The 112,592-nt window shown below is 59.8% G+C and carries 116 protein-coding genes and 2 pseudogenes (1 of these 118 running past the window's edge); 71 read left to right on the forward strand and 47 right to left on the reverse strand.

The window, feature by feature from the left end:
- Positions 1-182: pseudogene (locus JNB85_RS30515) on the reverse strand (DNA-binding protein); the annotation flags it as partial.
- A gap of 157 nt (positions 183-339) precedes the next feature.
- On the opposite strand from JNB85_RS30515, the gene JNB85_RS00005 reads away from it, so the two are divergent.
- Positions 340-969: an alpha/beta hydrolase family protein gene (locus tag JNB85_RS00005; protein ID WP_220332348.1), complete on the forward strand. Its 630-nt coding sequence runs from the start codon at positions 340-342 to the stop codon at positions 967-969.
- Between the two features lie 68 nt (positions 970-1,037).
- Here the strand turns inward: JNB85_RS00005 and JNB85_RS30885 are convergent, their stop codons facing one another.
- Entirely contained in the window at positions 1,038-1,163 is a 126-nt protein-coding gene (locus JNB85_RS30885) for a hypothetical protein (RefSeq protein WP_262928169.1), read from the reverse strand.
- On the opposite strand from JNB85_RS30885, the gene JNB85_RS00010 reads away from it, so the two are divergent.
- Entirely contained in the window at positions 1,162-2,430 is a 1,269-nt protein-coding gene (locus JNB85_RS00010) for an acyltransferase family protein (protein WP_220332349.1), read from the forward strand. The two genes, JNB85_RS30885 and JNB85_RS00010, sit on opposite strands and share 2 nt — an antisense overlap.
- Before the next feature lie 69 nt (positions 2,431-2,499).
- On the opposite strand, the gene JNB85_RS00015 is transcribed toward JNB85_RS00010, so the two are convergent.
- Together JNB85_RS00015 and rpsU are read right to left on the reverse strand one after the other, a co-directional pair.
- On the reverse strand, positions 2,500-2,694 hold the full coding sequence (locus JNB85_RS00015; RefSeq protein WP_183742937.1) for a hypothetical protein: 195 nt from the start codon (positions 2,692-2,694) through the stop codon (positions 2,500-2,502).
- Between the two features lie 64 nt (positions 2,695-2,758).
- On the reverse strand, positions 2,759-2,995 hold the full coding sequence (gene rpsU / locus JNB85_RS00020; RefSeq protein WP_220332350.1) for a 30S ribosomal protein S21: 237 nt from the start codon (positions 2,993-2,995) through the stop codon (positions 2,759-2,761).
- Between the two features lie 484 nt (positions 2,996-3,479).
- On the opposite strand from rpsU, the gene xth reads away from it, so the two are divergent.
- Positions 3,480-4,277 (forward strand): exodeoxyribonuclease III, encoded by a 798-nt coding sequence (gene xth / locus JNB85_RS00025; RefSeq protein WP_220333068.1) that lies wholly within the window; start codon positions 3,480-3,482, stop codon positions 4,275-4,277.
- Here the strand turns inward: xth and JNB85_RS00030 are convergent.
- Entirely contained in the window at positions 4,231-4,527 is a 297-nt protein-coding gene (locus JNB85_RS00030) for a hypothetical protein (RefSeq protein ID WP_220332351.1), read from the reverse strand. The genes xth and JNB85_RS00030 overlap by 47 nt on opposite strands.
- A 196-nt stretch (positions 4,528-4,723) precedes the next feature.
- Here JNB85_RS00030 and JNB85_RS00035 point away from each other — a divergent pair, with 196 nt between their 5' ends.
- A complete protein-coding gene (locus JNB85_RS00035; RefSeq protein ID WP_220332352.1) occupies positions 4,724-5,278 on the forward strand; it encodes a hypothetical protein in 555 nt (184 codons plus the stop codon).
- Between the two features lie 68 nt (positions 5,279-5,346).
- On the opposite strand, the gene JNB85_RS00040 is transcribed toward JNB85_RS00035, so the two are convergent.
- Complete coding sequence (locus JNB85_RS00040; RefSeq protein WP_420852246.1) at positions 5,347-5,694, reverse strand: hypothetical protein; 348 nt, start codon at positions 5,692-5,694, stop codon at positions 5,347-5,349.
- A 227-nt stretch (positions 5,695-5,921) separates the two neighbouring features.
- Here JNB85_RS00040 and JNB85_RS00045 point away from each other — a divergent pair, with 227 nt between their 5' ends.
- The 3 genes from JNB85_RS00045 (at position 5,922) to treS (ending at position 8,277) form a co-directional block, all read left to right on the forward strand.
- Positions 5,922-6,185: a hypothetical protein gene (locus tag JNB85_RS00045; RefSeq protein WP_220332353.1), complete on the forward strand. Its 264-nt coding sequence runs from the start codon at positions 5,922-5,924 to the stop codon at positions 6,183-6,185.
- A 12-nt stretch (positions 6,186-6,197) separates the two neighbouring features.
- Positions 6,198-6,572 (forward strand): GFA family protein, encoded by a 375-nt coding sequence (locus JNB85_RS00050; protein ID WP_220332354.1) that lies wholly within the window; start codon positions 6,198-6,200, stop codon positions 6,570-6,572.
- 61 nt (positions 6,573-6,633) lie between these two features.
- A complete protein-coding gene (gene treS, locus JNB85_RS00055) occupies positions 6,634-8,277 on the forward strand; it encodes a maltose alpha-D-glucosyltransferase (protein WP_220332355.1) in 1,644 nt (547 codons plus the stop codon).
- A 21-nt stretch (positions 8,278-8,298) separates the two neighbouring features.
- Here the strand turns inward: treS and JNB85_RS00060 are convergent, their stop codons facing one another.
- The gene (locus JNB85_RS00060; RefSeq protein ID WP_220332356.1) at positions 8,299-8,691 is read right to left on the reverse strand and encodes a hypothetical protein; all 393 of its coding nucleotides are present in this window, start codon (positions 8,689-8,691) and stop codon (positions 8,299-8,301) included.
- Between the two features lie 248 nt (positions 8,692-8,939).
- Positions 8,940-10,451: an oligosaccharide flippase family protein gene (locus JNB85_RS00065; RefSeq protein WP_223216383.1), complete on the reverse strand. Its 1,512-nt coding sequence runs from the start codon at positions 10,449-10,451 to the stop codon at positions 8,940-8,942.
- 232 nt (positions 10,452-10,683) lie between these two features.
- Here JNB85_RS00065 and JNB85_RS00070 point away from each other — a divergent pair, with 232 nt between their 5' ends.
- The 8 genes from JNB85_RS00070 (at position 10,684) to JNB85_RS00105 (ending at position 17,776) form a co-directional block, all read left to right on the forward strand.
- Positions 10,684-11,355 carry a PI-PLC domain-containing protein gene (locus JNB85_RS00070; RefSeq protein WP_220332358.1) on the forward strand — a complete coding sequence of 224 codons (672 nt, stop codon included), beginning with the start codon at positions 10,684-10,686 and terminating at the stop codon, positions 11,353-11,355.
- Entirely contained in the window at positions 11,352-11,981 is a 630-nt protein-coding gene (locus JNB85_RS00075) for an HAD family hydrolase (protein ID WP_220332359.1), read from the forward strand. Before JNB85_RS00070 ends, JNB85_RS00075 begins: the two co-directional genes overlap by 4 nt.
- The gene (locus JNB85_RS00080) at positions 11,978-13,471 is read left to right on the forward strand and encodes a glycosyltransferase family 2 protein (RefSeq protein ID WP_183826346.1); all 1,494 of its coding nucleotides are present in this window, start codon (positions 11,978-11,980) and stop codon (positions 13,469-13,471) included. Before JNB85_RS00075 ends, JNB85_RS00080 begins: the two co-directional genes overlap by 4 nt.
- A complete protein-coding gene (locus tag JNB85_RS00085) occupies positions 13,464-14,207 on the forward strand; it encodes a glycosyltransferase family protein (RefSeq protein WP_220332360.1) in 744 nt (247 codons plus the stop codon). Before JNB85_RS00080 ends, JNB85_RS00085 begins: the two co-directional genes overlap by 8 nt.
- Before the next feature lie 108 nt (positions 14,208-14,315).
- A complete protein-coding gene (locus tag JNB85_RS00090) occupies positions 14,316-15,293 on the forward strand; it encodes a glycosyltransferase (protein WP_220332361.1) in 978 nt (325 codons plus the stop codon).
- Between the two features lie 240 nt (positions 15,294-15,533).
- A complete protein-coding gene (locus tag JNB85_RS00095; RefSeq protein WP_220332362.1) occupies positions 15,534-15,704 on the forward strand; it encodes a hypothetical protein in 171 nt (56 codons plus the stop codon).
- A gap of 58 nt (positions 15,705-15,762) precedes the next feature.
- Entirely contained in the window at positions 15,763-17,151 is a 1,389-nt protein-coding gene (locus JNB85_RS00100) for a sensor histidine kinase (protein ID WP_220332363.1), read from the forward strand.
- A 1-nt stretch (position 17,152) separates the two neighbouring features.
- Positions 17,153-17,776, forward strand: coding sequence for a response regulator (locus JNB85_RS00105; RefSeq protein WP_220333070.1), 624 nt, complete (start codon positions 17,153-17,155; stop codon positions 17,774-17,776).
- Here JNB85_RS00105 and JNB85_RS00110 read toward each other — a convergent pair.
- Together JNB85_RS00110 and JNB85_RS30520 are read right to left on the reverse strand one after the other, a co-directional pair.
- Positions 17,773-18,282, reverse strand: a complete 510-nt coding sequence (locus JNB85_RS00110) for a hypothetical protein (protein WP_220332364.1) — start codon at positions 18,280-18,282, stop codon at positions 17,773-17,775. The two genes, JNB85_RS00105 and JNB85_RS00110, sit on opposite strands and share 4 nt — an antisense overlap.
- 185 nt (positions 18,283-18,467) lie before the next feature.
- Positions 18,468-19,046, reverse strand: coding sequence for a BA14K family protein (locus tag JNB85_RS30520; RefSeq protein WP_223216384.1), 579 nt, complete (start codon positions 19,044-19,046; stop codon positions 18,468-18,470).
- Positions 19,047-19,259: 213 nt separating this feature from the next.
- Between JNB85_RS30520 and JNB85_RS00120 the strand changes: the two genes are divergently transcribed.
- The 10 genes from JNB85_RS00120 (at position 19,260) to JNB85_RS00165 (ending at position 29,278) form a co-directional block, all read left to right on the forward strand.
- A complete protein-coding gene (locus JNB85_RS00120; RefSeq protein ID WP_220332365.1) occupies positions 19,260-20,552 on the forward strand; it encodes a DUF763 domain-containing protein in 1,293 nt (430 codons plus the stop codon).
- 159 nt (positions 20,553-20,711) lie between these two features.
- Positions 20,712-20,948, forward strand: coding sequence for an acylphosphatase (locus tag JNB85_RS00125; RefSeq protein WP_420852251.1), 237 nt, complete (start codon positions 20,712-20,714; stop codon positions 20,946-20,948).
- A gap of 150 nt (positions 20,949-21,098) precedes the next feature.
- Positions 21,099-21,740, forward strand: coding sequence for a Rieske 2Fe-2S domain-containing protein (locus JNB85_RS00130; protein ID WP_220332367.1), 642 nt, complete (start codon positions 21,099-21,101; stop codon positions 21,738-21,740).
- Positions 21,740-22,585: an aromatic ring-hydroxylating oxygenase subunit alpha gene (locus JNB85_RS00135; protein ID WP_220333072.1), complete on the forward strand. Its 846-nt coding sequence runs from the start codon at positions 21,740-21,742 to the stop codon at positions 22,583-22,585. The genes JNB85_RS00130 and JNB85_RS00135 overlap by 1 nt, the downstream gene beginning before the upstream one ends.
- Entirely contained in the window at positions 22,582-23,241 is a 660-nt protein-coding gene (locus JNB85_RS00140) for a glutathione S-transferase family protein (RefSeq protein WP_220332368.1), read from the forward strand. The genes JNB85_RS00135 and JNB85_RS00140 overlap by 4 nt, the downstream gene beginning before the upstream one ends.
- 1 nt (position 23,242) lies before the next feature.
- On the forward strand, positions 23,243-24,622 hold the full coding sequence (locus JNB85_RS00145; RefSeq protein WP_220332369.1) for an amidohydrolase: 1,380 nt from the start codon (positions 23,243-23,245) through the stop codon (positions 24,620-24,622).
- A 23-nt stretch (positions 24,623-24,645) separates the two neighbouring features.
- Positions 24,646-25,746 (forward strand): BMP family ABC transporter substrate-binding protein, encoded by a 1,101-nt coding sequence (locus JNB85_RS00150; RefSeq protein WP_220332370.1) that lies wholly within the window; start codon positions 24,646-24,648, stop codon positions 25,744-25,746.
- A 3-nt stretch (positions 25,747-25,749) separates the two neighbouring features.
- A complete protein-coding gene (locus JNB85_RS00155) occupies positions 25,750-27,273 on the forward strand; it encodes an ABC transporter ATP-binding protein (protein WP_220332371.1) in 1,524 nt (507 codons plus the stop codon).
- Positions 27,270-28,370 (forward strand): ABC transporter permease, encoded by a 1,101-nt coding sequence (locus tag JNB85_RS00160; RefSeq protein WP_220332372.1) that lies wholly within the window; start codon positions 27,270-27,272, stop codon positions 28,368-28,370. Before JNB85_RS00155 ends, JNB85_RS00160 begins: the two co-directional genes overlap by 4 nt.
- Positions 28,367-29,278, forward strand: coding sequence for an ABC transporter permease (locus tag JNB85_RS00165; protein WP_220332373.1), 912 nt, complete (start codon positions 28,367-28,369; stop codon positions 29,276-29,278). Before JNB85_RS00160 ends, JNB85_RS00165 begins: the two co-directional genes overlap by 4 nt.
- A 41-nt stretch (positions 29,279-29,319) precedes the next feature.
- On the opposite strand, the gene JNB85_RS00170 is transcribed toward JNB85_RS00165, so the two are convergent.
- Both JNB85_RS00170 and JNB85_RS00175 read right to left on the reverse strand, forming a co-directional pair.
- The gene (locus tag JNB85_RS00170; protein ID WP_220332374.1) at positions 29,320-30,222 is read right to left on the reverse strand and encodes a proline iminopeptidase-family hydrolase; all 903 of its coding nucleotides are present in this window, start codon (positions 30,220-30,222) and stop codon (positions 29,320-29,322) included.
- Between the two features lie 66 nt (positions 30,223-30,288).
- Positions 30,289-31,071 carry a helix-turn-helix transcriptional regulator gene (locus JNB85_RS00175; RefSeq protein WP_220332375.1) on the reverse strand — a complete coding sequence of 261 codons (783 nt, stop codon included), beginning with the start codon at positions 31,069-31,071 and terminating at the stop codon, positions 30,289-30,291.
- Positions 31,072-31,192: 121 nt separating this feature from the next.
- Between JNB85_RS00175 and JNB85_RS00180 the strand changes: the two genes are divergently transcribed.
- The 5 genes from JNB85_RS00180 to JNB85_RS00200 are packed head-to-tail and all read left to right on the forward strand — an operon-like array spanning position 31,193 to position 37,161.
- A complete protein-coding gene (locus JNB85_RS00180; protein WP_220332376.1) occupies positions 31,193-32,083 on the forward strand; it encodes a proline iminopeptidase-family hydrolase in 891 nt (296 codons plus the stop codon).
- A 51-nt stretch (positions 32,084-32,134) separates the two neighbouring features.
- The gene (locus JNB85_RS00185; RefSeq protein WP_220332377.1) at positions 32,135-33,073 is read left to right on the forward strand and encodes an ABC transporter permease; all 939 of its coding nucleotides are present in this window, start codon (positions 32,135-32,137) and stop codon (positions 33,071-33,073) included.
- Complete coding sequence (locus JNB85_RS00190) at positions 33,070-33,921, forward strand: ABC transporter permease (RefSeq protein ID WP_220332378.1); 852 nt, start codon at positions 33,070-33,072, stop codon at positions 33,919-33,921. The genes JNB85_RS00185 and JNB85_RS00190 overlap by 4 nt, the downstream gene beginning before the upstream one ends.
- A complete protein-coding gene (locus tag JNB85_RS00195) occupies positions 33,918-35,627 on the forward strand; it encodes a dipeptide ABC transporter ATP-binding protein (RefSeq protein WP_220332379.1) in 1,710 nt (569 codons plus the stop codon). The genes JNB85_RS00190 and JNB85_RS00195 overlap by 4 nt, the downstream gene beginning before the upstream one ends.
- A gap of 19 nt (positions 35,628-35,646) precedes the next feature.
- Positions 35,647-37,161 (forward strand): ABC transporter substrate-binding protein, encoded by a 1,515-nt coding sequence (locus JNB85_RS00200; RefSeq protein ID WP_220332380.1) that lies wholly within the window; start codon positions 35,647-35,649, stop codon positions 37,159-37,161.
- 99 nt (positions 37,162-37,260) lie between these two features.
- Here the strand turns inward: JNB85_RS00200 and JNB85_RS00205 are convergent, their stop codons facing one another.
- The 9 genes from JNB85_RS00205 to JNB85_RS00245 all read right to left on the reverse strand — a co-directional run bounded on the left by JNB85_RS00205 (position 37,261) and on the right by JNB85_RS00245 (position 47,091).
- A complete protein-coding gene (locus JNB85_RS00205; RefSeq protein WP_220332381.1) occupies positions 37,261-37,791 on the reverse strand; it encodes a winged helix DNA-binding protein in 531 nt (176 codons plus the stop codon).
- On the reverse strand, positions 37,752-41,441 hold the full coding sequence (locus tag JNB85_RS00210) for a hydantoinase B/oxoprolinase family protein (protein ID WP_223216385.1): 3,690 nt from the start codon (positions 41,439-41,441) through the stop codon (positions 37,752-37,754). The genes JNB85_RS00205 and JNB85_RS00210 overlap by 40 nt, the downstream gene beginning before the upstream one ends.
- Before the next feature lie 227 nt (positions 41,442-41,668).
- Positions 41,669-42,463 carry a transporter substrate-binding domain-containing protein gene (locus tag JNB85_RS00215; RefSeq protein WP_220332382.1) on the reverse strand — a complete coding sequence of 265 codons (795 nt, stop codon included), beginning with the start codon at positions 42,461-42,463 and terminating at the stop codon, positions 41,669-41,671.
- A gap of 110 nt (positions 42,464-42,573) precedes the next feature.
- On the reverse strand, positions 42,574-43,302 hold the full coding sequence (locus tag JNB85_RS00220; protein WP_220332383.1) for an amino acid ABC transporter ATP-binding protein: 729 nt from the start codon (positions 43,300-43,302) through the stop codon (positions 42,574-42,576).
- Positions 43,286-43,939, reverse strand: coding sequence for an amino acid ABC transporter permease (locus JNB85_RS00225; RefSeq protein WP_220332384.1), 654 nt, complete (start codon positions 43,937-43,939; stop codon positions 43,286-43,288). Before JNB85_RS00225 ends, JNB85_RS00220 begins: the two co-directional genes overlap by 17 nt.
- A gap of 8 nt (positions 43,940-43,947) precedes the next feature.
- Positions 43,948-44,631 carry an amino acid ABC transporter permease gene (locus JNB85_RS00230; RefSeq protein ID WP_220332385.1) on the reverse strand — a complete coding sequence of 228 codons (684 nt, stop codon included), beginning with the start codon at positions 44,629-44,631 and terminating at the stop codon, positions 43,948-43,950.
- An 87-nt stretch (positions 44,632-44,718) separates the two neighbouring features.
- Positions 44,719-45,474: a 2-dehydro-3-deoxy-D-gluconate 5-dehydrogenase KduD gene (gene kduD, locus JNB85_RS00235; RefSeq protein ID WP_220332386.1), complete on the reverse strand. Its 756-nt coding sequence runs from the start codon at positions 45,472-45,474 to the stop codon at positions 44,719-44,721.
- 5 nt (positions 45,475-45,479) lie between these two features.
- A complete protein-coding gene (gene kduI, locus JNB85_RS00240) occupies positions 45,480-46,316 on the reverse strand; it encodes a 5-dehydro-4-deoxy-D-glucuronate isomerase (protein WP_220332387.1) in 837 nt (278 codons plus the stop codon).
- Complete coding sequence (locus JNB85_RS00245; protein ID WP_220332388.1) at positions 46,306-47,091, reverse strand: GntR family transcriptional regulator; 786 nt, start codon at positions 47,089-47,091, stop codon at positions 46,306-46,308. The genes kduI and JNB85_RS00245 overlap by 11 nt, the downstream gene beginning before the upstream one ends.
- A 484-nt stretch (positions 47,092-47,575) precedes the next feature.
- Between JNB85_RS00245 and JNB85_RS00250 the strand changes: the two genes are divergently transcribed.
- From JNB85_RS00250 to JNB85_RS00265, 4 genes are all read left to right on the forward strand, one after another.
- Complete coding sequence (locus JNB85_RS00250) at positions 47,576-48,574, forward strand: ABC transporter substrate-binding protein (RefSeq protein ID WP_220332389.1); 999 nt, start codon at positions 47,576-47,578, stop codon at positions 48,572-48,574.
- Positions 48,575-48,675: 101 nt separating this feature from the next.
- Complete coding sequence (locus tag JNB85_RS00255; RefSeq protein WP_220332390.1) at positions 48,676-49,563, forward strand: ABC transporter permease; 888 nt, start codon at positions 48,676-48,678, stop codon at positions 49,561-49,563.
- The gene (locus JNB85_RS00260; RefSeq protein WP_220332391.1) at positions 49,556-50,575 is read left to right on the forward strand and encodes a quaternary amine ABC transporter ATP-binding protein; all 1,020 of its coding nucleotides are present in this window, start codon (positions 49,556-49,558) and stop codon (positions 50,573-50,575) included. Before JNB85_RS00255 ends, JNB85_RS00260 begins: the two co-directional genes overlap by 8 nt.
- Positions 50,576-50,717: 142 nt before the next feature.
- Positions 50,718-50,918, forward strand: a complete 201-nt coding sequence (locus tag JNB85_RS00265; RefSeq protein ID WP_220332392.1) for a hypothetical protein — start codon at positions 50,718-50,720, stop codon at positions 50,916-50,918.
- Between the two features lie 321 nt (positions 50,919-51,239).
- On the opposite strand, the gene katG is transcribed toward JNB85_RS00265, so the two are convergent.
- Positions 51,240-53,423: a catalase/peroxidase HPI gene (katG, locus tag JNB85_RS00270; protein WP_220332393.1), complete on the reverse strand. Its 2,184-nt coding sequence runs from the start codon at positions 53,421-53,423 to the stop codon at positions 51,240-51,242.
- Positions 53,424-53,626: 203 nt separating this feature from the next.
- Here katG and JNB85_RS00275 point away from each other — a divergent pair, with 203 nt between their 5' ends.
- Positions 53,627-54,547, forward strand: coding sequence for a hydrogen peroxide-inducible genes activator (locus tag JNB85_RS00275; RefSeq protein WP_220332394.1), 921 nt, complete (start codon positions 53,627-53,629; stop codon positions 54,545-54,547).
- Between the two features lie 178 nt (positions 54,548-54,725).
- Positions 54,726-55,430 (forward strand): MgtC/SapB family protein, encoded by a 705-nt coding sequence (locus JNB85_RS00280; RefSeq protein ID WP_220332395.1) that lies wholly within the window; start codon positions 54,726-54,728, stop codon positions 55,428-55,430.
- 45 nt (positions 55,431-55,475) lie between these two features.
- Here the strand turns inward: JNB85_RS00280 and JNB85_RS00285 are convergent, their stop codons facing one another.
- Positions 55,476-56,993: an FAD-dependent oxidoreductase gene (locus tag JNB85_RS00285; RefSeq protein WP_220332396.1), complete on the reverse strand. Its 1,518-nt coding sequence runs from the start codon at positions 56,991-56,993 to the stop codon at positions 55,476-55,478.
- Positions 56,994-57,043: 50 nt separating this feature from the next.
- On the opposite strand from JNB85_RS00285, the gene JNB85_RS00290 reads away from it, so the two are divergent.
- Positions 57,044-57,529, forward strand: coding sequence for a MarR family winged helix-turn-helix transcriptional regulator (locus JNB85_RS00290; RefSeq protein WP_220332397.1), 486 nt, complete (start codon positions 57,044-57,046; stop codon positions 57,527-57,529).
- 74 nt (positions 57,530-57,603) lie between these two features.
- Here JNB85_RS00290 and JNB85_RS00295 read toward each other — a convergent pair whose 3' ends face one another.
- The 6 genes from JNB85_RS00295 to JNB85_RS00320 all read right to left on the reverse strand — a co-directional run bounded on the left by JNB85_RS00295 (position 57,604) and on the right by JNB85_RS00320 (position 63,581).
- Complete coding sequence (locus tag JNB85_RS00295; protein WP_220332398.1) at positions 57,604-58,377, reverse strand: SDR family NAD(P)-dependent oxidoreductase; 774 nt, start codon at positions 58,375-58,377, stop codon at positions 57,604-57,606.
- Between the two features lie 11 nt (positions 58,378-58,388).
- Positions 58,389-59,114 (reverse strand): SDR family oxidoreductase, encoded by a 726-nt coding sequence (locus JNB85_RS00300; RefSeq protein ID WP_220332399.1) that lies wholly within the window; start codon positions 59,112-59,114, stop codon positions 58,389-58,391.
- A 24-nt stretch (positions 59,115-59,138) separates the two neighbouring features.
- Positions 59,139-60,413, reverse strand: a complete 1,275-nt coding sequence (locus tag JNB85_RS00305; RefSeq protein ID WP_220332400.1) for a class II D-tagatose-bisphosphate aldolase, non-catalytic subunit — start codon at positions 60,411-60,413, stop codon at positions 59,139-59,141.
- Entirely contained in the window at positions 60,413-61,390 is a 978-nt protein-coding gene (locus JNB85_RS00310) for a tagatose kinase (RefSeq protein ID WP_220332401.1), read from the reverse strand. The genes JNB85_RS00305 and JNB85_RS00310 overlap by 1 nt, the downstream gene beginning before the upstream one ends.
- 27 nt (positions 61,391-61,417) lie before the next feature.
- The gene (locus tag JNB85_RS00315) at positions 61,418-62,632 is read right to left on the reverse strand and encodes an ROK family protein (protein ID WP_220332402.1); all 1,215 of its coding nucleotides are present in this window, start codon (positions 62,630-62,632) and stop codon (positions 61,418-61,420) included.
- Positions 62,633-62,696: 64 nt separating this feature from the next.
- Complete coding sequence (locus JNB85_RS00320) at positions 62,697-63,581, reverse strand: sugar phosphate isomerase/epimerase family protein (protein ID WP_220332403.1); 885 nt, start codon at positions 63,579-63,581, stop codon at positions 62,697-62,699.
- Positions 63,582-63,874: 293 nt separating this feature from the next.
- On the opposite strand from JNB85_RS00320, the gene JNB85_RS00325 reads away from it, so the two are divergent.
- The 6 genes from JNB85_RS00325 (at position 63,875) to JNB85_RS00350 (ending at position 69,195) form a co-directional block, all read left to right on the forward strand.
- Complete coding sequence (locus JNB85_RS00325) at positions 63,875-65,308, forward strand: ABC transporter substrate-binding protein (RefSeq protein WP_220332404.1); 1,434 nt, start codon at positions 63,875-63,877, stop codon at positions 65,306-65,308.
- 97 nt (positions 65,309-65,405) lie between these two features.
- Positions 65,406-66,281, forward strand: a complete 876-nt coding sequence (locus JNB85_RS00330; RefSeq protein WP_220332405.1) for a carbohydrate ABC transporter permease — start codon at positions 65,406-65,408, stop codon at positions 66,279-66,281.
- Between the two features lie 4 nt (positions 66,282-66,285).
- Positions 66,286-67,122: a carbohydrate ABC transporter permease gene (locus JNB85_RS00335; RefSeq protein ID WP_220332406.1), complete on the forward strand. Its 837-nt coding sequence runs from the start codon at positions 66,286-66,288 to the stop codon at positions 67,120-67,122.
- A gap of 4 nt (positions 67,123-67,126) precedes the next feature.
- Positions 67,127-67,333, forward strand: coding sequence for a DUF2160 family membrane protein (locus JNB85_RS00340; RefSeq protein WP_220332407.1), 207 nt, complete (start codon positions 67,127-67,129; stop codon positions 67,331-67,333).
- A gap of 62 nt (positions 67,334-67,395) precedes the next feature.
- Entirely contained in the window at positions 67,396-68,457 is a 1,062-nt protein-coding gene (locus tag JNB85_RS00345; RefSeq protein ID WP_220332408.1) for an ABC transporter ATP-binding protein, read from the forward strand.
- Positions 68,458-68,469: 12 nt separating this feature from the next.
- Positions 68,470-69,195: an SDR family oxidoreductase gene (locus tag JNB85_RS00350; RefSeq protein ID WP_220332409.1), complete on the forward strand. Its 726-nt coding sequence runs from the start codon at positions 68,470-68,472 to the stop codon at positions 69,193-69,195.
- 95 nt (positions 69,196-69,290) lie between these two features.
- On the opposite strand, the gene JNB85_RS00355 is transcribed toward JNB85_RS00350, so the two are convergent.
- From JNB85_RS00355 to JNB85_RS00370, 4 genes are all read right to left on the reverse strand, one after another.
- Complete coding sequence (locus JNB85_RS00355; protein ID WP_220332410.1) at positions 69,291-70,085, reverse strand: HpcH/HpaI aldolase family protein; 795 nt, start codon at positions 70,083-70,085, stop codon at positions 69,291-69,293.
- Between the two features lie 26 nt (positions 70,086-70,111).
- The gene (locus tag JNB85_RS00360) at positions 70,112-70,276 is read right to left on the reverse strand and encodes an aldehyde dehydrogenase family protein (protein ID WP_220333073.1); all 165 of its coding nucleotides are present in this window, start codon (positions 70,274-70,276) and stop codon (positions 70,112-70,114) included.
- Between the two features lie 107 nt (positions 70,277-70,383).
- Complete coding sequence (locus JNB85_RS00365; protein WP_220332411.1) at positions 70,384-71,244, reverse strand: sugar phosphate isomerase/epimerase family protein; 861 nt, start codon at positions 71,242-71,244, stop codon at positions 70,384-70,386.
- Between the two features lie 70 nt (positions 71,245-71,314).
- Positions 71,315-72,685, reverse strand: coding sequence for an amidase (locus JNB85_RS00370; protein ID WP_220332412.1), 1,371 nt, complete (start codon positions 72,683-72,685; stop codon positions 71,315-71,317).
- Between the two features lie 234 nt (positions 72,686-72,919).
- Between JNB85_RS00370 and JNB85_RS00375 the strand changes: the two genes are divergently transcribed.
- Together JNB85_RS00375 and JNB85_RS00380 are read left to right on the forward strand one after the other, a co-directional pair.
- Positions 72,920-73,252 carry a hypothetical protein gene (locus JNB85_RS00375; RefSeq protein ID WP_220332413.1) on the forward strand — a complete coding sequence of 111 codons (333 nt, stop codon included), beginning with the start codon at positions 72,920-72,922 and terminating at the stop codon, positions 73,250-73,252.
- 71 nt (positions 73,253-73,323) lie between these two features.
- Positions 73,324-73,764: a DUF1810 domain-containing protein gene (locus tag JNB85_RS00380; RefSeq protein ID WP_220332414.1), complete on the forward strand. Its 441-nt coding sequence runs from the start codon at positions 73,324-73,326 to the stop codon at positions 73,762-73,764.
- Here JNB85_RS00380 and JNB85_RS00385 read toward each other — a convergent pair.
- Both JNB85_RS00385 and JNB85_RS00390 read right to left on the reverse strand, forming a co-directional pair.
- Complete coding sequence (locus tag JNB85_RS00385; protein ID WP_220332415.1) at positions 73,761-73,946, reverse strand: hypothetical protein; 186 nt, start codon at positions 73,944-73,946, stop codon at positions 73,761-73,763. The two genes, JNB85_RS00380 and JNB85_RS00385, sit on opposite strands and share 4 nt — an antisense overlap.
- A gap of 88 nt (positions 73,947-74,034) precedes the next feature.
- A complete protein-coding gene (locus tag JNB85_RS00390) occupies positions 74,035-74,658 on the reverse strand; it encodes a TetR/AcrR family transcriptional regulator (RefSeq protein WP_220332416.1) in 624 nt (207 codons plus the stop codon).
- Between the two features lie 130 nt (positions 74,659-74,788).
- On the opposite strand from JNB85_RS00390, the gene JNB85_RS00395 reads away from it, so the two are divergent.
- Positions 74,789-75,004, forward strand: a complete 216-nt coding sequence (locus JNB85_RS00395) for a hypothetical protein (RefSeq protein WP_183742806.1) — start codon at positions 74,789-74,791, stop codon at positions 75,002-75,004.
- Between the two features lie 560 nt (positions 75,005-75,564).
- The gene (locus JNB85_RS00400; protein WP_220333074.1) at positions 75,565-76,401 is read left to right on the forward strand and encodes an IclR family transcriptional regulator; all 837 of its coding nucleotides are present in this window, start codon (positions 75,565-75,567) and stop codon (positions 76,399-76,401) included.
- A gap of 126 nt (positions 76,402-76,527) precedes the next feature.
- Here JNB85_RS00400 and JNB85_RS00405 read toward each other — a convergent pair whose 3' ends face one another.
- Complete coding sequence (locus JNB85_RS00405) at positions 76,528-77,397, reverse strand: sigma-70 family RNA polymerase sigma factor (RefSeq protein WP_220332417.1); 870 nt, start codon at positions 77,395-77,397, stop codon at positions 76,528-76,530.
- A gap of 165 nt (positions 77,398-77,562) precedes the next feature.
- Here JNB85_RS00405 and JNB85_RS00410 point away from each other — a divergent pair, with 165 nt between their 5' ends.
- The 3 genes from JNB85_RS00410 to JNB85_RS00420 all read left to right on the forward strand — a co-directional run bounded on the left by JNB85_RS00410 (position 77,563) and on the right by JNB85_RS00420 (position 79,721).
- On the forward strand, positions 77,563-78,225 hold the full coding sequence (locus tag JNB85_RS00410; RefSeq protein ID WP_220332418.1) for an HAD family hydrolase: 663 nt from the start codon (positions 77,563-77,565) through the stop codon (positions 78,223-78,225).
- A 31-nt stretch (positions 78,226-78,256) separates the two neighbouring features.
- Entirely contained in the window at positions 78,257-78,949 is a 693-nt protein-coding gene (locus tag JNB85_RS00415) for a RibD family protein (RefSeq protein WP_220332419.1), read from the forward strand.
- 313 nt (positions 78,950-79,262) lie between these two features.
- A complete protein-coding gene (locus tag JNB85_RS00420; protein ID WP_220332420.1) occupies positions 79,263-79,721 on the forward strand; it encodes a carboxymuconolactone decarboxylase family protein in 459 nt (152 codons plus the stop codon).
- An 18-nt stretch (positions 79,722-79,739) separates the two neighbouring features.
- Here JNB85_RS00420 and rhaI read toward each other — a convergent pair whose 3' ends face one another.
- Both rhaI and JNB85_RS00430 read right to left on the reverse strand, forming a co-directional pair.
- Complete coding sequence (gene rhaI / locus JNB85_RS00425) at positions 79,740-81,032, reverse strand: L-rhamnose catabolism isomerase (protein ID WP_220332421.1); 1,293 nt, start codon at positions 81,030-81,032, stop codon at positions 79,740-79,742.
- Between the two features lie 50 nt (positions 81,033-81,082).
- The gene (locus JNB85_RS00430) at positions 81,083-83,179 is read right to left on the reverse strand and encodes a bifunctional rhamnulose-1-phosphate aldolase/short-chain dehydrogenase (RefSeq protein ID WP_220332422.1); all 2,097 of its coding nucleotides are present in this window, start codon (positions 83,177-83,179) and stop codon (positions 81,083-81,085) included.
- A gap of 197 nt (positions 83,180-83,376) precedes the next feature.
- On the opposite strand from JNB85_RS00430, the gene JNB85_RS00435 reads away from it, so the two are divergent.
- The 12 genes and pseudogenes from JNB85_RS00435 (at position 83,377) to JNB85_RS00490 (ending at position 96,629) form a co-directional block, all read left to right on the forward strand.
- Positions 83,377-84,189, forward strand: coding sequence for a DeoR/GlpR family DNA-binding transcription regulator (locus tag JNB85_RS00435; RefSeq protein ID WP_220332423.1), 813 nt, complete (start codon positions 83,377-83,379; stop codon positions 84,187-84,189).
- A 47-nt stretch (positions 84,190-84,236) separates the two neighbouring features.
- The gene (gene rhaS, locus JNB85_RS00440; protein ID WP_007825786.1) at positions 84,237-85,232 is read left to right on the forward strand and encodes a rhamnose ABC transporter substrate-binding protein; all 996 of its coding nucleotides are present in this window, start codon (positions 84,237-84,239) and stop codon (positions 85,230-85,232) included.
- 72 nt (positions 85,233-85,304) lie between these two features.
- Entirely contained in the window at positions 85,305-86,840 is a 1,536-nt protein-coding gene (locus tag JNB85_RS00445; RefSeq protein WP_220332424.1) for a sugar ABC transporter ATP-binding protein, read from the forward strand.
- A gap of 9 nt (positions 86,841-86,849) precedes the next feature.
- Complete coding sequence (locus JNB85_RS00450; protein ID WP_220332425.1) at positions 86,850-87,839, forward strand: ABC transporter permease; 990 nt, start codon at positions 86,850-86,852, stop codon at positions 87,837-87,839.
- Positions 87,836-88,846 (forward strand): ABC transporter permease, encoded by a 1,011-nt coding sequence (locus JNB85_RS00455; protein ID WP_220332426.1) that lies wholly within the window; start codon positions 87,836-87,838, stop codon positions 88,844-88,846. Before JNB85_RS00450 ends, JNB85_RS00455 begins: the two co-directional genes overlap by 4 nt.
- Positions 88,843-89,163: an L-rhamnose mutarotase gene (rhaM, locus tag JNB85_RS00460; protein ID WP_220332427.1), complete on the forward strand. Its 321-nt coding sequence runs from the start codon at positions 88,843-88,845 to the stop codon at positions 89,161-89,163. The genes JNB85_RS00455 and rhaM overlap by 4 nt, the downstream gene beginning before the upstream one ends.
- Complete coding sequence (locus JNB85_RS00465) at positions 89,160-90,527, forward strand: FGGY-family carbohydrate kinase (protein ID WP_220332428.1); 1,368 nt, start codon at positions 89,160-89,162, stop codon at positions 90,525-90,527. Before rhaM ends, JNB85_RS00465 begins: the two co-directional genes overlap by 4 nt.
- A 78-nt stretch (positions 90,528-90,605) precedes the next feature.
- Positions 90,606-91,361: pseudogene (locus JNB85_RS00470) on the forward strand (fumarylacetoacetate hydrolase family protein).
- Positions 91,362-91,477: 116 nt separating this feature from the next.
- Positions 91,478-92,362: a helix-turn-helix domain-containing protein gene (locus JNB85_RS00475; RefSeq protein WP_220332429.1), complete on the forward strand. Its 885-nt coding sequence runs from the start codon at positions 91,478-91,480 to the stop codon at positions 92,360-92,362.
- A 162-nt stretch (positions 92,363-92,524) separates the two neighbouring features.
- Entirely contained in the window at positions 92,525-94,666 is a 2,142-nt protein-coding gene (locus JNB85_RS00480) for a TonB-dependent siderophore receptor (RefSeq protein WP_220332430.1), read from the forward strand.
- An 86-nt stretch (positions 94,667-94,752) separates the two neighbouring features.
- The gene (locus tag JNB85_RS00485) at positions 94,753-95,532 is read left to right on the forward strand and encodes an ABC transporter ATP-binding protein (protein WP_220332431.1); all 780 of its coding nucleotides are present in this window, start codon (positions 94,753-94,755) and stop codon (positions 95,530-95,532) included.
- 47 nt (positions 95,533-95,579) lie between these two features.
- Positions 95,580-96,629 carry a siderophore-interacting protein gene (locus JNB85_RS00490; RefSeq protein WP_220332432.1) on the forward strand — a complete coding sequence of 350 codons (1,050 nt, stop codon included), beginning with the start codon at positions 95,580-95,582 and terminating at the stop codon, positions 96,627-96,629.
- A 7-nt stretch (positions 96,630-96,636) separates the two neighbouring features.
- Here JNB85_RS00490 and mmsB read toward each other — a convergent pair whose 3' ends face one another.
- From mmsB to JNB85_RS00525, 7 genes are all read right to left on the reverse strand, one after another.
- Positions 96,637-97,518 carry a 3-hydroxyisobutyrate dehydrogenase gene (mmsB, locus tag JNB85_RS00495; protein WP_220332433.1) on the reverse strand — a complete coding sequence of 294 codons (882 nt, stop codon included), beginning with the start codon at positions 97,516-97,518 and terminating at the stop codon, positions 96,637-96,639.
- A gap of 9 nt (positions 97,519-97,527) precedes the next feature.
- Complete coding sequence (locus JNB85_RS00500) at positions 97,528-99,123, reverse strand: GMC family oxidoreductase (RefSeq protein ID WP_220332434.1); 1,596 nt, start codon at positions 99,121-99,123, stop codon at positions 97,528-97,530.
- A 110-nt stretch (positions 99,124-99,233) separates the two neighbouring features.
- The gene (locus JNB85_RS00505) at positions 99,234-100,223 is read right to left on the reverse strand and encodes a branched-chain amino acid ABC transporter permease (RefSeq protein WP_220332435.1); all 990 of its coding nucleotides are present in this window, start codon (positions 100,221-100,223) and stop codon (positions 99,234-99,236) included.
- 1 nt (position 100,224) lies between these two features.
- Positions 100,225-101,112: a branched-chain amino acid ABC transporter permease gene (locus tag JNB85_RS00510; protein WP_220332436.1), complete on the reverse strand. Its 888-nt coding sequence runs from the start codon at positions 101,110-101,112 to the stop codon at positions 100,225-100,227.
- A gap of 4 nt (positions 101,113-101,116) precedes the next feature.
- The gene (locus JNB85_RS00515) at positions 101,117-101,818 is read right to left on the reverse strand and encodes an ABC transporter ATP-binding protein (RefSeq protein ID WP_220332437.1); all 702 of its coding nucleotides are present in this window, start codon (positions 101,816-101,818) and stop codon (positions 101,117-101,119) included.
- On the reverse strand, positions 101,818-102,603 hold the full coding sequence (locus JNB85_RS00520; RefSeq protein WP_220332438.1) for an ABC transporter ATP-binding protein: 786 nt from the start codon (positions 102,601-102,603) through the stop codon (positions 101,818-101,820). Before JNB85_RS00520 ends, JNB85_RS00515 begins: the two co-directional genes overlap by 1 nt.
- Positions 102,604-102,606: 3 nt before the next feature.
- Positions 102,607-103,818 (reverse strand): ABC transporter substrate-binding protein, encoded by a 1,212-nt coding sequence (locus JNB85_RS00525; protein ID WP_220332439.1) that lies wholly within the window; start codon positions 103,816-103,818, stop codon positions 102,607-102,609.
- A gap of 252 nt (positions 103,819-104,070) precedes the next feature.
- Here JNB85_RS00525 and JNB85_RS00530 point away from each other — a divergent pair, with 252 nt between their 5' ends.
- The gene (locus JNB85_RS00530; protein ID WP_220332440.1) at positions 104,071-105,015 is read left to right on the forward strand and encodes a LysR family transcriptional regulator; all 945 of its coding nucleotides are present in this window, start codon (positions 104,071-104,073) and stop codon (positions 105,013-105,015) included.
- On the opposite strand, the gene JNB85_RS00535 is transcribed toward JNB85_RS00530, so the two are convergent.
- Complete coding sequence (locus JNB85_RS00535; protein WP_220332441.1) at positions 105,016-105,354, reverse strand: cupin domain-containing protein; 339 nt, start codon at positions 105,352-105,354, stop codon at positions 105,016-105,018.
- Between the two features lie 170 nt (positions 105,355-105,524).
- Between JNB85_RS00535 and JNB85_RS00540 the strand changes: the two genes are divergently transcribed.
- The 4 genes from JNB85_RS00540 to JNB85_RS00555 all read left to right on the forward strand — a co-directional run bounded on the left by JNB85_RS00540 (position 105,525) and on the right by JNB85_RS00555 (position 109,231).
- On the forward strand, positions 105,525-106,712 hold the full coding sequence (locus tag JNB85_RS00540) for an acyl-CoA dehydrogenase (RefSeq protein WP_220332442.1): 1,188 nt from the start codon (positions 105,525-105,527) through the stop codon (positions 106,710-106,712).
- Positions 106,713-106,807: 95 nt separating this feature from the next.
- Positions 106,808-107,266, forward strand: a complete 459-nt coding sequence (locus tag JNB85_RS00545) for a DUF4126 family protein (RefSeq protein WP_220332443.1) — start codon at positions 106,808-106,810, stop codon at positions 107,264-107,266.
- A complete protein-coding gene (locus JNB85_RS00550; protein WP_220332444.1) occupies positions 107,266-108,627 on the forward strand; it encodes an FAD-containing oxidoreductase in 1,362 nt (453 codons plus the stop codon). The genes JNB85_RS00545 and JNB85_RS00550 overlap by 1 nt, the downstream gene beginning before the upstream one ends.
- 34 nt (positions 108,628-108,661) lie before the next feature.
- Positions 108,662-109,231: a DedA family protein gene (locus JNB85_RS00555; RefSeq protein ID WP_220332445.1), complete on the forward strand. Its 570-nt coding sequence runs from the start codon at positions 108,662-108,664 to the stop codon at positions 109,229-109,231.
- Between the two features lie 6 nt (positions 109,232-109,237).
- Here JNB85_RS00555 and JNB85_RS00560 read toward each other — a convergent pair whose 3' ends face one another.
- Positions 109,238-110,281 carry an NAD(P)-dependent alcohol dehydrogenase gene (locus tag JNB85_RS00560; RefSeq protein WP_220332446.1) on the reverse strand — a complete coding sequence of 348 codons (1,044 nt, stop codon included), beginning with the start codon at positions 110,279-110,281 and terminating at the stop codon, positions 109,238-109,240.
- Between the two features lie 238 nt (positions 110,282-110,519).
- Between JNB85_RS00560 and JNB85_RS00565 the strand changes: the two genes are divergently transcribed.
- From JNB85_RS00565 to kdpA, 4 genes are all read left to right on the forward strand, one after another.
- Complete coding sequence (locus JNB85_RS00565) at positions 110,520-110,720, forward strand: hypothetical protein (RefSeq protein ID WP_220332447.1); 201 nt, start codon at positions 110,520-110,522, stop codon at positions 110,718-110,720.
- Between the two features lie 71 nt (positions 110,721-110,791).
- Positions 110,792-111,154: a copper resistance CopC family protein gene (locus tag JNB85_RS00570; protein ID WP_220332448.1), complete on the forward strand. Its 363-nt coding sequence runs from the start codon at positions 110,792-110,794 to the stop codon at positions 111,152-111,154.
- A gap of 364 nt (positions 111,155-111,518) precedes the next feature.
- Positions 111,519-111,608: a K(+)-transporting ATPase subunit F gene (gene kdpF / locus JNB85_RS00575; RefSeq protein ID WP_220332449.1), complete on the forward strand. Its 90-nt coding sequence runs from the start codon at positions 111,519-111,521 to the stop codon at positions 111,606-111,608.
- Between the two features lie 51 nt (positions 111,609-111,659).
- Positions 111,660-112,592, forward strand: the 5' portion of a protein-coding gene (kdpA, locus tag JNB85_RS00580) for a potassium-transporting ATPase subunit KdpA (protein WP_220332450.1). The gene runs 771 nt beyond the window's last position; only the first 933 of its 1,704 coding nucleotides appear in the window; its start codon is at positions 111,660-111,662; its stop codon lies off the right edge, out of view.

Here is a 112,592-nt window from a genome sequence, read left to right on the forward strand (position 1 = left end):
AGGCATTCGATCTCCCGCCGGGTCAGGCTTTCCGATGGCCGGTCGTCCGGCTTTTCTGCGCTCGCCAGCCTGTCTAAAAGCTCCATGCAGCCATAAACCAGCGCCATCGCCGCCTCGCGGCTGGGCATGCCGCCCGAACCCGAAAACGCGAAGATGTATTGTTTCAGGTCAGCGTCGTGGAGATTCCTGTGGGGAGCAGCCTGCTTTGATTTCAGACGCAGCAGGAAATCGGAAAACTATCGCTTACTTGAGGAGCCATGCTCTTGCTAAAGCCCGACGTGCTCTCGCAGGATGAACTTTCCGATGTGGTGAGCCCGAAATTAAAGTAGCGGAACAGCAATGACCAGCTTTTTGATCACAGGACCGGAAACGGCCGCCTTCACCATTCTCCTGGCTCATGGCGCAGGCGGAGCAATGGATTCCGCGTCGATGACCAATCTTGCTGAAGCGCTCGCAGACGGCGGTTTCAGGGTGGCGCGCTTCGAGTTCGCCTATATGGCGCAGCGTCGCCTGAACGGAGCGGTCAAGCCTCCTCCGCGCGCCGACCACCTCCTGGATGAATATCGCGCCGCAGTCGGCGCACTAAACGCGGGCAAACTGATCATCGGTGGCAAATCGATGGGAGGCCGCGTTGCAAGCATGATCGCCGATGAGAGCTTCGCGGCGAAGAACGTCCGGGGCTTGCTTTGCCTCGGATATCCGTTTCACCCGCCGGGAAAGCCGGACCAGCTTCGCACCGCGCACCTGGAACGCCTGCACACGCCTACACTGATCTGCCAGGGAACGCGTGATCCCTTCGGTTCAAGGGAAGAGGTTGCATCCTACGCGCTCTCAGATCAAATCGATCTCCTCTGGCTGGAAGATGGCGATCACGATCTCAGACCACGAAAGAAAGCCTCCGGATTTTCCGCTGGCGACCATCTTCGGCGTCTGTCTGAATATACGACTGCTTGGGCAGAGCGATTATAGCTAGCAGCTCCACTGCTAGCCGTGAGATTCCCGCTAATATCGACCGCTCATTCAACATTTAAGCTTATTCAGTAAACACTTTTAAAAGGTTTGCTTGATCGAATGGCGCCCTCGCGCATCAGCGCGAAACCAGTTCCTGACAAAGCCGCGCTCAGTTGAACATACGCTTTGCCATCCAACGGGAAATCAGTCATGGGTGCGATCCAAGGCAGGAAGATCGACGGCAATCTTTCCATCTATCTTGATCTGCTACGGCTCGGCGCAGCTATCGTCGTATTTCTTTCCCATGCGCATGTTTTCCTGCTCCCCTCCATCAAGATCGGACCTCTGGGCTGGGGCCGGGAAGCAGTCGCGGTTTTCTTTGTTCTTTCTGGATTTGTCATCAGCTATGTCGGGCAGGTGAGCGAGAAGGAATGGCGCGCATACCTCGTCGCCCGCGTCGCCCGAATAATGCCTGTTGCTCTGCTGGCGATCGCGGTGATCTTCGTGGCCGATAGCATCGGGATGCACGCAAACGCCTTTTACTACGATTTCATCAACACCGGATTTTTTACCCCGGTATCAGCCGAAGCCGCGCTGGCTTACGTGACCTTCACCAATCAATTATGGTTTGCACATGCCGTTTTTGGCAGCGGCGAACCATACTGGTCGCTAGGCTTCGAAGTTCAGTACTATTTGTTCTTTGGGCTCTTCGCCTTTTCGCCGCGGCGAGCGAAAGTACCGTTGCTGTTTCTGTGGGCCGCTGCCGCCGGCCCGAAGATCCTGATGTATATGCCGCTGTGGCTCATGGGCTGGTTGACGATGAAGTGCGTCATCGAACGCCCGCCATTTCGGCGCACCATTTCCATCGCGATGATAATCGCATCGCTTTTGCTGTTCTTCAGCCTGAAGCTTTTCGCCGACCGCGCTGCGACCAACATGTACGAGACCTGGTCACTGACCCAAGAAGCGATCAATTTCGTCTACTTCAATCTCATCGGGGTTGCCGTGGTCCTGCACCTCATCGGCACCGCATCGTTGCTTTCCCAGGCTCCCGCACTGTTTACGAAGACAGGCCCGGCGATCAAATGGCTGGCTGGCGGCAGCTTCACGCTCTATCTCGTCCACCAGCCGCTCATACTCATGTTTGCATCTTTTCTGCATCCGGTGGAGGAACATATTGCGATGGCCGTCGCCCTGCTCATCGTCTGCTTCATCCTTTGCTTCCTGCTTGCGGAAGTCGCCGAACGCCGAAAGAAATTCTTCGCCTCACTCATCGTAAGCCTGCTCCCGGTACCATCGCAGACGGGCCAGAAAACGCCCGCCAATATCGCTTCTGGCACAGTTTTCGAAGACGATGCAGCACCCGCGACCTCGCAGCTCATTCGCGTTTTCGCGGAAATGCAAAATGCTCTGGACGGAGAAGAAAAAGTGGCCGGCAGTCAGGATGCACCGCATCGCGATCGCGTATCACGCGCTTGAGGTACCAAGCTTTCAACGCCTCCCAGATCTGGATCTGATGGACACGCGACCATTCTCTAATCTTCTGCCTCAGTGAACGCTGGGGATATTCACCGCGGAAGCGAAATCTTCCGCCACCAGCTCGCTGATCGCGATCAAGGTTTCCTCGATCGTAAAACCGGAGGCTACAGTCGCCTCGATCAGATCCTGTAGATCCGGTCCGATCGCCTCACGGCAATCGTCGAGCCGATCGTCGGAGACTGTCAAACTACGCAACTCTTCCATGATGTCCCTTTCCAGAATTGAAGCCAAGGATAGGGCCGCCGGATGCGCGGCGGCGCTGCTCTTATCAGCGTTTAAACGCACCACGTCTTGCGGCTGGCAGAAGCCCTTCGCGCTGCATCTTCTTTCGGGCAGCCTTGCGCTGTCGGGCAATTGCCTGGGTTTTTTCGCGGACACGCCGCTCGGAAGGTTTCTCATAGGCCCGGCGCTCCTTCATTTCGCGAAATAATCCTTCGCGCTGCATCTTCTTCTTCAAGGCGCGGAGAGCCTGTTCGACATTGTTATCTCTGACGATGACCTGCATCTTTTTCTCCTTGCGGATGATGGTGTTGAGCCCGCTCGCCCCTAATCCCTCGGCATTCGTTCTGCGCGAATGGCGCAATCGAAGGCAGCTTTGAATGAAACGATCAAAGGATTGCGCCACGCCGGCACGGCGGCGATGATGCAGAGCCAATCGATGGTCCGGCTTGCGAAAGCCTTGGCTGGACCGCGCAACCTCTCCCCACGAGGAGATCCTGTCGTTCTGTGGGTCCCTGCCCAGGCCGATACGGGTGATGTCGCCTAAATAAGAGCGGCATGACGGTATTGCAAGGCAACCGATCCGCCTCAATCACAAGCCGACGGGAACTTTCTGAAGCCACGCACATTCCATTCGCCGAGCGCGGGCCGTGTCAACCGGACGCAACAGGGATGGTGAACATGGCGATTTTTCTGGTTTCCCGCCATGGCTAACGCAATGGCAGACGAGCACTCAACCTGTCCGGTCCGCCTCGCCGTCTGGAGGTCGATTGAAAATAGCCACCTATAATATCAACGGAATCATCGGCCGCCTTCCGATACTCCTGCGATGGCTGAAAGAAGATGCGCCAGACGTCGTCTGCCTTCAGGAACTGAAGACTTCCGATGATAAATTCCCGCAACGGGAGATCGAACGTTCAGGCTATCGCGCCGTCTGGCATGGCCAGAAAAGCTGGAACGGTGTGGCGATCCTTGCGAGAGGCGCTTTACCGGTACTCACGCGCCGAGGCCTGCCTGGAGATCCGGACGACAGCCACAGCCGTTATATCGAGGCTGCCATAAACGGCTTGTTGATCTGCTGCCTCTACCTTCCAAACGGCAACCCTGCGCCCGGTCCCAAGTTCGATTACAAGCTGCGCTGGTTTGATCGACTGTATCACTATGCCGGAGAGCTCTTAGACCTCAAAGTGCCAGCCCTGCTCATCGGCGACTTCAATGTCATGCCGACAGAGATAGATGTCTATTCCCCCGAACGATGGCGCGATGATGCCTTGTTCAGACCCGAGGTCAGAAAAGCCTATGCCAGGCTGGTTCAACAGGGATGGACGGATGCGCTTCGCCACCTTCACCCGGATGAGCGGATCTACACATTCTGGAAATACTGGAGAAACTCATTCGAACGAGACGCAGGACTGCGGATCGACCATGCTCTCCTCAGTCCTGATATCACCCCGCATCTTCGCTCCGCCAGCGTTCGGCGCAATCCGCGGAGCTGGGATCATACGAGCGATCATGCGCCCGTCATGATTGAGCTCGATCTGCCCTATGTGAGCGACGGGAGCCGGTGACTGCACAGGTGTAGAGTGCCGGCGAAACCTCTTCGTCCGCACGATCTGGAAAGAGTTGACGGCGCATGCGATCGAGAGCTTCCGCCTCCTTGCGCGTTCTTGCAAGCAGATCGGTGGTGACATCGCCATAGCGCAAGCCGTCCGCGGGAGCGACGCCGACAGTCCCGCCGCTCGACAGAAACTCGCAGAAGGATCGCACCGATCGAAGGCGCGTGGTGATCTCGATATAGTAGCTATCGTGTCCAGCCATGCTCATCTCCCTTCGCACTCAAAGGTTAACGCGCACTGCGTCAATATGATGGCACTCCTCGCGCATTTCAGCGACATCGTGCCGAAAGCACCGCGTCATGACCGAGGCCATAGTCATTATGCCCCCACAGGAAGTAATTCTCTTTTGACAGGAACATTCACCCGCCGGCCGCCTTTGTCCCTCAAGGAGAATCGCCATGGCCAATGCTCGCACCACCTATCATGAAGTTATAGCGGAAATCGCAGCACTCGCGACTTCAAATGCAACAGACCATTCAGGTCGTTGGACAGTCGAATATCTCACTCGACGTGAGATCTTCTATCAGTTTTCGGGTAATCGAAGCCTCGCAGGCGAGGACGCAACCGGGCACCGCTTTGATGGTACCCGCGATACACTGACGGCCCTTCCCGCAAATCTGCTCGTTCCCGCCATCGCCGACTTCGACAACAATCCAATCATGGCTTTCTATATCGGAGCAAGCACGTCCGTGACGACAATAGCTCGCGAAGCGATCGATTGCTCCGTCCGGGCGCCGGAGGTGCTGCTGGTGGACATCACCATCGATGACGAAGATCTGCTTGCAGGCACGAAATCCCTCACGAGATTGGCCTTCGTCGGGCTTGATGCCAATGTAAGATGGCCACCACTTGTCCCATGTGCCGACATCTTGACCATCAATGACATGATCCACCCGTTCTGGTGCCACGGCAGACAGGTGGCCCGAGGGGGTCTGTTGCAGATCAGGATCTGACGAGACGATCGCGCCAGTGGCACGCTTCCGGTCGTTTGTCCTGTTGCGAACGAGCGGTGGGCTGTCGCTCAATCAAATAACTCACCACGTCCGATTTGCCCTTGCTTCGCATCGACATCGCCGATTGCCGGATCGCTGGCAGGGTCAGGATCTCTCGTGTTTGCGTCTTTGAGAGATCGTGCCGCCTCGACGAGCGCCACGGCGATTTCATCCGTGCCCCAACCCGCGGCATTGGCATCGGCGATAACCGCCTCCAGGGCAGCGCGGGCAGCATCGGTCGCGTCCTGAAAACGACGCGTGGGATCGTTGCTTGTCGGGACTGGAAAATTCATATGCGTTCCTTTCGAGGGTTCGAGCAAGATGCGTCCTTGAAGTGAACGCAGAGGACGGCAAATAGATGCGTCGGTCGTCTGCACGCGCGACCACCAAGCCGAAGCTTGAACCGACCGCTCCTCAATCCACGTTCATGTCCCTCGGCAGATGCGGGCAGAGGAATAAAGGGTTGAGTGGAACGGCCGGCGGGCCGTCAGCGCAGAACCGAAGGAGGAAAGCTCCGGAACCAATCGCCAGCATATCGGTTGATACACTGATCTCCATGCCACGAGAGAAGCGAAACCAGCGGAAAGGCGGGAGGAGAGTTTCCATGCATCCGAACGAGGCAAAGGTGACACATCTGCGGGAGGGCTGGCATGTCGATTTCTTCGGTGACGCCGGTGAGCAGCTGACGGTGCGCCTTCCCGAGGCGGCCGCGCTGAGCGAAGAAGAAGCAATCGATCGCGCAAGGGAAATGATGGTGCACCTGACGCCCTTCGGTACCCGCGGCGGCGAACCAAGCCTCAATCGCTACGACAGTTTGAGCAACGGCAATTTCGACAGCGATCAGCCGCCTTTCGGGGTGAAACACTGAGGGAGGTCCTGGATGACCATACGACACGGGAGCTGCAATTGCGGCAAGGTGCGCTATCAGGTGGAGGGCGAACCGATACGCGTCGGGCTTTGCCATTGCACCGATTGTCGTCAGGAGAGCGGCTCGGCCTTTACCTATTACGGGATTTGGCGGACATCCGCTTTCGAGACCACAGGCGAAACTGTTGAGCATCACGGCCGCCGTTTCTGCCCGACCTGCGGTTCGCGGGTTTTTGCCTACGGCGAAGAGGAGGCCGAGATCAAGCTCGGAACCTTGCAGGACGCACCGACCGGCCTCAAGCCCACCTACGAGCTCTGGATCAAACGGCGCGAACCCTGGCTGCAACCGGTCGAGGGCGCGGAACAGTTCGTGGAAGATCGGACTTGATAGATGCACAATTCAGCACTCAACGGCACCTTTCGAATTGGCGGAAATCCAGAGTATCTTGATGTCAGATAGCGGACTGCAGCATCCTCTCTGGCATAAGGATGCCATCATTTATCAATTGCATGTCAAATCCTTTTTTGATGCCAACGGCGACGGGATCGGCGATTTCCAGGGGTTGACGCAGAAGCTGGATTACCTGGCGCAGCTCGGCATCAACACGATTTGGCTGATGCCATTTTACCCGTCGCCGGGCAGAGACGACGGATATGATATTTCCGATTATGAGGGCATCCGACCCGAATTTGGGACAATCGACGACTTCAGCCGGTTCGTCGAGGAAGCCCACGCGCGGTCGATCCGAGTCATCGCCGAACTCGTCATCAACCATACGTCCGATCAGCACCCTTGGTTCCAGCGAGCGAGGCGGGCGCCTGCCGGTTCGCCTGAGCGGGAATTCTACGTCTGGTCGGACACTGACAAGAAGTTCAAGGAAACCCGCATCATCTTTGTCGATGCGGAAAGGTCCAACTGGACGTGGGATCCGGTGGCGAAGTCCTATTTCTGGCACCGCTTTTATTCCCACCAGCCGGATCTCAACTATCGAAACCCGGCAGTTGTCGAAACTCTGCTGAATACCATGCGGTTTTGGCTCGATCTCGGTGTCGACGGCTTTCGGCTCGACGCCATTCCGCATCTTGTCGAGCGCGACGAAACACGCAACGAAAACCTCCCGGAAACCCATGCTCTCTTGAAATACGTCCGAAGGACACTGGATGGCAGCTATCCCGGCAAGGTGCTTCTTGCCGAGGCCAATCAATGGCCGGAAGAGGCGCGCCAATATTTCGGCAAGGGCGATGAATGCCACATGGCTTTTCACTTTCCGCTGATGCCGCGGATATTCACGGCGATCGCCAAAGCCGACAAACAGCCTATCGTCACCATCATTGGCCAGACATACGATATCCCCAAAAGCTGCCAATGGGCGATCTTCCTGAGAAATCATGATGAACTGTCGCTGGAGATGGTCAGCGAAGAGGAGCGCTATTTCCTGTGGAACACCTATGCCGCAGACAAACGGGCAAGATTGAACCTCGGCATCCGACGCAGGCTTGCGCCGTTGATGGGCCAGGACCGCAGGCGCATCGAACTCCTGCACATCTTGCTCCTATCATTGCCGGGCAGCCCGGTGCTCTACTATGGCGACGAACTGGGAATGGGTGACAATATCGAGCTCGGGGACAGGAACGGAGTGCGCACGCTGATGCAGTGGTCGCCTGACAAAAACGCCGGCTTTTCGACCGCGCCTGGGGAGCAGCTCGCACTGCCGCTGATCGATGATCCGCAATATGGCTTCAAGGCAATCAACGTCACGGAGCAAGAAAGCGATCCGCATTCGCTGCTCAACTGGCTTCGCCGCATCTTGCAGCTGCGGACAGGGCACCAGGCTTTCGGGCGAGGAACCATCCACTTTCTCGACAATGATAACCCTGCTGTCATCGCCTATTTGCGGGAATATGGCGAAGAGAAATTACTTTGCGCTGCCAATCTGTCGGACGCGTCCGTCGCGACCGATGTACAGCTCGTCGGATTAGAGGGCCGCACTCCCGTCGAACTCATCAATGGCTTGGCGTTTCCCCCAATTTCCGAAAGCGGCTACCGGCTGACCTTCCAGCCCTACGGTTACTATTGGCTGCGCCTCGACTGAGCGTTTGGCTTAAAAGTCTAATCACACCCAGCCGAAGCGTAAAAGGGAGAGAGGCATCGTCGTCCTTTCCGAATGAGGCAGCCACCGCAACCGCCTTGCCACCAGGAACGTTACGGCAATAATCCCGGCGAGCTTCAGCCAGGGATAGTTTCCAAACTGCCTTTGGGTGCTCGCATCCATCCGTGGAGCGCGTGCCGATATCGCGGTCTTTGCCTGCTCGCGCAGGAGAGCAAGATGTCTACGCAGCAATGTCAGATCCTCCTGCAATCTTGCGAGTTCGACAGCCTCCCCTTTCTCCACCGCAACATCGACCCGAGGCACCGTAGCCGCTTCGGTTTCGGCGGCCTCGATGTCGGCAAGATATTCGTCTAACTCGGCCTTCGTATTGAATCCGCGTGCGCGTATATCCGTCATTGGCTCCTCCCATCCGGCGGGTCTATTGTCACATGATAAGAACGCGCTCAGTCGTCATAAGTTCGAAGCTTGCCGACACATCCCGCGTCGTGCCTCAATCCAGAGCGACCGCCAGTCGAGCGTGCAATCTCACCCGTCATCTGAGCGCGAATAGTCCTCGCAAGGATTTGCTGCATAGTAGCTGTTTTCAGGTTGGTTGACGGCGATCGGCAAAAGCTCGGCTTTGACAGGCATTCGCATTGATGCCGCTATTGCGCACCCGTGACATGGTTGAGTTCCGCCATTAAGGCGCGACCGCTGGACCATGCGATGACCACATAGGCAAGGCTCCCCACCGCAACTCCCATCAGCAATTCCAGCAAGGGAAGATGCAGGCTGCCGCCTGCCATATGGAGAGCCAGACCGACCGCACCGACCATGACACACGCGCCGAGCCCCGCGGGGAAGATCCGATGCAATAGGGAGGGCCACCGGAAACCCGTGCTGCATTGCAGGAAGTAAAGCGACACCGAGGTCGTCAATGCCGCGGCCGCGACCTGCGCAACCGCAATGTTGACGAGGTCCGGACGGACCCAGCCGGCGATCGCAAGGCAAGCGAGGCTCGTTGCCGTAAACAGCATGTTCAGCCGCGGCAGCAGGGCAACCCGCCCAGTGATGCTAAGCACGGGCTCGTTGAGCATCTGGACGACCGCGATACCGCGCGCAGCCGCCAGCAGGATGAGGACCGGCGCGGCTGCCAGCCATTGCGCGCCGAGCAGCACGCTGACGAGCTGTTCGGATATGACGGCAAGGCCCATAAAGACGGGAAGAGCGGCAAAAGCGGTGGCCGCCATGATCAGTCCCGCAAGCCTGGCAAGGCCCTCCGCCCCGCCACCCGCCTCGCCCTGCTGCCGGGAGAAATAGCTCCATGCCAGCATCCGTACGGGTTCGGAAATCAACTCTGTGACGGCGCCGACGATACGGCTTGCCATTCTGTAGAGACCGACTTCCGTCGCGCCGATGAAGAACACGATCAGGAACTCCGCTCCGTAACTTTGCGCAAATTGCATCAGGCGCGATGCCAGGAGCCGGGAAGAATAGGCAAGCGCCTCGCGGGCAGTGGCGAGCTTAAATTCAAAGCGCGGAAGCCAGCGCGCAAAGCCCGTAGACATGACGAGTGCGACAAGCACGACGCAACAGCGCCCTGCCGCGAGCGCAATGATGCCCCAGCCGAGCAAGAGCCCCCCGGTCGTGACGAGAAGGCCCGAAAATTCCGAGGCTGCCTGATAGCAGGCAAGTTCGCGCAGACGTCGATCCCTGACTAATACGCCACTCTGGCAGATGATGAAGGTACCCGGAACGATGGTCGCCATCAGCAGCAAGAGTGTGAAGAAGATCGAGCCGGCCGGCGTTAGCCAGACGAGGGAAACAGCAAGCCCCATCAAGCCGAGAATGGTGAAGGCAAGGCCGCTTGCGAGCGCGCAATAAAGAACCGTGCCGGGCAGCTCCCTGCCGTGCGGTGCAGCAATCAGATATTCGCTCCAGCCGGCCTCCGCAATCTTTGACTGTAGCAATACGGTTGACGAAACCATGGCAAATACGCCGACCTCTGCCGGTGAGAGCACGCGGGCCGCGACCAGCAATGTACCAATGCCGCAGAACTGACTGACCAAACGAGCGCCAGAAATCCATAACGCGTCCCGTGATGTAGAGGCGGTACCTCGCTCTCGATCTTCCTCTGCGTCGGACAAGTCAGGTGAATCTGTAATAGTTGTGCCCATGGTCACATGTTTTTGAGTTTATCTCTCATATATCTTGGCACTTCCGTACGCACTTCGTATGTTACCCAAGTAACAACTTTCATATATATTCTAGGTTGACGATTTATACTCAATTCCGCATAGTTAATATGAATTACAGCCATTGCGCACAAGGATTAGTCGACAGACGCATGAGGATTTCATCCGGCCGTTTGCGACAGGTTTATTGGCCGATTTGGCCCGGAGGGACGTAATGATGATACTCGCACATCGTGGCTGGTGGCTTACATCCCATGAGCGGAACACCTTAGGGGCATTTGACAAGGCATTCGCTGCCGGCCACGGTGTTGAACTGGATGTTCGCGATCTGAATGGCGAGCTGGTTATTTCACACGATCCTGCCACAACCGGGGCATTGTCCTTCGCGCGCGTTCTCGAGTGCTATGCAGCAAAGGGCGCTCCGGGACGGCTGGCCATCAACATCAAGGCGGACGGCCTCTGCCCTGCCCTGGTGCCGATGCTGGAACAATACGGGGTAACGAAACGCTCCTTCATTTTCGACGCGTCGGTTCCCGATCTCAGGCCGTATCTCGACAGCGATATCCCGGTTTTCACCCGCTACAGCGAGGTCGAGCTTTACCCGTCCTTCTACGAACGCTGTGAAGGTGTCTGGGTGGATTCCTTCACCGAGACGCCGGCCTCGATCGAACGCGCGATCGACGACCTCAAACGCGGCAAATATGTCGCAATGGTCTCCCCGGAACTGCACAAGCGCCCGCACGAAGCGGTCTGGGCCGCCTGGTCGGCTGCATTGCGACAAGCTGCAAAGAGCAGTCTTCAGCTCGATCGGCTGATGATCTGTACCGATCTGCCCGACGCGGCCGAGCAGAGTTTTGCCTGGATGGTTGAGGAGGAAGTCGCATGATCCAAGCTGTCTTGTTCGACATGGATGGCGTGCTGATCGATGCCAAGGAATGGCATTACGAGGCGCTGAACCGGGCGCTCGATCTTTTCGGTATGCCGATCGACCGCCAGGCGCATCTGACCACGTTCGATGGCCTGCCGACCCGCCGCAAGCTGGAGATTCTCTCCCGTACCAATGGCCTGCCGAAGGGGCTGAACGAGCTTATCCACGAGCTGAAGCAGGACTATACGATGGAGCTGATCTACACCCGCTGCAAGCCTGTGTTTGCTCATCAATACGCGCTGAGCCGTCTCAAGCACGACGGCTACAAGATCGCCGTCTGCTCGAACTCCATCCGTGTCACTATAGAGTCCATGATGCGGCGCGCCGGATTGACGGAATATATCGACCTCATCGTGTCCAACGAAGATGTCACGCGCGCCAAGCCGGATCCGGAAATGTATGTGACGACCATGAAGCGCTTCGGCCTCAGACCGGATGAGTGCCTGATCCTCGAGGACAATGAATATGGCCTGCAGGCCGCGCGGGACAGCGGCGCTTACGTGATGCAGATCGGAACACCGGCCGACGTTGTCCACGGCCGGATCGTGTCGGAGATCAAACGTGTATCGGAGGTGATGGCATGATCGTCCTGTTCCCCACCACGGGCACAAGCCCCCACTTCAGCCCGGAAGACTATGCTTATCCGCGCCCACTCATCGAGGTGGCCGGAAAGCCGATGATCCTGTGGGCCATCGAAAACATGAAATCGCTCGGCAGTGGCGCGCGCTTCCTCTTCGTCGTCGACCAGCAGGATGCCGTGAAATATTCCTACGAGCGGATCTTCGACCTCAGCACCAACGGTCGCTCGGAGGTGGTGATGCTGAAAGGCCCGACGGCCGGCGCGCTCTGCACCTGCCTGATGGCGGTCGACAGGATCGACCCCACCGAGCCGCTGGTGATCGCCAACAGCGACCAGATCATCGACACCCGGCTTTCATCCGTGATTGCAGAATTCGAGGCAGCCAAGGCGGATGCCGGCGTCATCACCTTCGAGACGATCCATCCGCGCTGGTCGTATGTGACGCTCGGCGACGATGGGCTCGTCAACCGCACGTCCGAGAAAGATGTCATCAGCAACAAGGCAATCGCCGGATTCTATTATTTCCGCGAGGCCCAGATCTTCTTCAAGGCCGCCACTGCTGCGCTGCGGCATGGAGTGACGGTGGATGACCGCTACTATGTCAGTTCGTCGCTGAACGAGGTGATCCTGGATGGAGGCCGCGTCGTTTCCGCAAGCGTTCCCGCAGACCGCTACCACAGTTTCTACAACCCGAAGATGATCGAGAATTTCGAAGTAAACGGAGTACGACGCCTTTCCTCCGCACAGGCCGCACGCCCCGTGCAGCTGGTGGTGCCGGCCGCCGGCCGGGGCAGCCGCTTCGCCAAGGTGGGATTTACCCGCCCGAAGCCCTTCATCGACGTGCTTGGCCGGCCGATGATCCAGCATGTGCTGGAAAACACGCTGCCGCCGGATGGACAGCCGACGGTCCTGTTACTGCGCGAGCATCTGGACAGCCAGGCGGATGCGGTGGCCGAACTTCGCTCGCAGGGCGTCGGGATCGTTTCGGTCGATCAGCTCACCGAAGGCACGGCCTGCACCGTTCTGCTGGCGCGTCAGCATCTCGATGAGGAAGCCCCCCTTCTCATCGCCAATTCCGACCAGGTCGTGGACATGCGTATCGTCGATTTCATCGATGACTGCATGTCGCGCGATCTCGACGGATCGATCCTCGTGTTTCGCGATCCGAAGCGCGATCCGAAATGGTCTTTCGCCGAAACCGATGCGGCAGGATTCGTGCTGAGGGTTGCCGAAAAGCAGCCAATTTCCGAACTTGCCACGGTCGGCATCTATTTCTTCCGCCGCGCCGGTGATTTCATGAAGGGCGCGCTCGACATGATGGTGCATAACGACCGCACCAATAACGAGTTCTATGTCTGCCCCGCCTATAATTATGCGATCCGCAACGGTGCGCGCATCGGCGTTTACGAGATCGACGTCAGAAATATGCACGGGCTTGGCACACCCGAGGATCTGGCCGAATATCTACGGGGCCGCGAGCCAGCCTATGCATGACGTGGGCATCAGACCGGGCGCGGCAGCGCCGCTGAATATCATTATTCCCATGGCCGGAAGTGATTTTGAACAGGCTGACGGCTCGGTGAAGGCGGAAATGCCGGTTGGAAAAACGACATTGCTCGGCGCCACGCTGGAGGCTCGTCCCTGGTGGAGCGATGCGGCTGTGCCTGTTTTCGTGCTGCGGGACAGGCCTGCTTCACGGCGCTACGCTCGCGACACATTGCTGGTACGCTATCCGACAGCGCGGATCGTCTGGCTGTCCGACATGAGCGGCGGCGCTGCCTGGAGCGCTGCGGCCGGCGCTGCACTCGTCGCCTCTGCGGATGCCCCCGTCGTCGTCGATCTCTGCGACATCATGTTCGACAGCGATGCAGATATTGCCGCAATCTTTGCCGCCGACTCCAACCTCGGCGGTCTCGCACTCACATTTTCCTCCCGCCATCCGCAATACAGCTATCTCAGGATTGGACATGATGGCCGGATGCTGGAAGCGAGGGAGAAGATTGTCATTTCCGACAACGCATCGGCGGGTGTCTATGCTTTCCGCAGCGCCGCCGTTTTTCATCTGGCTCTGGCGCATAGCATGCAGAACCGGGCAAGCCTCTCACATAACGGTCTGCTCTTTGTCTGCCCGATGCTGAACGGCGTAGTCGCGCACGGTTTCGATGTCCGGACACTGCCGGCGCGTGACGTGTTCGATGTCAAGATCGCTGACGCGACCCTTGCCAGCTAGCGTCTGAAGGAAACAGCGGTGCCATTCCGCTTGGACAGGCGGAGCCTTGCCAACTATCCTCCAACACGCGTGCGCGGAGTGAGGGGGCCTAGTAAACAGGAGTTCATCATGACAGCCGGGACATCGAGCAAGTTACCCTCTCTCGCCATCATCATACCCTGCTTCAACAACGCAGAGACACTTGCCGAGGCGCTCGACAGTGCTCTGGCACAGGATTATCCGGACTTCGAGGTTCATATTTGCGATAACGGCTCCACGGACGGCAGTCGGGAAATAATCGCATCCTACTCATCTCCATTGCTGAGGCCGGCCTTGCACCGGGACACCGTGCCCCGCACGGACAACTGGAACCGCGCCTACACCGCCGGTGCGAATGCCGACTACCTCGTCACGCTGCATGCCGACGACCGTCTTGCGCCCGGGGCGTTGCGCGCTATCGGACGTGCGGCAATGCGCCATCCTGCCCTGATCCACGGCCGCTTCCGGCAGATCACATACGAGGGTGATCCCATTCCCGGCAGCCGGTTCGGGTGGAGTTACAGCAACAGCGGTGAGGCATTTCGGGAATTGCTGCTGCTCAACAATATGGTCGCGATGCCGGGCGCAACGATCCGCACGGATGTCTTCTTCAAGGCCGGCCGCTGGGATCCGGCCTGGCAATATCTCCAGGATATGGAGCTCTGGTGGCGCTGCGGCGAACTCGGAGAAGTGGCCTTCGTCGCCGACATGCTTGGCGATCACAGGGCTTTTAAGCATCCGCAGGCGCTACACCGGCATGCCGAAGAACATCTGCGCTGGGCGACGCGTAAACTTCGCAACGCACCCACCCGCCGGCTGCGGCAAGCCGCTGCAGACGGGCTCAACGCCTATCTCACACGCCTCGAGGCTGAAGTGGATGCCTTGCCCGAGGTTGCCGCAAGTCTCGTGGGTCCGGTGAGAGACGCCCGGGCCGCCCTCGCAAAGGCACCGGGCACGCGCGTCGACGCCCTTCGCCGGCAAAGATTTTTGCGCATGCGAGCCGCCTCGCTCTCGGCCATCGCCAACGTCTTTGGAAAAATCTCGCCTTGGCAAGCCTTATCGCGTTGACGGCAGCGCTATCGACCGGCGTGGATACTGCTAGCGCGAGCGCCATTCGATCGCGGTGTGCGGCAGCTGCCATCACCGGCATTCACATCCCGCTGCTGAGGAACCAATACCCGCCGGCGGCAACGGATTTCAGTCGGATTCGCCTCCGACCTTCGTCTGATGACGCTCGGACTGAAGTCCCAGATTCGGAACGCGCGACCTCCCACACCGTTCGACTCTCTATCAAAAGAGGAGTTCGGCATGGACGACAGGAACGAAATCCCGGAAATTTCCAGTGCGTGGAATGCCTCCCTGGCGGCGCTCGTTATCTTCCTTGCCGCCATGCTCTATGTCTTCGGTACGGTCATGTCTGGCGACACGAGCCAGTTGACCGCCAAAGTCCCGGGTGCCGACGTCATCGAGGTCAAGTGAGCTGGAAAAGTCCAGCCAATGCGATAGTTTGATTGAATCGTCGCAACTCAGGTCGGAAATGAACTGGCTCATACGCTGGAATGCCCGCTCCCTCGCCTCCCAATTCCTCATCATGGGAGGACTCGTTTCCCTTGGCGCAATGTTCGTCATCGGCCTTATCGTCACCCACCTCATCGAGGACGCCGTCATTCACAATTCCGGGGCCGCCACGGCGCTCTATGTCGATAGCGTCGTCGCGCCCTTGCTTCCGGACATGCAGAAGGAATCGCTGCTCGACGAAGCAACCGCTCAGGCGCTCGACGAAACGCTCGGACAGGGCGCCCTTGGCCGGCGTCTCGTCTCCTTCAAACTGTGGCGTCGTGACGGGACGATCCTCTACTCCAATAAAAAGGAACTGGTGGGAAAGGCATTTCCGGTCAATGGCAAGCTTGCCCAAGCATTTGCAGGCTCGCTGGTCGCACGTTACGAAGTCGCAAGCGACCCCGAAAGCGCCGAGGAGCGTAGCCTCGGCAGGGCGCTCATGGAAATTTACAATCCTGTTTTGCAGCCTTGGTCCGGAGAGGCTGTGGCCGTGCTTGAATTCTATGAGACGGCCGAAGGGCTGGAAGACAGCCTCGCGCGGGCACGGCTCTGGAGCTGGCTCGCCGTTGCCGGCCTGACCGCGATCTTCTTCCTCGTTCTCTCCATTCTCGTCTTTCGCGGCAGCCGTACGATCGAGGTCCAGCGCGAAGCTCTAAAGGCCAGAGTGGACGAACTCTCCGCACTTCTCGCCGAAAATCGCGGCCTGCAACGCAAGCTTCAACTGTCCTCCCAGCGCGCCGCGGCCTTGAACGAAACCTATTTACGCGGCATCGGCGCCGATCTGCATGACGGCCCCGCCCAGCACATCGCCTATGCCTCGTTGCGTCTCGACAGCGACCTGCTGGTCGATGCCGCCACCCTACAGGAAACGCGCGAGAAGGAACTTTCCTGGATCCGTTCGAGCCTTGCCGAAGCGATGAAGGAGATCCGCGATATCTGCAAAGGTCTGGTCCTGCCGCAAATCGAGAAGGCTTCGATTACGGAGATCGTGAAACGCGTTGTCGAAGCCCACCAGCAGAAGACCAATACCGCGGTCGATACGACAATTGACGAAGACGATCCAGAACTTGCCCCCGCTCTCAAGATTTGTATCTACCGCTTCATTCAGGAGGCACTCAACAATGCCTATCGCCATGGCGGCGGCGTTCAGCAGGCTGTCAGGGCCATATCACACGGCGGTGCCGTCCGTATCGAGGTCAGTGACCAGGGCGAGGGTTTCGATCCGACGCAGGTGAGGCCGGCGAGCCTCGGTCTAGTGGGACTCAAAGAGCGTATCGATAGCCTTGGCGGGGAATTCGACATAAGAACCGGCGAAGGTGGTACGACCGTCATCATGACCTTTTCGCCTATGGAAGTGGAGGAATAGAATAGTGCCCATCAAAATCGGCGTTGTGGACGACCATCCCCTGTTTCGCGAGGGGGTGACCCGCAGCCTCTCCGAGGTCAGCGATTTTGTTGTCGTCGGAGAAGGCGCCAACACATCCGATGCCGCGATGATCGCCGCCGATGGCCGTCCGGACGTGCTGCTTCTCGATGTGTCGATGCCTGGGAACGGGCTCTCGGTCATTGACGATATCCTTTCCATAAGCCCAGATACCAAAATCCTCATGCTCACGGCTTCAGAGGAAGTCGATACGCTCGTCGACGCCCTGCAGCGTGGAGCAAAGGGTTACATTCTCAAGGGCGTCGGTTCCCGCGGCCTGGCGGAAGCGATCCGCACCGTCTTCAAGGGAACTCGCTACGTCTCCCCGGCGATGTCGGCCAAAGTCATGGAATATTCGTTGAGCGGCCAGGCATCGGACAGGGACACGCTTACCCCGCGGGAACGCGAGGTGATGGACCTCGTTGCGCAAGGCCTTTCAAACAAGCACATCGGCCTGCGTCTCGATCTACAGGAAAAAACGGTAAAGCATCATATGACCCAGATCCTGACGAAGCTCGGCGTCACGAACAGGACGGAAGCTGCCTTGCGGTGGCGCGAAAAACGTTAGCGCAGGAGCCGCGTGAGCCGCGTACTATCAGCAGATGTCGCCCGCCTGTTGATGATCGTGCGGCCTTTCGAGTCCTTCATGATATAGCGTCCTGCACGAAGCGTTTCGGTTATTCCATTCGTATGCCGGACATCGATCGAGCCGTCCGTATCTTCAGTCGCGCGCGCTCCTGATATCGAAGGCGCATTGTTCGTACTGCCGGTTCCGGTCGAGCCCGATCGGCCGCCACCACTGCTATTGCCGTTGCCGCCCGAATTACCGTTACCGCCACCCCCGCCATTACCGCTTCCATTTCCTCCGCCGCTGCCGTTTCCATTACTGCCGCCATTACCGCCATTGCCGTTTCCATTTCCTCCGCCATTGCCGTTTTCGTTCTTTGCGAATGCGGCCTGGATGGCGAGTGAGGGGAACGTACCCGTGACCTCGATCTTCAGCGGTGCAAGCGTCGCAACGGCAAAAACACTCCCGCCGCAGCCCTTCAGGAAATTACGTTTCGAGATCACCATCGTCCTTTGCCTTGTGCCCGTCCAGCCTGTTCTACCGGGAACAGAAAGCATGAGATTGACCGCTTGTTCCGAAATTGCAAGGCGGTCGGACATAGGTACCAGACGGTCTGGGACTTTGGTCCGGGATCCCGAGCGATAGTCGCTCCGAAGCGCGCAATCCTCTCATAGGAGAATAACGGAGTCGCTCAGATAACGGGGGAAACGCACTGGCGCCTCGGTCCGCTGAAAGGCTGATAGGTATTATCCGACGCACGATAGGAATTATAGCGGGCGGCGCACCATGATATATGCGGGTTGGAACTTGCATCTGCAGCAGGCTGTCCGACGGAAAGCTCCCTTTCTTCGATCACGCAGGGCTTCCGGGGGCCGCCGTCAAAAGGCTGGTACGTATTGTCGGCGACATTATAGGATCGGTAGCGTTGCTGGCACCGGCTGAGATGGCGGCTGTCGGCCATCCACTCCTGCGTCGGCTGCTCAATTGCCCCGGTCACGGTTGGGTCAGGCGGTGCAATGGCCGATACGCCGACGAGATTGGCCGGCGTTGAAGACGAAGCGTCGGCCGCGGCCTGAAGAGGTGGAAGGCGCTCGTAATCTTGCGTTCTGGGATCGACGCGCGTCGGTGTCGTCGTCCAGAGCGGCGCATCGAGATTGGCAAAACGATGTGGTTCCGGTTCGCGGAACCCAAAGGACGAAAATCCGAGACCGCCAACCAGAACGGCCCCGACCGCTGCCAGACATATGAATGGTGCAGCAAACGACTTCATGATGCGATCTCCCATTCCGTCGTATAGAATTAGGAACGCCGGGCTTCGGTTCCGCAAACAGGTCGAAAATCGCATTTATAGGCGCTGATTGCTGGTGCAGCGGACAGGACTCTCGGAGATAGGAATTTATTGCCATCGCCGCGATTTTGACGGATAGCTGTTTTATTGGGTGATCCGACCCATCACGGCAGATCGCAGGCAGAAAGAGGAAGCATGTCGCAAAGAGCGGGCAGCGCCGACCTCCCCCTTCACGGAGGGCGCGTGCCACCATGGCTGGGCAACCGTATGACGGCGCTCGGTGCGTTGATAACCGAAGCCATCGTTCACCACTACGGGCGCGACGAATTCCTGCGCCGGCTTGCCCATCCCTTTTGGTTCCAGTCCTTCGGTGCGGTCATGGGCATGGACTGGCATTCTTCGGGAATTACGACGAGCGTTTTGGGAGCGTTGAAGCGCGGGCTGAAGCCGCTTTCGAAGGAACTCGGACTGCACGTCTGCGGCGGCCGCGGCGCGCAATCGCGCAAGACGCCGGATGAGCTGATGGCGATCGGGGAACGGACGGGGTTGGATGGCGCCGGCCTTGCCAAGACGAGCCGTCTGGTCGCCAAAGTGGACAGTGCAGCCGTCCAGGATGGTTTCGACCTCTATCTTCACGGCTTCATCGTCGCCGATGACGGCCATTGGGTGATCGTTCAGCAAGGCATGAATGGCGACAAGCGTCAGGCGCGGCGCTATCACTGGTTCTCGGAAGGATTGGAAAGCTTCGTCAATTCCCCGCACGCGGCCATCGAAGGCCGATCTCAGGGCGAGATCATCAATCTCGCCGACCGGCGCGCTGAAAAATCCCGCCACGACCAGCTCGATCTTCTCGCAGCTCTTGGGCCGGACCGCATTATCCGCGAGGCTGCAGCCCTTGCTCTGGCCGCCGATCCTGCGCCCTTGCCGGAGCGAGCCGAGCAGCTGATGCTGCCGCATCTGATCATGCCCGCACATCACGATGTGCGCGAAAGCGACGTCAACATGAGGCGTTTGCATGGCAATCTTGCCGCGGCTGCCGATCGCGGACCGGTCGATTTCGAGGATTTGCTTCTCGTGCCCGGCGTTGGTGCCCGCACGGTCAAGGCGCTGGCGCTCGTTGCCGAAGTCGTGCATGGCGCGCCCTGCCGCTTTTCCGATCCCGCCCGCTTTTCGATCGCTCACGGCGGCAAGGACAGGCACCCCTTCCCTGTGCCGCTCAAGGTTTATGACGAAACCATCAATGTGATGAAATCGGCAGTCATGAAAGGTAGGCTCGGCCGCGAGGAGGAGCTGCAGGCCTTGCGCCGGCTCGACGACCAGTCGCGCAGCGTGGAGCGCTATGTCACTGGTCCCGACCTCAAGGAAATCGTAGCCGGCGAATTCCGGCAATCCTCGACCTTCGGCGGCCGAAGCGTCTTCGGCTGGGAGCCGCCAACTGAAGATATGCCAGTGGATGCAGCGGCGCCGCGCCACACAAGCCGCCGCTGATTGCGAGCGTGCTGATGGAGCGCCGGGCCAGATATGCTGCCGGTTCGCCGCCCATGCCGGTTGTCATGGCGCTTTCCTTGCCACTATGCTGTCACCATGAATGAAACAAGGGATATAACAGTGATACAGGGGCGGCAGGGCGGCGAATTGCGCGAGCGAATGACGATCCTCGGCGATGTCAATGCCGCATCGTTCGTCCCGTGGATCCGCCGCCATGCCGATAAGCTCGGACTGTACCAGGATTTCATTCACACCGGCGCCGACCGAATCGAACTCGAGGTCGCAGGCCCGATCGAACTGATCGACATGCTGGAAATGGGATGTTCGCTTGGGCCGATCGATGTCTGGGTGGAGGAGATTCAGCGCAGGATTGCAGATCCCGCCGACACACGGTAGTGCAGGCGGTATTGATCCTGTGCCTTTTATTTAATCATTGTTGCCAATGCGATTTTTTTATGCAAGCCTCTGATCACCGAGGCCACAAGCTCGGCAAAAGTGCACGGTCAACGGCGCTAAAGCATTGGTAAAATCGAGGAAATAAAGGTCATGCCATCTGATACGGCCGGCTCGTGGACGCCTGTCGCCCTTTCTGCTGATCTGCCGTCGGCAACCGTCATGCCAGCGTGGACACAAGCAGGATCGATCGCCCTCTGGCGCAGTCAGTCCGGGCGTGTGTCGGCGTCGTCGGATCGCTGTCCGCATCGCGGGATGCGTTTATCCCATGGCTTCGTGCGCGGCGAGGCGCTCTCCTGTATCTATCATGGCTGGAGCTATTCTTCTGCGGGAACCTGCATTCGCATCCCTGCCCATCCCGATCTCGTGCCGCCGGAAACGATCCGTGTCGCGGTCCACAAGGTCGAGGAATCGAATGGTGTCATCTGGGTGGCTACCGGAGAACCGGCGGAACAGCCGCCGGGCTTTGACGATCTCGTGCCCTTGCGCTCGCTGACCGCAGAGGCCGATATGGCGGCCCTCGAAGCTGCGGCCGGCGGGAAAACCGGCACGGATGGGCTTATTCGCATCGCGGACTGTCCATGGATCCGGTTGCTGCCCACGGAGCAGGCGGGGCGGACGCTGATCCACGTGATGATCGAGCAGAGCCGTAGCCCCGCGGATCGGGTCGCGGCGTCCCGCCTCGCCGAAGCCGTGCGTCGTCGGGCGGAAGCGTGCCGCACGGAGGTCGCATGATGAAGGCCGGCGCGATGATCGATGAGTGGTATCCGGTGGGCCTTTTCTCCCAACTGACGGAGGCTGGAACCAAGACTGTCCTAATGGGCGAGCCCATCGAAGTGGCGCGCACGCCCGACGGCGATGCGCGGGTGACATCGTCCGACAGGCGCAGCCTTCCGGTCCGTGTCCGTTACGGCCATGTTTGGGCTTCGCTCGGCAATCCCCGCAAGGAGCTTTTTGCCATTCCCGAGGCGGACCAGCCCGGCCGCCGTTTTGTCGACGTCGGCGTCGTGCGGGTGCGGTGCTCGCCGCTGCGGGCGGTCGAGAATTTCCTCGACATCGCCCATTTCCCGTTCGTCCACACCGATATTCTCGGCGCCGAGCCGCATACGGAAGTCGAGAACTACAAGGTCGAGATCCGCGAGGATGAGGACGAGGTCTGGGCGACGCAGGTGAAGTTCTACCAGCCACAGGCCGCCAAATCGGCAACCGGTGGCATCACCACCGAATATATGTACCGCGTGCCGGCTCCGACCTGCTCAGTGCTCTATAAGACCTGTCCTCCCCGTCCGGGCGAATGGGATGTCATTACTCTCTTTGTCCAGCCGCTTGCGGAAGATCTTTGCGACGTGTGGCCATGGATGGCCCTTTTTGATGACGAAACACCGATGACAGATCTCATCCATTTTCAGCAGATGATCTTCCTGCAGGATCGTTCGATCCTCGAAAACCAGATCCCGGCCCTTCTGCCGCTCGATCCTGGCATGGAAATCCCGACGAGGGCCGACCTGACCTCGGTGGCCTATCGGCGCTGGCTCAAGCGCCATAACTATACATACGGCGCACAGTTGGTCGCGCAATGAAGCTCTACGACTACATTCTCTCGCCGAGCTGCTACAAGATCCGCCTGATGGCCGCGATCCTCGGCATCAAGCTGGATATCCGCCCGGTCGATTTTCATCCCGGCGCCGAACATCGTGGTCCGGAACTCCTGGCGCTCAATCCGGCGGGTTCTATACCGATCCTTGAGGACGGCGATCTCGTCCTGACGGAATCCTGCGCGATGCTCGCCTATCTCGCCGCCGGAAACGCCCCGGAATGGCTGGGGACAAGCGCGCCTGAAGAGACGGCGCGGGTGCAACAGTGGCTTTCCTTCTCGCACCGGCTGACGGCCAATCTCGGCGGCGCGCGGCTGCACGAGATGCTTCTGCGCCCTGGCAATATCGACGTTCTGCAGAGGCAGGGCATCGCCGCCCTGCGCGAACTCGAAGCGGGCCTCTTCGAACAGCAGCTTCGCGGCATGCGGTTTCTCGCGTCGAACAGCGCGACGATCGCCGATATCGCCTGCTTCCCCTATGTGGCGCTGGCGCCCGATGGCGGAATCCCGCTCGATCCCTACCCGACGATCCGGCTATGGCTGCGCGCCATCCGAAGCATCGACGGCTTCATCGAAATGCCCGGCATTCATCGCCTGCACGAGCTGAAGCCAGATCCGCATCCTGCAAAGGAGGAGAGCTGACATGGCTGGCTACCTCCTGAAGAACTGCGCAGCCGTAATTATCGACGAGGGCAATGGCCCGGCCGTACGCCGGAACGTCGATCTGCTTACGGATGGTCCGGCGATCCAGGCGATCGGAGCGAACCTGGCGGCCGAAACACTGCCCGCCGGCACGATCGTGCAGGATGCCACCGGCTGGTTCGTTTACCCTGGCCTCGTCAACACGCATCACCATTTCTTTCAGTGTTTCGTACGCAACCGAGCCGACCTCGACTGGACGAAACTGTCGGTCATCGAATGGCTGGACCGGATCTACCCGATCTTCTCGCGGCTAAACGAGGATTGCTTCTACCATTCCTCCGTCACGGCCATGGCAGAGATGATCAAACATGGCTGCACAACGGCATTCGACCATCAATACTGCTTCCCCCGCCATGCCGGAAAACGTCTCATCGACCGGCAATTCGAAGCGGCCGAACTTTTCGGCATGCGCTTCCACGCAGGCCGCGGCGGCAACACGCTGCCGAAGTCAGAGGGGTCAACGATCCCGGATGCAATGCTGGAGACGACGGATGAATTCATCGCCGATTGCGCCCGGCTGATCGACAGCTATCACGATGCCAGCCCATTCAGCATGCGGCAGGTGGTGGTCGCCCCCTGCCAGCCGGTCAACTGCTACCGCGAGACTTTCGTCGAATCCGTAGCACTTGCCCGTGACCGTGGGGTGTTTTTGCACACGCATGTCGGCGAAGGCGAAAGCCACGTGATCGAGGCCCGGCATGGCATGCGTACGGTCGATTACTGTACGGAACTCGGCTTTGCAGGCCCCGACACTTTTTATGCTCATTGCTGGGAACTGACGCATGATGAATTGCGCAAGATGGCCGCAAGCGGCACCGGCGTCTCCCATTGCCCCGAGCCGGTCTATCTTGTCGGCGCAGAGGTGACCGATATTCCGGCAATGTCCGCCTTCAACCTGCGCATCGGGCTTGGCTGCGACGGCGCTGCATCAAACGACAATTCAAACCTCATGCACTGCATCCACTCCGCCTACATGCTGCAATGCCTGGCGGCATCGACACGCGCTCACCCTGTTCCGCCGCCGGCCGATTTCCTGGACTACGCAACCACGGGCGGCGCAAGCCTGCTCGGCCGCCGCGATATCGGCCGTCTTGCTCCGGGCATGGCGGCAGACCTTTTCGCGATTGATACGCGACGGATGGATTATGTCGGCACACGGCATGACCCGCTGAGCCTGATTGCCAAGGTCGGGATCGGCATGCCGACCGACCTCACCATGATCAATGGACGCATCGTCTGGCAGGCCGGTGAATTCACCGGCCTAGACGAATCCAAGCTTTTCGCGGATGCCGAAGCGGCGCTCGCGACCGTCGAATTCTGAACAACCAAAAGAGGGGAACTGACATGTCCAACAATCTGACCCGCCGAACGCTCATGAAGAACGCGGCCGCTGCCGGCCTCGCCACCGCTTTTGCCGGGCGCACCGCATTTGCTGCCGACGAACCGCTCGGCATCGCTCTCGTCGTGCCCTCGCCGATCGGTGATGTCGGCTGGGGCCACGCACTTGCCGCCGGAATCGATCCGATCAAGGCCGCCTATGGCGACAAGGTGAAGGTCACTATTATCGAGAATATCGCCGAAGGCCCAGATGCCGACCGCATCATGAACAAGACTGTCGCCGATGGAAACCATTTCCTGATCGCCGGCTCCTTTGGCTACCAGAACGGTGCGCTGCAGATCGCCCGCCGCAACCCCAAGGTCACTGTCCTGCATGCCTCGGGCTTCCAGGTCGCGCCGAACTTCTCACCCTTCGCCGCCAAATATTTCCAGGGCACCTATCTGCTCGGCATGGCGGCGGCGGCCGTTTCCAAGACAGGCAAGCTCGGCTCGGTTTCGGCCTTTGCCATTCCGGAACTCATCACCTCCATCAATGCCTTCACACTCGGCGCACAATCCGTCAAACCTGATATCGAAGTCTCCGTCGTTTGGGTCAATTCCTGGTTCGATCCGGCCAAGGAGCAGGAAGCCGCCAAGGCGCTGATCTCACAGGGCTGCGACGTGATCTTCTCCAATGCGCAGGATACGCCCTCAGTGATCTCGGCCTGCGAGGAAGCCGGCATCTATGCCTTCAACCTGAACTCCTCGATGAAGAAATATGCCGAAAAGGCCTATCTCGGCTGCGTCTCCACCGACTGGTCGCCGTTCTTCAAGGCGTCGGTTGATGCCCATCTTGCCGGCACCTTCAAGGGCGCCAATACCTTCCTCGGCGTTGCAGACAGGGTGGTTGAAGTCGTCGACTGGAACCCGGCAATCCCGGCCGATACGATGAGCAAGATCAAGGCAATCGAGGCAAAGATCGCCGATGGCAGCTTCTCGCCCTTCACCGGTCCAATTACCAAGGCCGATGGTAGCGAAGGGGCTGCTTCGGGCGCGATGATGACGGACGCCCAGATCGTCGCGATGGACTGGCACGTTAAGGGTGTCACGACGCCGCTGCCGAAGTAAGCCATGGCAAGCCCGCTCCTGTCGCTGCGCGGCATTTCCAAGAGCTACGGCCAGGTCCATGCCAACCAGCAGATCGACCTCGACGTCGCTCCCCGCTCGATCCATGCCATTCTCGGAGAAAACGGGGCCGGCAAATCGACCCTGATGAAGCTGATCTACGGCGTCGAACAGCCTGATAGCGGAACTGTTGCCTGGAACGGGCAGAACCTCAGCCTTGCCTCTCCCGCAGAGGCAAGGCGTGCCGGCATCGGCATGGTCTTTCAGCATTTCTCGCTGTTCGAGAGCCTGAACGTGGTCGAGAACATCAGGCTTATCGTGGCCGGGACGAAAGCCGAGTTGGCGGAGCGCATCCGCAAGCTCGGGCACGAATTCGGCCTGGAGGTCGACCCACTCGCCCATGTACACTCGCTTTCGGTCGGCGAGCGGCAACGCGTGGAAATCATCCGCTGCCTGATGACCGATCCGAAGCTGCTGATCCTCGACGAGCCGACGTCGGTCCTGCCGCCGCAGGCCGTGGAGAAGCTGTTCGAGACCTTGCGCCGGCTACGTGATGGCGGCGTTTCCATCCTTTTCATTTCCCACAAGCTGGAAGAGATCCAGTCGCTTTGCGATCGCGCGACAATCCTGCGCGGCGGACGGGTGACGGGGCATGTCGATCCGCGCGAGCACGACGCCCATGACCTTGCCCGCATGATGATCGGCCGTGACATGCCGGAACCGATGCCGGCTCTGTCGCTTGCCGAAGGCGAGAAGCGGCTGGAACTGATCGGCCTCGATTACAGGCCCGATGATCCTTTCGCCGTGCCGCTATCCCAGGTCAGCCTTGTCGTCCGCGCCGGAGAAATCCTCGGCATTGCCGGGATTTCCGGCAACGGCCAAAGCGAGCTTGCCGCGCTGATCTCCGGCGAGACGATCCTGCCGCGCGAGCAGCGCGACCAGATCTTCATGATGGGCAAGGATGTCGGCATGCTTGAGCCGGCGGCCCGCCGGCAGCTCGGATTTGCCTTCGTGCCGGAGGATCGGCTCGGCCGCGGCGCCGTCCCCGAAATGTCACTCACTCTCAATAGCCTGCTCACTGCCCATCCCCTGAACCTCGTCAGGCGAGGGCTGCTCGACAAGGCGCAGGCGACCGCCTTCACCAATGAGTGCATTCGAGACTATGACGTGCGCACGCGTGGTCCTGAGGCCGAGGCCGGATCCCTCTCCGGCGGTAATTTGCAGAAATTCATCGTCGGACGCGAAATCATGCTGGCCCCGAAACTGCTCTTCCTCGCGCAACCCACCTGGGGCGTCGATATCGGCGCAGCCTCGGCAATCCGCAAACGGCTGATCACTCTGCGCAACGAAGGCATGGCGATCCTCGTCATTTCCGAGGAAATCGAAGAATTGTTCGAACTCAGCGATTTCATCCAGGTCCTGCACCACGGTTCGCTGAGCCCGCCGCTCGTCACGCGCGACGCCAAGCCCGAGGACATCGGCCGATACATGATCGGCGCCCAGTCGCAGCGCGAGAAAGCGATCGCATGAGCAGACCTCTGTTTGCCGTCCTGCCAACCCTCGTCCGCCGGGAGCGCGCCTCGCTTGTCGCTACCCTGCTTGCCCCGCCCATCGCACTCGTCGTCACGATCATCCTCAATCTCGGTCTTTATGTCGTCATGGGACGTGATCCGGCTGCGGTCATCTATGCGATGCTGATCGAACCCTTTTTTTCCTGGGCATCCTTCTCCGAAGTCCTGCTGAAAACCGGCCCACTATTGCTGATCGCGCAGGGATTGGCGATCGGCTTCCGCGCCAAGGTGTTCAACATCGGCGCCGAAGGACAATTCGTGCTCGGTGCAATCTTTGCCTCGGCCATTCCGATTTGGTGGCCCGATGCAACCGGCCAGTGGATCTGGCCGGCGATGCTACTGCTCGGCACGATTGGCGGCGCGCTCTGGGCATCGCTGACTTCCTTCTGGCGCGTCCGGCTCAATGCCAACGAAATCCTGGTCTCGCTGATGCTGAGCTTCGTTGCGGTGCAGCTTCTCAATTATCTGCTGCTCGGCCCCTGGAAGGATCCGAATGGCTTCAACTTCCCGCAGTCGGTGATGTTTCAGTATGACGCGATGGTGCCGATCCTGATCGAGGGAACGCGCGTCAATGTCTCGTTGATCCTTGCCGTTCTTCTGTCGATTGCCGCGTGGATCTTCATGCAGAAGAGCTTCATCGGCTATAAGTTGCAGGTCGGCGGACTGGCGCCACGTGCGGCGAGCTATGCCGGCTTCAAAGAGGGCTGGGCAATATGGCTCTCGCTTTTGATCGGTGGCGCTGCCGCCGGGCTTGCAGGTGCAGCCGAAGTCGCCGGGCCCCTCGGCCAGCTGCAGCGCTCGATTTCGACCGGTTATGGCTATGCGGCAATCATCGTCGCCTATCTCGGCGGGCTTCACCCGATCGGCATCGTCATATCGTCGGTCGTCATGGCCGCACTCTATATCGGCGGCGATAATGCCATGGTCTCGGCTAACCTGCCGATCGCTGCGGTACGCGTCTTTCAGGGCAGCCTGCTGCTCGCCTATCTGATCGCCGTCGCCTTCGTCCGCTACCGCCTCGCCTGGCGCTCTGCCGCTATCAGGAGAGCTTCATGAATGCCGTCGATTTCATTCTGGCCGGCATGCTGGCAGCCGCCACGCCCTTTCTCTTGGCGGCACTTGGCGAACTTGTGGTCGAACGCGCCGGGGTCCTGAATCTCGGCGTCGAAGGACTCATGGCGTTAGGCGCCGTTATAGCCTTCATCATCGTCTATAATGGCGGCGGCCACTTTCTTGCTTTTCTTGCCGCTGGCATCGGTGGCATCCTGCTTTCGCTTGTCTTTGGCGGGATCATCCTCGGCTTCAACGCAAACCAGGTCGCAACGGGGCTGGCCATCGGCATCCTCGGTCAGGGCTTGTCGGCGCTGTTCGGCAAGAGCTACGAGAGCCTGACGGTCAAGGCATTGCCGAAAATCACCATTCCCGGCCTTTCCGATATTCCTGTCCTTGGCGGCCTGTTCACCCAGGATATCGTCGTTTGGCTTTCGCTTCTGGTGACGCTCGCGATCTGGGCGACGTTCGCCTATAGCAAGCTGGGTCTCGTCATCCGCGCCGTCGGCGAAAACCCGAAAGCTGCGCACGCCATCGGCTATTCTGTCATTGCAGTACGTTTCGCCGCAGTGGCATTCGGCGGCATGATGGCGGGCTTGGCCGGCGCCTATGCGTCGACGATCTATACGCCGCTCTGGGCGGACGGCATGATCGCAGGCCGAGGCTGGATCGCTATTGCGCTCGTCGTCTTCGGAACCTGGCTAACGAGGCGGATTTTCCTCGGAGCTTGCCTCTTCGGTGCGGTATCGCTGATGGGGCTAGCCGCCCAGGCAACGGGGCTCGACGTGCCCTCGCAGCTTTTGGCTTGCTTGCCCTATCTCGTGACGATCATCGTGCTCGGTATCATCTCGGCAGATCGCCGCCTGCTGAAGCTCAATGGTGTCGCCTCGCTGGGTGAGCCATTCGAGCGGTAACGGATGCGGCCTGCACTGACCGCGCAGGTCGCTGACTGCGATCAATCATGCCTGGTGAGAAAGGCTGAGACGACGTCGAGGCAAAGATCCTTTTCCTCGACATGCGGCATGTGGCTGGAATTCTCGAAGAGGACCCATTCGCAACCCTTCACGCAATCGACATAGGGTTTGACGACGAGCGGGGTCGCCTCGTCATATTTGCCGGAGATCAAAAGCGTCGGCGCCTGAATGAGCGGCAGACGATCCTCGATCGTCCAGTCCTTCATGGTGCCGATCACGTGGAATTCGGTCGGGCCGTTCATATTGCGGTAAACGGTGCTGTCTTCGTCCATGATCGCAAAGGTGCGCGCAACTTCCGGCGGCCATGGGGAGACGCGACAGACATGCCGGTCGTAAAAGACGCGCGAGGCCGCAACATAGTCCGGATCGGTAATGGTGCCAGCCTCCTCATGCCTCAGCAGCGTGTCCTGTACCTCCTTCGGCAGTTCTTCCCGCAGACGGTTCGCCTCCGCCACCCAGGTATGCATGTTGGCCGGCGAATTGGCGATGACGAGCGCCTTTAGGCCTTTCGGCTGGCGTACTGCATGTTCTGCGCCCAGCATGCCGCCCCAGGACTGACCGAGAAAAGCGTACCGATCCTGAATACCGAGATATTTCAGCAGCGTATCGAGTTCTTCGAGGAAGAGCGCCGGCGTCCAGAAATCCGGCCCCTTCTCGGGTAATCGGGTCGAGTTGCCGTTGCCGAGCTGATCGTAATGGATGACCGCCCGATCGTCGAGTTCCGAGATTCCCTTGAAGGAATCGACATAGTCATGCGTACAGCCGGGACCACCATGGGCGACGACGAGTGGCAGTTTTCCGGAATCAAGCGAACCGGTGATGCGATACCATGTCCGGTATTCGCGAAACGGCAGAAAATCTTCCTTCGTCGAAACTGCGGCCACTTATATCTCCATCCTCTAGGGCAATGATGGAAGAGCATAACGTCGCCGAAAAGCCGAAGGCAGCTATCAGAAGTTATAGGATGGGCGATCTTCCAGCAGCCGGTAATGCGTGGCGCGCACCACGGCCTGCGTGCGGTTGCGGGCGCCAAGCTTCTTGGCGGCGGCATTGAGATGCATGACGACCGTCGGCACCGAACGGTTGATGATGCGCGAAATCTCCTTGGCCGAAAGTCCGTCTGCCGAATGGCGCAGGCATTCCCGCTCGCGCTCGGTCAAACGGACCTTGCCGACCCTCAGCGCCTCGGCGTCGAAAAGCGAATAGGCCGCCTCATGGAAGACATGGGCCAGCAGATTGAAATCGGCAATATAGCGCAGCGCATGGTGCTCGAAATCGCTGTTAACGCCGAAACGGATGCCGGTCACGGTCGCATAATCGCCCCGCGGCATATGGACAGGAACCGTCACGCCCGTCGACATGTCACGCTCGTTGAGAAAACGCGTCACCGGCACCGTGTCATCGCTCATGAAGCGGTTGATCAGAGTATCGGCGTCCCTGTCATAGCTCCAGAAAAAGGGTGCCGAGGTGCGCAGGGCCACCTGCTGCACCGGATCAATTCGGAAATAGCCGCGATCGAACCAGTATTCGCGCATATCTTCGGAGATATTGCGCAGCTTTAAGAGTGACGGGATCATGATCCCTCCATCGAGATCATAAGGCACCGGCGTGTAATCGTAGATCAAGGCTTCGAAGCCGATCTCCTTCATCGCCTCGAAGACCTGATCGATGCGACCCTCAAGCGTCTGGTGCGCTGAGAATTGCCGTCTTATCGTGCCGATTTCATCAAGCATGGCAGGCTCCCGGTGGTTTCCCACCCTATCACTTCTTATAGCTGGCAAAGAACATGGTTTCGGATAAAAATTTAGCCATGCCCAATTATTGAGCAAGCGAAATCTTCTGCCGGAGCGGTGAATGTGGCGTGAAATCGAGCCTGAGGCGCGACATGAGATCGAAGTCGACGGCTACAAGGTGATTGCCTACAGCTTCGGAACCGGCGGCGAGACTGTTTTCTGCCTGAATGGCGGCCCGGGCCTGCCCTGCGACTATCTGCGCGAGGCTCATTCCTGTCTCATCGACAAGGGCTACCGCGTTGTCGCCTTCGATCAGCTCGGCACCGGGGCCTCCGACCGGCCGACCGACGCATCGCTCTGGACCATCGGCCGCTATGTCGAAGAAACCGAGACCGTGCGCAAGGCGCTTGGCCTCGGCAAGGTCCATATGCTCGGCCACTCCTGGGGCGGCTGGCTCGCGATCGACTATGCGTTGACCTACCCCGAAAACCTGCAGACACTCATCCTCGAGGACACTGTCGCCGACATGCCGCATCTGATTTCCGAGCTGGAGCGACTGCGGGCCGCCCTCGGAGCCGAAACGGTGGCGATGATGCAGAAGCATGAAGCGCAGGGAACCTACAATCATCCGGAATATCTGGCGGCCGTGACGATCCTGAACTACCGTCACGTCTGCCGCCTGCCGGAATGGCCGGCTCCCGTGCGCCGCTCGCTCGACGACTGGAACATGGGTCCTTATGAAACCATGCAGGGTCCGAACGAATTCCTCTATATCGGCAACCTGAAGGACTGGAACCGCATCCCCGACCTGCCACGGGTGAAGACGCCGGTGTTGATCACGACAGGCGAACATGACGAGTTGACGCCGGCCTGCGCACTGCGCATGAAGCTTGCGTTGCCAAATGCCGAACTGAAGGTTTTCGCAAACGCCAGTCATATGCCGTTCTACGAAAACCCCTATGACTATTATCCCGCGTTGATTGATTTCTTGTCGCGACATAAGGCAAGCTGATGCAGAGGGAGGTGATCGGAACCCGGCGAAGACAAGGGGGCGAGCGCCACCATGCATCGTTATAAGTTCATACTGGCCCGGCCGCTTCAGTTTCTGCCAGTCATCTTCGGCATCAGCGTCATCACCTTCATCCTGGTGAGATTGATCCCCGGCGATCCCGCCCGCAATATCCTCGGCACGCGCGCGACACCGACGGCTCTTGCCAATATCCGCGCCCAATACGGCCTCGATCAGCCGATGTGGCTGCAATACTTTTACTTTCTCAAGAACCTCGCGAATGGCGAAATGGGTAAGTCGATCCTCTACAAGATCGACGTATTCCCGCTGATTGCCACGCGCATCGAGCCGACGATCGCGCTTGTCCTGACAAGCGTCACCCTGTCGATCCTGATCGCCGTGCCGATGTCGGCGATTGCCGCGCGCAACGCTGGCCGGGCGCCTGATCATGCCGTACGCGTCATCTCCACATTCGGGATCGGCTTTCCGCCTTTCTGGCTCGGCCTGATGCTGATTATTCTTTTCAGCGTCGAGCTCGGCGTCCTGCCCGTCTCCGGCTACGGCACGACACTGGGCGACAAGCTCTCCCATCTCATCTTGCCGGCGATGACCGTTGCGTTGTCGCTCTCGACGGTTCTCACCCGCAGCCTGCGCTCCGCGATGATCGAATCCCTGAAATCAGATGTAGCGACGGCCGCACGCGCTCGCGGCATGCCCGAAAGCATCGTCTTCTGGCGCCACGTCCTGCCAAACTCGCTGGTGCCGACCATCAATCTGCTGGCCGTCAACATTGGCTGGCTGATCGGCGGCACCGTCGTCGTCGAAAGCGTCTTTGCCTTGCCCGGCATGGGGCAATTGCTGGTGCGCGCCATCTTCTCGCGCGATTACATGGTCGTTCAAGGCGTTGCCATGACCTTCGCCTGCGCCACCGTGCTCGTCAATTTCATTGCAGATATCGTCACCGTCGCTGTCGACCCGAGGGTGAAGCTGTGAGCGTCGAAGCCCTTGCCCCCTCCGCAGCCGCCTGGCGCCATTTCCTCGGCCGACGGCTGACACTCGTCATCGGCGCCGGCATGCTGCTGTTCTTTCTGCTTCTGGCAATCGCCGCTCCGCTGGTCGCACCCTATGATCCAATCCTGCAGAATGCCGATGTGCGGCTCCAGTCACCTTCCTTCGCCCATCTCTTTGGCACGGATAATTTCGGTCGCGACATCCTGTCCCGCGTCATATGGGGCGCCCGCATCGATCTGCAGATCGCCGTCATCGGCGTTATCTTCCCGTTTCTGATTGGCACGACGGTCGGCACCATCGCCGGCTTCTTCGGCGGCATCGTCGATGCGGTTTTCATGCGCCTCGTCGATATCATTCTCGCCTTCCCGTTCCTTGTCCTGATGCTGTCGATCATCGCCATCCTCGGGCCGGGCCTCGGCAGCTTCTATATTGCCATGGCGCTGGTCGGCTGGGTCTCCTACGCGCGCCTTATCCGCGCGCAGATGCTGGTGTTGAAAGGCAGCGACTACGCGGTTGCCGCCGTCAGCCTCGGCTTCAGCCGCCCCCGCATCATGTTCCGTCACCTCCTGCCGAATGCGATTGCCGGCTCCATCGTCTTTTCCATGTCGGATGCAACGCTGGTGCTGCTCAGCGGCGCAGCCGTCAGCTATCTTGGCCTTGGCGTGCAGCCGCCGCTTGCCGAATGGGGCGTGATGGTCGCCGAAGGCCAGAGCTTCATCACCACGGCCTGGTGGATCACGCTTTTCCCCGGCCTTTCCATCGTCTGCCTTGCCTTCGGTTTCAGCATGCTGGGTGATGCGCTCGGCGAACTTCTCGGAGTTCACGAATGAGCGCTTCGCTACTTTCCGTCCGCGACCTGATGGTCAAGGTTCATCTCGATGGCGGCGTGAGAACGCTGATCGACCATGTCTCGCTTGACCTTGCCAAGGGTGAAACCCTCGGTCTCGTCGGCGAAAGCGGATCGGGCAAGAGCCTGCTCTGCCGCTCGCTCGTCCGGCTATTGCCCTCCTCTCTGATCACGATCGAGGGCGGCACCATCCTGCTCGAGGGGCGCGATCTCACTGCCGCAAGCGATGCCGAGATGCTGGAAGTCCGCGGCGGCGAGATCGGCATGATCTTCCAGAACCCGACGAGCCATCTCGATCCGGTCATGCGCATCGGCGACCAGATTTCCGAGGGCATCCGCTATCATCAGGGGCTGACTGCCAAGGAAGCGCGGGCAGCGGCGATCGAAATCCTCACACAGATCGGCTTTCCCGATCCCGTTCGCCAATATGACAGCTATCCGCATGAGTTTTCCGGCGGCATGCGCCAGCGCGCCATGATCGGCGTGGCTCTCTCCTGCAACCCGAAAATCTTGATCGCCGACGAGCCGACGACGGCACTCGACGTAACGATCCAGGCGCAGATCTTGAAACTCCTGCTCGATATACGCGACAAACGCGGCTTATCGATCATCCTCATCACCCACGATCTCGGCATCGTCGCCCAGACCTGCGACCGCATCGCCGTCATGCGCAACGGCAAGCTGCTTGAACAGGGGCCGAAACGCACAATCCTGTCCCGGCCGCAGGATCCTTATACGATCAACCTGATCAACAGCCATCCGTCGATGCCGGATGAGATTGCCGCTGCCGTTCCGGAGACCGTGCTACCAGTTTCCTCTGTCAAACCTCTGCTCGAAATCGATGATCTCCATGTGCGGTTCAAGGCCGGCGGCAGTCTGTTCAAGAGCAGTATAAAGACGGTGAGCGCCGTTTCCGGTGTCAGCCTGCAAGTCATGCCGGGCGAGACCATCGGCATTGTCGGCGAATCCGGCAGCGGCAAGAGCACGCTCGCACGCGCGGTTCTCGGTCTGACCCCGATTTCCTCGGGCCATGTCTCATTCGAGGGTATCGATCTCGCGCAGCAGCGGAGCGCCGGCCTGGCAAAGCTGCGGCGTGAGACGGCCATGGTCTTCCAGGACCCCTATAACGCGCTCAATCCGCGCCTCACCATCGGCCAGATGCTGGCCGAAGTGCTCAAGGTTCAGGGCAAGGTGCCAGCCGCAGCCATTCCGGAGAGGATAGGCGAATTGCTCGATCTCGTCGGTTTGGAGCGGGAGTTTGTCAATCGCAAGCCCCGCAGTATGAGCGGCGGCCAGTGCCAGCGCGCCGGCATCGCCCGGGCGCTCGCCGTCGATCCGAAGCTCATCATCGCCGACGAATGTGTTGCGGCCCTCGACGTCACGATCCAGGCACAGATCATCGCGATCTTCCGCGAGCTCACCGCCAAGATGAATTTGACGCTGATGTTCATCGCCCATGATCTGGCTATCGTGCGCAATCTCTGCGAACGCGTCGTCGTCATGTATCACGGCGAGATCGTCGAGGAAGGCCGTTCGGAAGAGGTCTTCGCGCGGCCGAAACATCCCTATACCACAGCACTGATCGCCGCCATCCCCGACATCGATCCGGACAAACCGCTTCTGAGCAGCGCCAGCTTGGAAGACGAGCTGCAATCGATGCCGGCAGTACCCGTCAAACGCATGCCATAACAACGAAGGGAACGAACGCATGATCACCAAATGGAAATCAATCGGACTTGCAGCGCTTCTTGCAGGCCTGACGCTCAGCGCAAGTTATGCCGAAGCCGCCGGCGTGCTCACCATCGGCCGCCGTGAGGATTCGACGACCTTCGATCCGATCAAGACGGCGCAGAACATCGACAACTGGGTGTTCTCCAACGTCTACGACGTGCTGATCCGCGTCGACAAGACCGGCACCAAGCTGGAGCCCGGCCTTGCCGAAAGCTGGACCGTCTCAGACGACGGCCTGACCTATGTCTTCAAGATTCGCGACGCGAAATTCTCCGACGGTTCGCCGCTGACGGCGGAAGACGCGGCTTTCAGCCTGCTGCGTATCCGCGATGACGCAGGCTCGCTCTGGAGCGATTCCTACAAGGTCATCGACACGGCCGTCGCCACGGATCCGCACACGCTGACGATCAAGCTCAAGAACCCGTCGGCGCCCTTCCTGTCGACGCTGGCGCTGCCGAACGCCTCTGTCATCTCCAAGGCCGGCATCGAATCCATGGGCGCGGACGCTTACGCCGAAAAACCGATCGCATCCGGCGCCTTCGTTGTCGACGAATGGCGGCGCGGCGACCGTATCATCCTGAAGAAGAACCCGAACTTCTGGCAGGCGGACCGTGTGAAGCTCGACGGGGTCGAATGGATCTCCGTGCCTGATGACAATACCCGCATGCTCAACGTGCAGGCAGGCCAGCTGGATGCGGCCATCTTCGTGCCCTTCTCGCGCGTCGAGGAGCTGAAGAAGGATGCCGGCCTCAATGTGCTGATCGACCCGTCGACGCGTGAAGATCACCTGCTGATCAACCATGCGCATGGCGATCTGGGCAAGAAGGAAGTACGCCAGGCGCTCGATCTGGCAATCGACAAAAAGGCAATCGTCGATGCTGTTACTTTCGGTCAGGGCGCGGTCGCCAATTCCTACATTCCGAAGGGCGCGCTTTTCTATTACGCCGACAACCTGAAGCGCCCCTACGATCCGGAAAAGGCCAAGAAGCTACTCGCCAATGCCGGTGTCTCCAACCTAACACTGAACTACCTGATCCGCGCCGGCGATGAAGTGGATGAGCAGACGGCCGTGCTGGTGCAGCAGCAGCTCGCCAAGGCAGGCATCACCGCCAACCTGCAGAAGGTCGATCCCAGCCAGGAATGGGACATGACGGTTGCCGGCGATTACGACATCTCGGTCAACTACTGGACCAACGACATTCTCGACCCGGACCAGAAGACGACTTTCGTGCTCGGCCACGATTCCAACAACAACTACATGACCAACTACAAGAACGACGCGGTAAAGGAGCTGGTCGCCAAGGCTCGCCTGGAGCTCGATCCGAAAAAGCGCGAACAAATGTATATCGACCTGCAGAAGACCGCGAAGGACGACGTCAACTGGATCGATCTCTACTACAGCCCCTATATCAACGTGGCGCGCAAAAACATCGACAACTTCTACCAGAACCCGCTCGGCCGCTTCTTCCTGGAAGATACGGTCAAGAACTGAGCCGGATCTCGCGATCGTACTCCGCCTTTGAAGGGCGGAGCACCCTTTTGACGAGAGATCGGGAGAAAACGGCGGCGTCTCGGCTCTCCACGGTTCCGGTCATAAGGTTGCCGCTGATCTCGCCGCCTGCTCGTAATAGCCCGAGAGAGCTCTCAAATGGGAGGCGATGCTGGACAGATCGTCCTGCGAGAGTCCCGACACTTTTGTTGCCTCGACCAGAAGCCGCTCGCGGATTTCCGAATAACGCGTCAGCGCCTCCAGGCCCTTGTCGGTAACCTGGATGACTTTTTCCTTGCCGGATTTTCCGGTCTTGACGAGGCCCGCTGCATCAAGTTTTTTCACCGCGTAGTTGGCGACATGCGTGTCTTCTATATCGAGCACGAGGCAGAGGTCAGACAATGTCTTCGGCCGATCGCGATGGCGGACCGAGTGAATGATCAGTATTTCCACCGGCGACAGGCTCGGCACCCCGGCCGCCGCCATGCAGCGCACCATCCAGCGATTAAAAGCGTGGGAAAAGAGCACCGACCCGTATTCGAGTTCCGAGAGAGCCGGCGAGCTGCCAAGCGCCAGATGGGCCGACGAGACGATCAGGTCACGGTGGGCTTTGAGATCCTTCGATTTTTCCATTGAACGCCCTTTCGTACCAAATGCCAGGAATCTTTCGGTCCATATCCGCCCCCCGTTGGCGTCACGACGGTGAAGGCTTCGCCAGCTTCAAGCACCGTATGGGCAGCACCAATCAGTTCATCGATCGTGCCGTCGTTGCGGCGAACATAATTGCGGCCGGTCTGCCCGTCTTCGCCGCCTTTCAGCCCGAAGGGTGCCACGCGGCGATGGCCGGAGAGAACGGCAAATTCCAGCTTCTCAAGCGTTCGGATCGTCCGTTGCGTGCCGTTGCCGGCATGCCACCGGCCACGACCGCCGGAATTCGACCGGATATGGAAATCCTCCAGCACAACGGGGAAACGGCTCTCTAGGATTTCCGGATCGGTAAGGCGCGAATTGGTCATGTGCGTGTGTACGGCATCCGCACCATTGAAGCCGGGACCGGCGGGGGCGCCGGAGCAAATGGTTTCGTAATATTGGTACTTATCGTTGCCGAAGGTCAGGTTGTTCATCGTGCCCTGTGCCGCGGCCATCGCGCCGACGGCGCCGATCAGGCAATTGGTGACGGCCTGGCTGACCTCGACATTGCCGGCGACGACGGCCGCCGGATAGGCCGGCGTCAGCATGGTGCCATCGGGGATGACGATACGGATCGGCCGCAGGCAGCCGGCATTCATCGGAATATCCGCCTCGACGAGGACGCGGAAAACATAGAGCACGGCGGCGCGTGTGACCGGCGCCGGAGCATTGAAATTGTCGGAACGCTGCGCCGACGTGCCGGTAAAATCGACCGTCGCCTCGCGCTTTTCCCGATCGATGGAGATCCTGACGACGATCTTGCAGCCCTGATCCATCTCATAGGAAAACTCGCCGTCCGGCAGGCGATCGAGCACGCGGCGCACGCTTTCGGCTGCATTATCCTGAACATGGCCCATATAGGCGTCGACCACGTCCTCGCCGAAAAGCGCGATCATCTTCTTCAGTTCCGCCACGCCCTTCTCATTGGCGGCCACCTGCGCCTTTAGGTCATTGACGTTCTGCGCCAACGTGCGCACTGGATAACGCGCGCCGGTCAAGAGATCGGCGAGGGCGTCCTCACGGAATTTGCCGCGATCGAGCAGTTTGAAATTGTCGATATAGACGCCTTCCTCCTCGATATGCGTCGCCAGCGGCGACATCGAGCCCGGCGAGATACCGCCGATATCGGCATGATGTCCGCGGCTCGCCACCCAGAAACGGATGCGCGTACCGGCATCGTCGAAGACGGGCGTGCAGACGGTGAGGTCAGGCAGATGCGTACCGCCATTATAGGGCGCATTGATCAGGAAGACGTCACCCGGATAAATGACCGGATTTTCGCGGATGGCAGTCGCCACCGACGCATCCATTGAGCCGAGATGCACAGGCATGTGCGGCGCATTGGCAACGAGATTGCCATCTGCATCGAAGACCGCGCAAGAAAAATCGAGCCGTTCCTTGATGTTGACGGAATAGGCCGTGTTCTGCAGCGTCACACCCATCTGCTCGGCAATCGACATGAAGAGATTGTTGAAGATCTCCAGCATGACCGGATCGGCCTTGGTGCCGATCGCCGGGCGCTCGGACACCGCCTTGATGCGGGTGAGCACGATATGATCGCGCGCCGTCAGCTTCGCCTGCCAGCCATCCTCCACGACGATGGTCTGGTTCGGCTCTATGATGATGGCCGGCCCGGTGACTGTCTGGCCAAGAAGGATACCACCGCGCAGGACGACCGCCGCATCATGGCTTTCGCCCTGCGAATGGAAGAGAGTCCGCCGGATGGGCGAAGCCTCGCCCTCACCCGCTTCGCCACGATCGATATCGATTTCAGCCGCGGCGCCGCCAATGCATTCGACCTCGACCGCCTCCACGACCATCGGCTTGTCCTCGGCGACGAAGCCGAAGCGGCGCTTGTGCAGCACCTCGAATTCCCTGCGAAGGCGCGCCGGATCATCATCCTGCGGGAACAGAGCCTCGACGGCGAGCAGCGTATCGGTGCCGGCATAACGAATATGAGCGCGCAACACTGTCTTGATCTTGCCGGTCTCGACGCCCTGCGCCACCAGTTCCGGCTGGCACTCGCCTTGCAATTCCCTACCGAGCGCGGCGACCGCTGCCGGTGCGGCCGCATCGAGCGGCATGCCGAGCGCCTTCTGGCGGGTGGAGCGGATATCGGCGAGGCCCATGCCATAGGCTGACAGCAGGCCGGACATTGGATGAAGGAGAATGCTCTTCATACCGAGCGCATCGGCGACCAGGCAGGCATGCTGACCGCCGGCGCCGCCGAAACAGTTGAGAGCATAACGCGTCACATCATAACCGCGCTGGACGGAAATCTTCTTGATCGCCTCGACCATATTGGCAACGGCGATGCGGATGAACCCGTCCGCGACCTCTTCCGGGCTGCGTCCGTCGCCGATCTCGGTTGCGAGTTGGGCGAATTTCCGCCGCACCGTCTCGACATCGAGCGGCTGATCTTGGTTCGGGCCGAAGATCGCCGGGAAGAAATCCGGCAGCAGCTTGCCGGCCATCACATTGGCATCGGTCACCGCAAGCGGTCCACCATTGCGATAGCAGGCAGGGCCTGGGAAAGCGCCGGCAGAATCTGGCCCGACGCGGAAGCGGCCGCTTTCGAAATGCAGGATGGAACCACCGCCGGCCGCCACCGTATGGATCAGCATCATCGGCGCGCGAACACGCACGCCAGCGACTTCCGTTTCGAAAGCGCGCTCATACTCGCCATCGAAATGTGCAACGTCCGTCGAGGTGCCGCCCATATCGAAGCCGATCACATGGCCGAAACCGGCTTGCTCGCCGGTCTTTGCAAGACCAACAACACCGCCGGCCGGGCCGGACAGAATAGCGTCCTTGCCCTGAAACATGTCGGCCGCCGTCAGACCGCCAGAGGACATCATGAACATGACGCGGGCACCGGTGCGCGCTACATCAAGCTCATCCGACACCTGGCGGACGTAGTGGTCGAGGACCGGCGAAAGATAGGCATCGACAACGGTCGTATCGCCACGACCGACCAGCTTGATCAGCGGCGAGACTTCGTGGCTGACGGAAACCTGCTCGAAACCGATGGCGCGGGCAATGCGCGCTGCTGCTGCCTCATGTGCGGGATATTTGTACGCATGCATGAAGACGATGGCGACGGCACGGTAGCCCTTGGAGCGCAAATCGCGGAGCGCTGCTTCGGTCGCAGCTTCATCAAGATTTGCCTCGACGGTACCGTCGGCCAGCACACGTTCATCCAGCTCGACCACATCTTGATAGAGCGCTTCCGGCTTGATGATCTCGGTCGCGAAGATCTTCTTGCGTTCCTGATAGCCGATGCGCAGAGCATCCCGGAAACCTTTCGTCGTCACCAGCGCCAGCCGTTCGCCCTTGCGCTCCAAAAGCGCGTTGGTCGCGACGGTGGTGCCCATGCGCACCTCGCCGATCAGTCCGGCCGGGATAGCTTCACCAGCTGTCAGACCGAGATGCAGACGGATCCCGTGTACAGCGGCGTCACGATAGGCGTCCGGATTTTCAGACAGCACCTTTCGTGCGTGCAGGGCACCGGACGGGTCGCGTCCGACGATATCCGTGAAGGTGCCCCCACGATCGATCCAGAAGTCCCAGCTACCGACCGCAATGCCCGACAAAATCGCCTCCACCGTTCGTTTTCGGCATCATTAAGAAATTATCGATAAATCGTCAACGTTTTACAGAAGAGAAAAACGCCGAGGATATCGATGGGTGAAGGACGTAGGACCGGTCCGACATTCAGGCGCATGGAATCGAACGCCGCGACCCAGGGCCGCGGCGACAAGATTGGGATGATCGACGGATTCTTGAATGCCAGCCCTCAAACCCCGCCCTTCCAGCTTAATCAACGCGAGGTCAGATCGTCGGGCAGTTCGGCATTGTGGTACTTACGGTAGATGTCGCGCAGCACCTTGTTATCGAAATTCGTCTTCACCCACTGGTCGAGCCAAGTCTTGAGGCCGGCTTCGCCCTTCGGGATGCCGATGCCGAGGTTGGTTTCCTTCTGCGTGAATTTCACTTGCAGCGGGTGATCGGCCATCTTCTTGTTGATGCCGTTGATGACGGCCGACTGGCTGGAAACGGTATCAACCTGTCCGGACACGACCGAGGTAATCAATGTTGCGTCATCCTCGAAGCGGACGATATTGGCACCCTTCGCGTTGGCGGTGATGTCCTGATCATTGGTCGTGGCGCGGGTCACACCGATGCGCTTGCCGTCGAGATCGGCATAGCCCTTGATCTCGATGCTCGGCTGAGAAGCAACGACGAGCGCGAGCGTCGCATAGGGAACGGAATAATCGATCGCCTTCTTGCGCTCTTCGGTGATGCCGAGCGAGGAGACGACCATGTCGGCCTTGCCGGTCTGGACCGAGGGAACGCGGGCGGCATTGGTGATTTCCACCAGTTCGAGCTGGACGCCGAGATCCTTGGCGATCAACTTGGCCGTTTCAATGTCGGAACCCGACGGCTGCAGGTTTTCATCAACGAAGGAATATTCCGGAATGCCCATCGCGACCGCTATGCGAACCTTGCCGGTCTTCTTGATATTGTCGAGCACATCGGCATGGGCAACGTTTGCCAGCGCCAGCAGGCCAGCGCCCGCTAACAGCGCCAGTTTCGAAATTATTGTCTTCGGCATATTCCAAGTCTCCTCTACCTGATTACCTCCGCCCGCTCTTTGTCGGGCCTCCTCTCAAACCTGCGCCGGCTCATCCGGGACAGGCAATTTCCTCCCGCAACCGGCGGGGTCTAAAGTTCTGCAGCCATGAATTCCTTGAGTTCTGATGTCTGCGGATTGCTCAGGATGTCGGCGCCACCCGTCTCCCAGACCTTCCCTGTATGCATGTAGATGACGCGGTTGGCGGCGCGCTTGGCAAAGCCCATCTCATGAGTGACGACGATCATCGTCATGCCGCCGCGGGCAAGGTCTTCCATGACACGCAGCACTTCGCCCGTCAGCTTCGGGTCGAGAGCCGACGTCACCTCGTCGAACAGCATCACCTTCGGCTGCATCGCAAGCGAACGGGCAATCGCCACACGCTGCTGCTGGCCACCGGACAGCTGCTCCGGATATGCATCGATCTTTTCCGACAGACCGACCTTGGCGAGCACCTGTTTGGCGACCTCGAGGGCCTGGTCCTTGCGCATGCCCTTCACGCGCCGTAGCGCCAGCATGATGTTTTCGGCAACCGTCATGTGCGGGAAGAGGTTGTAGCTCTGGAACACCATGCCGATATCCCTGCGCAATGTCCTGAGATCAAGCTTCGGATCTTCGACGCGGTGGCCGCACACTTCGATCGAGCCGTCCTGGATCGTCTCCAGCCGGTTGATGCAGCGAAGTGCGGTGCTCTTGCCGGAGCCGGACTGGCCGATCAGCGCCACCACTTCGCCGGCATTGATCTCGAAGGAAACGCCCTTCAGTACTTCCAGCGCGCCGAAACGCTTAACGACATTGGTGAGTTTAACGGCGACCGACATTGAGCTTCCTCTCGAGAGAGCGGCTCCAGACCGACAGCGGGTAGCAGACAGCGAAGTAGAGAAGCGCTGCAATGCCGAAGACCAGGAAGGGCTGGAATAGGGAGTTGTTGATGACCTGCGCCGCACGCGTCAGCTCCAGGAAGCCGACAACAGAGGCGAGCGAGGTGTTTTTGACGAGCTGGACGAGGAAACCAACCGTCGGCGGCGTGGCGATCCTCAGCGCCTGCGGCAGGATCACATCGCGCAGCGTCTGCCAGCGCGTCAGGCCGAGACATTCGGCCGCCTCGAACTGGGTGCGCGAAATGGATTCCACCGAACCGCGCCAGATCTCTCCGAGATAGGAGCTCGAATAGATCATCATGCCGAGGCCTGCCGCCACCAGCGGCGGCACGGAAATATTCACCACTCCGAGGCCGAAATAGAGGATGAACATCTGGATCAGCAGCGGCGTTCCCTGGACGATCTGGATATAGACGAGGGCCGCGCGCCGCAGCCACAGGAAGCGTGAGATGCGGCAGAGCATGACGAAGAAGCCGGCAATGCCGCCGAGTAGGAAGGCGAGCGCAGACAGCACTACTGTCCAGACCAGGCCGTCCAGCAGATAGATCAGGTGATTGAAGGAAAACCCACCGAGCATGGCGACCTCTAAAGCGACGTGCCGAGCCGACGACGGCGTGGGAAGGCGATGAAACCGAGGCCGTAAAAACCTGCCCGCATCAGATAGGTGATGGCGATGTAGAGGACCGCGACGACAACATAGGTTTCCAGCGATCGGAACGTGTTCGACTGGATGTTGTTGGCCACGCCCGTCAGCTCCTCGGCGGAGATCTGCGATGCGATCGAGGTTGACAGCATCATCAGGATGAACTGGCTGGAAAGTGCAGGATAAACGCGTTCGATCGCCGGCAGGAGAATGATGTCGCGATAGATCTGCAGCTTCGACAGGCCGAGCGCTTCAGCCGCCTCGATCTGGCTCGGATGGATGGAATCCATGCCGGCGCGCACGATCTCGGCCGTATAGGCGCCGACATTGATGACCATAGCAAAGACCGCGGCAGCGATGATCGGCAGGCGGATGCCGACCGAGGACAGGCCGAAGAAGATGAAGAATATCTGTACGATGAAGGGCGTGTTGCGCACCGTCTCGACATAGATGCTGACGAGAGTGCGGAGCGGCCCGATGTTCGAGCGGCGGGCAATGGCGCAGGCAACGCCGATGACAAGACCGATGATGACCGAAAAGACGGTGATCTCGATCGTGACGAGCGCGCCCGACAGGAAATCGCCCCAGTAGGGCAACAGGGCCGCAAAATCGAACTGGTACTGCATGTCCTCCTCCATTCCGGCCACGCCAACTCCACTGCCGCAGCCTAGCCTTCCCGCAGGAAGGCGTCGTGTCTCCTCCTGGCTGTCGCGTCAGCGCGCCAGCCAACCTCCATCGACGGGCAGAACCGTGCCGTGCACATAGTCGGATGCTGCTGATGCCAGGAACACCGTGGCACCGCCGATATCGCCGGGCTCACCCCAGCGGCCCGCCGGGATACGGGCCAGGATGCTGGCATTGCGATCGGCATCCTCGCGCAACGCCGTCGTGTTGTTGGTGGCGAAATAACCGGGAGCGATGGCGTTGACGTTCACGCCCTTGCCCGCCCATTCGCAGGCAAGCAGCCGCGTCAGACCTGCAAGGCCGCTCTTGGAGGCGGTATAGGACGGGATGCGAATGCCGCCCTGAAAGGAGAGCAGCGAAGCGATGTTGATGATCTTGCCACACCCTTTTTCGAGCATGTGGCGGGCAGCCGCCTGAGATAGAAAGAAGGCTGTCTTCAGGTTGACATTCATCACCGCGTCCCAGTCTTCCTCGGTGAAATCGATCGCGTCGGTACGGCGGATGATGCCGGCGTTATTGACGAGGATATCGAGGGCCCCAAAGCGCTCCAGCGCTTCCGCAACGATCGGCTTGACCGGCTCGATCGTGCCGAGATCGGCCTTGATGGCATGGAATTTCGCGCCCGCCTTGCCGACCAGTGTTTCCGTCTCGTCCATAGACGAACGGCCAACGGCGACGATCGAGGCACCAGCTTCGGCAAGTGCGACGGCGATCGCCTGCCCGATGCCGGTATTGGCGCCGGTGACGACGGCGATCTTGCCCGAGAGGTCGAAAAGAGCCTGCATCACCATCACCTCAGATCGCCGATGGCTATGTGGTCCATATCGGCAAAGCTCTTGTTGTCGCCGGCCATTGCCCAGATGAAGCTGTAGTTTTTCGTGCCTGCGCCGGAATGGATCGACCAGGGCGGCGAGATGATCGCCTGCTCGTTGGCAACCAGCATATGGCGCGTCTGCTGCGGCTCACCCATAAAGTGGAAGACACGCTGGTCGGCATCGAGGTCAAAATAGAGATAGGCCTCCATGCGCCGGTCGTGCGTATGGCTCGGCATGGTGTTCCAGATGCTGCCGGTCTCCAGGCTGGTGAAGCCCATGGTCAGTTGGCAGGATTGGCAGACCTCCGGATGGATATACTGATAGATCGAACGCTTGTTGGCGGTGGCGGCCTCGCCCGGCGTCAGGTGCCGAGCCTTGTCACGCGTCAAAAGCACCGTCGGGTGACCGGCATGGGCGGGTGTCGAGACCAGGTAGAATTTTGCCGGACTGCCGGCGTCGGCACTTTCGAAGCTGACATCGGCAGCACCCCGGCCGACGTAGAGGCAATCATATTTCGCCAGAGAGTAGCTGGTGCCGTCGACGATTACGCGGCCGGCGCCGCCGACATTCAGCACGCCGAGTTCGCGCTCCGCCAAGAACGTCTCTTGGCCAATCGATTTCGGTGCTGTCAGCGCGAGCGCCGTAGCGAGCGGCGCAGCGCCGCCGATCACCATGCGATCGTAGTGGGAATAGGTGAGCCTGATGTCACCGGGCGCAAACACTGTCTCGACCAGGAAGTGACGCCGCAGCGTTTCCGTATCGAAGCCCCTGACCGCTTCGGGATGGGAGGCGTGTCGCACGTCAATCTGCATTGGAATTGTCCTTCTCTCCTCCGGGTGCCGGGATCTGCGGGGCATCCTCAATGAAATAGGCTGGATCGAGCATCTCGGCCTTTTCGACCTCGTGCAGCAGCTTGCCGAGATGGAACTCCATGGCGGCCTTTGCTCCGTCCTTGTCACCGGTTCGCATGCAATCGATGACGGCTGCATGTTCCTCGACGACGCGCGTCAGACGGCCCTGCTGCGGCAGCGTCAGCAGCCGGTAACGATCGCTGTGAACCTTGACCTGCTGGATGATCGCCCAGATGCCGGGAAAGCCGGCGATAGCGCTGATGAGCTGGTGGAAATCATTGTCGATGACGTGAAAGTTTGCGACATCGCCCTCCCGATGGCAGGCATCCAGATCAGCGAGATTGCGCTCGAGCGCACGCAGGCCTGCCGGAGTCATCTTCTCGACCGCGATCGAAACCGTCGTGTCCTCCAGCGCCTTGCGCACGAGGATCGCTTCGTAAAGCGCGCGACGCGGAATGCGGGAGACGAAAGTGCCAGATTGCGGAAAGACGTCGACGAGGCCGTCATCTGCAAGACGGATGATCGCCTCGCGGATCGGCGTGCGGCTGACGCCGAATTGCGCCTCGAGCTCCTTCTCGTTCAGCAGCTCCATCGGCTTGCGGCGCAGCGAAACGATATCGTCAAGAAGCGCATTGTAGACCAGCGTCGCTGCCCGCGGGGCAGCCGCACGCTGATGCGAAAGCATCGTGACCCCTTGCAGGGAGCGCTTCTTGCGCACGATTGCAGACGAATTCATCGCATTCCTTCCAAGAAGCAGATTAGCAAGCGAGCGTTTGACGTCATCGAAGGACCGCCCTGGCCCGATACGAAGTAATATATTAGTATCCAACTATGGGCAAGCGGGTGGATGAGCCGTAATTTTGCGGCTGTGGAAAACAAAGCGAGGTGAGAAATCTGACAGGCCCACAGAGGACGAGAATGTCGAGGCTATCTGTCCGAAGGGATTCTCGAAGCCATCCGCCATAATTGAATGATGGTCCGAGCCCCTGGGAGAGGACCCCTTCGAACGAAATGCGCAATCGAGGCGCGACTACGCCACATCATCATTCCGTCAACGACGCCGTATTTAAGATAGCCTTGAAAGAGGGCTCTAATACGCCATTTTCTGGCGCAACCAGAATGGCCGTTGCGGTCCTAAAGCAGGCTCAATGCAAGGGTCGGCGCGCGCGGTGCCGCCGGCGCCCGGGTTAAGGATGCACCGCGACCAGAGGGAACAAAAAATGAAAGTACTTTTGGCATCCACTATCTTGGCAGCCGGCACGATGCTCGCGAGCGGCAGCGTTTTTGCAGCCGATTGCGGCAATGTCACGATCGCGAGCATGAACTGGCAGTCCGCCGAAGTGGCCGCAAGCCTCGACAAGATCATTCTCGAGGAAGGGTACGGCTGCACGGCCGAGATCGTCACTGGCGATACCGTCCCCACCCTGACCTCCATGGCAGAAAAAGGCGAACCCGACGTCGCCCCGGAAGCATGGGTCAGCCTTCAGCCGGAACTGGTGAAACGCGGCCTTGAAGGCGGCAAGGTCGTCGAAGGCGCCAAGATCCTCTCCGATGGCGCAATCCAGGGCTGGTGGATCCCAAAATACGTCGCCGACGCCCACCCCGATATGAAGACCATCCCCGACCTTCTCAAGCATCCCGAACTCTTCCCGGCACCGGAAGACAAGAGCAAGGGCGCCGTCTTCAACGGCCCTCAGGGCTGGGGCGGCACAGTTGTCACCGCGCAGCTCTTCAAGGCCTATAATGGCGAGAAAGCAGGCTTTACACTCATTGATACCGGGTCCGCCGCAGGCCTCGATGGCTCGATCGCCAAGGCCTATGAAGGCAAGCAGCCCTGGGTTGGCTATTATTGGGCACCGACTTCACTGCTCGGCAAATATGAGATGGTCAAGCTCGGCTACGGGACGGAATATGATGCTGCCGAATGGAAGCGTTGCACCTCCGTCGCCGATTGCGCCGATCCCAAGCCGAATGCCTGGCCGGCCGACGATGTGCAGACGCTGATCAGCAAGAGTTTTGCCGATCGCGGCGGCCCTGCCATCGATTACCTGAAGAAGCGCGCCTGGACCAATGACACCGTCAACAAGCTGATCGCCTGGATGACCGACAATCAGGCGACCGGCGAAGACGGCGCCAAATACTTCCTGAAGAACAATGAGCCTCTCTGGAAGGACTGGGTCTCGCCGGAAGCCGCCGAGAAGATCAAGGCTTCGCTCTAATCACTCAGATATGGGCAGCCTCAGGGCTGCCCAGACAATCCTTCGGCGCGACGGCCAAAATAACAATCGGCCGCCGCCACTATCTATTTTGGGGAACCGGTATGGATTGGCTCTGGAAATTTCCGACAATGAACGACGACGTTCTGCGTGAGCTGAAGAAGAGCGTCGATGAAGGATTTCGCGCCTTCACACGCGCTTATGGCGACAGCATCGAAGCGGCCTTCAGCCCGCTGCAGAGTTTTCTTATCTGGGCCGAACGGCTGCTGACCGGTACGCCCTGGCCAATCATTCTGATTGTTTTTGCCGCCATTGCCTGGTTTGCCAGCCGCAGCTGGAAAGTCGTCTCCGGCTGCGTTCTGACGCTGGTTGTCATTGGCTATTTCGACATGTGGCAGGATACGATGAAGACCGTGTCAATGATCTTCGTCTGTACCGTGCTTTCGATCGTGATCGGCCTGCCGCTCGGCATCCTGATGGCACGGTCGAATGCGATGCAGAAGATCGTCAATCCGATCCTCGACGTCATGCAGACCATGCCGAGCTTCGTCTACCTGATACCCGTCGTCATGCTTCTCGGCATCGGTCGCGTGCCTGGTGTCATTGCCGTCGTCATCTATGCCCTGCCGCCAATGATCCGCCTTACCAATCTCGGCATCCGCATGGTGGATGAGAATGTGCTGGAAGCAGCCGATGCCTTCGGCTCATCGAGCTGGCAGAAGCTTCGCAACGTCCAGCTGCCACTGGCGCTGCCGACCATCATGGCCGGTATCAACCAGACGATTATGATGGCGCTCGCCATGGTGGTCATAGCCTCCATGATCGGCGTGCAAGGGCTTGGTCAGCCGGTTCTCAAGGCCATCTCCAACCAGTATTTCACCCTCGGCGTTTTCAACGGTCTCGCAATCGTCGGCATTGCCATCATCTTCGACCGAATCAGCCAAGCCTATGGCCTGCGACTCCAGAAGCACCGGGAGATCGTGCATGGCTAGCAATTCGATCGAGATTCGGAACCTCTTTAAGATTTTCGGCCCGCGCGGCGGCGACTATGTGGAAGCCGTCCGCAAGGGCATGTCGAAGACCGAGCTCAACAAAGTGCATGGTCATGTGCTGGGGCTGAAAGACATCAACATCACCATCCCCGGCGGCAAGATCACCGTCATCATGGGTCTTTCCGGCTCCGGCAAGTCGACGCTGATCCGCCACATCAACCGGCTGATCGACCCGACTTCGGGCGAAGTCCTCTGCGGTGGCGAAGATGTCTGCCGCATGGATGCCTTGCAGCTTCGCGAATTTCGCCGCCGCAAGACCGCCATGGTCTTCCAGCGTTTCGGTCTGCTGCCGCATCGCAACGTGCTGCAGAACACGGTCTACGGCCTGGAAATCCAAGGCGTCGCCAAGGCCGAGCGTGAGGAGCGCGCCAATGCCTGGATCAGGCGCGTCGGCCTGGAGGGCTTCGGCGGGCATTATCCGAACCAGCTCTCCGGCGGCATGCAGCAGCGTGTCGGCTTAGCGCGGGCACTCACCAATGATGCCGAAATCCTGCTGATGGACGAGGCCTATTCCGCGCTCGATCCGCTGATCCGCGTCGACATGCAGACCGTCCTCCTCGATCTACAGAAGGACCTGAAGAAAACGGTCGTCTTCATCACCCACGATCTCGATGAAGCTCTCCGGCTCGGAGAGAAAATCGCCATCCTGCGCGACGGCGAGGTCATCCAGCAGGGTTCGGCGGCGGAGATCGTCCTCAACCCTGCCAATGATTACATCGAGGCATTCGTCAAAGAGGTCAATCGTGGCCGGGTCATCAAGATCGGTGCCGTCGCGAAAGAGATTTCGGTCGAAAGCCAGCTGCAGCTTTCCGAAGATATGGATCTCGAAGGAGCATTGCGGGAAATGTCTCGCGGTAACGTCTCCTCCGCCACGGTCATATCGCAGGAGGGCCGGCCGCTGGGCGGGGTTTCGCTGCAGCAATTGCTGGCGCTGCTTTTGCATCAGGCATGAAAATCTTAAGCAATCAGGCGGCATGCGCCCAAAACACATGCCGTTTGTTTAAACATGGTTAATTTTTTCATTATAATCATCTTGGAGAAGGAACCGAACGACACGTCCGGGTGTTGACAACACGCCGTGGAGGAGCCTGAAGATGTTAAAATTTTTCTCGATCAAGCCGCCGACTGAAGACTTCGACGCCGATACCGGCACCTATGCCGATGGCATGACCGACCGTTACTACCGCGATCTGACCGGCGTTACCGAACACCGCTTCCGCTCCGCCCACGAGCGCGATTATGGCGCAGCCCGCGAGATCGCTGGCTATGCGCCGCATGGCGTCACCGGGAACTGACCGGCATACTGCCTCTTTGCTGACATCAGGTGCGTAGCGCGCGATCCATTTCGATTGGGCTGAATTAGTTAGGGGTTGCGCAATTGGTCGGGTTTGTGGCCGCCCTTTTACGCCTTGACGATATACTGCGGATCCGACTTCGAAGCCGTTATCTTATGCCCTTTGACTTGGTCGGCTTCGGTTGCTTCTGGCGATCTTTCCGACGGTTTTTCCTGACTTCAGGACGCCCTTTGTCATTCCATCCATGCCGAATAGAGATGCCCGATCGCGCCGGCGTTGGACGCGGCGGGGAATGCCGCCGCGCCCAGACAGGTCGTTCAATCAAACGAGATCGAAACGATCGGCGTTCATGACCTTGTTCCATGCCGCAACGAAATCCTTGACGAACTTCGCCTTGCCATCCGACTGCCCGTAGACTTCAGCAAGGGCGCGAAGCTGCGAATGCGAGCCGAAGATCAGATCGACGCGGGTGCCGGTCCACTTGAGTTCTTTCGTCTTGCGATCGCGCCCTTCGTAGACGCCATCCTTGCCGGCAACGGGAGCCCAGACTGTGCCCATGTCGAGCAGGTTGACGAAGAAGTCGTTCGTCAGCACCTCCGGGCGCGCGGTGAAGACGCCATGCTCCGGCTTGCCCACCTTCAGGACGCGCAAACCGCCAACGAGCACGGTCATTTCAGGCGCAGTTAGCGTCAAGAGCTGGGCACGGTCGACGAGCGCTTCCTCGGGCTTCATGAACTGCTTACGCTTGTCGTTCACATAGTTGCGGAAACCATCGATGCGCGGCTCCAGCGCTGCGAAGGAAGCAGCATCGGTCTGCTCCTGTGAAGCGTCCATGCGGCCAGGGGTGAACGGCACGACGATGTCATGACCGCCGGCCTTCGCTGCTGTCTCGACACCGGCTGCGCCGGCGAGAACGATGAGATCGGCGAGCGAGATCTTCTTGCCGCCGGTCTGGGCAGCATTGAAGTCCTTCTGGATGCCTTCGAGAACGCCCAGAACCTTGGCGAGCTGCGCCGGTTCGTTGACTTCCCAGTCCTTCTGCGGGGCAAGACGGACGCGTGCGCCATTGGCGCCGCCGCGCTTGTCGGAGCCGCGGAAGCTCGAAGCGGCCGCCCAGGCGGTCGAGACCAGTTCCTGTACCGAGAGCCCCGAGACAGCAACCCTGGCCTTGAGACCGGCAATGTCCTGATCGTCAACGAGCGGATGGTCCACGGCCGGGATGACATCCTGCCAGATGAGGTCTTCCGCCGGGACTTCCTTGCCGAGGTAGCGGATTTTTGGACCCATGTCGCGGTGGGTCAACTTGAACCAGGCGCGGGCGAATGCATCGGCGAACTGGTCCGGGTTTTCGAGGAAGCGACGGGAGATCTTCTCGTAGATCGGATCGAAACGCAGCGCCAGGTCGCTCGTCAGCATGGTCGGCAGTCGCTTTTTCGAAGGATCGTAGGCATCCGGAATCGAAGCCTCGGCGTTCTTGGCCACCCACTGCTTGGCACCGCCTGGGCTCGTGGTCAGCTCCCACTCGAAAGCAAACAGATTTTCGAAGAAATAATTGCTCCACTGGGTTGGCGTCTGGGTCCACGTGACTTCCAGGCCGCTGCCAATGGCATCGCGACCGACGCCGCTGTTGAACTTGCTTGCCCAGCCGAGGCCCTGCGCCTCAAGTTCGCCACCCTCCGGATCGATGCCGACAAACGACGGATCGCCGGCGCCATGGGTCTTGCCGAAAGTATGGCCACCGGCGATCAGCGCCACGGTCTCTTCGTCATTCATCGCCATGCGAGCGAAGGTCTCGCGGATGTCGCGAGCCGATGCGAGTGGGTCGGGAGTACCGTTCGGGCCTTCCGGGTTGACATAGATAAGACCCATCTGCACGGCGCCGAGCGGCTCTGCCAGCTGGCGTTCGCCGCTATAACGCTCGTCGCCGAGCCAGGTGCCTTCCGGACCCCAGTAGAGCTCTTCCGGCTCCCAAACGTCGGCACGACCGCCGGCAAAGCCGAAGGTCTTGAAACCCATGGATTCGAGCGCGACGTTGCCGGTGAGGATCAGCAGATCGGCCCAGGAGATGCTATTGCCGTATTTCTGCTTGATCGGCCAAAGCAGGCGGCGGGCCTTGTCGAGGTTGACGTTGTCAGGCCAGCTGTTGAGGGGGGCAAAACGCTGCTGGCCCTGACCGGCACCGCCGCGACCGTCAGTGATGCGATAGGTTCCGGCGCTGTGCCATGCCATGCGGATGAACAGGCCGCCGTAATGGCCGAAGTCTGCCGGCCACCAGTCCTGCGAATCCGTCATCAGCGCGTGAAGATCCTTCTTCACCGCGTCGAGGTCGAGCTTCTTGAACGCCTCGGCGTAGTCGAAATCATTGCCCATCGGGTCGGCAAGACCGGAGTGATGATGAAGGATCTGCAAATCGAGATGGTTCGGCCACCAGTCGCGATTCCGTTTGCCGCGCGCCGCCGAATGATCAACGGGACATTTGCCCGCGCTGTCAGGTTTCTGGTCCATGATTTTCTCCTGTTGCTTGCTGTGACTGCCGCCTTAGGGCGGCCCGTGCGTTTAATCATTCGGCTTGGCTGCCTGCCCGACTGCCTTCCACTCCCTCAGGAGCTAGCAGCAGGATCGCTGCGCGTCCTCCCTTCACTCCTTCTTATCGGAAGCTCTTCATAAATTTAAGTTGGATTTGCTGATGGCTGCGATAAGCTGAGATTATGACCAATCTTACACTGAAACAGCTACGCTATTTTGAAGCCCTGGCCCGCCATGGCCGTTTCCGGCACGCCGCAGATGCCTGTGCGATCTCGCAGCCCGCCTTGTCCATGCAAATCAAGGAGCTTGAGGAACAATTGGGTGGCGATCTCTTCGAAAGAGGCGCCAAGGAAGTGAAACTCTCCGCCTTCGGGCAGCTGTTTGCCCTGCGCGTCCGCGACATTCTTCGCGCCGTGGATGAGCTTGCGGATTTTGCCCGTGTTTCGCAGGACAAGCTGCTGACGCGGCTCAGAATCGGAATCATCCCGACTATCGCACCCTATTTGCTGCCGGCGATCATCAGCGATCTGAACAGGACCTTCGACAACATTGAAATCCAGGTGCGCGAAACGCTGACTGCCAGGCTGGTGCACGAAGTGGCGCAAGGCGAGCTGGATCTGGCGGTGGTCGCATTGCCGGTATCGAAACCATCGCTCACCGAGCTCAAATTGTTTGAAGAGGAGTTCGTGCTGGTCCGGCGACGAGAAGACGGAGACAAGCCGGTGCCGGAACCCGAGGCCCTGCGCGAAATGCGTCTGCTTCTGCTCGAGGAGGGGCACTGCTTTCGCGATCAGGCTTTGTCATTCTGCGGCATAGAGTCGAGCCGTCCTCGGGAAATCATGGAGGGCAGTTCTCTTTCGACGCTGGTTCAGATGGTCAGCGCCGGCATTGGCATAACCCTGATCCCCGAAATGGCGGTGCCGGTCGAGACGCGTTCGGCGGATGTCTCCATCTCCCGCTTCCGCACGCCAAAGCCCTTGCGAACGATCGGAATCATCTGGCGCAATTCGACGCCTCTGGCCAAGCAACTGCTTCAGATTTCGGAGGTCATCCGCCATTCTGCCGCAAGCCTGCGCCATCAGGTCTCCACGGGGGGAGCCTGAACCGGCCGCTGCCGAATTCGTGACCGGCCGACAACCCCACTGGCCGGCTTGCCGGTTTCGCTCTAGCTTCCCGCACTAAACGATTGGCAGGAATCCGGCTTACGGAAGCCATCCCGGTAGAGGCCGAAGGCCTCCATGCCAGGGGGAGAGACGCTGATCGGTGACAAGGGAGCATGGAATGGATTTGATCGACCTGATGCCGATCACGCCCAGCTGGGTGGACATCGCAATCCGTCTGGCGGCAACGGTCATCGCCGGCGCATTCATCGGCCTCGACAGGGAGCGCGGGGGACATGTCGCGGGATTGCGCACGACCATCCTCGTCGGGCTAGCGGCCTGTCTTTCGATGATCCAGGCGAATATCCTCCTGGCAACGAGCCAGAGCGTAAACGGATCAATGGACATATTGCGCTTCCCACTCGGCGTCCTCACCGGCGTGGGCTTTATCGGTGGCGGGGCGATCCTGAGGAGGGGCGACATCACAACCGGCGTGACTACGGCGGCCACGCTGTGGCTGATCACGGCAATCGGCCTGTGTTTCGGCGGCGGGCAGATCGTAGTCGGGGCTATCGTGACCATTCTTGCCGTTCTGATCCTTTCCCCGCTGAAGCAGGTGGACCGGTGGATATCAGGTCAACAGAAAGGCATGGTCGCAATCAAACTGCCGGTTGACGCCGGCATTCCAGATCTGACGACAACGGCTATCGAACTCTCCGAGGCAACGTTTACCGGGCTCACGGATAGCAATGACGGGCATCGCGAGCTGATCTACGAGATCAGGTGGAAATCCGTGCGGGGCGCTCCGGGCACGGATCAAATCGCTGCATCGTTGGAAAGGAACTTCCGCGTCACCCGTTTCGAACATCGCACCACCGTGTCGTAGAACCATCGGCCTTCATGAGACCTAGGTGAGGTGCCGCGAAAGCACTCATCGGCCGGTTGCCGTCGCCCCTGCTCGCAACCCGACGGCATGAAGATAGGCTTCCAATGCCGCCACTTCGCCCTGCGAAACGATTGCGCCGACATAGCCATCCGGACGGATGAGAACCCGGTCGCCGGGCGCAACTTCGTAGGTGTCGCGGAATCGGTTCTCGCTGTCCACAAAGTAGCCACCTTGTCCGACGGCATGAATATGCAGTCCCTTGCGCGGCTGGACGGCAACCGTCTCCACCTCGAATTCCAGCAGCGTCCAATGGGGGCCCTTAAAGAGGTCAAACAGCCGCGCGGGTTGCCCTGCGGCGCCCCTCAACGGCGCGTCGGGAGCGCGGTTGCCGGCGAGGACGCGAGCCTGACGCGGTGTTCCTTCGAGCGAAAGGCTCGAACCGAGATAGCCGATATCCAGCTGCCGGACTTCACGGCCACGCCGAATGTCGCCGCGCTTCATCTCTTCGAGCAGTCTAGTAGCAAGTCCCAGCATGTTTGCCGCGATCGGGCGGCGCTCTTCCTCGTAGCTGTCGAGAAGTGTCTCCGGGGCGCCTGCTAGGACGGCTGCCAACTTCCAGCCGAGATTGTAGGCGTCCTGAACGCTGGTGTTCAGACCCTGGCCTCCCGTCGGCGGATGGGTGTGAGCGGCGTCACCGGCGAGAAAGACGCGGCCGACGCGATAGCTGTCGGCAAGCCGGGCATTCATGTTGAATGCCGATGCCCAAGAAACAGACTGGATAAGGATATCCGCGCGGCCTGTGCGCTCGGCACTCAGCGCCGTAAGTCCCTCGGCCGACAAATCTATGTCGCCTTCCAGAGGTATTGGTCCCTGCAGCTGGAAAAGCCCTGTTTCGGCCAAAGGGCAAAAGGATATCTGCGTCTCCATCGACCCTTCGTTGAAGCGATGCCAGACATCGCAGCTGAGCCCCGTCAGCGTGACATCGGCAACAATGGCGCGAACGCCGAGCGTCTTTCCGGGGAAGCCGACGGCGAGGGCCTGGCGTACGAAGCTTCGGCCGCCGTCGGTGCCGACGAGATAGCGTGTGCGGACGGTCTGCTCTCTATCTCCATCGGCAAGCCTTGCAGTCACGCCTCGGTCATCCTGTTCGAAGGCGATTAACGTACAGCCGAACTCAGGAGCATGGCCGAGTTCGGCAAGACGCTCCCGCATCGCCCTTTCCGTCAGGAACTGAGGCACGAGCAAAGGCAAACCATAAGGTTCCGACGGGAGCGGCTCGCTGGCCTCGACAAGCGCAACATCTTTCGTGCTACCGTCGCGGCGATATTCGCGCTGATGCGGATAGAAACCGCCGGATGCGGCAATCCTATCGACGATGCAAAGGTCCTCGAACACTTCCATGGTTCGCGGCTGTATCCCTTTGCCGCGCGAGCCTCGGAATGGATTGTCCATCTTCTCGATCAGCCGGAAGGACACACCCCGCCGGGCGAGATCGATCGCCAGTGTCAGGCCGGCTGCGCCGGCTCCGCAAATCAATACATCGATTGCGTGATCTTCTGTCATTGCTGTTGCTCCCTATTTGCGTGTATTATGCACATAACAGGAGATCAGAAATGCCGTCAACAAATAATGTGCAAAATACACATATTTCAGAACGCATACATGAGCTTCATGGATCGCTGCTTGAGATCGTCAGCGCCATGAATCGGCCGCAGCGGGATGAGGCAATGGTCAGAGAGGCAGGAATTTCGCTCGACCGCGCCCTCTTCCCTCTGCTCGTCGGAATCGAAAGACTGGGACCGATTGGTGTGGTCGAATTGGCCGACCGGACCGGCCGGGACTACACGACGGTCAGCCGTCAGGTCGCCAAGCTTGAGAGCCTAGGCCTCGTCAGACGACAACCAAGCGCGTCGGACCGCCGCGTGAGCGAAGCGACCGTTACCGTGAAGGGAAAAGCGATGACGGATCGCGTCGATGCGGCGCGTGAGAGGATAGGAATCGAGATATTCAAGACATGGGATCCGAATGATCTGGACAACCTGGTCCGCTTGATGCGGAAGTTTGCCGATGCCCTGAAGGATGATCCGGCCAAAAGCTGACGATGATCGTGCGGCAGGCGGAAGGGAGGCGCCAGCAGGATCGCAGGCGCCTCGAAACTTTCACCCGGGCCGGCCTACCAGCAGGTGTATCCTGCATCGACGTTGACGATTGCTCCCGTCATCAGGCTTGCCGCACCGGATGCGAGGAAGAGAACTGCGCTTGCGACCTCCTCCGGCGTGCCCATCCGACCCATCGGCGTATCGTTGAGCCAGATCGGTATCCGCTCGCGATTGGCTTCGACTGCCGCGACCATCGGCGTTTCGATATAAGTCGGAGCGACCGCGTTGATCCTGACACCGTGCTGTGCCCATTCGGCGGCCATGGAACGGGTGAGGTGATGAACGGCAGCCTTGGAGACGTTATAGGCTGTCTGCGGCTGCGGCCGATTGCAGATGATGCCGGACATCGAACCAAGATTGACGATCGCCCCGCGTTTCATCGCCACCATATGGCGGCCGAAGGAGCGCGAGCACCAGAAGACACCATTGACGTTGACATTCATCATCCGCAGCCAATCGGCATCCGTGACGTCTTCTGCAGCGATCCCGTTCTGGCCGATCCCAGCGTTGTTTACCAGGACCGTCGCCGGACGACCGCTTTCCGCGAGTTCATTGGCGATCGCCTCCATGCGGGAGGAATCAGTCACGTCACCGAGGCGCAGTTCGACGTCATATCCCTTGTCTCTAAGCGCCAACGCCTGCTCGGCGTCCGCTTCATTGCGCTCGATCACGACGACAGCGGCACCCGCTTCGGCGAGCGCGTGTGCGCAGCAAAGTCCGATGGCGCGTCCGCCGCCGGTGACGACCGCCCGTTCACCATCGAGACGGAATTTTTCCTGATAACTCACGGTTCGGCTCCTCAGATGTCGAATGCGCTTGGGAGAACGACGATGTCGCGGATCGTCACGTTACGGGGCCGCGTCAGCATGAACATGATCGCGTCTGCCACCTCTTTGGGTTCGATCAGGGCGCCCGCCTCCTTTGCCTTGCGGAGATTCTCCTCGGGCCAGTCGGCCAGCAGCGCGCTGATGACCGGGCCCGGCGAGACCGAGCCGACACGAATGCCGTTCTTCAGAAGTTGGCGGCGCATCGTCTGGACGAAGCAGTGCATCGCCCATTTCGACGGCGAATAGACAGGCTCCCATGGAACGGGCGAATGGCCGGCCACCGAACTCGTGACGATGATGTCGCCTGTACCACGTTCGATCATGTGCGGAATGACGCTCCGGACATTCTTGATGACGACATTGACGTTGAGGTTCAGCATCCGGTCGATGGCATCGAGATTGGCATCCGCGAGGTCACCGCCGATATAGGTGCCGGCATTGGCATGCAGAATGTCGAGCTGCCGCACCTTCGACAACACGCGGTCGAGAAGGCTAGCGCATGCCTGAGGATCCAACAGGTCCAGAGCGAGAGGTATCGCCCGTTCCCCGAGACGCTCGCAGGCTGCTTTTAACGCCTTCTCGTCGCGGTCGACGAGAACGACCGTGGCGCCGGCCGCGATCATCGCCTCCGTCGACGCCATTCCGATACCCGAAGCCGCGCCCGTGATCGCAGCGACCTTTCCATTTAACTCGTTCATTCTTTCCTCCTCGGTTAGGCGGCCTCATCTCGCTCCGCCGCATGCTGCATGATATTCGGCAAGGCTTCTCGTCACCCGCCAGATCAAAACCTCTTGCGGGTCGAACGGCGCATCAGAAAACCGTTCGGCTGCCGGCATGTGCTGCCAGAAGAGCGGAAGCGGTATGGATTTTCCGGCAAGTGCGCCGCAAAGGCGCGCAACCGCGGATTGGGCCTGCTCAGCGACCAAATAGTACCGAATGCGATCGGATAGCGAATAATGCCGAAGCCAGCGCTGCTCATCCTCCGTGCCGTAATAGTGACGGCTCCAGTGCTCCGGATGCGCCAGCATCAAAGCCTCCATCGCGGCATAGAGGGGACGCTCGCCATAGCCTGGCACCAGGTCGGATGCGATCAGATCCAGCCCGTAAAGGGCCTCACGCAGGACAAAGGTCAATTCCGGTCCGACCTTGAGTATCGCAAAACCGTCTTCGACGAGCGCGGCCAGCGGATTAGCGCCCTGATAATCGGTGGAATGCGCTTCAAACACGAATTGCGGCTCGTCATCGAGCACCTGCTTCAACGCGTCGATCTTGCTGCGATCGCACCTGATGACATTGTGGTTGCCGAACTCGACGCCCGGCTGGACCACCAGCCCGATGGCGCGTGCAAACGCCTCCATCAGACCGGCCTCGGCGAAGACTTGACGATGGATTTCGATCGTCCGTCTGGCGGCCAAAGCCGCTGTCGGCTCGATCGTGGTCAGCGCGTGATCCGCGCCACCGGGAGGAGGAACCTCCGTGCCGATCACATAGACCGGCATGGCACCCCCTGCCCGCCTTGCCGCGGTCTCTGCGATAGCGGCAAGGCGGGCAGCGCGACGAGCGGTCGTCTCGTCGTTCAATGCGGCGGGTTCACCCATGCAGCCCATCGACGCGTCCAGATGGATCTTGCGGAATCCGGCTGCGACATAGGCTGCCACCATCCTCTCGGCTTCCGCCATCGCCTCCTCGGCAGCACGATCCCGCCAGGGGCTCGGTCCGAGGTGATCGCCCCCAAGCACGATGAGGTCTCCCGGGCAGCGCTCCTCCTGAGCGATGCGCAGCACGAGAGCCGCAAAGTTCGCAGGTGTCATCCCGGTATAGCCGCCCAGATGGTTGACCTGGTTGCAGGTGGCTTCGATCAGGACGGTGCTTGAATGGTCACGGCCATGGCGCAGCGCTGCCCGCAACACGATCGGATGGGCCGAGCAGACGGAGGTGATACCGACAGGAGCCCGCTGGACCCTGAGTGCCGCCAATTCGTTGAGTGCTACTTGCATTAGGAGAGCCTTTCCGTCGAAGCGATGAACGCGTCGAGCTCCTGGCGGGTGCCGGCACCTTCCATCGGACCGCGGACTGTCACATTGCGCGCACCTGCAGCCGAACCATAGGTGAGAGCCTCGTCCGGCGACATTCCGAGCCGCCGGCAGGTGAGGTAGGCTCCGCCGAAGCAGTCGCCGGCGCCGGTCGGATCGACCTCCTCGACGAGGAACGCAGGCGCATCGATACGTTCCCCATTCCTGCCAAAATAGGTCGCACCCTCCGCGCCGCGCTTCAGAACGATTTCATTCACGCCGATCTCGAACAGGCGGCGGATCGCATTGGCTTCGCCCGTAATGCCTGCAGCACGCTCGAGTTCTTGCCCAGACGGCAGGAGAAGATCGGCGGCAGCGACAAGCCGCAGAAATCGGCGCTCGGTCTCCACATCGAGCTGCAACTCCTTGCGGATGTTCGGATCGACCGAGAGCGTGCCGCCGCGTGCCTTGACGATGTCGACCGCCTTGTCGATCACCTCCCGCGCGCTTGGAACCGAGAGAGCCGACCCCATCACATGTAGATGTCCGGTGCGGTTGATGAGATCGCTGACGCGCGGAGACCAGCCGAAGCGGGCGGCCGCGGACCTGGCGATATTGTAGACGAAGTCGCGAGAGCCGTCCTTGCGGTAGCGGACGAAGGCGCTTCCGGTCGGATAGTCAGGATGGACGGCAATGGTCGACACATCGACGCCGTCGCGCTTGAGGCGATCGATATTGACGCGACCGAAATCGTCATCGCCGACCGCGCCCACCATAGCTGCCGCTCCGCCGAGCCGGCCGCATTGCGAGATGAAGATCGCCGGCGCGCCGCTCGCAAACGGCCCGACGAGCGGCTGGGCTTCAAGGAACCCGTCTCCGACCGTCGTGGCAACGATCTCTACGAGGATCTCGCCGACACAAACCGTAGGGCCGAGATGATCCGGAGCCAGCACTGAAACCATTGCATTCCTGCCTTCGATAGGTGTTCGCTAAATCGCCGTTGACCGCTGTAAGCCACCGTCTTCGCTGCCGAACTCCTCGTTTTCGAGAGAGAGAAAGCGCCGGTGCAGCATGCATGCAGCCCCGAAGGCGGAACCGAACTCAGCATCGCCATCGACGACGATCTCGGGTGTCGGAAAAGGAATGTTCTGACCCTCCGACATATGGACCGCCACGCGGGCCGCCACCATCGGATAGAGCGAGGCCACGGAGCCCCCCAGCACGATCCTGTCAGGATCGAGCAGACGACAGGCCTGGAGCAGCGCATAGGCAAGATGCCGCGACCAGATCTCCGCTATGTTTACCGCGTCAGGAACACGATCGCGAACGTCTGCGAGGAAGTCCTGCAGATCGACGTCGGTGCGGCCGGTCGCATCCCGGTACCGCCGGATCAATACCTCGCGGCCGATCAGTTGCTCGAATTTCTGTCCGCCGCTTCCAGGCACGAGAGTATGGCCGATTTCGCCCGCAAGGCCGTGACCGCCACGAAACAGCCTGCCGTCGATCATGATCCCGCCGCCGACACCCGTCTCCATGAGCAGGAAGAGCGTCACGCCGCCAAGGCCGTGACGATAACTGTCACCGATCGCGAAAGCGTTGGCGTCATTTTCCACCGCGATCGGCACTTCGGCCGGAAAGGCCCTGCGCCCGATCTCCTTCAATGACACCTCACGCCAGCCGATGATCGGCGCAAGAGTTACAATTCCGTCCGGCCGGATATGCGCCGGCACAGATATGCCGAGGCCCTTACAGCGCTCTATCATCTGCTTCGACGTGGCGTCCATGATGAGCTCGACTCCACGCGCCACAGCCTCCTCGACCGTCGAGGACTGCGCGTGGAAGACTAGCCTGCGGGAGGCCCGCACATCTGCCGAAAAATCCACGACGACAGCAGATATATGCTCGACGCCAAGTTCGATCCCAGCGAAGAATGCAGCATCCGGAACCAGCTCGAGCATGATGCCCGGACGGCCGGCGCGGGATTGCTCCGAACGCAGTTTGCTGCTCTCGTCCGACTCCTGGACCAAGCCACCTTCCGTCAGTTCGGCAACGATCTCTCCCGACGACGAACGGTTCATTCCGAGCTTCCGCGCCAGATCGGCCCGGCTCAGGCGGCGATGGCTGTAGATCGTCTGCAGGGCTGCGACGATATTGTTTTGCCTGATCCTGCGCGGCGAGCTTCCGATGGAGACGGTGTCGTTCATATTCACTTCTCTTCAAATCGACCGCTCCAGCCTACACTTACGAAGCAGATCGGCAGAAGGATTATCAGGGGCGCGCGTTCGTGACGCGGCGCCGTTTGGCTTCTTCATATTTCAGCTCGATATAGCGCTTGGCATGCGCCGCCAGCGGATCATTCTCGGTCCAGGTGTCGCGCCAGATTGCGCAGGCGAGCGAGAGGCCTTCATCGACGACGGTGGTTGAAAAGCTTTCGAACACGATGTCGCGCTTGTAGTCGATATCGAGCAACGCATCGAAGATGAGATCGAAGTTGATGACGCCATCGCCGAGATAGCCGCGATTGCTTTCACCGATGTGGAAATAACCGATCTTGTCGCCGGCGAGCCGGATCGCGGCCGCCGGATTTGCTTCCTCAATGTTCATGTGGAAGGTGTCGAGATGCAGGCGGACATGGTCCGACCCCGTTTCGGAGATGAATTTCAACCCCTGGGCGGTCGTGTTCAGAAGGTTCGTCTCAAAGCGGTTCACGATCTCCAGGACGAGATCGACGCTCGCATCTTTTGCGATATCCGCAGTCGCAGCGATCGCCGCGACGCTATTATCCCAGCCCTTCTTCGTCGGCTGCCGGTTATACTTGGTGTGCGCGGAATAAAGGATGCCGCCGAGCTTGTTTCCGCCGATGTCGCGGACTGCACGCACGGCGTCGGCCAACATCTGCCTGCCGGCGGAGACTGCCGCCGTATCCTCGCTTGAGATATCCTTGTCGACAGGCAGCCCCATCGTCACACCAATCTCGACATCCAGCGATTGCGCAAGCTTCGCCAGACGATCGAGATTGAATCTCTCGGGGCGCAGATAGGCAAATTCGATTGTGCGGTATCCATGCTCGGCCGTCTTGTTGAGAGCCATCTCAAGGTTCTCCTGCGTTTGACCGCCTGTCCATACAAATGAATGGATTCCCAATCGGCGCATAGCTAATTCTCTCCGTCGGATGCCTCAATCGCGCAACAGCTATGCCATTTAGTATGGAGAAGCAACAAATAAATTCGCGGAGCATAGTTTGCCAATAGGAGAGAATTTCGTTGCAATGCAGCATTTTCTTCCGAATTTCCGTTGACGTACCCTTAGCGAAAATTACTTTCCACCGAAATCAACGAGATAGCACCCCATATTTGCAGGTTCAGACAACAAATGTTGCGTGTGCAGGGATTTTCATCTACACAATGGCCCAGCGAATGATCTCGCTGCTATCTGGGAGGATTGATATGAATTACGCTTGGAAGGCCAGCGCGCTTGCGCTGACGCTCAGCCTCGCCACCGCCGCTTCCCCGGCTTGGGCAGACTTCTGGTCCGACGCGGGCGCCAAATTCAAGGGCGTGACACTGCATGGCGTGACCGAAAGCACGCCGCCGTCCAACTACATCAAGAACGTGTTGGCTCCGGAATTCGAGAAGAAGACGGGCATCAAGGTCGAAATCGAGACGACATCCTGGGATCAGATGTACGACAAAGCCATCAAGGACATGGAAGCCAAGACAGGCATCTATGATATGGTCTACATCGAGCAGGACATCATCTACTCGTATCTGTCGCGCAATTTCCTGGTCAACATTACCCAGACGCTGAAGGATCAGGCGGACCTGAAGGCGCCGACCTACGATGACGCGAACTTCACCAGCTTCGCCGACTATTTCAAGGACAAGAAGGGCGATCTTTTCGGCGTTCCGATGGAGGCCTTCCTTAAGACTTACCTCTATCGCAAGGACCTTTTCGACGATCCGAAGATCAAGGAGGCCTTCAAGAAGGAAACCGGCAAGGATCTGAAGCCGGCGACCACGCATGAGGATTACACGCAGATCGCCGAATTCTTCACCAAGTATGGCAAGGACAACGGTCTGGAACTTTGGGGTACCACCGCTCAGGCCCATACAGGCCATGCTGCATCCTGGTACGAATATTTCGAATCCATCGCGCCGACCTTCGGCGTCTACAACTGGGGCATCGACGCCAGCAACAACTACGCGGCGACGGTTGAGCATGGCGGTGCGATGAACAGCGACAAGGCGAAGGCCGCGCTGAAATACTGGCTGCACCTGCGCGACATCGCCCCCCCGGAATCGACGCAATCAACCTGGACGGAGACTGCTACGACGTTTGCTGCGGGCCGCGTCGCTCAAGGGTTGATCTATGGTGAGAATGCGGCATGGATTGCGAGTGATCCCGCACAGTCTAAGGTGGTCGACAAAGTAGGCTTTGCCCTGCCGCCGCTCGAACCGGGTGTTCTGGAAGATGCAAAGTCCGGAAAGGGCTACATCGGTTATTATGACGGCGGCGCCTTCGGCCTGCCAGTCACATCCAAGAACAAAGAAGCCGCTCTGCTATTCCTTGAGTTCATGGGTCAGAACGACGTGCAGCCAGATTGGGCGATTGCTGCGCCGCGCATCACCAACAAGGCGACCTTCGACGATCCGAAGGTCAAGGCGATGGACGTCAAACTCGGCGGCTTTTACACAATGCTGAAGGACAAAGGCAAACTCTTCGCCGGCGCCCCTCCATATCCGTTCCACGCCCAGCTGCGTGAGGCAACCTTGCCGATCTTTTTCGACATCCTGACCGGCAAGATCGCGCCCGACGTGGGTCTCGATCAGATGGCTGCCAAGACGGAAGAAGAACTGACATCGCTCGGCTATCGCAAATAAGTCATCCTCCCCACCTTGGCGGGTCGTCTTCGCTTGGCGACCCGCTCCTTTTCTGGCTCAAAAGGCCACCCTGAGGGGTGCCGAAGAGGATGAGGCAATGCATTCACAAAAGCTTGGATGGCTGCTGCTGTCACCGACGATCCTGATCCTCGGGCTCTTCGGCATCTTTCCTTTCATCTACGTCGTCTGGGTTTCGTTTCACCAGTGGAACCCTTTTGCAGCAAATCCGCTGATGGTCTTCAATTGGGCGTCGAACTACCGGAGCCTCGTCTTCGACCAGCAGTTCCTGGCCTCGCTCGGCATTACCATCGCCTTCGTGTTCTTTGCCGTCGTTTCCGAACTCATTCTCGGTTACGTGCTCGCGCAGGCGCTGATGAAGGACTTTCCAGGAAAAGCCTTCTTCCGCACAATCCATACCCTTCCTCTTATCATGGCACCCATCATCGTCGGATCGGTGTGGAAGCTGATGACGACACCGTCGATCGGCATTATCCCATACCTGCTGCGAAGCTGGTTCGGCTATGATCTGAACATCGGCCAGAGTGCCGCCGCGGCCTTCACAATCACTGTTATCATGGACGTCTGGCACTGGACGCCGCTGGTCACCCTCTCTCTGATCGCCGCATTGGTCTCGCTTCCGCGAGATCCCTTCGAGCAGGCGCAGATCGACGGCGCCGGCAACAGCCAGATCTTTTGGCATATTACGCTCCCCCTGATCCGCCCTGCCCTCCTGGCCACGGTATTCATCAGGCTCATGGACGCATTGCGCACGGTCGACGAAGTCCTGATGTTGACAGGCGGCGGTCCAGGGTCGTCGACGCGCTACATCGGCGTCCATATCTTCAGGGAGGTCTTCCCGAAGACGAACTACGGCTACGGTTCGGCGATCTCCGTCGTCGTTCTCTACCTGACCATCGTCGTCTGCTGGCTGCTCTACGTTGGCCTGATTGCTCCGCGCGCGAAGAGAGGCTGATGCTATGAAGAGACAGAACCCCTGGCTTCCGGTTCTCTTGTGGACGCTGATAAGCTTCGCGACCCTCTTTCCGATCTACTGGCTCTTCGTCATATCGGTGAAGCAGCCCTTCGATCTGTTCTCGACGCCGGATGTCCTCATCAGGAGCTTCTTCTGGAAAAACTACCAGGACGTCCTCACCAATGAGACCTTACGGCGTTACATGTTCAACTCGCTGATCATTTCGTCGGGCAATGCGATCCTGGTAACGACCCTCGGCTTTCTTTCGTGCTATGCGCTGACGCGCTTCGATCTTGCAGGCAAGGAAAGTATCTTCTTCTGGACGATCACCAACCGCATGGCGCCGCCGGCGGTCTTCCTGCTGCCGCTCTTCCTGCTGCTGACGCAGGTCTACAGGATCGGAGACTTTTCGCTGGCCGATTCCCGGCTGGGCATGATCCTCGTCTACTGCTCCTTCAACCTCCCCTTTGCCATTTGGACCCTGCGACCGACAGTAGAGGGGATTCCCAAAGAACTGGACGAGGCTGCCTATATGGACGGCGCAAGCCCGTGGATGGTCCTCTACGACATCGTCTTTCCTCTAGCCCGACCAGGCCTTGCAGTTACGCTTATCCTCACCTGGGTCTTCGCATGGAACGAATATCTGCTTGCCGCAACGCTTACCAACTTCAACGCCCGCACACTCACCACCGGCTTGTCGGAATACGTGACGACGACAGGGACGGCCTGGGGCATCATGGCGGCAATCTCGATGCTGACATTGGTCCCGGCGCTTATCGTCTTCTCGGTGGTGCAGCGTCACATCGTTGCAGGCCTTACCTTCGGAGCAGTGAAAGGATAGCGACATGGCGTCGGATTCTCGAAGCAATGAAAAACAGCCAGGATTCCTGCCGATCGAAACGAACTGGTTCGACCGGCTGTTCATCTCAATCGTGATCTGGGTCGCGCTCTCTCTGCTCTGGATGCGCTTCATCGAACCGCTCGGGCTGTCGGTGTGGTTTGCGGCGGCAATATCCGCCGTGTTCGGAGCCTATATCATCTGGAAGGGGTAAGCATTTGAGTTCTTTACTGCATTACCAAGAGACAGGCCGTGCGGCATCAGGGAGAAACGACATTGGCAAACGTACAGGTTAGCGACGTCACCAAGAGATATGGCGCACTTCAGGTTATGCACGGCGTTAGCGTCGATATCGAGGACGGCGAGTTCGTCGTGCTCGTTGGCCCCTCCGGCTGCGGCAAGTCCACGCTGCTGCGCATGATCGCTGGCCTCGAGACCGTCAGCAGCGGCGACATCAGGATCGGCGGCCGCGTGGTCACCAACGCCCCGCCGAAGGAGCGTGACATCGCCATGGTCTTTCAGAGCTATGCGCTCTACCCTCACAAAACGGTCGCCGAAAACATGGGCTTTCCGCTGAAGATGGCGAAACGTCCGAAATCGGAGATCGACGAGAAGGTCGGCAGGGCAGCAGAAATCCTCGACCTGACGCGCTATCTCGACCGCTATCCGAAACAGCTGTCGGGCGGGCAACGGCAACGCGTCGCCATGGGCCGGGCGATCGTCCGCGACCCGCAAGTCTTCTTATTCGACGAGCCGCTGTCCAACCTCGATGCCAAGCTTCGCGTGACCATGCGCGTCGAAATCAAGGAACTTCACCAGCGGCTGAAAACCACCACCGTCTACGTCACCCATGACCAGATCGAAGCCATGACGATGGCGAGCAAGATCGTCGTCATGCGGGACGGAAGAGTGGAACAGATCGGCAAACCGCTCGACCTTTACGATTTCCCCGCCAATCTCTTCGTCGCCGGCTTCATCGGCAGCCCTGCAATGAACTTTCTCCAGGGCAAGATCGCATCCCGGGAAGGCAAACAGGTCGTCGTCACCGATCAGGGTGTCGTCCTGCCCGTGGATCGCGTGAATGCCGAGGACGGCAAGCCAGTGACTTACGGCATTCGCCCGGAGCACATCACCATCAGCGACGACGGCATTCCGGTTGAGGTGTCGGTATATGAGCCGACCGGCTCCGAAACACTGATCTTCGGCCGCGTCGGCGGGGCACCGATCGATGCTCTCATTCGCGAACGTATCGAGGTCGAGCCCGGCAAGACGGTGCATTTTCATCTTGATCCCCGGCGTGTTCATATCTTTGATCAGGCAACGGGTCAGCGACTGTAAGGCGAGAAACAAATGAATTTCGAAGCTAAGAAAGTAATCGTCACCGGCGCCGGCAAGGGTATCGGCCGCGTCGTCGCAGAGATACTGGTGAAGCGCGGCGCGAAGGTCGCGGCCCTGACCAGAAGTGCCGATGACGTCGTTTCGCTCCGTGAGGACTTAGGCTGCCAGGCCATTCAGGTCGATCTTGCCGATGCAAAGGCAACGCGCGAGGCGGCCCGCGCCGCACTTCCAGCGGACTTCCTCGTCAACTGCGCAGGAACGACCGAACTGCAGTCCTTCCTCGACACCACGGTCGAAGCATTCGACCACCTGATAGCGGTCAACACACGCGCTCCGATGATCGTGGCACAAGAGTATGCTCGTTTCCTGATCGAAGAAGGTCGCCACGGCGCCATCGTCAATGTCTCCTCGGTTGCCTCTTTCGTCGGCATACCGGATCACGCGGCCTATTGTGCTTCCAAGGGCGGCCTTGATGGCCTGACGCGCGTTATGGCTAAGGAACTGGCGCCGAAGGGCATCCGCGTGAATGGCGTCCATCCGACGGTGACACTGACGCCAATGGCGATCAAAGCCTGGAGCGACCCCGAGAAGGCCGCCGGCATGTTGAACCGCATTCCGGTCGGTCGGTTCGCAGAGTCCGAAGACGTGGCAGAGGTGATCCTCTTCCTGCTCTCGGACGAAGCGGCAATGGTCAACGGCATCTCCATGCCGGTTGATGGCGGTTACATGATCGCGTGAGAGGCAGCACGGTCTGATCAGAGAGGATGCGTTTTGCTGCGCCAACGCAGAAGCTCGCATCCCGTTTACGATTGAACCGTAGCGGCTGAATTGGATCAGCCGCCGGAAGCGATCTTCCTTGCGGTGTTGATTGCCCTGCGGGCGCCGGATCGCAACTGCGCGGTCTCCGCTCCTGCAATGACGAAGGCGAAACCAAATTTCAAAAGTTCGCCGGCGCGTTCGCCGTCGCCAGCAAAGGCGCAGGCGAACTTTCCGTGCGCGCGGCAACGGACAACGGCGTGCTGCATGGCGCTATCGATTTCGGCAGCGTTCGGGGCGACCTGGTCGCCGTTGGATAGCGCAATGGAGAGATCCGAAGGACCGATGAAGATGCCATCGATGCCGGGAATGCCAAGGATATCGTCGATCGCTTCGAGCGCCGCACGCGTCTCGACCATGGCAATCGCGACTGTCAGGTCATTGGCCTTCTTGAGATAGTCATCGGCCGAAAGGCCGGTATGGTTGAGCGCGAGAGACGGCCCCCAGCTGCGCTCACCGACCGGGGGATATTTGGTTGTCCTTATGAAAGCCCTCGCATCCTCGGCAGAATTGATCATCGGCGCAATGATGCCGGACGCGCCAGCATCGAGGAGGCGGGAGGCAGAGGCGAAATCGCCGACCGGAATACGTGCGATTGCCGGTTTGCCGGCAACTCGTGCATGGCCGACGGCGGAAGCAGCCGAGGAGAGATCCCACATGCCATGCTGCATATCGAGCACGACGGCGTCGAAGGCTTCCTGGGCCAGATGATTGACCAGCAGCGGGTCGGGAATGCCCACCCAAGCGGAAATCATCCCGCTGTCGTGGTTCCTAATCCCGGCTGCAAAGCCGTCGATGTCGATTGCGCTCATGGCATTCTCCTCAATTCGCCAGGCCATCAATAGCCGTGTATTAACCTTGGGAAACGCTTCGATGCATATTTCGAACCGTCCCGGCCGATGCCGGACCTCCTCATGCCGCCGATAGATGCGATCGCCGTCGAGATGAGTCTCTCGTTGATACCGACAATGCCGAATTCCAGAGCCTCGGCAACCCGGAAGATGCCGCCGCCGGTACTGACATGGCAACATAACCGAAATCAGAGCGCGTATCGGCCGCGATCATTTGAAAACGACGTGCGGCGAGGATGGAAGAACGGGCTGGAACAGCCTAAGCCGTGCGGCGCAACGGGGCGTCTTGAAGGAATTCCTCGATGAAGCGCTTCTGCAGCAGGATGCCATCCCACTCATCCGCAAAGAACGGCGAGTCGTAGATCAGCGTGTAAGGTCCTTGATAGCCGGCCTTTTCGCACATTTCCAGGCAAAGGCGGTAGTCTGCAGCATCCAGTCCGGAGGCATTGTAGTCGGCCTTGGCATGGCAGATTTCGGCGCGGCGCATGATATCCGCCAGCCCTTCATATTTGGCCGGGGCGGGCCAGTTTCCGAGGTCGCCGTTGAGGCCGATCTTTCCGTCGAGCTCGTCCAGCAGCCAGTTCATTTCCTTCGGCGAAGGCAGAAGGGCGAACCAGTTTTCGGTGACGACGCGCACGCCGCTCCCCTCTGCCTGAGTGCCCAGCCACTTCAGGTGCCTTGCAGAACGAGCAAGATTTTCCTCATTCGGCGCCTGCTTGCCGGCAATGACGCGGATCCGCTCGGCACCAAGCTTTTTTGCAATATCGATCCAATCGGCAATCCAGCCTATGTCACGCTCAGCCGTCTCGGCATTGCTGGGATCGCCGTCCTCGACGAGCAGCGTCTGGAAAAGGATATCGGAGGCACGCAGCGCATCGCGAAATTCGGTGAGATAGGAGGCGTCCAGGCTCGGCAGGTGGAACGAGCAGACCTCCAGCCGGCCCAATCCGCGCTCGGCAAGCATGCGTGGCACGTCGAGCAGGCTCACGGTGCCCGGCCCATAGGGCTCCTGGCGTACCGCGCTTTTCTTCGGATCGGGACCATAGGGGTAAGTTGCACTCAGCATCCTGTGAAGCGACCATGTAGAAACTGCAAACCGGCCGTTCTGCAAAGCCTGCATCTTTCATCTCCTCCCGTTTCCTCGCGAGGACTCTGGCAAGAATGGCGCGCCACATCAAGCCCGCAATCGCCTAGATCCAGTCGCCGCGAATGACCGCTTCCGCCGCCAGCGAGACGGCAAGCAGCGCTTCGTCCCTATTAGCAGGGGCTGAGAGAAGGAAGCCGACCGGCATATCCGCCTCGCCCTTGCCGCAGGGAATTGAAACGCCACACCAGTCCAGGAAATTGCCGAGCGCGGTGTTGCGCAACATCTTGACGTTCGCGGCGAAGAAAAGCTCGTCATTATGCTCAAGTGCCGCTATCGGCGGCGCCACGTGGGCGACCGAAGGAAAGGCGAGGAAGCGATTGCCGACAAGTCGGTCGACTTCGGCGATCAGGCGGGTGCGCTCGGCAAGAATAGCAATGTAATCGACCATGCCGGTCTTCTCGCCGAGCCGTGTGCGCAGGACGACGCGATGATCCATCCGCGCTGCCTCCGGCCCTGCAAGCCGTTCGCGGTGGAGAGCGAAGGCTTCGGCGGTGACCAGAGCACCATGTTTTGCCATCAGCGCCAGGATTTCCTCAAAGGCTGGAATGTCGATGGAACTGATATGCGCGCCAGCGCTGCGCAGTCGCTCCACACCGCCTTCGAAGGCTTCGGCGATGCCAGAGCCCAAGCCATCGAACACGATATTCCTGACAATGACGATTTCTACGCCCTTCAGCGACTGCCGGATTACCGTCGGCGCCGTCAACCCGCGCATGGCCGCGTCGATCCAGACGGCGTCCTGCACGGAACGGCAGAGGGGACCGAGCGAGTCGAGGCTTGCAGCCAGTGGATAGACGCCTTCCATGGCATAGCGCCCGCGCGTCGCTTTATAGCCGACGATGCCATTCAGGGCGGCGGGAATACGCACCGAACCGCCAGTATCCGTGCCCATTGCAACCGGTACTAGGCCTGCGGCAACCGCCACGCCGGCGCCGGAGGACGACCCACCGGGAATGCGCGGCTCGTCCTTGCTGTGAGGATTTTCCGGCGTGCCGTAATGCGGATTGATGCCGAGCCCGGAGAAAGCGAATTCGCTCATATTGGTACGGCCGACGGCAAGCATGCCGGCATTCTTGAGCGTTGTGACGATAGCCGCGTCCCGCTTCGCAGGCGGATCCTCCGCCAAAATCACCGAACCGGCCGTAGTTGCTATGCCTTCGATGTCGAAAAGATCTTTCCAGGCGATCGGAATGCCATCCAGCGCACCGAGCGAACGGCCGTCGCGGATACGCTTCGAGGAAGCACGAGCCTCCAGCACCGCGCGCTCGCGCAACAGCACAGTGAAGACGGCCTTGTCGGCATATTGCTCGATCCCGTCGAAGATTGCCTCTGCGATTTCAACCGGATCGGCCTTGCCGCTTTGGATGAGGAAGGAAAGCTGCGCGATAGACATCGCACCGAAAGTCGGGGCCATGAGGGAGAGTCCTGTGGATATCACACGGGATTTACCGCCTATCATTTCGCAGGGCCAGCCCTTGCACGGCTTTTCACAATGATTGGTACGATTTTGTGAACACTGAGTTTGATTTAGCCCTCTTCAATTTAACGCAGTTAAGGCACACATGCGGTGCTGCGCGCGGGGAGCGGATAGGCACGCCATTAGCTTGCCTTCCCAAGCCGCTTCCCGGTGCATTGCAGGAGACTTGAAATGACACAATCTGAAACTTGGACGTCCGGTCATCAGGATACGGTGCACCAGCATGTGAAGGAGGACGTGACCTCTGGCGAGGCTGAACGCGATTACGCCGATCACGTCCGCGCACAGAAGCTGTCGGTGCTGGAGCGGATCGTCGTCGTAGGCGCCCTCGTGCTGCTGAGCTTTGTGGGCTTCACAGCACCGTCGGCACAGACATCAGCGACCGATCCGATGACGACCTCGGCTGTTGAAGAGCAGGCACCTCCGGGTGATAGTCTGGTGCCGCACCACCAGCGCTACGGCCATTGCCGTGAAACGAGTCCCTATGCAGACAAGGTCTGCTAAAGGGCGGCCATTTCGCCGGGCATGGAAATCTTTCGTCTGACGTGCATAAGAAGCATAGAAAAGGAAGAACCATGGCCGGTGACGTAGACTACGACCTCCACCGCTTCATCGAGGCGCAGAACGGCATATATGAACAGGCTCTTGCAGAGCTGAAGGCCGGTCGCAAACGCTCCCACTGGATGTGGTTTATCTTCCCCCAGATCGCCGGACTCGGGACATCCTCCATGGCGGAAAAATACGCCATTCGCTCGGTGGAGGAAGCCTCAGCCTACCTTGCCGATCCGATCCTCGGCAGCCGTCTCTTGCGATGTGTCGAGGCAATCCTCTCCGTCAGTGACCGCAGCGCTCACGATATCATGGGTTCCCCTGATGATCTGAAGCTGCGCTCGTCGATGACACTGTTTGCCGCGGTCAGCGATCACGGCTCACCCTTTCACAAAGCGATCGATCATTTTTACGATGGGAAATTCGACGGACGGACAATTTCCATCCTGAGCGCCGGCAACGATTAGCCAGGAGAGTGCTCCAGCGCTGCAATCTCCTCGGAGATTTCCTCGATGCGCTGTCGCAGATCGATTTGCGTACCGTCCTCCACTTCCTCTTCGCCGAAGCAATAACGTGCATCGTGCAGTTCGAGCTTGGCTTCAAGTTCGGCCCGTCTGGCATATAGGCGCCGGAGATAAGCGTGATTCATCTCTGCCTCCAGATTGCTCCCGGATCAGCAGAAAACGGCCATGCAACCTCCAAGGTTCCCAAGCGTGAACACTTGGGCCACGGCAAGGTCAGCAGAAAGCGGAAATCGCCACGTTGCAGGCTTTTTCAAAATGACAGGAACAGCCGCCGTCCGCCATGGCCTGGCGGGTAACGCGCGCCCCTTCGAGTAAAAGCGTCAACGTATCGGCAAGCAGTTCTGGCTCGCGCGCGCCGGCAGCCACGCAAAGCGCTGCGAGACGGTTGCGCTGCATCGCCTTGTGGCGCTCGATCAACTCGTGCGCCGGATGACCCTCGCCCTTCAATTCGATGGCGGCATTGGCGAGATCGCAACCTGCGGGCTCGCCGTTCAGACAGTGAGCCCGGTCCTCGACCCAGGCAAACAACTGGCCGCGCGCGTCGCCGGGGTGGGCGGCTTCGAGATCGCGCCAGATCTTCTCGGCCCTTTCGGAGGCGCGGCGCAACGTCTCGCAGACCAACTCGTCCTTGGAGCCGAAATGCCGATAGAGGGTCATTTTGTTGGTGGCGGCCGCATCCGCAATTGCATCGACGCCGATCCCACGAATGCCACGCTCGCGGAAAAGCTCCGAAGCGGTCGAGACGATACGCTCCCGCGGGGGGATTCGATCGTCTGAAACAGCTGCGGAGATTTCGTTCGATGATTCTGATCTTTTTGCGGACGAAGTCCTTGACATCAATGTGACCGATCGGTAACAAATGCATTGTTACTTACCGGTAACACCGCTCTTCGCAGAAGTCAATGCCAGGATCACTTGGCAGTAGGAGCGGAACACGGGCGACCGCCCACGAAAGGAGGACCGTACCATGAGAAAGACCAGAGAAGATTTGACCATTTCCGAAGCCCTTCGCGACCCGCTGATCGCCATGGTGCTCCGCGCCGACGGCGTAAAGCTTGACGACTTCAAGCAACTCCTTGAGGTGGCTGCCCGTAAACGCGAGCCGCGTCCCTCCACGGCGAGCGATATGATCGGGTCCTTTGCCAGCCGCGCCAATCTGCCGGCGATGCCCTGCTTCGGCTGATCTGACCGCTGGCCCCACAAGGCCCGATCGGCACTGGGGATAAGCCCTGTTCCCAGACGGGCTGCCGCTGTCAACAGGCGGCAGCCCTTGCGACATATTTGTTGCTTGCCCGCCTCGGCATTGCAGCGGTGCGAGCTTTTTGAACATTCCAGGCAATTCCCACTATATGTCTTTAGGCAATGGAGCGCTCGCCGCCGGCGACGCCGTCATCATGACGACGCCCGCCGGCGGTGGCCTCGGCAAGCCCGCAAGAGCTTGCCATTGCTGACCGCAATGCCTGGCCGGAGACATAGCCCGCATCCGATCAGCCAATACCTGTGCCGATGAGACGAAAACTCGGGCTGAGGCTCGTTGTTCCGGATGGTAAGTGCCTGCGCCGAATTCCGTACTCCACACCAACTTCTCCAGGTCCAACGCATGCCACCTTAAAGCCGCTTCGGCGCGCTGCTGACCAGCATTTCCGTCGGCGCTGAAGATTTCTATCTCCCAACTTTTTGCGATTTGCTTCGCAAGCAACTATGCCATAGTAATGTAACAGGCTCGTATAGCATCCGAGGTACATTGAGTTGGACGGAAAGACATCACCCGCAATATTTGAAGATGAAAGCCCGATCGAAGAGACCGGAACTAAGGGCAGTCGCCGCGCACGCGTCAGTGGTATCGACCGCGCGCTGCAGGTGATCGATCATCTTTACGAGACGGGATCGCCGGCGGGCGTCTATGCCATCGCCAAAGCTGTGAAGGCGCCGCTTTCCACCATCTATGTCATCGTCGACGATCTGGTCGAAAAGAACATGCTGACGCGCCAGTCCGACGGTTCGATCTGGCTCGGCTCGCGGCTATACCATTACGGCCTTGCCTACGCGCGCTCACTCGATTTCATGAGCGTAGCGACGCATGAGATGCATGATCTTTGTCGTCAGGCTGGTGAAACAGTTCAGGTTTGCGGTCGCGACGGCGATTTCATGCTGGTGCTGGCCATGGCCGACGGCCCCAGCCATTTCCAGGTTGCCTCGCGTGTCGGCACCCGCGTACCGCTCAATTGGACTGCCTCCGGCCGCCTGCTCGTCGGCCACCTGCAGGAAGACGAACGCCTTGAGCTGTTCAAGAGATGCGCCCGTTCCTCGCCGACCGGACGCGCCGAGATCGACCCGGTCACCTTGTCTGAATCGGCAGGCAGAGCCTTCGAATCGCGCCTATCGATCCAGGCGGGTGAATCCGATTATGCGGTCGCCTGCATCGCCTCGCCGATCTGCGATCGTGAAGGCAAGTGCGTTGCCACTATCTCCATCGTCCTGCCGGAACAAAAGGCCTTTTCGGACGAAAGCCATTACACTGCGCAGGTTCGAAGCTCGGCCGAGCGCATTGAAAAATTGATGGGCTGGCGCGGCCACTAAGCCGCGCGGTTCTTGATACGGAGATGAGAACGAGCGTTCACGATCGGTATTGCCGCGTGGTCCAACTCCGGGGCCAGGTGACCGACCGGAGGGCGCCTGTCTGAAAAACTCACTGGTTGCGATCCGTCAGCCTTCCAAGATCGAATAGTCAATATCGCTGAGATGATCCGGATCGGCGATCGCATCGACGGTCGAGATCCTGTCCCCGTTAAAACTCAGCGCCAGCACTACCCGCAACTGCCCCCCGATGAAGACAACGAGACCGATTTCGCCGTCGACAAGCGCGACTTTAGCCGACGTTGCCCGTCCCTTGAAGCTTTCGGCGACGGCATTGGCGCCACGAAGCGGAACAACATTGCCGAGACGGGTCGCGGCTGCATCCGGCAGGAAGACGGCATCCGGCGCAAGGACTGCGATCAACCCTTCCAGATCGCCGTTGCGGGACGCGATGAGGAAGGCTTCAGCTATGCTGCGCTTGCGCGCGAGATCGACATCTGGCGTTTCCGGCTGCCCCTGCACCCTGCGTCGGGCACGGCTGGCAAGCTGCCGGGCGGCGGCGGCACTTCGCCCGATCACTGCGGCGATCTCTTCGAAGGGTAGATCGAACATGTCGTGCAGCACGAAGGCGACGCGTTCTGCCGGCGAAAGCGTTTGCAGGACGACAAGCAGGGCGATGCCGACGGAATCGGCGAAAGCTGCCTCCCGCTCCGGATTGCTGGCGATATCGACAATCGCACCATGTGCCGGCAGGTCGAGCGGCTCTTCGCGGCGTGTCTTGCGCGATCGCAGCATGTCGAGGCAAATGCGCGCCACGACCGTCGTCAGCCAGCCGCCGAGATTATCGACGCTGCCCCTGTCCGACCGTGTCAGGCGCAGCCACGCCTCCTGCACTGCATCTTCCGCTTCCGCGCGGGAGCCGAGCATGCGGAAGGCGACGGTCCGCAGATGCCCACGATTCGCCTCGAATTCATCGGCCAGCCATTGTTTCTCGTCCATCGATCCATTCCTCATCCTGTTGCGTCAAAGATGGTGACGAACGGAAACGGGACGATGTGACAGGAGCGGCATCATATCAAGCCTGGTGAAATTTTGCCGGCGGCTTGACCTGCCGCGTTTTTCATTGGCTGATGGCGCGCATATTCCTCCCTATGGTGTTTCCCGATGTCCTTTCGATTTGACAGTTCCAAACAATATGCTGCCTTCCTGTTCGACATGGATGGCACGATCCTGAGCTCGACGGCGTCAGCAGAGCGCGTCTGGGGACGCTGGGCCGAGCGGCACGGGCTGGATGTGGAAAAGTTCCTGCCGATCATGCACGGATCGCGTGGCATCGACACGATCCGGCGGCTGAACCTTCAAGGCGTCGATGCAGAAGCAGAAGCTGCACAGATCACCGAAGAGGAAATCCAGGATGTCGAAGGCGTCGTCGCGCTGCCGGGTGCTGCCGATTTCCTGGCATCGCTTCCGCCGGACCGGTGGACGATCGTCACCTCTTCACCGCGCCGCCTTGCTGAGCGACGGCTCGAGGCCGCCGGGCTGCCGATGCCGCAGGCTATCGTCACTGCGGAAGACGTGACCATCGGCAAGCCTGACCCGCAATGCTATATCCTCGGCGCCGAAAAGCTCGGCTTTGCGACACATGAATGCCTGGTCTTTGAAGACGTCGAAGCTGGCGTGAAGGCGGGATTGGCAGCTGGAGCCGACGTCGTGGTCATCACCGCTGCCGGCCACAAGCACTCGCTGCAGGGCTATCCCAAGATCGAACATTATGCGGACGCGACCGTTGTGATTGCTGACAGCGGCCATCTTTCGATCAAGTTCTGACGCCTGCCGCATCCACCGGAAAGGAATTGCCATGAAACCGGAAATCGTCTGCCTGATGATGTCGTCGCTCGACGGTGGTTTGCATCCGAGCAAATGGACCGAAAGCCCCGATGGCAGCCGCAAGGAATGGTCGGCGCTCTATCAGCAGATCCATGAAGAACTGCAGGGCGACGCCTGGATTGTCGGGCGCGTGACGATGGCCGAAATGGCGAAGGGAGAGCCGCATCCGCCACAATCTGCCGGCTCTGTCGAGCGGCCGAACCATTTTGCCGATCGCAAGGCAAACAATTACGCCATAGCACTCGACACGTCGGGCAAGCTGCATTTCACGCGAGCAGATATTGACGGCGACCATATCGTCGTCATCCTCGGCAATACCGTGCCGGACAGCCATCTCGCAGAACTCGCCGCCGACGGCATCTCCTACGTCGTTTCGCCATCAGCAGATATTGACCTGCCCGCAGCGCTCGATGTGCTGGAAAAGGAACTCGGCATCCGCAAACTTCTGCTCGAAGGCGGAGCCGCGATCAACGGCGCCTTCTTTGCCGCTGATCTTATCGACGAACTCTTTCTGCTTGTCGCGCCGGCCCTAGACGGTAGCGGCGGCCAGCCTATCGTCACCTTCGAAGGCGGATTGGCAGGGAAGACACAACTCTCGCTTATTTCGGCCGAGACGAAAGACAATGGCGCGGTCGCCCTGCGATACAAAGTCCGCACCCGATAGCGATGGTGGGCAGCCATAGTCGCGAGTCGCCCAGGTCCACGTCCCCAACCACCTCTGAGGCTGATGTCGTTGTCGCCGGCGCAGGAGCCCGGGGGCGGAACTTCACGGCCGTTGAGAGCCTGCGGGCTGCTGCAGCGACGCGGTTTTGACGGTGGCCGTCAATTCCTGATGTAGCAGATGCTCACCATTTCGCTTCTCATCTTTTTACGCTGCCCCGTCACACTCTCTGCCCCTGATCCGTCAAATCCATGACGAACGAAACCGGCAACAGCCGGCTCTGCGTCAAACGGAACACGCCATCAGGAGATTGAACATGCAAGAGAGAATGGGAAATCCAGCCCTCGTCATCCCGGAAGCCATGCAGGCACTGAATGCTCTCGGCAAGCTGCCGGCCACGGCCGGACTTGCACCAGGATTTCTGGAAATCGTCTATCTGCGGGCCAGCCAGATCAACGGCTGCAGCGTCTGCATCGACGGCCATTGGCGCATTGCCCGCAATCACGGTGAGACCGACGAGCGGCTCTTCGCGGTAGCAGGCTGGCGCGAAGCCCCTTATTACAGCGATGCCGAACGCGCAGCACTGGCGCTGACGGAGGCCGTTACCCGCCTCAGCGACCGCGCAGATCCCGTGCCGGATGAGGTCTGGGACGAATGCACCCGTCACTACGACGGCAAGAGCCTTGCGGCCCTTGTCATGGCAATTGCCAATATCAATGTCTGGAACCGGCTGAACGTCGCCACCCGACAGGTTGCAGGAAAGTGGAAGCCGTGATCAACGGCTTGCCTTCATTCAAATGATACCGCCGCCGCCGGAGACGGAGGCGGGTCGCTCAGCAGCTACCTTCTTTCGGTAGCCGCTGGCGCGGTAGGCGGCGATCGGGTCGATCGCACCGCCCGCGCGGCGGCGCGCTTCGGCCAGAATCGGCTCGACATCGGCGCGGTAGGCGCGCTTCAGCGTCTCCGACGCCATCAGCGCATCGTTGTCCTGCTGATAGCCATCGAGCGCCTTGCGGTCGACGATCAGGGCCTGCGCATAGGCGCGGCGGATTTCGTTGGCGCTGTTGATCAGGCTTTCAATAGGGTCCGTCACATTATGCGACTGGTCGATCATGTGGGCCGGATGGAAATCGTTGACGCCACGCGCTTCGGCATCCACGAGCTCATTGAAGACCAGGAACAGGCGATAGGGCTCGATTGCACCGGCGTCGAGATCGTCGTCGCCATATTTCGAGTCGTTGAAATGGAAGCCGCCGAGTTTGCCGAATTGGATCAGCCGGGCGACGATCATCTCGATATTGGTGTTTGGCGCATGATGGCCGAGGTCGACTAGGCAATAGGCCTTAGGACCGAGCGTCTGGGCGATCATATAGTTGCTGCCCCAGTCCTGTACGACGGTCGAATAGAAGGCCGGCTCGTACATCTTGTGCTCAGAGAAGAGCCGCCAGTCTTCCGGCAAGGCTTTGTAGATCTGCGCCATTGAGGCGAGATAACGCTCGAAAGCTTTGGTGAAGTTGCTCTGTCCGGGGAAGTTCGAGCCATCGCCGATCCAGACGGTGAGCGCCTTGGAGCCGATCGCCTTGCCGATCTCGATGCATTCGATGTTATGTTCGATAGCCTGTTGTCGGGTCGCCGCATCCGTGTGGCTGAGCGAACCATATTTATAGGTCAGCTTCTGGCCGGGCGCGTCGGAGAAGGTGTTGGAGTTCATCGCGTCGAAGCCAAGGCCAAGCGCATCGCCCTTCGCCTTCAGCTCCTTAACATCGGTTTTGTCCCAAGGGATATGCAGAGAAACAGTCGGGGTTGCCCGCGTCAGCTGGTTGATGACCGCGCAATCGTCGAGCTTGTCGAAGATACCGCGCGGCTCGCCGATTCCCGGGAAGCGGGCAAAGCGCGTGCCGCCGGTGCCGACGCCCCAGGAGGGTACCGCGACGGTGAATTCGGACACCTTGCGTGTAATCGCCTCGATATCGACACCGCGGCGGGCAAGTGTGGCGCCAAGCGCTTCGTAGTCAGCCTTCAGCGCCCCAGCACGCTTGTCGTTTTCCGTTGCGACCAGATCCGGCGCAATCCTGAATTCAGCCATGTCTTCCTCCCAGAGATTTTGTTGCGGCGGTCAGCGCCCGCCGCTTGCTGTCAGCGCGTGAAGCTTTGAACGTTGCCGGCATCGACATTGATGATATTGCCGGTCGACTTGGCCGAAAGATCGGATGCCAGGAAGTAGACGGCTTCGGCGATGTCTTCCGGGAAGACGTTGAGCTTCAGCATGGAACGCTTGCGATAATGTTCCTCAAGATCATCCACTTCGATCTTCGAAGAAGCCGCGCGCTGTTCACGCCATTCGCCGCTCCAGATCTTCGAGCCGCGCAGCACCGCATCGGGATTGACGGTATTGACGCGGATGCCAGCCTCTGCGCCTTCGAGCGCCAAGCAACGGGCAAGGTGGATTTCGGCAGCCTTAGCCGTGCAATAGGCGGCCGCATTCGGCGAAGCGGCGAGGCCGTTCTTTGATGCAATGAAGACGACGTTGCCGCCGAGCGCCTGACGGCGGAACAGGCGGAAGGCCTCACGCGAGACGAGGAAATAACCGGTCGCGAGGATGTCGATGTTGCGGTTCCATGTCGACAGCTCGGTCGTTTCGATCGGTGCCGAGGAAGCGATGCCGGCATTCGAAACAAGGATGTCGATGCCGCCGAATTCGACACAGGATTCGGCGAAGGAGGCGATGACGCCATCTTCCTTGGTGACGTCGAGCTTCAATGTGCGCACCGCATCCGTGCCGTACTTCTTCACGAATTCGGCTTCGGTCGATTCAAGGGCAGCCTGATCGATATCGGCAAGCACGACGCAGGCACCCTCGCCGACGAGGCGGGCAGCCGTCGCGCGGCCGATGCCGCCGGCGCCGCCGGTGACGAAGGCGACCTTGCCGGCAAGGCTCTTCGGCTTCGGCATACGCTGCAGCTTGGCCTCTTCGAGCAGCCAGTATTCGATATCGAAAGCTTCCTGCTCCGGCAGGCCCTGGTATTCGGACACCGTCGAGGAACCGCGCATCACGTTGATAGCGTTGACATAAAACTCGCTGGCGATACGAGCCGTCGCCTTGTCGCGGGCAAAGGAGAGCATGCCGACCCCCGGCACCAGGAAGATCACCGGATTGGCGTCGCGCATGGCCGGCGAATTGTCATGCTTGCAGGCATTGTAGTAGCGCGCGTAATCGGCCCGATAATCTTCAAGGGCCTTGTCGAGGCCGGCGATAATGGCATCGACATCAGGCTTGGTCGGGTCGAAATCGACGATCAGCGGCCGGATCTTGGTACGCAGGAAATGGTCCGGGCAACTAGTGCCGAGCGCACCGAGCGGACGCAGGTTCTTCGAATTGACGAATTCCAGGACGGCGTCCTGATCATCGAAATGGCCGAGCTTGCGCTCCTGCTTGCCGATACGGCCACGGATTTCCGGCATCAGGCGAGCAGCAATCGCGCGACGTTCGGCAACCGGCAGACTTTGAACGGCCGCGCCACCGAAGATCGTCTTGCCTTCCGTCTGGCCGGCAAACCATTCGATCGCCTTGTTGATGATATCGAGCGTCAGCTCGTAGCAAGCCTTGGCATCGTCTGCCCAGGTAAAGAGGCCGTGGCTTTCGAGCACGACGCCCTTAGCGTCAGGATTCTCCTTGACGAAGGCTTCGAGATCAAGGCCGAGCTGGAAGCCCGGACGGCGCCAGGGCAGCCAGCCGATCGCGTCGCCAAAGACCTGCTTGGTCAATTCTTTGGAATTCTTGGAGGCAGCAATCGCAATGATTGCGTCCGGATGCATGTGGTCGACATGCATAAAGGGGACGAAGCCGTGCAATGGCGTATCGATTGAAGCGGCGCGGGCGTTCAGGTTGAAGGTGCAATGCGGCAGGAAGCCGACCATGCGGTCCTCGTCCTCGATGCCCTTGTAGATGCCCTTCAATGATTCCAGTTTGTCCTGATAGAGCGTCGCGAAACCGTCGAGCTTGATCGTGCCGACATCGCCGCCCGAGCCCTTGACCCAGAGCACTTTGACTTTCTCGCCCGTCAGCGGATCGGTTTCCATCACCTTGGCCGAGGTATTGCCGCCGCCGTAATTGGTGATGCGCTTGTCGGCGCCGAGCAGATTCGAGCGATAGAGAAGCTTGCCGGGCTCATCGAGGCTCGCCGCATAAGCATCATCCCACCGGTTCTCAAGAAGTCGAACCTTTGCCGCCATGTGATCCTCCCATATAGGCTTGTGAGGCGTCGCGATAAGTACGCCCTTTCGCTCACGGTATCGCGCATCAAAATGGCGCTTGTCAATCGAAAACGATCAAATTCGATTATGTTGCATCGCAATATGGAATTTTATGATCGTTTCTGATTGACAGGCTTTAACGGATACGAAATAAATATGACGAGAGGAGGAGCCAAATGCACGAACGCGAACGCCATCGCATTATCTTAAGCGCCGTCCAGGAAAAGTCCGTCGTTACGATTCAGGACATTTCCGAGCTGACGGAAGCTTCTGAAGCGACAATCCGGCGCGACATTGCGGCTCTTCACGTGCAGGGGAAGATCCGGCGCGTTCGTGGCGGCGCGGAGGCAGTGCATCCACCGCAGCTTGGCAATCTCGCCGGACGGCCGTTTCGGGTATCAGAATCCGTCAATATCGATAAAAAGCGCTCAATCGCGCGCGCAGCCGTCGATCTCTGCGAAGCGGGCGACGCCATCATCATCAATGGCGGCACGACCACCTTCCAGATGGTACATTACATGGCCGGCCATCGCATGCAGGTCATGACCAATTCCTTCGCCATCGCCGAACATCTGGTGAAGCATTCCAAGAACAGTGTGACGGTGCCGGGCGGCGCGATTTATCGCGAGCAGAGCCTGATCCTGTCGCCTTTTGATAACGACGCGATCCGCAATTTCTATGCGCGGCGCATGTTTATCGGCGCCCAGGGCGTCGGCCCGCTCGGCATCATGGAGGCGGATGCTCTCATCATCCAAAGCGAGCAGAAACTGATGCACCAGGCCGACGAACTCGTCGTCATGGTAGATTCAAGCAAATTCAATCGCCGGTCGAGCCTCATTCTTTGCCCGCTTGACCGCGTATCTGTGGTCATCACCGATGACGGCATCTCGGAGGAGGCAGCTCGCATGGTCGAGAATGCCGGTGTGCGGCTCGTTGTGGCAAGCCCGGTGGCCCAGGCCGTGAAGGAGGATTCCTCGTCGGTCGCATGAGGCGTCGGCGAGGTGTGGAAGTCTAAATCTTAGTGGGAGGATATGACATGAAACTTGCAAAGACACTTGCAATCGGTGTGGCTTTCGCCGTCGCCATGATGGCTGGCGCCGCAAGCGCCAAGGACATCAAGATCGGCCTCGTCGTAAAGTCGCTTGGCAACGGCTTCTTCGACGCCGCCAACAAGGGTGCCCAGGAAGCGGCCAAGGAACTCGGCGGCGTGGAAGTCATCTACACCGGCCCGACGAGCACGACGGCCGAAGGCCAGATCGAAGTCATCAACTCGCTGATCGCTCAGGGCGTCGATGCCATCGCGATCTCGGCAAACGACCCCGACGCCGTCGTTCCGGCGCTGAAGAAGGCGACCCAGCGCGGTATCAAGGTTATTTCCTGGGACTCCGGTGTCGCTCCGGAGGGCCGCATCCTGCAGCTCAACCCGTCGTCCAACGAGCTGATCGGCAAGATGTGCCTGACGCTCGCCAAGGATCATCTCGATGGCGGCAAGGGTGACTTCGCCATCCTGTCGGCAACGACGACCTCGACCAACCAGAACATCTGGATCGACCAGATGAAGAAGCAGCTCAAGGACTTCCCGGGCCTTAACCTCGTCACCACCGTTTACGGCGACGACCTCTCGGACAAGTCCTATCGTGAAGCCGAGGGACTTTTGAAGTCCAACCCGAACGTCAAGGTCATCGTCGCTCCGACGACGGTCGGCGTTCTCGCCGCCTCCAAGGTCGTCGAAGACAAGGGTCTGGTCGGCAAGGTCTACGTCACCGGTCTCGGCCTGCCCTCTGAAATGGCTGGTGCGATCAAGTCGGGTGCCACGAAGGAATTCGCCATCTGGAACCCGATCGATCTCGGCTACTCTGCAACGCAGATCGCCTATCACCTTGCAAAGGGTGATGCCGACGGAAAGCCGGGCAGCGAAATCGAAGCCGGCCGCATGGGCAAGATCAAGATCGGCGACAATGGCGAAGCCGCTATGGCCGACCCGTTCGTCTACAATGCCTCGAACATCGACCAGTTCTCCAAGGTCTTCTGATTTCGGAGATCGTGAACGGACACCCGGCGGCTCTGCCGCCGGGCTTCTCTTTCGATGATGGTAAGCTTGCTGATGTCCCCTGCCCTTCAACACCCCGTCACGGATGCAAAAGCCGATGACGCAGCCGCCATTCTGGAAATGCGCGGCATCTCGCAGATCTTTCCGGGCGTGAAGGCGCTCGATAATGTCAGAATCGCGCTCTATCCCGGCAAGGTGACGGCCCTGATCGGCGAAAACGGCGCCGGCAAGTCGACGCTCGTCAAGATCCTGACCGGAATCTATCGTCCGAATGAGGGTGAAATCATCGTTGACGGCAAGCCGGTACATTTTGCGACAGCACAGGCGGCCATCGATGCAGGCGTGACCGCCATTCACCAGGAAACAGTGCTCTTCGACGAGCTGTCGGTCGCCGAAAACATCTTCCTCGGCCATGCGCCGCGTACCCGCTGGCGCACTATCGACTGGAGCGAGATGAACAGCCGCTCCAGAGTGCTGCTGACCTCGCTTGAAAGCAATATCGATCCGACGATCCGCCTGAAGGATCTCTCGATTGCGCAGCGCCATCTCGTAGCCATCGCCCGCGCTTTGTCGATCGAGGCCCGCATCGTCATCATGGACGAACCGACTGCCGCCCTTTCGCGCAAGGAGATCGACGATCTTTTCCGTATCGTCGACGGTCTCAAGGCAAGCGGCAAGGCCATCCTCTTCATCAGTCACAAATTCGACGAGCTCTACGAAATCGCCGATAACTACGTCGTCTTCCGCGACGGCCGCGACGTCGGCCACGGGAAGCTGAAGGAAACGCCGCAGGACGAAATCGTCCGCATGATGGTCGGCCGCGATGTCGAAAACGCCTTCCCGAAGATCGATGTGGCAATCGGCGGCCCGGTGCTCGAAGTCGAAAAATACAGCCACCGCACCGAGTTCCGCGATATCTCGCTGACGCTGCGCAAGGGCGAAATCCTCGGCATCTACGGGCTGATCGGCGCCGGCCGCTCGGAACTGGCGCAATCGCTCTTCGGCATCTCCAAGCCGCTCTCCGGTAGGCTTACGCTCGAAGGCCGAGAGATTTCCATCAATTCGCCGCATGACGCCATACGCGCTGGCATCGTCTATGTACCGGAAGAGCGCGGCCGCCACGGCCTGGCGCTGCCGATGCCGATCTACCAGAACATGACGCTGCCCTCGCTGGCCCGCACATCACGCAAGGGCTTCCTTCAGGCGGCGGAAGAATTCGCGCTCGCCCGCAAATATGCCGAGCGGCTGGACCTGCGCGCCGCGGCCCTGTCCGTGCCTGTCGGCACACTCTCGGGCGGCAACCAGCAGAAGGTCGTCATCGGCAAGTGGCTCGCCACCAAGCCGAAGGTCATCATTCTCGACGAGCCGACCAAGGGCATCGACATCGGTTCGAAGGCTGCCGTCCATGGCTTTATCAGCGAGCTTGCGGCCGAAGGCCTCTCCATCATCATGATCTCTTCCGAACTGCCCGAGATCATCGGCATGTCGGACCGCGTTCTGGTCATGAAGGAGGGCCTGTCGGCGGCGTTCTTCGAACGCGATCAGCTTTCGCCGGAAGCGCTGGTGCGCGCGGCGACCGGAAATGCATGAGGTGACCCCATGATGAGACTGATCAGAAAACGTGAAAGCCTGCTGTTTGCCATCATCGTGGTGATGATTGCCGTCTTCTCGACGCGCGCCGCCGATTTCGCGACACCGGATAATCTCGCCGGCATCTTCAACGATACGGCAATCCTCATCATCCTGGCGCTTGCCCAGATGACAGTCATCCTGACGAAATCGATCGACCTTTCGGTCGCAGCCAATCTCGCCTTTACCGGCATGGCGATCGCAATGATGAATGCCGCTTATCCCGGCCTGCCGCTCATCGTTCTCATCCTTGCGGCGGTCGTAATTGGCGCGGTCCTCGGCTCGATCAACGGCTTCCTTGTCTGGCGCCTCGAAATTCCGCCGATCGTCGTCACCCTAGGCACGCTTACCATCTATCGTGGCATGGCCTTCGTGCTGTCTGGTGGTGCCTGGGTGAACGCGCATCAGATGACGCCGACCTTCCTTGCCGTTCCTCGCACGCCGATCCTCGGCTTGCCTGTGCTGAGCTGGGTCGCCATCATTATCGTCGCGCTGATGTACATGCTCCTGCGCTACAGCCCGTTCGGCCGTTCGGCCTATGCAACCGGCGGCAACCCGACGGCCGCCATTTATGCCGGTATCGATACGGGCAAGACGAAATTCCTGGCCTTCGTGCTCTCGGGCGCGCTCGCCGGTCTGTCCAGCTATCTCTGGGTTTCCCGTTATGCGGTCGCCTATGTCGATATCGCCAATGGCTTCGAACTCGACAGCGTCGCGGCCTGCGTTATCGGCGGTATCTCGATTGCCGGCGGTGTCGGCTCGGTCGCCGGCACGGTGCTCGGCGCACTCTTCCTTGGCGTCATCAAGAACGCCCTGCCCGTCATCGGCATTTCGCCCTTCACGCAGATGGCGATTTCGGGAACCGTCATCATCCTCGCCGTCGTCTTCAATGCAAGGCGCGAGCGCAATCGCGGCCGCATCATCCTGCGGGATCGCGCAGCAGCGGAGGTCGCAGCATGAGCGCCGTTTCGTCAACACCTGAAAAGCGCGTCATTCCCGATCGCCTCGGCACACCCGTCAAGCGCGTCATGTCAAGCTGGGAAGTGCTGCTCTTCGGTGTGGCCGTCCTGATCTTCATCTTCAATTCCGTGGCTTCGCCCTATTTCCTCGATGCCTGGAACCTCTCTGACGCGACCTTCAATTTCACCGAAAAGGCGATGATCGCCTTTGCAATGGCGCTGCTCGTCATCGCCGGTGAGATCGACCTGTCGGTCGCCGCAATCATCGCACTTGCTTCCACGGCCATGGGTGCCGCGGCACAAGTCGGCGTTGGCACGCCGGGCCTCGTGCTGATCGGCGTCGGCACCGGCCTTCTCTGCGGTATCTTCAACGGTGTGCTCGTTTCCGTGCTGAAACTGCCATCGATCGTCGTCACCATCGGCACGATGAGCCTCTTCCGCGGTATTTCCTACATCGTGCTGGGCGACCAGGCTTATGGCAAATATCCAGCTGATTTTGCCTATTTCGGCCAGGGCTATGTCGTCTGGGTCTTCTCTTTCGAATTCGTTCTCTTCATCGTGCTGGCGATCCTCTTTTCTATCCTGCTGCATGCGACCAATTTCGGCCGGCAGGTCTATACGATCGGCAACAATGATTTCGCCGCCCGCTTCTCCGGCATTCCGGTCGAGCGCGTCAAATTCATCCTCTTCCTGCTGACGGGGGTGATGAGCGGTATCGCCGCCGTCTGCCTCACTTCGCGTCTCGGCTCGACGCGTCCGTCGATCGCGCAAGGCTGGGAACTCGAAGTCGTCACCATGGTCGTGCTCGGCGGCATCTCGATCCTCGGCGGATCAGGCACGATCGGCGGCGTCGTTATCGCCGCCTTCGTCATGGGCCTTGTCACCTTCGGCCTCGGCCTCCTGAACGTGCCCGGCATCGTCATGTCGATTTTCATCGGCCTGCTCCTGATCATCACCATTGCGATCCCGATCATCGCCCGCCGCATCAAAGCCATGAGCGCCAAATGACCCTGGAAAAACACGCGTTCAAGATGAAGCTCAATCCCGGCATGGAGGCCGAATACCGGAAGCGGCATGACGAGATCTGGCCGGAACTGGTCGAACTCCTGCACCAGTCCGGCGCCAGCGACTATTCCATCCATCTCGACCGCGAGACCAATACGCTTTTCGGCGTGCTGACCCGGCGGCAGGATCACACGATGGCAAGCCTGCCGGACCATCCCGTCATGAAGAAATGGTGGGCGCATATGGCTGATATCATGGCATCCAATCCGGACAATTCGCCCGTCCAGAGCGACCTCGTGACCGTCTTCCATATGCCATGAGCAATTACCGCCGCATTGCCGTTCTCGATATCGGCAAGACAAACGCCAAGGTCGTCATTCTCGACAGCACGACGGGGGCCGAAATCGCCGTCCGCAAGCAGCCGAATACGGTCATCCGTGACGGCCTCTATCCCCATTACGATATCGAAGCGCTCTGGAGCTTCGCGCTTGTTTCGCTGAAAGCCTTTGCCAGCGAGCCGGGTCTCGATGCGATCTCGATCACCACGCACGGCGCGGCCGCGGCCCTGCTCGACGCGGACGGCAAGCTGGTGATGCCCGTCATTGACTATGAGCATGAATACCCACAGGAGATCCGCGACGCCTATGATGCGTTGCGGCCGGCCTTTGACGAGACCTTCTCGCCGCGCCTGTCGATGGGATTAAACATCGGCGCGCAGCTCCACTATCAGCAGACCGTGTTCCCTGCAGAATTCGCCAAGGTCGCAACCATCCTCACCTATGCTCAATATTGGTCGGCGCGCCTGACCGGTGTTCTAGCGAACGAGGCAACCTCGCTCGGCTGTCATACGGACCTCTGGAATCCCAGGACCAGCGCTTACTCCTCGCTGGTCGACACACTTGCCTTTCGTGACAGGATGGCGCCGATCCATTCGGCCTTCGACGTGCTTGGTCCGGTCCTGCCTGACATTGCCAAGGAAATCGGTCTCTCTGTGCCCGTCTATTGCGGCATCCATGATTCGAACGCATCGCTCTTGCCGCATCTCGTCGGCCGTGAGGCACCCTTTGCGGTCGTCTCGACCGGCACCTGGGTCATCAATTTCGGCGTCGGCGGCGATCTCGACCATCTGGATGCGAAACGCGATGCACTTGCCAATGTCGATGCCTATGGCCGCGCCGTGCCGTCTTCCCGCTTCATGGGCGGCCGCGAATTCGAAATCCTGTCGGCCGAGATCGGCAAGGTCGGCGATGCAGAGGCAAAAGCTGCTATCGCGGATGTCGTAGAAAAGGGCATCATGCTGCTGCCGAACGTGGCACCCGGCTCCGGGCCCTTTCCGGGCAAGGTCAGCCGCTGGATCAACGTGGAAGATGCGAGCCGCGACGAACGATATACCGCTGCCTGCCTCTATCTGGCGCTGATGACGGAAGCCTGCCTCAGCCTGATCGGTGCAAAAGGCCCAATCATCGTCGAGGGCCCTTTCGCATTGAACGAAACCTATCTGTCGCTGATTGCGGCAATCACCGGCCGCGATACGATGGCGCTGCCGGGCTCGACCGGCACCAGCCATGGGGCCGCCCTTCTTGCCGGCATCAAGCCGGTATCCGGCGTGGAAAAGCACTTGTCGCCCCAGGCAATTCCAGGTCTTCCCGCCTACCGGGATCGCTGGTACGCCGCGATGGAATAACAGTCTTTCCAAGAGCGCCCTTGTCCGTGCCGGCTGCGCCGCTAGTGTGGCGCCTGTCGATTTGATGGAGGAGACAGCATGACTGAATCGTTCGACCCGCGCGCACTGGCCGCCAAGCTCCACGGCCTGCGCTAGGCAGGCAAACAGGAGCCGACAGGCGCCTTTTCGCTGCCGGCCGATCTTTATCAGGCGATGAATGCGCAGAATTTCCTAAAGGCTGAGGAAGGGATCGCGAGCAACGCCTGGAAGGTCACGACCTCGCCCGAAGGTCGGCCGGTCACCGCACCCCTCCATCCCTATGCCGAAGCCATCTCCGGCGCCGCCATTGCCTGGTATCCGGGCTTGAAATTCGAAACCGAAATTGCCGTTCGCCTCGGCCGCGATCTGCCGTATCGCAAGGGCGCGCCTTACAGCCGTGCCGAAATTCTGGACGCGATTGCCACCACCTATCTCGGCGCCGAGTTGCTGGTCAGCGCGGTCAAGGAAAGCGGTGCTGTCTCCTTCCTCCTCTTCCTCGCTGATCGCCTCGGCAATAGCGGCTACGTGCTCGGCCCCACCATTTCGAAGAGCTCCATCGATACCGCTGCAAGCACGCCGCTGAAGGTCACGCAAGGCAAGAGGACGATCTATGACGGCCTTGCCAAACATCCGAAAGGCGATGTCTTGACCTGGCTGGTCGACTACGCCAACGATCCGCTGCGCCCGGAAGATTCGCTCAATTCGGGAGCGCTTGTCACGACCGGCACGCTCAGCGGTGCCGTCGAACTCACCGAACCAGGCGAGATCGACATCCGCTTCGGCGGCAGTGCAAGATTGACCTTATCCGTCGTCTGATACCGGCATTTTTGCCCACCTTAACTCGGTGATTGTCATACTGCTTTGCCTCCTGTATTAAACTTGAGTTTATAACGAAGGTTTATTCCGGCCATCGGCTGGAGGCGGAAGTGGAGATGACGTTTCAACCGCGCATGCAGAACAAGATTCACGGCTTTTCCGTCACGAAGGGCGTCAATCGCCGAGTTTGGAACGGCATCGTGGCCGATGTCTGGGATGTGGACTGCGCTCCCCATTCCGGCGGCTATTACGTATCGCGCGACCCGCGGCTTTTCATTCTCCTCGAAAAGCGCGGGCCAGGTAGCTCGCGGGTGAAGCTCTCGCCGCGTGCCCATGGCGCAGTGCAGGATACCGAAAAGCGGCCGATCTCGTACGTGCCGGCTGATATGGAAATCTGGGCCGATCTAGTGGATGTGCATTCGCTACGCCATCTCGACATCCATTTCGATGTCGAGACCATCAGCCGAAGGCTCGGTGATGATCTCGATCCACAGCGCCTCGCCAATGCCCAGCTCTTGTTTTCCGACGAGCGCCTGCTTTCACTTGCTGAGCTGATTGCCGCCGAGTGCGTCAATCCGCAGCCGCTGCATGATCTCTACGGCGACGGCCTGTCGCTCTCCCTCATCATCGATATGCTGAAATTGACCAAGGTGCAGCCGCGCAAGCGCAGCAAGCTCGCAGCCTGGCAATTGCGCCGCGCCATCGACTTCATCGAGGAGAATTGCCTGCGCAATATCCGCCTCGAGGAATTGGCGGCGGTCACCGGCCTATCGCAATCGCATTTCAGCCACGCCTTCAAGGCCTCGACCGGCGTGGCGCCGCATCAGTATCAGACCAATGTCCGTCTCGAGCGGGCAAAATATCTGCTCGTACGTAGCGAATATCCCCTGACGACCATCGCTGTCGAAACGGGCTTTGCCGACCAGGCCCATTTCACCCGTGTCTTCCGCAAGAATCTGGGAACCACGCCGGCGAACTGGAAAAAGGCACAGATTGCGTAAGTGCAACAGGTCTGAGCTTTTGCGCGCAGCGCGGAAAATTGCCCAAGAACGTTCAATTTCCACCCGATCGCGACAATCCGGTAAATTAAAATTGAGTTAAACACTCGACTTATTCAAAGCCATACCGTGGCAGGAAAAGCCGCGGCACGAGTGGGGTATTCTATGCGATCGCAGACCGAGGGGGTCATCTTCAGGGCATATCTACTGGCAGGAACGGCCGTCGCCGGCATCATGGCGGCGTCCTCCGCTCTTGCTCAGGACACCAGCCCGACACAACTGGCGCCGATCGTCATCCAGGGCGGCGATGACAGCGCCACCGGTCCGGTCCAAGGCTATGTCGCGAAAAATTCGTCTGCCGGCTCCAAGAGCGATACGCCAATCAAAGAGATCCCGCAGTCGGTCTCCGTCATCGGCAAGCAGGAAATGAATGATCACGGCATCACCAGTAAAGTCGATGAAGCTCTGCTTTACACGCCCGGTGTGACGACCCAGCCCTTCGGAAACGATCCCGATACGGACTGGTTCTATATCCGCGGCTTCAATGCCACGCAGACCGGCGTCTTCTTGGACAACCTGAACCTCTTCAGCTACGGCTTCGGCGGCTTCCAGATCGACCCGTTTATGCTGGAGCGCGTCGAAGTTCTGAAAGGCCCGGCCTCGGTTCTTTACGGCGGCGCCAATCCGGGCGGCATCATCAACCTCGTGCGCAAGCGCCCGCTCGATGAACCGCTCTACTATACCGATATCGGCATAAACAGTAACGGCAACGCCTTCACCGGTTTCGACATTTCCGACAAGGTCGGCTCCAGCGAGACGATGACCTACCGCCTCACCGGCAAAGTTGCCGGCGGTGACAATTACTCTGACTTCTCCCATGATTTCCGCGGCTTCATCATGCCGCAGCTGAAGATCGCACCTGACGATGCGACGAACCTCACCGTCTGGGGTTATCTCGCGGGCCTCGATCAGGTCCATACCGGCAACGGCTTCTTCCCCTACGAGGGCACGGTCGTGGACGCGCCCTTCGGCAAAATCCCGCGCGACGCCTTCTACGGCGAGCCTGATATCGACGACGGCAGCTATGTCCAGAAGATGGTCGGCTACGAATTCGAGCATGAATTCGACAGCGGCGTGAAATTCACCTCAAACTTCCGGTATGGCCGCCTGGACAAGCATGAGCAGGGTCCCTACCTCAACGGTTATGTAGGCGGCGATCTAGCCCGTATCGGTTTCGAAGGCCGGTCCGGCGTCGATTCCGTTGGCATCGACAACCGCGTAGAGGGCGAGGCCGAGTTTGGCGGCGCAACACATAACCTGCTCGCCGGTGTCGACTACAAATATTACCGCCTCGACAATTGGCAGGCCTGCTGCGGCTCCAACCCCATCAGCGCGACCGATCCGGTCTACGGCACTCCGCAGGGAGCCAATTTCGTCTATGCCGATGGCATCGTGACCATGAAGCAGATCGGCATTTACGCTCAGGACCAGATCCATTTCGGCGACGGCTGGCTTCTGACACTGAATGGCCGCTATGACCATGTCGATATCGACTCCGATGCCGCGATCGGCACGAGCTACAGCTTCGACGACGGCGCGGCCAGCGGCCGCGCCGGTCTCGCCTATGAGTTCGACAATGGCCTGATCCCTTATGTCAGCGTCGCAAGTTTCTTCAACCCATTGATCGGCACCGGCATTTCCGGGCCTCTCAAGCCCGAAGAAGGCTATCAGATCGAAGGCGGTGTCAAATATGAACCGACTTTCTTCGATGGCGTGATTACGGCCTCCGTGTTCCAGATCGACAAGCGCAACAATGCCGTAACCAATCCGATCACCTTCGAACAGAGCCAGCTCGGCAAGGTGCGTTCGCGCGGCTTCGAACTCGAAAGCAAGGCCAATATCACTGACAACTGGAAGGTCACCGCCGGTCTCGACTATACCGACATGGAGGTGCTGGAAAACGAAGCCAACCCGCTTCTCATCGGCAAATCGCCCTACATTACCCCGAGGGTCAAGGCTTCTCTCTGGATCGATTACCTTGTTACGACGGGTACGCTCGAAGGCCTAAGCCTTGGCGCCGGCGTTCGGCATCAGGGCTGGTCATGGGCAGACGAAGCCAACACGGAAAAGGTCCCGGCAGCAACCGTGTTCGACGCGGCTATCCGCTACGAGAAGGAAAATTGGGCCGCATCGCTCAACGTCGCCAATTTCTTCGACAAAGAATATGTGTCGAGCTGCCAAGGCCTGACGGTCTGCGGTTACGGCGATGCACGCACGGTCACTTTCAAGCTCAGCAAGAAATGGTAAGTTGACAAACAAAGTTTAGTTTTTGAGGAACCTGCTATAAAGGGAGGGCTTCTCCCGAACCTTTGCAGCGAAACCGGAGTTTCCTTGTGTCCACGCCCTTCCTGAGCCTTTCCGGAATAGACTATGCCATCGGCACCAGACCCATACTCAACGGCATCGATCTGACGCTCGAGGCTGGCCGCATCTATGGCCTTGTCGGCCCGAACGGTTCCGGCAAGAGCACACTTCTGAAGATCATCGCCCGGCAGGTCGCCCCAAGGAACGGCATGATCTCCTTCGACGGCAAGGCCGCCGCCGACTGGAGCAGCCGCGCCTTCGCCCGCCATGTCGCGTACATGCCGCAGTTCACGCCGGCAACTGACGGCATGACCGTGCTCGAACTCGTGGCGCTCGGCCGCTTTCCCTGGCACGGCACACTCGGCCGTTTCAGCGCCACGGACCGCCAGATGGTCGAGGACGCAATCATCCGTACCGAACTCGAGGATTTTGCCGACCGTCTCGTCGCCAGCATGTCCGGTGGCGAGCGCCAGCGCGCCTGGATCGCGATGATGCTTGCGCAGAATGCCCGTTGCCTGCTGCTCGACGAACCCACGTCGGCGCTGGACCTCGCCCATCAGGCAAGCGTTCTTTCGTTGGTGCAGGAACTCAGCCACGAACGTGGGCTCACAGTCATCATCGTGCTCCACGACATCAATCTCGCGGCCCGCTATTGCGATGCGATCATCGCCCTCAACCACGGCAAGATCACCGCAGAGGGAACGCCGGCCGAGATCATGCAGGCCGACAAGCTGCAGTCGATCTTCGGTATCGGCATGGGCGTCTTCCCGCATCCGGTTCGCAACGAGCCGGTCAGCTATCTGTTGTAGCCCATGGCATTGTTCTCCCGAGCACTTTGGCAAAAGGACATCAAACAATGCTAGCTGAGCCTTTTATCGCATCCGGCGTCGCAATCGCCGTCGATCCCGCCAGAATGCTCGACGCGCTTTGCTCGCATTTTGCCGAACACAGCACCGTCAAGCGCGAAGGCGATCTGGTGACGCTGGAGATGATTACCGGCAGGGCCGATATCCGCCACGAAGGCCGCAAGCTCGCAATCCAGCTTTCCTGCAGGAGCGCGCGGGCGCTTCAGAATGTCCGCTCGGTGCTTGCCGAGCATCTTTTCCAGTTCGCCGGCGAAGAGAGATTGAAACTAACCTGGTCGGACGCGCCGAAAGCCGACCAGCTGCCGGATTTGCGTGAAATCCGGGTGGTCAGTGCTCGCAACATCAGCCCGCATATGCGCCGCGTGACCGTGGCCTGCGACGATGCCAGGCATTTCGCTCACGGCGGGTTGCACTTCCGTCTGCTCATTCCGCCGAAGGGTCGCACGCCCGTCTGGCCGAAACTGCGCGCGGACGGCCGCATAGAATGGGCGAAGGACGAGGATGCGCTGACCGTGCGCATCTACACGTTCCGCAGCATCGATCTTGAGCGCGGGGAGATCGATATCGACTTTGTGCTGCATGAGGGCGAAAACATGCCGGGCGCCGAATGGGCGATGAATGCGAAGCCCGGCGATATCGCCGGCGCACTCGGCCCCGGCGGAGGCGGCGTGCCGGAAGCCACGTCAATGATCCTCGCAGGAGACGAGACGGCCTTGCCCGCCATCTCGCGTATCGCCGCCGAAGTTCCCACTGGAACGCAGCTACGGATTTTCCTGGAAGTCGATGGTCCATCGGAAGAGCTTGCGATGCCATCTGCCGGTAGGGTCGACCTCATCTGGATGCATCGTCATGGCGCGCCCGCCGGCACGATGGGTCTCGTCGAGAGCGCCGTCAGAAACGCGCTGGCCGACGCCGATGCCGACACTTTCGTCTGGGCCGGCTGCGAACGATCCGAAGCAAAACGCATCCGCGATTTCCTCAAGACCGAGCGCGGCCATGACCGCCATAGGATGAGCATCGGCGCTTACTGGGAGCGATAAATCCGCCTCACGTCTTTTCGCGGAACAGCTCGATGATGGCAGAGAAATCCCTGCCGCCATTGCCGAGCTTCTCGAAGAGTGCGTAAAGCTGTGCGGCTTCCGCGCCAAGCGGCGTCGACGCGCCGCTCGCAAGTGCTGCCTCCTGCGAGAGCCTGAGATCCTTGAGCATCAGTGCAGCCGCAAAGCCCGGCTTGTAGTCGTTATTGGCAGGCGAGGTCGGCACCGGTCCCGGCACCGGGCAATAGGTATTGATCGACCAGCACTGGCCGGATGAGGTGGAGGCGACATCGAAGAGCGCTTCATGCGAAAGGCCGAGCTTTTCGGCAAGCACAAAGGCTTCGCACACGCCGACCATGGAAATGCCGAGGATCATGTTGTTGCAGATCTTCGCCGCCTGTCCGGCACCGGCCTCGCCACAATGGACGATCTTCTTGCCCATGGCCTCGAGGATCGGCGCCGCCTTGGCGAAAGCCTCTTCGGAGCCGCCAGCCATGAAGGTCAGCGTGCCGGCGCTCGCTCCGCCGGTACCGCCGGAAACCGGTGCATCGAGCGACAGGCAGCTTGCGGCCTTGGCCATCTCATGCGCCTTGCGGCTGCTTTCGACATCGATCGTCGAGCAATCGATGACGAGGGTCGCCGGGGCGGCCGATTGCAGGATATCGGTCCAGGCCGTCAGTACATGTTTTCCCTGCGGCAGCATGGTGATGACGATCTCGGCCTTCTTGACCGCCTGGCTCGCATGACTTGCCGGTTTCACGCCGCTTGCCTCCGCCACCTTTAAGAGGGGTGCCGCCAGATCGAAACCCAGAACCTCATGGCCAGCCTTGACGAGATTGGCGGCCATTGGGCCGCCCATATTGCCGAGGCCGATGAATGCGATCCTTGCCATGGCCGTCTCCTATCTGTTGTCTTCCAGGATCATGGCCGCCGCCTTTTCGGCGATCATGATCGTCGGTGAATTGGTGTTGCCGGACGTGATGGCCGGCATCACCGAGGCGTCCGCGATCCTCAGCCTGGCGAGCGCCCGCAGCCGGAGCCGCGGATCGACAACGCTATCCCTGTCGACGCCCATGCGACAGGTGCCGACCGGGTGAAAAATCGTCGTGCCGATATCGCCTGCCGCTTTTTCCAGCTCCGCTTCGCTCTTATAGCTCGGACCCGGCTTGAATTCCTCCGGATGGAAACGAGCGAAGGAGGGCTGAGCCACGATCCTGCGCGTCAGCTTTATCGAACGAACAGCTATGTCGCGATCGCGCTGCGTCGAGAGGTATCTTGGCGCAATGATTGGCTGGGCGGCAAAATCCGGGCTGGAAACATGCACGGAGCCGCGGCTTTCCGGCCTGAGATTGCAGACGCTCGCCGTAATCGCAGGAAAGGCGTGGACCGGATCGCCGAATTTCTCCAGCGACACCGGCTGCACGTGATACTGCAGATCGGGCGTTTCCTTGTCCGGTCCCGAACGGGTGAAGATACCAAGCTGGCTCGGCGCCATCGCCATCGGCCCGGAGCGGCGCATGAGATATTCAAGCCCGATCGCCGCCTTGCCGATCAGCTTCGACGCCTTTTCGTTGAGCGTCGGCACGCCTGTAACCTTGTAGGCCATCCGAAGCTGCAGATGATCCTGCAGATTTTCGCCAATGCCTTTCACTTCCCTCAGCACTTCGATGCCAGCCTGATGCAGAACCTCACCGCGGCCGACGCCTGACAGTTCCAGGATGTGTGGCGAACCTATGGAGCCGGCCGACAGCACGGTTTCCTTTGCGGCATAGGCCCGCTTTGCCGTGCCGCGATGTTGAAATTCGACGCCGACAACGGCGCCTTCCTCGATCAACAATCGCCGAACCTGCGCCTTCGTCATCACAGTCAGATTGCCGCGTTTCATCGCCGGGCGCAGGAAGGCCTTGGTCGCGTTCCAGCGGATGCCGGAGCGTTGGTTGACGTCGAAATAGCCGGAGCCTTCGTTGCTGCCGCGATTGAAATCCGCCGTTTCGGGAATGCCGGCCTCCTTGGCCGCCTGCTGGAAGGCATCGAGCACATCCCAGCGCACGCGCGCCTTTTCCACGCGCCATTCGCCGCCGGCGCCATGCATGTCGTCCTCGCCCTTGTAATGATCCTCCGACTTGCGGAAGAACGGCAACACGTCCTCCCAACCCCAGCCGGTGCACCCCATCTGCCGCCAGAGATCGTAGTCTCGGGCCTGGCCGCGCATGTAGATCATGCCGTTGATCGAGGAGCAGCCACCGAGCACCTTACCACGCGGATAGTTCAGCGCCCGCCCGTTCAGCCCGTCCTCGGGCGCGGTGATAAAACACCAATCGGTGCGCGGATTGTTGATGCAGTAGAGGTAACCGACGGGAATGTGGATCCAGTGGTAATTGTCGTTGCCGCCCGCCTCCAGCAGCAAGACCCTCGTATTGCGGTCGGCCGACAGCCGATTTGCGAGCACGCAGCCGGCGCTGCCTGCCCCGATAATGATATAGTCATAGCAATCCATGGATCATGCACTCCGAAATGCCTGCATCCCGCCTCCCCGGGGCCGAGGAGGCGGGATTTCGCGGCGCCGCTGCACATCCTTTCCCATTGCAGGAAAAGAGGTCCGCCCGTTCAGCGGCGATAGACAAAGCCCAGTTTACGCCCGAGCCGCGAGGCGTAGAATTCGCCAATGATGCCGCGGCGGAAGATCAGCACGCAGATCATGAAGACCACGCCCGTGACGATGGTCACCGGAAATTCCGAGGTTGCGAGATAGTTTTCCAGCGTCACGACGAGGCCCGCACCGAAGACCGGGCCGATCAGCGTGCCGATGCCGCCAAGTAGCGTCATCAGGATCACCTCGCCCGACATCTGCCAGGCGACATCCGTCAGCGTCGCGAACTGGAAGACCAGCGACTTGACGGATCCCGCGAGCCCGGCAAGAGCTGCCGACATCACGAAGGCACCGAGCTTATAGCGCGCCACGGAATAGCCGAGCGAGATCGACCGCTGCTCGTTTTCGCGGATCGATTTCAGGATCATGCCGAAGGGCGAATTGATGAAGCGCCAGATAATCAGAAGTCCGATCAGGAACACAGCCAGCACGAAATAATACATGTTGGTGGAGTTGTTGAGATCGATGAAGCCGAAGAGGTACCCGCGCGGTACGGACTGGATGCCGTCCTCGCCTTCGGTAAATTTGGCCTGCAGGCAAAAGAAGAAGAACATCTGCGACAGCGCCAGCGTGATCATGGCGAAATAGATACCCTGCCGGCGGATTGCGAAGAAACCCATGACGAGGCCAAGAAAGGCCGCTCCGGCAACGCCGACAAGGATACCGAGTTCCGGCGGAAAGCCCCAGGATTTCACTGTATAGGCGGTGAAATAGGCCGCACCGCCGAAGAAGGTCGCATGGCCGAAGGAGAGCAGCCCGGTGTAGCCGAGCAGCAGGTTAAAGGCGCAGGCAAAGAGCGCGAAGCAGAGCAGCTTCATCAGGAAGATCGGGTAGAAGAAGAAGGGCGCGAGCAAGAGAACCAAGAGCCCGATGATCAGGAAACCGGCCTGCACCGAAAGGGCAGTGCGGCTCTTTTCCGTTCGGATGATCTCGGTGATGTCAGCCATGTCACGCATCCCGGCCGAAGAGGCCCGCGGGCCTGATGAGAAGCACGATCGCCATGATGACGAAGATGACGATATTGGAGGCCTCCGGGTAGAATACCTTCGTCAGCCCCTCGGCTATGCCGAGCACGTAACCGGTGATGATGGCGCCCATGATCGAGCCCATGCCGCCAACGACGACCACCGCGAAGACGACGATGATCATATTCGAGCCCATCAGCGGTGAAACCTGGTAGATGGGTGCGGCGAGCACGCCGGCGAAGGCAGCAAGGCCGGCGCCAAGCGCATAGGTTAAGGTCAACAGAACAGGCACGTTGACGCCGAAGACCTGCACGAGGGTGGCATTTTCCGTTGCCGAGCGCAGATAGGCGCCGAGCTTGGTCTTTTCGATGAGCAGCCAGGTGCCGATGCAGACGACGAGCGAAACGACCACCACCCAGCCGCGATAGATCGGGAGGAACATGAAACCGAGGTTCACGCCGCCGGCAAGTGCGGGCGGCGTTGCATAGGGCTGGCCCGAAGAGCCGTAGAGATATCGGAACGTGCCTTCAACGGCGAGCGCCAGACCGAAAGTGAAGAGTAGGCCGTAGAGCGGGTCGAGATCGTAGAGCCGGCGCAGGAAGAGCCGCTCGATGACCGCGCCGGCAAGCCCAACGATGACGGGCGCCAGAATCAGCGACGGCCAGTAGCCGATACCGAGATAGTTCAAGAGCAGATAGGCGACGAAAGCGCCAAGCATGTACTGGGCGCCATGCGCGAAATTGATGACGCGCAGAAGACCGAAAATGATCGCAAGACCAAGGCTCAGCAGCGCATAGAAAGACCCGTTGATCAGGCCGATCAGCAACTGGCCGAACAGCGCCTGCAAAGGAATGCCGAAGATCATCGTCATCGCGTCACACTCCCAGAACCTTGTGCAGCATATCCATGCGCTGCGGCAGTTCGCCGACCGGGAATTCCGAGACCATCTGCCCATGATCCATCAGATAGAAGCGATCGGCAATACGGCTTGCAAAGCGGAAATTCTGTTCGACGAGCACGATGGTCATGCCGCGTTCCTTCAGCGTTTTCAGAACCTCGCCGATACGCTGGACGATGACAGGCGCCAGCCCCTCGGTCGGTTCATCGAGCAACAGCAGGCGCACGCCGGTGCGCAGGATGCGGGCGATCGCCAGCATCTGCTGCTCGCCGCCCGAAAGCTTGGTGCCGGAGCTCGTGCGCCGCTCGTAAAGGTTCGGAAAAAGCTCGTAGATTTCATCGAGGGTCATGCCGCCGGGTGCCACAACGGGCGGCAACATCAGATTTTCCGAAACCGTCAGCGTCGCGAAGATGCCGCGTTCTTCCGGCACGAAACCAATACCCTTGTGGGCCGTCTTATGAAGCGGCACATGCATCATATCGGTGCCGGCAAAACTGATCTTTCCCTTTCGCGCACGCACGATGCCGGTGATGGTGCGCAGAGTCGTCGTCTTGCCAACGCCATTGCGGCCGAGAATGGTGATCATCTCGCCTTCGCCAACCGTCATGTCGATGCCGTGCAGAATATGGCTTTCGCCATACCAGGCATTCAGACCCTGGACTTCGAGAAGCGGCGCCATCAGTGGTGCTCCTCCGTGCCCATATAGGCTTGGCGCACGCGCTCGTCCTGGCTGACGGTCACATAATCACCCTCGGCAAGGATTTCACCGCGCTGCAGCACGGTCACATGCTGGCAGATATTGGCGACGACGGAGAGATTGTGTTCGACCATCAGAACCGCACGATCGCGCGCGACATCGCGAATGATGGCCGAGACGACGCTGACATCCTCCTGGCCCATCCCAGCCATCGGCTCGTCGAGCAGCAGCACTTTCGGATCGAGCGCCAGCGTAGTCGCAATCTCCAGCACGCGCTTACGGCCATAGGAGAGGTCGGCGGCGATATGATCGCGCTCTTTGGAAAGCCCGACGCTGGCGAGTAATTGTTCGGCTCGGTCGTTCAGGCTGTCGAGCGCCGAAAGCGGCCGCCAGAATTGCGTGGACAGATTGTTCGGCCGCTGCAGGGCGACCCTGATATTGTCGAGCACGGAAAGATGCGGGAAGACGGCTGATATCTGGAAGGAGCGGACGAGGCCCATGCGCGCCACCCTGTCGGGCGGCGTCCTGGTGATGTCGGTGCCCATCAGCGTGATGGTGCCTGATGTCGGCTGCAGGAACTTGGTGAGCAGGTTGAACACGGTCGTCTTGCCGGCACCATTCGGCCCAATCAGCGCATGCACGCTCGCATCATGCACATCGAGATCGACATTCTTGACGGCCGTGAAGCCGCCGAAATCGCGCTGCAGGCCGCGGGCGGAAAGCACCACCCGCGGCTTGGCCTGAGTTTCAAGTGCGGAAACCGCCATCGTTCACTTCACCAGATCGCAGCCGCTCTTGGCGGGGTCGATATAGGCTTCCTTGCCTGGGATGGTGGCGAGAACGTTGAAGTAGTCCCACGGCTCCTTGCTTTCCGACGGCTTCTTGACCTGCAACAGGTACATGTCGTGGATCATGCGGCCATTTGGGCCAACCGTGCCGCCGCGGCCGAAGACATCATCGACAGGCATTTCATGAAGCAGCTTGGCGACGGCTTCCGTCTCATCCGTGCCCGCCTTCTGGATCGCCTTCAGATATTGCGTAACGGCCGAATAGGTGCCGGCGTGGATCATGTTGGGCATCTTGCCGGTACGGGCGAAGAACTTCTTGGCGAATTCCCGGCTCTGGTCGTCGCGATTCCAGTAATAGCCTTCCGTCAACGTCAGGCCCTGCGCCGCCTCCATGCCGAGGCCATGGACTTCTGCAAGCGTGAACAGCAGCGCCGCCAGATGCTGACCACCCTGGGTGATGCCGAATTCAGAGGCCTGTTTGATGGCGTTCGACGTATCGAGACCGGCGTTGGCAAGGCCGATCACCTTGGCGCCGGACGATTGCGCCTGCAGCAGGAAGGACGAGAAGTCCTGGGTCGACAGGGGATGACGCACCGAACCGACGACAGTGCCGCCGCTCGCCTTCACGTAATCGGTCGTCTGCTGTTCCAGCGAGTAGCCGAAAGCATAGTCCGCCGTCAGAAAGAACCAGCTGTCGCCGCCCTGTTTGACCAGCGCGCCGCCGGTGCCGACGGCCAGAGCATGGGTATCATAGGCCCAGTGGAAGCCATAGGGCGAGCAGGCCTTGCCGGTGAGATCCGTCGTCGCAGCACCGGTGACGATATCGATCCTCTTCTTTTCCTTGGCGATGGCCTGCACGGCAAGCGCCACGGAAGAGGTCGTCAGCTCCATAATAGCATCGACCTGTTCGGTGTCATACCATTGGCGGGCAATGTTGGAGGCGATATCAGGTTTGTTCTGGTGGTCGGCGTTGACGATCTCGACCGGCATGTCGAGTACCTTGCCGCCGAAGTCCTCGACGGCCATCTTGGCAGCCTCGACAGAGGACTTGCCGCCGAAGTCGGCATAGACGCCCGACTGGTCGTTCAGAATACCGATCTTGACCTTGCCATCGGAAATGGCAGCACTTTGGGCGAACACGGTGGTGCTGCTTGCAAGCAAAAATGCAACGGACGCAATAAGATTCTTTCGCATAGTCTCTCCTCCCAGAGATTGGCCAGATCGCGAATCTGTTCAAATTTGGCGACCCGCTCTCCTCAAGGCAGCCGCTCCGCCCTTACGATCACGGAATTCTCTCCATGAGGCAACTGGCAGTTTACATTTAATTCCAAACAGTATCTGTTCGTTTTTGAACAGAACCCGCGATATTGGCGCTGTAGCGACAGTCATAGCGCTCTCCTTTGCGGGCGGCATTAGACCAAAGACGTAGATGGATGGGCGACGCCTATGAGCCACGCCTCGCAGTTTACTTGGGACGACCTGCAGTTTTTTCTAGCCGTCGCCCGCACCGGCCAGCTTTCGACGGCGGCCCGACAGTTGCGCTCAAGCCATGCGACTGTGTCACGGCGTATCGATCGGCTGGAATTCGCACTGAAGGTGAAGCTCTTCGAGCGAAATCCGCGCGGTTACGTGCTGACTGCCATGGGCACACGCTTCGTCGAGACGGCCGAGAAGATGGAACAGGAAACGGAGCGGCTGCGAGCCGATCTCGCCGATGGCTCGCTCAGCCAGCGCGGTCTCGTGCGCCTCAGCGCACCTGAGGGCTTCGCCAATTTCTTCTTTGCGACCGTCCTGCCGCAATTTGCCGCCCGCCATCCGCATCTGGCGCTGGAACTCGTCACCATCCAGCAGATCATGTCGCTCTCGCGCAAGGAGGCGGATATTTCCGTCGTCCTCGACGAGCCCAAAGGCGGCCCCTACTTTGCCGAAAAGCTGACGGACTATCATCTGCAGGTCTATGCTTCGCGCGACTATCTCGCCCGCGCAGCACCCGTCACGACGCGTGACGACCTGCTGAACCATCCCTTCATCAGTTATATCGAGGAAATGATCTTCGCGCCGGGGCTCGATTATCTTGGCGACGTGCATCCGCGCATCAAGCCGCAATTCCAAAGTTCCAGCATCTTTGCGCAGCTGACGGCCACCAGAAACGGCCTCGGCCTCGGCATCCTGCCCTATTTCTTTGCCTGCCGTTATCCCGAACTGGTGCGCGTGCTGCCTGATGAGATCGATCTCAAGCGGCACTACTGGATCACCTGCCACCGCGACTTGAAGCAAGCGCCGCGCGTGCGCGCCGTCATCGACTTCCTGAGGGAAACGGCACGCAGCGAAGACGCCTGTTTCATCCCGCCCTATATCGGCGCCGCGCGAAAGGCGAAGGCGGAGATGTGACTATTTCAGGAATTCGGCGCGATGCGGAGTGAAAGTATCGATCAGGCGACCCCTTTCCAGCGCCTTGACGCCGTGGACGAGATTGGGCGGCACGATGAAGCTGCCGCCCTGCTTCAAGACTTCAGTGCGACCGTCGATCGTCACCTCGAAGCTGCCTTCTGCGACATAACTTGCCTGGATATGCGGATGGAAATGGGCAGCCCCCACAGCGCCTGCCTCGAAAGCCACTTCCACCATCATCATCTCCGGCCGATAAGTCATGATCCGGCGGGTCACGCCCGGCTCCGGGTTTACCCATTCGGCGCCTTCGGCCGATACGAAGAGATCGCTTGATGACATGTCTGCCTCCTCATTCCAAATCTGTCGCCCGCAAACTGGCGCAACGATCCGCATTTGAAAAGATGACTTCTGCGTCTTTGGTGCGCGACCCCGTCTTGTTGACGCCGTAACCGGGCAGGTCTATGCGACCATAGATCAGGCATGCCTGAATGATGGTGAGGAGATTGGACATGCAGCACAGGCGCGAGGTTTTCGATTGGGCAGATCCGTTCCGGCTCGTGGAGCAGCTGACCGACGAGGAGCGCATGGTGCAGGAGACCGCACATGCCTATGCGCAGGAGAAGCTCGGCCCCCGTGTGCTCGAAGCCTTCCGCAATGAGAAGACTGATCCGGAAGTCTTCCGGGAGATGGGTGAACTCGGCCTTCTCGGCCCGACGATCGATCCGGAATATGGGGGCGCCGGCCTTGGCTACGTCGCTTACGGCCTGATCGCCCGCGAGGTGGAGCGGGTCGACAGCGGTTACCGCTCCATGATGAGCGTGCAGTCCTCGCTCGTCATGGTGCCGATCGACGCCTTCGGCTCCGAAGAGCAGAAGAAGAAATATCTGCCGAAGCTTGCGACCGGCGAATGGATCGGGTGTTTTGGCCTGACCGAGCCCAATCACGGCTCTGATCCGGGCTCCATGGCGACGCGGGCAAAGAAGGTCGATGGCGGCTATAGTCTGACGGGTTCCAAGACCTGGATCTCAAACGCGCCGATTGCGGATGTCTTCGTCGTCTGGGCAAAGACCGAGGATGGCCTCATCCGCGGCTTCATCCTGGAAAAAGGCTCGAAAGGCCTGTCGGCTCCGAAGATTCAAGGCAAGGTTGGGCTTCGCGCCTCGATCACCGGCGAAGTCGTCATGGACGATGTCTTCGTGCCGGAAGAGAATCTACTGCCCCACGTCAGCGGCCTCAAGGGTCCGTTTACCTGCCTCAACTCCGCTCGCTTCGGCATCGCCTGGGGCGCGCTCGGTGCGGCCGAAGCCTGCTATGCCATGGCCCGGCGATATACGCTGGACCGCCAGCAGTTTGGCCGGCCGCTCGCCGCCAACCAGCTTATCCAGAAGAAGCTTGCCGATATGGCAACTGAAATCTCGCTCGGTCTTCAAGGATGTTTGCGTCTCGGCCGCATGAAGGAAGAGGGCCATCCGCCTGTCGAACTGACCTCGATCCTCAAGCGCAATTCCTGCGGCAAGGCACTGGAGATCGCCCGTACAGCCCGTGACATGCTGGGCGGCAACGGCATTTCGGACGAGTTCGGCGTCGCCCGCCACCTCGTCAATCTCGAAGTGGTCAACACCTACGAAGGAACGCATGACATTCATGCGCTCATTCTCGGTCGTGCGATCACAGGCATTGCCGCCTTCTCCAACTGATTCAGCGGCGTGCAAGGCGAATTGCAACCTGGATAACAATGTGCAAACCTCCCCTCACCGCGGCAGAGAGGCTGGCGGTGCAAGGGGATCTGCATATGTTTCTGCTGCTCGCACTTCTGATCGGCGTGGTTGCCGGTCTTCGCGCCATGACCGCACCTGCCGCCATCGCCTGGGGCGCCGCACTCGGTTGGTTCGACATCTCTCAAACGCCGCTCGCCTTCTTCGGTTACCGGTGGACGCCATGGATCTTTACAGCGCTTGCCGTTATTGAGCTCATCACCGACCAGTTGCCCTCCACCCCCTCGCGCAAGGTGCCAATCCAGTTTGCCACCCGCATTATCGTCGGCGCGCTGTGCGGTGCCGTCATCGGTGCCGCAAGCAGCCTGCTCTTCGGAGGCCTGCTCGCCGGCGTCATTGGCGCGGTCATCGGCACGCTCGGCGGCGCAGCCGCCCGCGGCAAACTTGCAGCCTCCTTCGGCCAGGATCGTCCGGCAGCGCTGATCGAGGATGCCGTCGCTGTCGTCGGCGCCATTATCATCGCGTGGGCGGTCTGATGAAGAGCTTCGACGCAATCTTCATCGGCGCCGGCCAGGCCGGCCCATTCCTCGCGGCCCGCATGGCGGAGACTGGTATGAAGGTGGCGCTGATCGAACGCAAGTTCCTTGGCGGCACCTGCGTCAATGCAGGCTGCATGCCGACGAAGACACTGGTAGCGAGCGCCCGCGCCGCCCATGTGGCGCGGCGCGGCGCCGATTACGGCGTGCAGATCCCGGGCGAAATTGCAATCGACATGAAGATCGTGCGCGATCGCGCAGAGACGATCATCATGAACGCCCGAAACGGTTTGAGCAGCTGGTTCGGCAGCATGAAAACCATGACCGTTATCTATGGCCACGCCCGCTTCACAGGCCCGAAAGAAGTCGTTGTCAATGGCGAGACGCTGACGGCACCGAAGATTTTCCTCAATGTCGGCGCCCGCCCGACGATTCCCGACATGCCGGGCCTTGCCGATATCGATTATCTGACCAGCACCGGCATCATCCATCTCGACAGCCTGCCGAAGCATCTCGCCATTATCGGCGGCAGCTATATCGGCCTGGAATTTGCACAGATGTACCGGCGTTTCGGTACGGAGGTGACGGTGATCGAGCGCGGCCCGAAACTCGCCTCCCGCGAGGACGAGGATATTTCCGATGCGATCGCCGATATCCTGAGGTCCGAGGGCATAAAGATCCATACCGACGTCAAGGACATCCGCTTCGCCAAGAGCGCCGATGGTGCGACCATCGCAGTCGACTCCGAGACGATCGAGGCGAGCCACGTGCTTGTCGCCACCGGCCGGGCGCCGAATACCGACGATCTGGGCCTCGATGCCGCGGGCGTGGCCACCGACAAGCGCGGCTTCATTACGGTCGACGATCGGCTGGCCACCAATGTCGAGGGCATCTGGGCCCTCGGGGACTGCAACGGCCACGGTGCCTTCACCCATACATCCTACAATGACTTCGAGATCGCCGCCGCCAATCTGCTCGACGGTGGCGATCGCAAGGTTTCAAGCCGCATTCTCGCCTACGCTCTCTATATCGATCCGCCGCTCGGCCGCGTCGGCTTGACGGAAAAGCAGGCACGCGCCTCGGGCCGCAAGATCATGGTCTCAACCCGCCCGATGAGCAAGGTCGGCCGCGCCAATGAGCGGGGCGAAACCAAGGGCTTCATGAAGGTAGTCGCAGATGCCGAGACCAAGGAAATCCTGGGTGCAGCCATCCTCGGCATCGAGGGCGACGAGGTGATTCACGGCCTCATCGATGCGATGAATGCCGGGACGACCTATCCGGTGCTGCAGTGGTCCGTGCCGATCCACCCGACCGTTTCGGAATTGATCCCAACGCTGCTCGGTGAGTTGAAGGCGGTCTGATCGCCGAAGATCGCAATCAGCCGGAGGCCGGTCATTGAATATCGAACTGCTGATCGAAAATTACGGCCTCCCGGCGATCGTTCTCGGCACCGCCTTTGAGGGTGAAACCGCTGCCTTTCTCGGCGGCGTCATCGCCCATCGCGAGCTTCTGTCCTATTGGGCCGCCTCGATGGCAGCTTCGGCGGGATCGTTCGCCGGAGATCAGATGTGGTTCTTTGCCGGCCGCTATGCCGCCCAATGGAGCTTCGTTCGCCGCGTGATGGAGACGCCGGCGCTCACACGGGTCACGCAGCTTCTCGAAAAGTATCCGACCGGATTCATTTTTGCGTTCCGCTTTCTGGTGGGATTACGGACGATCAGCCCGATCGTCATCGGCACGACACACATCTCGACGCAGAGGTTTCTTGTGCTCAACCTCCTGGCCGCGCTCATCTGGGGGCAGCTTTTCACGGCACTCGGCTATGCCTTTGGGCACGGGATTCACCAGATATTCGGTCGCCTTCCGCTGCATCATCATCTGCTGATCGCACTTGGTGCCGCGGCCCTTATCGCGGGCGCGGCGCTGATGTTTCGCAAGAGAAAATTTGGAATCAAGTCCCCATAAGGGATCTTAGTCCATGACGATCTGCAGTTTGACATCATCAGGACGCGCCTCGACCGCACGATCGAAAGCCTTGATCGAATCTTCGAAGGTGAACGTCTCTGATATCAGCGGCTTCAGGTCGACACGCCCTGATCCGAGAAGGGCGATCGAGCGCTCATACTGATGCGCGTAACGGAACACCGTCTCTATGCGGATTTCCTTGGTCGAGGCCGTCGACACGTCGAAACCAACAGGATTGACCGGCAGGCCGACGGCGACGATGACGCCGCCAGGGCGCGGCAAAGCCATGATCGTCTCCCAGGCTTTTGGCGAGCCTGAGCATTCGAAGACGACATCCGCACCCCAGCCATCGGTCAGCCGGCCGACTTCCTCCGCAAGGTTCCTTTCGCGGATGTTGACCGGAATGACGCCCTGATACTGCGCAGCAATATCGAGCTTCGGCTGGGCAAGATCAGCAACGATCGCACGGGCGCAACCGCCAGCAAGAGCGGCGATCGCAACCATGGTGCCAATCGGACCGGCGCCAAGCACGACGGCCGTGTCGCCGGGTGCGATCTTCGCCTTGGTGGCTGCCTGCATGCCGACCGCGAAAGGTTCGACCATTGCGCCTTCGGCGAAGCTGACATTGTCCGGCAGCTTGAACGTATAATTGGCCGGGTGCACGACTTCAGGGGTCAGCACGCCGTGGATCGGCGGCGTCGCCCAGAACGTGACGGCCGGATCAACATTGTACATGCCAAGCCGGCTTGCCTTGGAATTGGGATCAGGAATGCCGGGTTCCATGCAGACGCGATCGCCGACCTTCAGATGCGTGACACCGGCGCCGACCTCGATCACTGTGCCTGCAGCCTCATGGCCGAGCACCATAGGCTCATTGACGATGAAGGGGCCGATCTTGCCGTGCGTATAATAGTGCACGTCGGAGCCGCAGACACCCACAGTATGAATCTTGATCTTCACCTGCCCCGGGCCTGTCTCCAGAGGCAGATCGATATCGCGAAGCGCGAGCTCATGCTGGCGCTCGAGTACCAGCGCACGGACTTTGGTCATGATCGGTTTCCTTCCCTATGGCTCCCATAATTTATCGGGCGCCGTTGCGCCGACTATAAGACCGCACGGGACGACAATTCAATCATCTCCAGCAGGCTTCTGCTCATTATGTGACGAAATGCTCAGATGATTATCACCCGAAAGATAAGGCTGCCCTAAACGTCTGTATGATTCCGGAAAAGCGCCGCGAGGACTACATTACCTTCAACGACCACGACAAGTGGGAAGGAGAAAAGCAATGAAGCACGACAATGATAACGTCGGCAGAAACTTGTCTTCCACCTCGCAGATGGCGAAACAGCTCCGCGATTTCTGGCTCAACCTGATGAATGAGGCTCTCGCCGCACTTCCGCAAAGCCGCCAGCGGCAGTCATTGCTTCAGCCGGTGCGGATTATTGCACCGGCACGGGATCGAAATCGCCCGTCGCAGCGTTATTAAGCATGCGCCGGCATGGTGTGGCGGGCATGACGCCCCCGGCCTTGCGGATCGGCACCTAGGGAAAGACCGTCATGAAATCGATCGCGTCATTCTGCCTGTTTGCATCTCTTCTCTTGGCCGCAGGCCAGGCGTCCGCAGCGATCGAGGAAGCATCGCTTCCGCCGCTACAGCAGGAAGAGCAGCTGGTGCCGGCCAACCTAGAGCTCACCTTTACCGGCCCTGTCGATCTTGCCCGCTCGACCGCTACGCTGCTCGATGCCCAGGGTCTCACATTGCCGATCGGCAAGCCGTTTCTTTCGGGGCCGGAAGGCTCCGTCTTCAAGATTCCGCTCGATCCCGCCATGGCGCCCGGTGTCTATACGCTCAACTGGCATGTCCTCTCGATGGATGGCCACAGTGCTGAGGGCCACTACCAGTTCCGGGTCGACCCCTGAGGCTTCCGACATTTGAGCCACCCCGTCCGGGCACGTTTTTGCGCATCGGGCGCCCTAAAGCGCGGCTTTGGCCGCATAAAAGCATTATAAGATTTTTATATTGATACCCTCCGCGCAATCTCGAACCTTTATGCGCTTTGGCCGCATATGATGTCCGAGAGATCGCAAAGATCATCTCCACGCCAGAAAGCATAAAAGGCGCCGCCTCACCGGAATGGCGCCCTTTGGCTTGTCTGACTCCAAGAATAACAAACCGGAGTCAAGATCGATGATGGATATAATTCTACTCGGCACTGCAGTCGTATTCTTCGGACTTTGCTTTGCCTATACGCGCGCCTGTGACAGGCTTTGACAGGAGAGAACGATGACCCTCGATTATGTGCTGAGCGGTGCCGTGACCGTGTTTCTCACCGTCCACCTCACCTACGCTCTCATCCGCCCAGAACGTTTCTGACAAAACCGGCGCTTCTGATCCCGAAGCGGCCGGGTACTGAAAGTTTCCTCCATGACCCTCAACGGATGGCTTCAGATCCTGCTTTACTGCGGGATCGTCCTCGTGCTCGTCAAACCGCTTGGCGGCTATATGACACGCGTCTACAGCGGCGAGCGCACATTCCTCTCACCGATCCTCGTTCCGATCGAACGGGGGCTTTACGCCGCTGCCGGCACCAGCGAGCGCAAGGACCAGCACTGGACGTCGTATGCCTTCGCCATGCTGATGTTCAATCTGATGGGCGTCGTCTTGCTTTATGCGATCATGCGTCTGCAGGGCGGGCTCCCTTACAATCCGGCAAGCATGACAGCCGTGCCGACGGATCTTGCTTTCAACACTGCCGTCAGCTTCCCGACGAACACCAACTGGCAGAATTACGGCGGCGAAAGCACCATGTCGTACTTGACCCAGATGATGGGTCTGACGGTGCAGAATTTCGTGTCGGCAGCGACCGGGATGGCGATCGCTGTTGCTTTCATCCGCGCCTTCTCGCGCGCATCGGGCAAGGCGATCGGCAATTTCTGGGTCGATCTTATCCGCTCCACACTCTACATTCTGCTGCCGATCTGCATTGTGCTGACGCTCGCCTATGTCTGGCTCGGCGTTCCGCAAACGCTTGGCCCCTATGTCGATGCAACGACGCTGGAAGGCGCCAAACAGACGATCGCCGTCGGCCCGGTCGCTTCTCAGCTTGCCATCAAGATGCTTGGCACCAATGGCGGCGGCTTCTTCAACGTCAACTCCGCCCATCCCTTCGAAAACCCGAATGCGATCTCAAACCTCATCCAGATGGTGTCGATCTTTGCGATCGGTGCAGCCCTGACCAACGTCTTCGGCCGCATGGTCGGCAACCAGCGCCAGGGCTGGGCGATCCTGGCTGCGATGGGTATTCTCTTTATCGTCGGCGTCGGCATCACTTACTGGGCCGAAGCCGCGGGCAACCCG

Source organism: Rhizobium mesosinicum (assembly GCF_019511345.1).
GTDB lineage: Bacteria > Pseudomonadota > Alphaproteobacteria > Rhizobiales > Rhizobiaceae > Rhizobium > Rhizobium mesosinicum.

Coding starts and splice junctions, on each gene's coding strand:
- JNB85_RS00005 (WP_220332348.1), top strand. CDS start 340: ATGACCAGCTTTTTGATCACAGGACCGGAAACGGCCGCCTTCACCATT.
- JNB85_RS00010 (WP_220332349.1), top strand. CDS start 1,162: ATGGGTGCGATCCAAGGCAGGAAGATCGACGGCAATCTTTCCATCTAT.
- JNB85_RS30885 (WP_262928169.1), bottom strand. CDS start 1,163: ATGACTGATTTCCCGTTGGATGGCAAAGCGTATGTTCAACTGAGCGCG.
- JNB85_RS00015 (WP_183742937.1), bottom strand. CDS start 2,694: ATGGAAGAGTTGCGTAGTTTGACAGTCTCCGACGATCGGCTCGACGAT.
- rpsU (WP_220332350.1), bottom strand. CDS start 2,995: ATGCAGGTCATCGTCAGAGATAACAATGTCGAACAGGCTCTCCGCGCC.
- JNB85_RS00030 (WP_220332351.1), bottom strand. CDS start 4,527: ATGGCTGGACACGATAGCTACTATATCGAGATCACCACGCGCCTTCGA.
- JNB85_RS00035 (WP_220332352.1), top strand. CDS start 4,724: ATGGCCAATGCTCGCACCACCTATCATGAAGTTATAGCGGAAATCGCA.
- JNB85_RS00045 (WP_220332353.1), top strand. CDS start 5,922: ATGCATCCGAACGAGGCAAAGGTGACACATCTGCGGGAGGGCTGGCAT.
- JNB85_RS00050 (WP_220332354.1), top strand. CDS start 6,198: ATGACCATACGACACGGGAGCTGCAATTGCGGCAAGGTGCGCTATCAG.
- treS (WP_220332355.1), top strand. CDS start 6,634: ATGTCAGATAGCGGACTGCAGCATCCTCTCTGGCATAAGGATGCCATC.
- JNB85_RS00060 (WP_220332356.1), bottom strand. CDS start 8,691: ATGACGGATATACGCGCACGCGGATTCAATACGAAGGCCGAGTTAGAC.
- JNB85_RS00065 (WP_223216383.1), bottom strand. CDS start 10,451: ATGGGCACAACTATTACAGATTCACCTGACTTGTCCGACGCAGAGGAA.
- JNB85_RS00070 (WP_220332358.1), top strand. CDS start 10,684: ATGATGATACTCGCACATCGTGGCTGGTGGCTTACATCCCATGAGCGG.
- JNB85_RS00075 (WP_220332359.1), top strand. CDS start 11,352: ATGATCCAAGCTGTCTTGTTCGACATGGATGGCGTGCTGATCGATGCC.
- JNB85_RS00080 (WP_183826346.1), top strand. CDS start 11,978: ATGATCGTCCTGTTCCCCACCACGGGCACAAGCCCCCACTTCAGCCCG.
- JNB85_RS00085 (WP_220332360.1), top strand. CDS start 13,464: ATGCATGACGTGGGCATCAGACCGGGCGCGGCAGCGCCGCTGAATATC.
- JNB85_RS00090 (WP_220332361.1), top strand. CDS start 14,316: ATGACAGCCGGGACATCGAGCAAGTTACCCTCTCTCGCCATCATCATA.
- JNB85_RS00095 (WP_220332362.1), top strand. CDS start 15,534: ATGGACGACAGGAACGAAATCCCGGAAATTTCCAGTGCGTGGAATGCC.
- JNB85_RS00100 (WP_220332363.1), top strand. CDS start 15,763: ATGAACTGGCTCATACGCTGGAATGCCCGCTCCCTCGCCTCCCAATTC.
- JNB85_RS00110 (WP_220332364.1), bottom strand. CDS start 18,282: ATGGTGATCTCGAAACGTAATTTCCTGAAGGGCTGCGGCGGGAGTGTT.
- JNB85_RS30520 (WP_223216384.1), bottom strand. CDS start 19,046: ATGAAGTCGTTTGCTGCACCATTCATATGTCTGGCAGCGGTCGGGGCC.
- JNB85_RS00120 (WP_220332365.1), top strand. CDS start 19,260: ATGTCGCAAAGAGCGGGCAGCGCCGACCTCCCCCTTCACGGAGGGCGC.
- JNB85_RS00125 (WP_420852251.1), top strand. CDS start 20,712: ATGACGATCCTCGGCGATGTCAATGCCGCATCGTTCGTCCCGTGGATC.
- JNB85_RS00130 (WP_220332367.1), top strand. CDS start 21,099: ATGCCATCTGATACGGCCGGCTCGTGGACGCCTGTCGCCCTTTCTGCT.
- JNB85_RS00135 (WP_220333072.1), top strand. CDS start 21,740: ATGAAGGCCGGCGCGATGATCGATGAGTGGTATCCGGTGGGCCTTTTC.
- JNB85_RS00140 (WP_220332368.1), top strand. CDS start 22,582: ATGAAGCTCTACGACTACATTCTCTCGCCGAGCTGCTACAAGATCCGC.
- JNB85_RS00145 (WP_220332369.1), top strand. CDS start 23,243: ATGGCTGGCTACCTCCTGAAGAACTGCGCAGCCGTAATTATCGACGAG.
- JNB85_RS00150 (WP_220332370.1), top strand. CDS start 24,646: ATGTCCAACAATCTGACCCGCCGAACGCTCATGAAGAACGCGGCCGCT.
- JNB85_RS00155 (WP_220332371.1), top strand. CDS start 25,750: ATGGCAAGCCCGCTCCTGTCGCTGCGCGGCATTTCCAAGAGCTACGGC.
- JNB85_RS00160 (WP_220332372.1), top strand. CDS start 27,270: ATGAGCAGACCTCTGTTTGCCGTCCTGCCAACCCTCGTCCGCCGGGAG.
- JNB85_RS00165 (WP_220332373.1), top strand. CDS start 28,367: ATGAATGCCGTCGATTTCATTCTGGCCGGCATGCTGGCAGCCGCCACG.
- JNB85_RS00175 (WP_220332375.1), bottom strand. CDS start 31,071: ATGCTTGATGAAATCGGCACGATAAGACGGCAATTCTCAGCGCACCAG.
- JNB85_RS00180 (WP_220332376.1), top strand. CDS start 31,193: ATGTGGCGTGAAATCGAGCCTGAGGCGCGACATGAGATCGAAGTCGAC.
- JNB85_RS00185 (WP_220332377.1), top strand. CDS start 32,135: ATGCATCGTTATAAGTTCATACTGGCCCGGCCGCTTCAGTTTCTGCCA.
- JNB85_RS00195 (WP_220332379.1), top strand. CDS start 33,918: ATGAGCGCTTCGCTACTTTCCGTCCGCGACCTGATGGTCAAGGTTCAT.
- JNB85_RS00200 (WP_220332380.1), top strand. CDS start 35,647: ATGATCACCAAATGGAAATCAATCGGACTTGCAGCGCTTCTTGCAGGC.
- JNB85_RS00205 (WP_220332381.1), bottom strand. CDS start 37,791: ATGGAAAAATCGAAGGATCTCAAAGCCCACCGTGACCTGATCGTCTCG.
- JNB85_RS00215 (WP_220332382.1), bottom strand. CDS start 42,463: ATGCCGAAGACAATAATTTCGAAACTGGCGCTGTTAGCGGGCGCTGGC.
- JNB85_RS00220 (WP_220332383.1), bottom strand. CDS start 43,302: ATGTCGGTCGCCGTTAAACTCACCAATGTCGTTAAGCGTTTCGGCGCG.
- JNB85_RS00225 (WP_220332384.1), bottom strand. CDS start 43,939: ATGCTCGGTGGGTTTTCCTTCAATCACCTGATCTATCTGCTGGACGGC.
- JNB85_RS00230 (WP_220332385.1), bottom strand. CDS start 44,631: ATGCAGTACCAGTTCGATTTTGCGGCCCTGTTGCCCTACTGGGGCGAT.
- kduD (WP_220332386.1), bottom strand. CDS start 45,474: ATGCAGGCTCTTTTCGACCTCTCGGGCAAGATCGCCGTCGTCACCGGC.
- kduI (WP_220332387.1), bottom strand. CDS start 46,316: ATGCAGATTGACGTGCGACACGCCTCCCATCCCGAAGCGGTCAGGGGC.
- JNB85_RS00245 (WP_220332388.1), bottom strand. CDS start 47,091: ATGAATTCGTCTGCAATCGTGCGCAAGAAGCGCTCCCTGCAAGGGGTC.
- JNB85_RS00250 (WP_220332389.1), top strand. CDS start 47,576: ATGAAAGTACTTTTGGCATCCACTATCTTGGCAGCCGGCACGATGCTC.
- JNB85_RS00255 (WP_220332390.1), top strand. CDS start 48,676: ATGGATTGGCTCTGGAAATTTCCGACAATGAACGACGACGTTCTGCGT.
- JNB85_RS00260 (WP_220332391.1), top strand. CDS start 49,556: ATGGCTAGCAATTCGATCGAGATTCGGAACCTCTTTAAGATTTTCGGC.
- JNB85_RS00265 (WP_220332392.1), top strand. CDS start 50,718: ATGTTAAAATTTTTCTCGATCAAGCCGCCGACTGAAGACTTCGACGCC.
- katG (WP_220332393.1), bottom strand. CDS start 53,423: ATGGACCAGAAACCTGACAGCGCGGGCAAATGTCCCGTTGATCATTCG.
- JNB85_RS00275 (WP_220332394.1), top strand. CDS start 53,627: ATGACCAATCTTACACTGAAACAGCTACGCTATTTTGAAGCCCTGGCC.
- JNB85_RS00280 (WP_220332395.1), top strand. CDS start 54,726: ATGGATTTGATCGACCTGATGCCGATCACGCCCAGCTGGGTGGACATC.
- JNB85_RS00285 (WP_220332396.1), bottom strand. CDS start 56,993: ATGACAGAAGATCACGCAATCGATGTATTGATTTGCGGAGCCGGCGCA.
- JNB85_RS00290 (WP_220332397.1), top strand. CDS start 57,044: ATGCCGTCAACAAATAATGTGCAAAATACACATATTTCAGAACGCATA.
- JNB85_RS00300 (WP_220332399.1), bottom strand. CDS start 59,114: ATGAACGAGTTAAATGGAAAGGTCGCTGCGATCACGGGCGCGGCTTCG.
- JNB85_RS00305 (WP_220332400.1), bottom strand. CDS start 60,413: ATGCAAGTAGCACTCAACGAATTGGCGGCACTCAGGGTCCAGCGGGCT.
- JNB85_RS00310 (WP_220332401.1), bottom strand. CDS start 61,390: ATGGTTTCAGTGCTGGCTCCGGATCATCTCGGCCCTACGGTTTGTGTC.
- JNB85_RS00315 (WP_220332402.1), bottom strand. CDS start 62,632: ATGAACGACACCGTCTCCATCGGAAGCTCGCCGCGCAGGATCAGGCAA.
- JNB85_RS00320 (WP_220332403.1), bottom strand. CDS start 63,581: ATGCGCCGATTGGGAATCCATTCATTTGTATGGACAGGCGGTCAAACG.
- JNB85_RS00325 (WP_220332404.1), top strand. CDS start 63,875: ATGAATTACGCTTGGAAGGCCAGCGCGCTTGCGCTGACGCTCAGCCTC.
- JNB85_RS00330 (WP_220332405.1), top strand. CDS start 65,406: ATGCATTCACAAAAGCTTGGATGGCTGCTGCTGTCACCGACGATCCTG.
- JNB85_RS00335 (WP_220332406.1), top strand. CDS start 66,286: ATGAAGAGACAGAACCCCTGGCTTCCGGTTCTCTTGTGGACGCTGATA.
- JNB85_RS00340 (WP_220332407.1), top strand. CDS start 67,127: ATGGCGTCGGATTCTCGAAGCAATGAAAAACAGCCAGGATTCCTGCCG.
- JNB85_RS00350 (WP_220332409.1), top strand. CDS start 68,470: ATGAATTTCGAAGCTAAGAAAGTAATCGTCACCGGCGCCGGCAAGGGT.
- JNB85_RS00355 (WP_220332410.1), bottom strand. CDS start 70,085: ATGAGCGCAATCGACATCGACGGCTTTGCAGCCGGGATTAGGAACCAC.
- JNB85_RS00365 (WP_220332411.1), bottom strand. CDS start 71,244: ATGCAGGCTTTGCAGAACGGCCGGTTTGCAGTTTCTACATGGTCGCTT.
- JNB85_RS00370 (WP_220332412.1), bottom strand. CDS start 72,685: ATGGCCCCGACTTTCGGTGCGATGTCTATCGCGCAGCTTTCCTTCCTC.
- JNB85_RS00375 (WP_220332413.1), top strand. CDS start 72,920: ATGACACAATCTGAAACTTGGACGTCCGGTCATCAGGATACGGTGCAC.
- JNB85_RS00380 (WP_220332414.1), top strand. CDS start 73,324: ATGGCCGGTGACGTAGACTACGACCTCCACCGCTTCATCGAGGCGCAG.
- JNB85_RS00385 (WP_220332415.1), bottom strand. CDS start 73,946: ATGAATCACGCTTATCTCCGGCGCCTATATGCCAGACGGGCCGAACTT.
- JNB85_RS00390 (WP_220332416.1), bottom strand. CDS start 74,658: ATGTCAAGGACTTCGTCCGCAAAAAGATCAGAATCATCGAACGAAATC.
- JNB85_RS00395 (WP_183742806.1), top strand. CDS start 74,789: ATGAGAAAGACCAGAGAAGATTTGACCATTTCCGAAGCCCTTCGCGAC.
- JNB85_RS00405 (WP_220332417.1), bottom strand. CDS start 77,397: ATGGACGAGAAACAATGGCTGGCCGATGAATTCGAGGCGAATCGTGGG.
- JNB85_RS00410 (WP_220332418.1), top strand. CDS start 77,563: ATGTCCTTTCGATTTGACAGTTCCAAACAATATGCTGCCTTCCTGTTC.
- JNB85_RS00415 (WP_220332419.1), top strand. CDS start 78,257: ATGAAACCGGAAATCGTCTGCCTGATGATGTCGTCGCTCGACGGTGGT.
- JNB85_RS00420 (WP_220332420.1), top strand. CDS start 79,263: ATGCAAGAGAGAATGGGAAATCCAGCCCTCGTCATCCCGGAAGCCATG.
- rhaI (WP_220332421.1), bottom strand. CDS start 81,032: ATGGCTGAATTCAGGATTGCGCCGGATCTGGTCGCAACGGAAAACGAC.
- JNB85_RS00430 (WP_220332422.1), bottom strand. CDS start 83,179: ATGGCGGCAAAGGTTCGACTTCTTGAGAACCGGTGGGATGATGCTTAT.
- JNB85_RS00435 (WP_220332423.1), top strand. CDS start 83,377: ATGCACGAACGCGAACGCCATCGCATTATCTTAAGCGCCGTCCAGGAA.
- rhaS (WP_007825786.1), top strand. CDS start 84,237: ATGAAACTTGCAAAGACACTTGCAATCGGTGTGGCTTTCGCCGTCGCC.
- JNB85_RS00445 (WP_220332424.1), top strand. CDS start 85,305: ATGTCCCCTGCCCTTCAACACCCCGTCACGGATGCAAAAGCCGATGAC.
- JNB85_RS00450 (WP_220332425.1), top strand. CDS start 86,850: ATGATGAGACTGATCAGAAAACGTGAAAGCCTGCTGTTTGCCATCATC.
- JNB85_RS00455 (WP_220332426.1), top strand. CDS start 87,836: ATGAGCGCCGTTTCGTCAACACCTGAAAAGCGCGTCATTCCCGATCGC.
- rhaM (WP_220332427.1), top strand. CDS start 88,843: ATGACCCTGGAAAAACACGCGTTCAAGATGAAGCTCAATCCCGGCATG.
- JNB85_RS00465 (WP_220332428.1), top strand. CDS start 89,160: ATGAGCAATTACCGCCGCATTGCCGTTCTCGATATCGGCAAGACAAAC.
- JNB85_RS00475 (WP_220332429.1), top strand. CDS start 91,478: ATGACGTTTCAACCGCGCATGCAGAACAAGATTCACGGCTTTTCCGTC.
- JNB85_RS00480 (WP_220332430.1), top strand. CDS start 92,525: ATGCGATCGCAGACCGAGGGGGTCATCTTCAGGGCATATCTACTGGCA.
- JNB85_RS00490 (WP_220332432.1), top strand. CDS start 95,580: ATGCTAGCTGAGCCTTTTATCGCATCCGGCGTCGCAATCGCCGTCGAT.
- mmsB (WP_220332433.1), bottom strand. CDS start 97,518: ATGGCAAGGATCGCATTCATCGGCCTCGGCAATATGGGCGGCCCAATG.
- JNB85_RS00500 (WP_220332434.1), bottom strand. CDS start 99,123: ATGGATTGCTATGACTATATCATTATCGGGGCAGGCAGCGCCGGCTGC.
- JNB85_RS00505 (WP_220332435.1), bottom strand. CDS start 100,223: ATGGCTGACATCACCGAGATCATCCGAACGGAAAAGAGCCGCACTGCC.
- JNB85_RS00510 (WP_220332436.1), bottom strand. CDS start 101,112: ATGACGATGATCTTCGGCATTCCTTTGCAGGCGCTGTTCGGCCAGTTG.
- JNB85_RS00515 (WP_220332437.1), bottom strand. CDS start 101,818: ATGGCGCCGCTTCTCGAAGTCCAGGGTCTGAATGCCTGGTATGGCGAA.
- JNB85_RS00520 (WP_220332438.1), bottom strand. CDS start 102,603: ATGGCGGTTTCCGCACTTGAAACTCAGGCCAAGCCGCGGGTGGTGCTT.
- JNB85_RS00525 (WP_220332439.1), bottom strand. CDS start 103,818: ATGCGAAAGAATCTTATTGCGTCCGTTGCATTTTTGCTTGCAAGCAGC.
- JNB85_RS00530 (WP_220332440.1), top strand. CDS start 104,071: ATGAGCCACGCCTCGCAGTTTACTTGGGACGACCTGCAGTTTTTTCTA.
- JNB85_RS00535 (WP_220332441.1), bottom strand. CDS start 105,354: ATGTCATCAAGCGATCTCTTCGTATCGGCCGAAGGCGCCGAATGGGTA.
- JNB85_RS00540 (WP_220332442.1), top strand. CDS start 105,525: ATGCAGCACAGGCGCGAGGTTTTCGATTGGGCAGATCCGTTCCGGCTC.
- JNB85_RS00545 (WP_220332443.1), top strand. CDS start 106,808: ATGTTTCTGCTGCTCGCACTTCTGATCGGCGTGGTTGCCGGTCTTCGC.
- JNB85_RS00550 (WP_220332444.1), top strand. CDS start 107,266: ATGAAGAGCTTCGACGCAATCTTCATCGGCGCCGGCCAGGCCGGCCCA.
- JNB85_RS00560 (WP_220332446.1), bottom strand. CDS start 110,281: ATGACCAAAGTCCGTGCGCTGGTACTCGAGCGCCAGCATGAGCTCGCG.
- JNB85_RS00565 (WP_220332447.1), top strand. CDS start 110,520: ATGAAGCACGACAATGATAACGTCGGCAGAAACTTGTCTTCCACCTCG.
- JNB85_RS00570 (WP_220332448.1), top strand. CDS start 110,792: ATGAAATCGATCGCGTCATTCTGCCTGTTTGCATCTCTTCTCTTGGCC.
- kdpF (WP_220332449.1), top strand. CDS start 111,519: ATGACCCTCGATTATGTGCTGAGCGGTGCCGTGACCGTGTTTCTCACC.